The sequence below is a fragment of the Amycolatopsis sp. genome, assembly GCF_035276945.1.
Classification (GTDB): Bacteria; Actinomycetota; Actinomycetes; order Mycobacteriales; family Pseudonocardiaceae; genus Amycolatopsis_E.
On record NZ_DATELF010000072.1, the window covers coordinates 1 to 113,404 of the forward strand.

The following is a 113,404-nucleotide window of genomic DNA, read 5'->3' on the forward strand; positions in this document are numbered from 1 at the left end:
CTCCCGTGACACCCGAGTCGGGCTCCCGTGACACCCGAGTCCGGCCCTCGCGACACCCGAGTTGGGCTCCCGCGACACCCGAGTCGGGCTCCCGTGACACCCGAGTCCGGCCCTCGTGACACCCGAGTCTGGCTTTCGCGATACCTGAGTCTGGCTTTCGTGACACCCGAGTCTGGCTTTCGCGATGCCTGAGTTCCCTCTTCGTGGGCGAGGGAGCCTCAGCGTGCGCCGAAGCCGGACTCGCCTGTCGTGGGAGCCCGACTCGCCTGTCACGAAAGCCGGACTCGCCTGTCGCGAAAGGCCGACTCGCGCGTCGCGGGAGGCCGACTCGCGCGCTGGCCAGGGTTCGCCGTCTTCTAACTGCGTCGCGCTCGCCGGGAAGCCGGTCACGATGTGCTCGCGCTGGGCCGAAGCGGGGGTGACGGAGGCCGGGTTCGGGTTGCCCGACCGGGCGGAGGAGGTCGCGTCCTATATTGGGCATCTCGCGAGCAAGTTCACCCCGTGGTGAATTTACTAGCTACTTTCAGTAGTTGTTCGGATTTGAGTAACGGTAACATGCGGTGATCCGCCCTGACCGCAACGTGTCCTATCGCTTCGAAATTCTTTCTATCGCCTATGTAACGGACTCAGGAACCCTGCCGACTCCAGGTCTGGCACGGCACACAGACGGGGGCCGCGCCGGAAAAGACGATTACTTTCGGTAATTTTTTCGGCGTGGGCGGGGCGCGCGCCGTCCCCACAGCCGCACAGCGGGAGGTCGGATGGACGAGCCGGTGGACAGACCGATCCAGGTCGGTGACGCACAGCTGGGGGTTGGCCTGCGGCCCGCGCCGCGGCGCTCGAAATCCCAGGCCAGGGTGGGGGCCAGCGCCTGGGAGAGCCGATACCGGGTGCTCGTGGTCTCCAGCGACGTCATGGCCACCCTCCTGGTGATCGCGGCGGCGGCGATGATCATCCTCCGGATCACCCGCCAGCCCTACTTCCTGCACGCCTCGGGCACCGCCGCCACCATCCTGTGCGTGCTGCCGATCAGCCGGGCGTGGAGCCAGCACGTGCTGGGCGACGGTGCCGAGGAGTACCGGCGCCTGGTCCGCGGCCTGCTCGTTTCCGCGGTCCTGGTCGCGCTCGCCGGCATCCTGTTCGGGGCGCTCGACGTGCAGCCGTGGGTGTTCCTCGTGGTCCCCGCCGTCGGCGTGCTCGCCCTGTTCCAGCGTTACCTCCTGCGGCAGACGCTGCACCGGGCCCGCCGCCGGGGGCAGTGCATGCTGCCGGTCATGGCCGCGGGCGGCCCCGGCACGGTCCGGGAACTGATCGAGCGGACCCGGGCCGACGCGCATGTCGGATGGCGCGTCGAGGCCGTGTGCACGGGAGAGCGCGGCAGTGAAAAAGGCGTCGGCGACATCGGGGGCGTGGCCGTGGCCGGGCGCCTCGACCAGGTCGCCGACCAGGTGCGCCGGGGCGGTTACCGGGTGGTCGCGGTCACTCCCGCCCCGTACTGGACCCCGCAACGGCTGCAACAGCTCGCCTGGGACCTCGAAGGCACGGGGGCCGAAATGGTGGTGGCGCCGGTGCTGATGGAAGTGGCGGGGCCACGGCTGAACTTCTCCGGCGTGCTCGGCATGCCGCTGCTGCGGGTCACCGCGCCGGCGTTCACCGGCGGCCGGCGGGTGATCAAGGATGTCGTCGACCGGACGCTGGCCGCGTTCGGCATCCTGCTGCTCTCTCCGCTGCTGCTGATGATCGCGGCACTGGTGAAGGCCAACGACGGCGGGCCGGTGCTGTACCGGCAGCGCCGGATCGGCCGCGACGGCGACGCCTTCATGATGATCAAGTTCCGCACCATGGTGGTCAACGCGGAGGCGATCCGGAACGAGCTGCTGGCCGCCGACGAGGGCGCCGGCCCGCTGTTCAAGATGCGGCGCGACCCGAGGGTGACCCGTGTCGGGGCGGTGCTGCGCCGGTACTCCCTGGACGAGTTGCCGCAGCTGTTCAACGTGCTGAGCGGCACCATGTCGCTGGTCGGCCCGCGGCCGCCGTTACCCGAGGAGACGCTGAGCTACGAGCGCGCGGCCCAGCGCCGCCTGCTGGTCAAGCCGGGCATCACCGGGCTGTGGCAGGTCAGCGGGCGCAGCGACCTGAGCTGGGAGGAGAGCGTCCGGCTCGACCTGCGCTACGTCGAGGACTGGTCACTGGCGCTCGACCTGGCGATCCTGTGGAAGACCGCGCGGGCCGTGCTCGGCGGCCGTGGCGCTTACTAGGCTGGGCGCTCGTGATTTCCCTGGAACTGCCCGGAATCCGGCAGGTCGCCCTGCTGGCCGCGCACTGCGACGACCTGCCCATCGGTGCCGGCGGCACCCTGCTCACGCTGTGCGCGAACCGTCCGGACCTGACCGTGCACGTGCTCGTGCTCGGTGGCGGCGGCACTGCCCGTGCGGGCGAGGAACGCGCGGCACTGGCCGATTTCTGCGCTCCCGCCCAGGTCGAGCTGACCGTGCTGGACCTGCCGGACGGCCGGATGCCGGTGCACTGGCAGGCGGCCAAGGACGCGATCTCCGCGCTGCGCAAGCGGTGCGAGCCGGATCTGGTGTTCGCGCCGCACCGTGGGGACCGGCACCAGGACCACCGCCTGGTGGCCGAGCTGGTGCCGCAGGTGTTCCGCGACCATTTCGCGCTCGGCTACGAGATCGTCAAGTGGGACGGCGACCTGGGTCAGCCCGCGGTCTACCAGCCGCTCACCGAGGAGACCGCGCGGCGCAAGGCGGACCTGCTCGCCAAGCACTACCCGTCACAGCACGGCAAGGACTGGTACACCGAGGACGCTTTCCTGAGCCTGGCGAGGCTGCGCGGCATTCAGCAGCACGCGCCGTATGCGGAGGCTTTCCACGTCGAAAAGCTCGCTCTCACTGTCGCGGCGCGGCCGTGAGCGCGGAAGGGGAGGGGATCGTGCCGGTTTGCCGGGCCTGCGGCGGGACCGACGGGGACATTGTCCTGGACCTCGGGCTGCAGCCGCCATGTGACCTGTTCCCGCTCGTCACCGATCCCGGCCCGGATCCGTTGTTCCCGCTGCGGATGTGGATGTGCGCCTCCTGCGCGCTGGCCCAGCTGGTCGAGGATCCCGGGACCAGGGAGGAGCCGGCGGGCGTGGAGCCTCGCGCGCTGACCGAGCAGGCCGCCGACGCGGTGCGGGCGCTGGGCGAGGCCGGGCTGCTCCGCGAAGGCGGGACGGTCGCCGAGTTCGGCAGCCCGCACGGCGGGTCCTGGCTGCCGCTGCTGTGCGAGGCCGGGATGCGGGAGGCTCGCGACGGCGAGCCGGCCGACCTGGTGCTCGACTGCTTCGGCATGATGCACGAGGCCGACCAGCGCACCGCGATGGCCGGGCGGGCGGCACGGCTCGCGCCCGGCGGCGTGGTGCTCATGCAGTTCCACTCGCTCGCCTCGATCCTCGCGCAGCGGCAGTGGAACGCCCTGCGGCACGGGCACTTCGCCTACTACTCCACACCCGCCGCGATCACCCTCGCCGGCTCGGCGGGCCTGCGGCCGGGCCGCAGCTGGACTTTCCCGCTCTACGGCGGAACCGTGTTGCTCGAACTCGGCCATTCGGTCGAAGCGGACGAAAAAACCGCCAGGCTGGCGACCGCCGAACTCGCGGCGGGTGTCACCGCGATCCCGAAAGTCGTCGAACTGGACCGCGAGGTGGCCCGGAGTTGCGAATCTCTGCGGGATCGCCTGGCGCGGTGCGAAAAGGACGGAAAACGTGTTCTCGGATACGGCGCCGCGTCCCGCGCGGTCGTATTACTTCGCCAGGCCGGAATCGATACCGATCTGTTGCCGGCGATCGTGGATATTTCGGCCGGCAAGGTGGGGCGGCGGATGCCGGCGAGCCGCATTCCGATCGTCGGCCCGGAGCGCCTGACCGTGGCCCCGCCCGACGTGGTGCTGTTGTTCGTGCCCGATCTGCTGGCCGAGGTGCGGGCGGCGTATCCGGTCCTCGACACGGGCTGTGAATGGATTTTGACCTGATCGTGGCTGGTCAGGGTACTCTCTAACGGTGACGAGTGGTCCGGTGACGGACACTGAGCGTTGTGAGATTCACCCGTTTGCCGTCATATGATGCCCCGGTTGCGCGTAACACGCGCCGGTCGTCCTTCTATAGTCACCGTGACGTGCCGGGTCCCGGACGTGTCACGAGCAGCAACAGGGGCGACGATGGCGGGCGGATCACAAGATCGGGGGATGGTGGCGGGGGCGCGCTTGCGGCGCGCTTCCCGTGATGCCTGCCCGGAGTTCGCCGCCCGAGACTTGCTGCGCGTGGCCGGTCCGGGCGCTTCTGGTGAATTTTTTCCGCCGAAAAGCCGGCCCGATCGGTCGGAACCAGCATATCCGTCGCGTTCGCGACTCCGGCCGGGTTGCCACCGGGTGCGATTGTGCCGCCGAGCGATCCGGCCGCCACCTTTTCCGAATATGCCTTCGGGCGCCTCGTCTTTCCCATTTCCCGCGTGGAGGTCTCAGCGTGAAGGTCGTCCTCTTCTGCGGCGGCTACGGCATGCGCATGCGCAACGGGCCCGCCGACGACGTGCCGAAGCCCATGCAGATGGTCGGCCCCCGGCCGCTGCTGTGGCACGTGATGCGCTACTACGCGCACTTCGGTCACCAAGACTTCTTGCTCTGCCTCGGCTACGGCGCGCACCACATCAAGGACTCCTTCCTCACCTACACTGAAACCGCTTCCAACGACTTCGTCCTCCGCGGCGGCCGGGTCGAACTGCTGTCCGCCGACATCGGCGACTGGCGGATCACCTTCGTGCACACGGGCCTGGAGTCCTCGATCGGCGAGCGGCTGCGGCGGGTCCGCGAGCACGTCGAAGAAGAGGAGATGTTCCTCGCCAGCTACGCCGACGTGCTCACCGACGCCCCGCTCGACGTCATGGTCGGCAACCTGGCCGGCAGCGACGCGGGTGCCTCGATGATGGTGGTGCCGCCGCAGGTGTCCTTCCACACCGTCGAACTCGACGGCCACCAGGTGCGGTCGGTCAGCTCCGCGAAAGCGCTGCCGGTGTGGGAGAACGCCGGGTACTTCGTGCTGCGGCAGGAGATCTTCGACCACCTTCCGAAGAACGGCGACCTCGTCGAGGACACCTGCGGCGCGCTCGCCCGGCGCGGCCGGCTGATCGCCTACCCCTACCGCGGGTTCTGGCAGGCCGCCGACACGTTCAAGGAACGCGCCGCGCTCGACGCCGCCTACGAAAGCGGTGCCCGCCCGTGGATGTCGTGGGAACGGGACGAGCTCATGGCGGGAGCGCGGGCATGACGCCGCGAGCGCGCCGCCGCCACCGCGACTTGGCCACCGCTCTGGTCTCACTCAGCGGCACACGCGGTCGACCTGGCCGCGAACCGTGCACGAGCAAGGGAAATTAGCCGCCGGACGGAGGTGAACCTCCCCGGGGTGACATGCGTCCTCCGACAGGCTCCCCGCTCTGTAACCCCGAATCCCCGATCCCCGACCCCCTTGAGGACACGAGTGACCATCACCGACACCCCACGTCCGGTCACCACAACCGAATTCGATGAATTCGAGAACCTGGGCGACGCGCTCGCCCGCGCGGCGGCGCGCGCGCCCCGGCGCGGCCCGGCTCCCCTGGTCTCGATCGTGGTCCCGGCCAAGAACGAGGCGCCCAACCTGCGCGAGGTCCTGCCCGTACTGCCGCCGGTGCACGAGGTCATCGTCGTGGACGGCCATTCCACCGACAACACCGCCGCGGTCGCGCGCGCGGCGCTGCCCGGCGTGCGGGTCATCCAGCAGACCAGGCGCGGCAAGGGAAACGCGCTCGCGTGCGGCTTCCTCGCGGCCTCCGGCGACGTGATCGTGATGTTCGACGCGGACGGCTCGGCCGACCCCGCCGAAATCGAGAAGTTCGTCGGCGCGCTCGTCGGCGGCGCGGACTTCGCCAAGGGCACCCGGTTCGCGCCGGGCGGCGGCAGTCACGACATCACCGGGTTGCGCGCCGCCGGGAACCTTGGTCTGAACCGGTTGAGCAACACCTTGTTCAGCGGCGGCTTCACCGACCTTTGCTACGGCTACAACGCGTTCTGGCGCGACCTGGTGCCGTTGCTCTCGCTCCCGCCGATCTTCGCCGCGCCCGGCGAAACCATGCTGTGGGGCGACGGTTTCGAGATCGAGACGGTGATCAACTGCCGCGTGGCCGCGCTCGGCCTGTGGATCACCGAGGTACCCAGTGTCGAGCGGCGGCGGCGGCACGGCGAGACGAACCTGCGCACGTTCAGCGACGGCGGCCGGGTGCTGCGCACGCTCGTGGCCGAATGGCAGCGGGTCGGGCAGCAGCGCCGCACCCGCCGCTTCGGCGGCTTCCTGCCGGCGCCCCTGCTGGAAGCCGAAGGCACCACATGAGCGGTTCGCCAGACCTGGGCACCAGTGTGGTGATCTGTGCCTACACCGAGCGGCGCTGGGACGATCTGGTGGCGGCGGTCGTTTCGGTCCGTGAGCAGACCGTGGCCGCCGGCGAGATCATCGTCGTGGTCGACTGCAATCCGCGCCTGGCCGAACGGGCGGCCGCGGAGTTCGTCGGCATCACGGTGGCGGAGAACACCGGCAAGCGCGGGCTTTCCGGCGCCCGCAACACCGCGATCGACCTCGCCAAGGGCGACGTGATCGCGTTCCTCGACGACGACGCCGTCGCCGAGCCCGACTGGCTCGAACAACTGCTGGCCGGCTACCGCGACGGGCGGGTGCTGGCGGTCGGCGGTTCGGCGCGGCCGGTCTGGCCCGGCGGCACGCGGCCGGGGCTGCTGCCCGGTGAACTGGACTGGGTGGTCGGCTGCACCTACGTCGGGCAGCCGACGGTGGACACCCCGGTGCGGAACCTGATGGGCTGCAACATGTCCTTCCGGCGCGAGGCGTTCCGCCTCGCCGGCCGGTTCGCCGAGGACCTGGGCCGCGTCGGCCGCACCCCGCTGGGCTGCGAGGAGACCGAGTTGTGCATCCGGCTCCGGCAGGCCTCGCCGGGTTCGGTGATCCTGTTCCGCCCCGGGGCGGCGATCCGGCACCGGGTCACCGCCGACCGGCTCACCTGGTCGTACCTGCGCCGCCGTGGCTGGGGCGAGGGGATTTCCAAGGCTCAGGTCTCGCGCACGGTCGGTGCCGAGGCAGCGCTTTCCACCGAACGCGACTACCTGCGCAAGGTGATCCCGGCCGCGGTGCTGCGGGAACTCGCGCGCGGCCGCGGCGCGGGCGTGCTCGCGCTGGGCACGGTGGTTTCCGCGACCGCCGCGGGCTACCTGCGTGGCGCGATGGCCGGGCCGCGGCTGCACATCCGCCCGAGCAGGCCGCGGCTGGTGCACGGCCCGATCCACGTGTCTACTGTGGACGTTTCCAGGGCACCGGTCGAGCTGCCGGTGCCGGCCAGGACGGTGGGCCACTACCGCGCCGCCCAGCTGCTCCTGCGCGACGGTGAGCGGACCCTGGACGTCGTCCTGCTGCCGGTGCGGCACGGCGTGGTGCGGCTGGACGAGTTCATCCCCAGAGGGGAGCCCCGGCGCGCGCCCGCGTTCGAGCGGCCGCTGATCAGCGTGGTGATCCCCACCGCGCACCGGAAGGCCCAGGCGGTCGCCAGCGTGCGGGCCGCGCTCGCCGCCGGGTATCCGCGGCTGGAAATCCTGGTGGTGGACAACCTGCCGTCCGAACCCGGCGGCGATTCGTGGCTGCGCGCCGAGGTCGAGATGCTCGGCGCCCGGTACCTCGTGGAGCCGCGCAAGGGGGTCAGCGTCGCCAGGAACACCGGTGCGCGCGAAAGCACCGGCGAGCTGATCGCGTTCGTGGACGAGAACATCAGCGTCGAGCCGGGCTGGTTCGACGCGGTGGCCGAGGAGTTCGCCACCGACCCGGCGGTCGGCTGCGTGACCGCGCTGGTGCTGCCGGCGAGCCTGGAGACCGACGCCGAGGTGCTGTTCGAACGGCTCAAGGGTTACAGCCAGGCGGTGCGCCGCCAGCGGCTGGACCGGGAAACGGTCCGCGAAGACCCGCTCTACCCGTTGTCGATGGCGCGCTACGGCCCCGGCAGCTGCACCACGTGGCGGCGGTCGACGTTCGAAAGCCTTGGCGGGTTCGACCCGTTGCTCGGCGCGGGCACGCCCGCCATGGCGGGGGAGGACCTGGACCTGTTCGTGCGGCTGGCCCGCGCGGACGGCACCCTGGTGTACACCCCGCACGCGGTCGCGCGGCACACCCACCGCGCCGACTGGCTCGAACTCCGCGAGCAGATGCGCGGCTACGGCGTCGGCCTCTCGGCGATGCTGCTGCTGTCCGTAATGCGCCAGCCGGGCGTGGTCTTCTCCATCCTGCGCCGGGTTCCGCGCGGGCTGGCGCGGCTGGCGGTGCCCACCCCGGAACTGCCGCTGTCCGACCGCGCGGCCAGGGCCCGGCTCCGGCAGCTTCGCCGCGATGAGCGGTGTGGCATGCTCGGGGGCCCCGTGGCGTTCGCGCGCGCATGGGCGGCGAGGCGGTCATCGCCCGCGAAACGCGAGTGACCATGGCCGGGGACGGGACTGGGGAAAGGGTACGGGTGGGCGAGCAGTTGCGGATCCGGCGGATCACCGCCTACTGCCTGCTCGCCGTGTGCGCGATGACCGTGGCCATGATCGCCGCGGACTTCGCCGGTCCGGTCAGGCCCGTGGTGATCCTGTTGTTCGTCGGCACGGTGCCCGGCTGGGCGCTGATCTCCTACCTCAACGTGCGGCATCTGTCGGTGACCTGGATCAGCGCGGTGGGGCTGTCCCTGTCGATCTCCATCGTCGTGGCGCAGTTCCTGGTCCTGACCAAGCTGTGGCATCCGGGGCCCGCCGTGGTTCTGCTGGCCACGTTCACGATTCCCCTGCTGGTGCACCACGTGCTGCGGAGCAGGCCGGCCGAGGCCGGTGCCAGATGAGCAGACAGGTAAGGCCGCACCAGCCTGCCGCAGAGGCCAAAGAGTCCGGTCTGGGCCGCGGCATGCTCGGCGACGGTGTCGCCCTGTCGGCCAGCACGGCGATCAGCGCGCTGGCCGGGATGTTCGGCTGGATACTCGCCGCCCGGCTGCTGCCCGCCGCGGACGTCGGGCACGCCTCCGCCTTCATTTCCGGGATGCTGCTGGTCGCCGGCATCGCCGAACTCGGGCTGGGACCGGCGGTCCTGCGCTGGCTGCCCCGCGCCGGGCACTTCCGCCGCCGCCTGCTGCGCAACAGCTACCTGGTGGTTTCGCTGGGTGGCCTGGTGGGCGCGATGGTGTTCGTGCTGGTCCCGGAAGGTAGGACGGTCGTGGACAGGGTGCCCGCGGGGGCACTGTTGTTCATTCCCGCGACAATCTGCTGGACGCTGTTCCAGTTCCAGGACTCCGTTCTGACGGGACTCGAGCGCCCCCGCTGGGTACTCGTGGAAAACACCTTCTTCGGCCTGTCCCGCCTCGTCTTCCTCGGTGTGCTGGCGCCCTTGGCGGGCGCGCTGGCGCTGCTGCTGTCCTGGATGGTGCCGACGGCGTTGTGCGTGTTCGCCGTCACGGTGCTGGTGTTCCGCCTCGCCCGGCCGGACCGGACGCCCGGGACGATGCCGGACCGGCGGGAGGTGTTCCGGCTGCTGGCGCCCACCTATCCGGCGACCGTCTGCGTCGTGGCCCTCTACAACCTGGTGCCGCTGATCATGCTGCACCGGTTCGGGCCGGGGGCCGAAGCGGTGTTCTTCGTGGTCTGGACCGCGATCAACGCACTGGACCTGGCGGCGACGGTCTTCGTCAACCCGCTGGTCGTGCGGCTGTCGGCCGAGCCCGGGCACGCGCGCGGGCTGGTCGTCCACACGGCGGTACGGCTGGCGCTGGTGTTCGTCCCGGCGCTGCTCGCCGGCGGCCTGCTCGCCGGTGTGCTGCTGGGTGTCTTCGGCGAGGAGTACAGCCAGGGCGCGGACCTCTTCCGGGTGCTGCTGTGCGCGCAGCTCCCGCGGCTGGTCGTCGTGCTCGGCGTCGCCGTGCACCTGGGTGCGGGCCGAGGCCTGGGAGTCGCGCGGCTGCACGCGGTCACGACCGTGGCCGCCGTCGGGCTCGCGCTGGTGATGCCCAGCCAGCTGGCCTTCGGTGTGGGCCTGCTGGCCGCTCAGTGCGGGCTCGCCGCCGCGGTGCTGGTCGGCATCCGTGCTCAGCTGCGCGGAGCCCGAACGTGAACGCGCCGACCCGGTTCCCGTGGGGGTTTCGGGGGAACCAGCCCGCCCGTGCCTTCCGCGGGCTCACCTCCCAGATCCCGGGCGGGGGCAAGCCCCCCGGCCCCCATCGCTACCCGATTCCCAACCGGCCTTTGCACTACCCGGCGCCCACCGGCACGCCCGGCGGCAAACCTGCCGGCGTACCCGGTACGGTCACTCACTACATGCCGGCCGCCGGCTCGCTGGCGCCGCCACAGCCACCACAGCCGCCGCTCCCGGCGCCGGTTCCCGCCGAGCCGCCCCCGCCCCCGCGCCCGGGGCACGGCTTCGGCAAGCCCGCGTTCCTGACGGATCCGTTCTTCGGGCCCGGGCTGGCCGCCGTCGCGGTCATTCTGTGGGTCGTCGGGCTGAGCCCGATCTCACCGGCGCAGATCGGCGGCGCCGGGCTGATCGCCGAACTGTCGGTGGCCACGCTGCTGTCGTATCCGGCCCTGATCGCCGCCGTAATGTTCGAACTGCTGCGGTACAAGCCCCGAAACTGGCTCCTTTCCCTGTACACCGCCATCGGCGTGATCATGGTGTATGGGCTGCAGCCCGCCGTGGAGGAAGAAGCCCGGCTGCCGACCTCATGGCTGCATGCCGGTTTCGCCGAATACATCGCCGACCACGGCGAAGTTCTCCAGCACTTCGACGCCCGCTTTTCCTGGGCCGGTTTCTTCTCCCTGGTGGCCATGATCACCAAGGCGGCCGGCCTGCCCAGCGCGGTGCCCCTGCTCAACTGGGCGCCGGTGGTGCTGGAAGGGCTGATGGTGCTGGGCGTGCGGGCGTTCGCGGTGTCCGCGCTCGGCAACCGGCGGGCGTCGTGGCTGGCGCCCTGGGTCTTCCTGTGCGGGAACTGGACGGAACAGGACTACTTTTCGCCGCAGGCCACGACCATGGTGCTGTCCCTGGCCGCGCTCACCCTGACCTTCCGGCACCTGGTGCGCCCGCGCCTGACGGAGCCCGTGCGCGCACGGCTACGGGCCCGGCTCGCGCCCCGGTCGAGCCCGAAGGCACGGCTGGTCGCGCAGGGCGCGGTCGTGCTGATCGGACTGGGGCTGGCGCCGACCCACCAGCTCACCCCCTTCGTGCTCGGCGGGCTGCTGTTGGTGCTGCTGCTGTTCGGCAGGCTCTGGCCGGCGTGGCTGCCGTTCGTGATGGTCGGCGCCGCGGTGGTCTGGTTTTCGCTCGGCGCGGAGGACTTCTGGAGCGGCCAGCTCATCCAGCTGATCCTGGGCCCGCTCGGCGACGTCGGCTCGAACGTCGGCCAGGGCCTGTTCAGCCGGTTCTCCGGCAGTTTCGGCCACCTGGTCGTGCTGATGGTGCGTGTCGCCACGACAGGCTTCGTGATCGCGCTGGCCGCGGCGGGCATTTACCTCATGCGCCGCCGCGACGGCCTCCGGTCATGGCTGTTGCCCGCACTGTGTGCCGCGCCGTTCGGGCTCGCGCTCGCCCAGTCGTACGGCGGCGAGGTGTTCATGCGCTGCTACCTCTTCGCGTTGCCGATCATGGCGTTGCCCAGCGGGATCGCCCTGGAACGCGCCACGATGAGCGCGCGGCGGCTGCGCCTGAAGAACCGGCCCGCCCACACCCTCGCCGTGGCCGCGATCCCGTGGCTGGTGCTCACCGTGCTGACCGCGGCGACGATCACCGCCCGGGGCGGCAACGACGCCTACACCACCGCCAGCTCGAGCGATGTCGCCGCGGTCACCTGGGCGGTGGAGCGAGCCCGGCCGGGGGAGCGGGTCGATTCGCTGGTCAACGCGGTCCCCGTCGACTTCATGCGCGTCGGTGAGGTTGAGCAGTCCATGGTGGACGTCTACTGCGCGCAGGTGGACAACCTGAGCCTCGTGGTCGACTGCGTCCGCGACAAGGGACCGGACTACCTCGTCCTCACCGGACCCCAGCTCGCCTACCTCCGGATCCTCGACGGGGTGCCGGCCGGGTACGGGGACGAACTGCTGAAGAGGCTGGGCGCCACCGGCACCTACCGCCTGGTGTACAACAACAGCGGGTCACTGGTGCTCCAGCGATCCACACCAGCCCTGAAGGACGTCAAGCCCGTCGACGGAGACACCGGATGAACTCGGCCGACGTACTGACCCTGGCCACCGCCTGTCTCGGGGTGGTCCTGCTGGTCGTGCTCGTCGTCCGGACCGTGCTCAAGGAGTTGGCGGTGGGACGGCGGTCGACCGACTCGGCCAGCGCGCGGACCGGGCGGATCCGCGTTCTGGACGTGGTGGCCGTGGCGCTCACCGTACTGGTCGTGACCGGCGCCGTGGTGCGCATCGTGACGGGGCTCGCGACATGATCGATGGATGGGGTGAGGTGTGCTGAGAAAGCCCGAAATATCGGTGTGTATTCCGGTTCTGAACGGTGAACGATTTCTGGCCGAAACCCTGCGCAGCGTCCTGGCGCAGACCTTCGAGGACTTCGAACTGGTCGTCGTGGACAACGCCTCGACCGACCGGACCCCGGAGATCCTCCGCGAGTTTTCCGATCCCCGGCTCCGGGTAGTGCGCAACGAAAGTGTGCTCTCGCTCGCCGACAACTGGAACAAGGCGGTCGTCGAATCGCGCGCGCCGCTGGTCAAACTGGTCTGCGGCGACGACCTGCTCGCGCCGCGCTGTCTCGAACTCCAGCGGGAGGTGCTGCGGGCCGGCCAGGACCTGGCACTGGTGTGCGCGCGCCGGGACCTGATCAACGGGGCTTCCGAGCCGATCGTCCGGAACCGTGGGCTGCGGGGCCTCCTCGGCCGCCTGGCCACCCCCCAGGTCGTCCGCAAAGTCGTCCGGCACGGTGGGAACCCGCTCGGCGAACCGGGCGGCGCGCTGTTCCGGCGCGAACATTTCGACGCGGTCGGCGGATTCGACCCCCAGTGGCATTTCACGATGGATCTCGCGTTGTGGATCCGCCTGCTGGAACACGGTGCCTTCTTCGGCATGCGGGAATCACTGGCGGCCTTCCGGATCCGGACCGATTCATTGACCGCCGCACGGGCCGGTCAGGCCGAATACGCGGAGCAGCGTTCGTTCACCGAGCGGTTGTCGGCCGAGTTCGAATGGCATCTCTCCCGGCGCGACCGGCTGGTGAGCGCCGCGAACGCGCCGGGCGCCCGGTTGCGGCGAGAGGCGTTGTTCCTGCTTGTGGCGATGCACGCGCAGCGCCTGGGATCGGAAACGGACCAACGCCGAGAGGGCGTGAAGACTCCGCCGGGGCCGGGGCGGTAGTTTTGCCGACCATGAAACGCCGAGGGGTGCTGGTCGGGGTTTGTGTCGTATTGGTGGCCGTGGCCAGCCTCGCCCTGACCATCGTCGTCAAGCGGTTCAAGGGCGGCGATGGACCGCAGGCGCCGGACTTCGCCACCGCGGTGCCGGCCGTGCCTCCCGCGCAGCCTTCCTCCACCGAAGCGGCGGTGCTCTACGGCTGGCAGCGCACCGGGGGCGACGAGTTCGACGGTGACAAGGTCGACACCGCGCGGTGGGACATCTACGAAGGGGTCAACGGGGTCAACGAGTCGTGGAGCGGTCAGCAGTGCTCGGTCCGGAACGGCACGCTCACCATCACCGGGCAACCGGACGCGCTCGGGACCAGTTGCGGTATCGCGTGGCGGCAGAACCAGACCTACGGGCGCTGGGAGGTCCGGGCCCGCATGCCGGCCCCCGCCGACCCCGGTTTCGCCCCGGTCTTCCTGCTCTGGGGGGCGGACGACGCGAACTACCCCGGCGCCGGTGAAATCGACTTCGCCGAGGAATACGACCCCGACCGCCAGTTCATCGAGAGCTGGCTCCACGGCCCCGGCAATTTGAAGGGCCCGTACTTCAAAAGCAGGCCGGTGGATTTGACCCAGTGGCACAACTTCGCGGTGGACTGGCAGCCCGACCACGTCACGATCTACCTCGACGGCGTGCCGTGGGGCATTTACAGCGACCCGAAGTTCATCCCTCGCACGCCCATGCATCTGACGCTTCAGCAGAACTTCACGCGGAAGCATCCGGGTCCTCCTTTGCGGAGTAGCGTCGAGATCGACTGGGCGCGCATCTACCGCAAGTGAGGGGTGCCACAACGTTCCCCGAAATAGTCAAGCGCTCAACTAGTGTTGAAGGTGGCGACAGCGATTCACGAGAAGGAGTTGCGCATGACCTCCACCACGAGCCTGGCCGAGGCGCTCCACGTGCCGCAGGACGTACAGGACCTGTTGTTCCGCGCAGCCCGCACGGCGAACAGCTTCAGCGACGAGCCGGTGTCCGACGAGCAGATCCAGGCCATCTACGACCTGGTCAAATGGGCTCCCACGTCGATGAACACCCAGCCGCTGCGCGCGCTGGTGATCCGCACGCCGGAGGGCAAAAAGCGGCTGCTGCCGCACATGGCCGAGGGCAACCGAGCCAAGACCGCGAGCGCGCCGGTCACCGTCGTGCTGGCCGCCGACGTCGACTTCCACGAAAACCTGCCCAAGACCTTCCCGCACAAGCCGGACGCCAAGGACCTGTTCGCCGGCGACGAGTCCGCGCGGGAGGGCTTCGCGCGGCTGAACTCGCTGCTGCAGGTGGGGTACTTCATCATCGGCGTCCGTGCCGCCGGGCTGGCCGCCGGCCCGATGACCGGGTTCGACAACGCCGGCGTGGACGCGGAGTTCTTCGCCGGCAAGAACTGGAAGTCGCTGGTCGTGGTGAACGTCGGCAAGCCCGGCGAGAACCCGTGGTTCGACCGGCTGCCGCGACTGGACTACGACGAGGTCGTGCAGGCCGTCTGATCTGAGCAGGGGGGCCGGGGGCTTCCCCCGGACGGCACGGCCTACCCGAAAGTGGGTCGCGGGCGGCGGATAGCATCGACGGTAACCAAACCGTTTCCAGCATGCCTTCGGGAGCCCATCGTGAACCAGCCGTCGCCCGCCGCAGCCGCACCCGCCTCGAGCGTGGTGGTGCCGGCCGGGACCACGGCGGGCGCCGCGGTCCGGGAGGCGAACCTGCCGACGAAGGGCCCGGAGACGGTGGTCGTCGTCCGTGACCCCGAGGGTCGCCTGCGAGACCTCGCGTGGGTGCCCGAGGCCGACACCCCGGTCGAGCCGGTCGCGGCGAACACCGAGGACGGCCGCGGCGTGATCCGGCACTCCGCCGCGCACGTGCTGGCCCAGGCCGTCCAGCAGCAGTTCCCGGAGGCCAAGCTCGGCATCGGCCCGCCGGTGAAGGACGGCTTTTACTACGACTTCGCCGTCGACACCCCGTTCACCCCCGAGGATCTGGCCGCGCTGGAAAAGCGCATGAAGCAGATCATCAAGGGCGCGCAGCAGTTCTCCCGCCGGGTTTTCGAATCCGTCGACGAGGCCAGGGCGGAACTGGCCGGCGAGCCGTTCAAGCTGGAACTCGTCGATTTGAAGTCGGGCAATGACACAATTGACACCTCTGAAATCATGGAGGTCGGCGGCGGCGAGTTGACCGTCTACGACAACCTCGACCCGCGCACCAAGGAACGCGTCTGGAGCGACCTGTGCCGCGGGCCGCACGTGCCGACCACCAAGTTCATCCCCGCGGTCAAGCTGACCCGGGTGGCCGCGGCCTACTGGCGCGGCAGCGAGAAGAACCCGCAGCTACAGCGGATCTACGGCACCGCCTGGGAGTCGCCGGAGGCGCTGGACGCCTACCTGGAGATGCTCGCCGAGGCCGAGCGCCGCGACCACCGCAGGCTCGGCGCGGAGCTCGACCTGTTCTCCTTCCCCGACGAGCTGGGCTCGGGCCTGGCCGTGTTCCACCCCAAGGGCGGCATCGTCCGGCGCGAGCTGGAGGCCTACTCCCGGGCCAAGCACGAGCAGCACGGCTACGAGTTCGTGAACACCCCGCACATCAGCAAAAGTGGGCTGTTCGAAACTTCCGGGCACCTGCCGCACTACGCGGAGAGCATGTTCCCCCCGATGCACTTCGAGGGCGCCGACTACTACGTCAAGGCGATGAACTGCCCGATGCACAACCTGATCTTCCGTTCGCGTGGGCGGTCCTACCGGGAGCTCCCGCTGCGCATGTTCGAATTCGGGTCGGTGTACCGCTACGAGAAGTCCGGCGTGGTGCACGGCCTCACCCGCGTGCGCGGGATGACCCAGGACGACTCGCACATCTACTGCACCAAGGAGCAGATGCAGGGCGAACTGCGCTCGCTGCTCACCTTCGTGCTCGACCTGCTGCGCGACTACGGTCTCGACGACTTCTACCTCGAACTGTCCACACGGGACGACTCGCCCAAGTTCATCGGCTCGCCGGAGGAATGGGAGGAGGCCACCGAGGCGCTGCGCGTCGCGGCCGAGTCCTCCGGGCTGGAACTGGTGCCGGACCCGGGCGGCGCCGCGTTCTACGGTCCGAAGATCTCCGTGCAGGCCAAGGACGCGATCGGCCGCACCTGGCAGATGTCCACCATCCAGGTCGACTTCAACCAGCCCAAGCGGTTCGAGCTGTCCTACCAGGCGGCCGACGGGTCGCGGCAGCAGCCGGTGATGATCCACCGCGCGCTGTTCGGCTCGATCGAGCGGTTCTTCGGCGTGCTCACCGAGCACTACGCGGGCGCGTTCCCGGCGTGGCTGGCGCCGGTGCAGGTGGTCGGCATCCCGATCGCCGACGAGCATGCCGAACATCTGCGCGGCGTGGAGAAGGCGTTGCGCACCAAGGGAATTCGCGTCGAGGTCGACGCCAGCGACGACCGGATGCAGAAGAAGATCCGCACCCACACCACCCAGAAGGTGCCGTTCATGCTGCTGGCCGGTCCGCGCGACGTTGAGGCCGCCGCGGTTTCGTTCCGGTTCCGGGACGGCAGCCAGATCAACGGTGTGCCGGTGGGCGACGCGGTGGAGGCGATCGCGGGATGGATCGCGCGACGAGAGAACGGTTCGCCGAACGCGGAGGCGCTCGGGGCGGTCCTGGGGTGACCCCGGAAACCGTGCCCCAGGACGGTGTCGGCGTGCCGGACGCGCTGCAGCGCCTGTGGACGCCGCACCGGCTCGCCTACGTGCAGGGCCAGGACAAGCCCGAGGGGGACGAGCCGGAGGGCTGCCCGTTCTGCCGGTTGATCGAGATGGACGACGCCGAGGCGCTGATCATCGCCCGCGGGGAACTGGTGTACGCGGTGCTCAACCTGTACCCGTACAACCCCGGGCATCTGATGGTGCTGCCGTACCGGCATGTCGCCGACTACACGGAGCTGACCGGCGAGGAGACGACGGAAGTCGCGCGGTTCACCCAGCGAGCCATGACGGTGATCCGGTCGGTGTCCGGGGCGCACGGCTTCAACATCGGCATGAACCAGGGCGTGATCGCGGGAGCCGGGATCGCCGCGCACCTGCACCAGCACGTCGTCCCGCGCTGGGGCGGCGACGCGAACTTCATGCCCGTCGTCGGGCACACCAAGGTGCTCCCGCAGCTGCTCGGCGAAACCCGGGAACTGCTCGCCGGCGCCTGGCACTGACCTGGCCGTGAACTCCCATTGAACCGGCCCCGTGCGAACGCGTCACACGGGGCCGTTTCGCGACATCACGCTGGTGCTGTTCAGGAGGCGAGGCCGGCCTCGATGTCGAGCTCGATCTTGATCTTGTCACTCACCACGGCGGCGGGGATGTTGTCGCCGATGCCGAACTCCTTGCGGCTGATCTCGGTGCCGGCCGAAACGCCGAGCACCTTGGCGCCCTCGGACAGCCCGTCGCCGAAGCCGCCCAGTTCGGCGAGCAGGGTCACCGGCTTGGTCACGCCGTGCAGGGTCAGCTCGCCGTCGATCAGGTACTCGCCGTCCTCGAAGCGGATGCCGGTCGAGGTGAAGCCGAGGGTCGGGAAGTTCTCCACGTCCAGGAAGTCGGGGGACTTCACGTGGCCGTCGCGCTGCTCGTTGTTGGTGTCGACGCTGGCGGCCTGGATGGTCGCGGTGACCCTGGAGTCGAGGATCTTCTCGGCCGTCACGATCGTGGCTTCGACCTGGTCGAAGCGGCCACGGAGCTTGGTCACGCCCAGGTGCCGGACGGTGAAGGTGACGTCGGAGTGTGCCGAGTCGATGTGCCAGGTGCCGACAATGTACCCGGGAATCTCGGTGGTGGCGGGTGCGCTCATGGGATACCCCTTCTCGTCTTGCGACTTCTTGGTTGAGCCTTCAATCATAGACTGTACCGAAGGGTGATTGAGGGTTCAACCAGGGGGTACGATAGGTCTCATGTCCCGGACACGATGGCTCTCCGACACGGAACAGGGCGTGTGGCGCGAGTTCCTGGCGGCCGTCGACATGGTCCGCGGGCACGTCGACGGCCAGCTCCAGCGCGACGCGGGCATGCCGCACACCTACTACGAAGTCCTGGTCGCGCTGTCCGAGGCGCCGGGCCGTACGCTGCGGATGAGCGACCTTGCCGAGCGGTGCCGCTCGTCGCGGAGCCGCCTTTCGCACGCTGTGGCCAGGCTCGAGAAGAGCGGATGGGTGACTCGCCGCACCTGTCCGACGGACAAACGCGGTTCGTTCGCCTCGCTGACCGAGGAGGGCTTCGCCGCGCTGGAAACGGCCGCGCTCGGGCACGTCGAGGCGGTGCGCGAGGCCCTGTTCGACGCGCTCAGCCCGGACCAGGTCCGCGCGCTGGGCGAGATCAGCGCGACCATCCGGAACAAGCTGACCCCGCGCTGCGCCGCCGCGATGCTGGACGAGGACTCCACCGAGCGCGCCGCCGAGGCCGGCTGAGCCGCTTCCGCGCGCCGCCGCGTACCGCCGTGGCCGGGGATGGATAGGCTTCGCTCGGCAACCGCAACAGGCAGCTAGGTGACGTCTTCCATGCCCGAGAGTTCCGAGCCCACCCGATGTTGAACATCTTCGCGCGTGCCTCCGTCTCCCGCGCTCTCGATCCGCTCGGGCACGCCTTGGTGCGGGCCGGGCTGACGCCCAACGTGATGACCGTGCTCGGCACCACCGGCGCCATCGTCTGCGCCCTGGTGTTCTTCCCGGCGGGCTGGCTGCTCGCCGGCACCTTCACGGTGTGGGGGTTCGCCATGCTCGACCTGCTCGACGGCGCCATGGCACGGGCGCGCGGGTACGGCACCCCGTTCGGCGCGGCACTGGACGCGACCTGTGACCGGCTGGTCGACGGCGCCCTGTTCGGCGCGATCGCCTGGTGGTGCTTCGTGGTCGCGGGCAATCTCCGCGCGGCCGCGGCCGCGCTGGTCTGCCTGGTGCTGGGCCAGGTCATCTCCTACATCAAGGCCCGCGCCGAGGCTTCCGGCCTGCGGGCCGACGGGGGACTGATCGAGCGTGCCGAGCGGCTGATCGTCGCGCTGGTGGGTACCGGGCTGGAGGGATTCGGGCTGCCGTACGCGGTCGAGTCGTCGTTGTGGCTGCTGGCCGTGCTTTCCGCGATCACGCTGGCGCAGCGGATGGCCGCCGTCGCCGTGTCGGCGCGGGAGGCGCGTTCGTGAGTTTCGGCCAGCGCATGAGCGAACTGGGGTATGCCGCGGGCTGGCGGCTGATCCGCCGGCTCCCGCCCGGGGTGACCGGCGCCGCGTTCGCCCTCGGCGCCGATTTCGCCGCGCGACGCGCCGGTCCCGGGGCCCGGCGACTGCGCGGCAACCTCGCCCGGGTGGTGCCGCGGGCGGACGAGGCCGAACTCGACGAGTTGACCCGGCGAGCCCTGCGGTCCTACGCCCGGTACTGGCACGAACTGTTCCGGCTGCCCGCGATGGATCACGCCGCCATCCGGGCCAAGGTGGACCAGCAGATCAGCGGTGTCGAATATCTCGACGCCGCGCTGGCGGAGGGCAACGGAGCCGTGCTGGTACTGCCGCATTCGGGCAACTGGGACGCGGCGGGGCTGTGGATGGTGGGCTACGCGGGTTCCTTCACCACGGTCGTGGAGCGGCTGAAACCGGAATCGGTGTACCGGCGCTTCGTGGCGTTCCGGGAGTCGCTCGGCTTCGAGATCGTGCCGGCCAGCGGGGGCACCGGCTCGTTCCGCCTGCTGCTGGATCGCTTGCGGGAGAACAAGGTGCTCTGCCTGGTCGGGGACCGTGACCTGACCGGAACCGGCATCGAGGTGTCGTTCTTCGGCCAGCCGACGAAAATGCCGGGCGGCCCGGCGCGGCTGGCGGCCAGCACCGGGGCTGCGTTGCTGCCGGTGGGCATGTGGTTCACCGAGGACGGCTGGGGGGTGCGGATCCATCCGCGGATCAGGGTCACTTCGCGGTCCGAGGTGCCCGCCGCGACACAGGCGACGGCCGACATCTTCGCGGGCGACATCGCCGCGCACCCCACCGACTGGCACATGATGCAGACGCTGTGGGCGACGGACTTCGTCGCCGCACAGGAGGCCGCGTGAGCGACAATGGCGGAGCCTCGCTCGCGTGGGCCGACCGGGTGTGGGTGTCCCGCAGGGCACAGGAGGCCGCGTGAGCGACAATGGCGGAGCCTCGCTCGCGTGGGCCGACCGGGTGCGGGTGTCCCGCAGGGCACAGGAGGCGGCGGCGTGAAGATCGGGATCGTCTGCCCGTACTCCTTCGACGTGCCCGGCGGGGTGCAGGGCCATGTCGTGGAACTGGCGAAGGCGTTGCTGGCCCGGGGACACGAGGTGTCGGTGCTGGCGCCCGGTGACGAGGACGCCGATCTGCCCGAGTTCGTCCAGGCCGCGGGGAAGGCCTTGAGCATTCCCTACAACGGCTCGGTGGCGCGGCTCCAGTTCGGCCCGGTGTCCTACGCGCGGGTGCGGCGGTGGCTCCGGGAAGGCAACTTCGACGTGCTGCACCTGCACGAGCCGGCCGCGCCGAGCCTGTCGCTGCTCGCGCTGGCCGTCGCCGACGGCCCGATCGTGGCCACCTTCCACACCTCGACACCGCGGTCTCGCACGCTTTCCGCGTTCCAGCCGGTGCTGCGCCCGCTCCAGGAGAAGATCACCGCGCGGATCGCCGTCTCCGCGCTGGCGCGGCGTGTGCAGGTCGAGCATGCGGGCGGGGACGCCGTCGAGATTCCCAACGGCGTGGACGTGGAGTTCTTTTCCCGGGCGGTGCCGCTCGAGGGCTACCCGCGGGCGGGCGGCACGATCGGCTTCGTCGGCCGGTTCACCGAGCCCCGCAAGGGCATGGAGGTCCTGCTGGACGCCGCGCGGCTGCTGCTGCCCGGCTTTCCCGGACTGCGGCTGCTGGTCGTCGGCCGGGGCGAGCCGGAGGTGCTGCGGCGCATGGCGGGCCCGGCGCTGGCCCCGCACCTCGAGCTGTTCGGCCAGGTCGACGACGCGACGAAGGCCCGTGTGCTCCGCAGCGTCGACGTCTACTGCGCCCCGAACACCGGCGGCGAGAGCTTCGGCATGATCCTGACCGAGGCGATGGCTTCCGGAACCGCGGTGGTCGCGAGCGCGCTCGACTCGTTCCGGCGGGTACTCGACGACGGCAAGGCCGGCCTGCTCGCCGCGCCCGGGGACACCGCGGCGCTCGCCGAGGCGCTGGGCGAGGTGCTCGGTGACCCGGCGAGGCGGACATCGCTGGCCGCCGCGGCGGGGGAGCGGGTGGCGATCTACGACTGGTCCGTGGTGGTCTCGCAGGTGCTGCGGGTCTACGAAACGGCCGTGGCCGCCGATCCGCGGCGGGTCAGCGAGGCGGTGGCGAACTGATGGGCTGGTTCGTCGTGGTGGTGGCCATCGTGGCGGCCGTGGTGGTGCTCGGCGGCCTGTTCCTGGTGGCGACCGCGAACCGGCTGGACCGCCTGCACGTCCGCCTGGACGCCGGCTGGGCGGCACTGGACGCGGCGCTGGCCCGGCGCGCGGTGGTGGCACGTGCCGTCGCGGCCGGTGCGCTGACCGGTGAGCAGGCGGCGTGCCTGGGACAGACCGCGGACGCGGCGGAGGCCGCGCCGAGGCCGGACCGGGAGGCGACCGAGAACGAGCTGACCCGGCGCCTCGCCGAGATCGACCGCGGCCGTCTCCCGCCCCGGCTCGCCGACGAACTGGCCGACGCCGAACAGCGCGTGGTGATCGCGCGACGGGTGCACAACGACGCCGTCCGCGACACCCTCGCCCTCCGCCGGCGGCGTAAGGTCCGCTACTTCAAGCTCGCGGGCACGGCGCCGCAGCCGGAGTACTTCGAGATCGCCGAGCCCGACTCAGCGGTCGCGCCCTAGCCCTGGGGCAAGCCGGCGGGCCCGCTGGAGTCAGAACTCGAAACCGCCGTCGCGGCCGTTGCGGTCGGCCAGCAGGCCGGCCAGGGTCGCGATGGCGATCTCCGGCGGGGTGCGCGAACCGATGTTCAACCCGACCGGCCGGTGCACACGCGCGATCTGCTCCTCCGGCACGCCGAGTTTCCGCAGCGCCTCGACGTGCGGGCCGGCGTGCCGTGGGTTGCCCATCACGCCGACCCACCGGACCGGACGGGCCAGCACGTCCCGCAGCGCGGGGCCGAGCTCGGGCCGGTGGTGGTCGGTGACCACCACCTCGGTCGCCTCGTCCAGTCCGGGCAGTTCGTCGACCACCTCGAACGTCTCGGCGGCGGCTTTGGCCTTGTCCGGGTCGGGTTCGTAGAGCACCGGCCGGTAGCCCAGGTCCAGGCCGTAGCGCAGCAGGAACCCGGCGACCGGCGAGGCGAACACGGCCAGCAGCGTCCGCCCGGCGGCCTGATGCCGGATCTCCCCTTCGCCGTGCGCGACCGCGCAGGACGGGTCGTTCTCGGGTTCAGCCATGCGCCGAATGTGCCACTCAGCGGCCGGCAAGCGCTTGCGGCAGCGGGTCGAAGCGGGCGTGCCGCCGGGTGAACGTCGCCGTGCCCGAGGTGAGCGAGCGCAGGTCGGTGGCGTACCGCAGCAACTCGGTCGCGGGCACCTCGGCCCGGATCACCGTGCGCCCGCCGCCCGCCGACTCGGTGCCCAGCACCCGCCCCCGCCTCGACGACAGGTCGCCGAGCACGGTGCCGAGATGCTCGTCGGGCAGCCGTACGGCCACCTCGTCCAGCGGTTCCAGCAGCGTGACCCGGCCGTTGGCGGCCGCGTCCTTGAGCGCGAGCGCCCCGGCCGTCTGGAAGGCCGCGTCGGAGGAGTCGACGCTGTGTGCCTTGCCGTCGACCAGGGTGACCCGGAGGTCGACCACCGGATGCCCGGCCGCCAGCCCGCGCTGGAGCTGGGCCCGCACGCCCTTCTCCACGCTCGGGATGAACTGGTGCGGGACCGCGCCGCCGACGATCCGGTCGACGAACTCGAAACCCGCGCCCCGCTCCAGGGGCTCGACCTCGATGTCGCAGACGGCGTACTGCCCGTGGCCGCCGGACTGCTTGACGTGCCGCCCGTGTCCCTTGGCCGGTCCGGCGAAGGTCTCCCGGAGGCTGACCTTGACCGGTTCGGTGTCGACCTCGGCGCCGCCCGCCCGCAGCCGGGACAGCACCACGTCGGCGTGGGCCTCGCCCATGCACCACAGCACGAGCTGGCTGGTCTCGGCGTTGCGTTCGAGCCGGAGCGTCGGGTCACCGGCCACCAGCCGGGAAAGGTTGCGCGCCAACGTGTCCTCGTCGCTGCGGTTGTGCGCGACGATCGCGACCGGCAGCAGTGGCTCCGGCATCGTCCACGGCTTCATCAGCAGCGGATGCTCCGGGGAGGACACGGTGTCGCCGGTCTCCGCCGAGCCGACCTTGGTCAGCGCGCACAGGTCCCCGGCCACGCAATAGGGCACTTCGCGGAGATTCGCGCCGAGCGGGGAGTACAGGTGCGCCACGCGCTCGTCCGCGTCGTGATCTTCGTGTCCTCGTTCGGCGAGGCCATGTCCCGAAACGTGCACCGGCCGCTCCGGCCGCAGGGTTCCGGAAAACACCCGCACGAGGGAGACCCTCCCGACGTAGGAGTCCACCGCGGTCCGCACGACCTCGGCCGCGAGCGGCCCGCCCGGGTCGGCCGCCAACTCGATGGTCTGCGTCCCGTCGATCGAGCTGATCCGGGGCAACGGGTGCTCCAGCGGTGACGGGAACGCGCGGACGATGCCGTTCAGCACCTCGGCCAGCCCGAGCGAGGTGGTCGCGCAGACCGGCATGACCGGATGGAAGCTACCCCGCGCGACCGCGGTCTCCAGATCGGAGATCAGGGTGTCCTCGGAGATCTCCTCGCCGCCGAGGTACCGGTCCATCAGGGACTCGTCCTCGCTCTCGGCGATGATCCCCTCGATCAGTTCGTTGCGCGCCTCGGTCATCCGGTCGAGGTCGGCGGGATCGGGCTCGCCGAGGGCGGGCGGGTATCCGTTCGAGTAGTCGTACAGCCGCTGCGTGATCAGCCCGATCAGGCCGGGCTCGCCGCCGCTCGCCGGCAGGTACAGCGGCAGCACCCCGGCGCCGAAGGCCTCCTGGCAGGCGGCGATCTCGCCCATCACGTCGGCGCGATGGTGGTCGAGGCGGGCGATGACGACGGCTCTCGGCATCCCGACGGCGGCGCACTCCTCCCACAGCGCGACCGTGGCCGCGTCCACGCCCTCGGACGCGGAAACGACGAACAGCGCGGCGTCGGCGGCACGCAGCCCGGCGCGCAGTTCGCCGACGAAGTCCGCGTAACCGGGCGTGTCGATCAGGTTGATCTTGACCCCGTCGTGCAGCACGGGCGCGACGGCCAGGCCGACCGATCGCTGCTGGCGGACCGCCGCCGGATCGTGGTCGCAGACCGTGGTGCCCTCCACCACGGAACCGGCCCTGTTCACGGTGCCGGACACCGTGAGCAGGGCCTCGGTGAGGGTGGTCTTGCCGGAACCGGACGGTCCCACCAGGACGACGTTGCGGACCATGCGCGGGTCGTCCACAGCGACCGCGGCCCCGGAATCACCGTTTCTGGGTTGCTTGTCGGCCATGACGCAGGCCTCCCGGGACGTCGGTGTCGTTGGGTGTGCCTTCGATCACACACCCGTTGGGCCCGCCCCGGCAACCCCGCGTTCAGGGCGCGGTTCCGCCCAGGCCGAAGTGGCCTGCCGAAATAGCATCGTACTGGACTGGGGAAGCGGTCCACCTGTCCCTAGAATTGTGGTATGTCAGAAGCTCAGCCAGCTCAGCCCACCCAGCCCGAGCGGGGCACCGCCCGCGTCAAGCGTGGCATGGCGGAAATGCTCAAGGGCGGCGTGATCATGGACGTCGTCACCCCGGACCAGGCCAAGATCGCCGAGGACGCCGGTGCGGTCGCGGTGATGGCGCTCGAGCGCGTCCCGGCCGACATCAGGGCCCAGGGCGGGGTGGCCAGGATGAGCGACCCCGACCTCATCGACGGGATCATCCAGGCGGTGTCCATCCCGGTGATGGCCAAGGCACGGATCGGCCACTTCGTGGAGGCCCAGGTCCTGCAGGCGCTCGGGGTCGACTACATCGACGAGTCCGAGGTGCTCACCCCGGCCGACTACGCCAACCACATCGACAAGTGGGCCTTCACCGTGCCCTTCGTGTGCGGGGCGACCAACCTCGGTGAGGCGCTGCGCCGGATCAACGAGGGCGCCGCGATGATCCGGTCGAAGGGCGAGGCCGGCACCGGCGACGTGTCCAACGCGACCACGCACATGCGCAAGATCCGCGCCGAGATCAGGCGGCTGGGCGCGCTGCCCGAGGACGAGCTCTTCGTCGCGGCCAAGGAACTGCAGGCGCCGTACGAGCTGGTCAAGGAGGTGGCCGAGCGCGGCAGGCTCCCGGTGGTGCTGTTCACCGCGGGCGGCATCGCGACCCCGGCCGACGCGGCGATGATGATGCAGCTCGGTGCCGAGGGTGTGTTCGTCGGCTCGGGCATCTTCAAGTCGGGCGACCCGGCCAAACGCGCGGAGGCCATCGTCAAGGCGACCACGTTCCACGACGACGCGGACGTGCTGGCCAAGGTTTCGCGCGGGCTCGGTGAGGCGATGGTCGGCATCAACGTCGGCGAGGTCCCCGAGCCGCACCGTCTGGCCGAACGCGGCTGGTAGGCGCCGGTGTCCGTGACACCCGTCGTCGGCGTGCTCGCCCTGCAGGGAGACGTGGCCGAGCACCTCGCCGCGCTCGAGCACGCCGGGGCGAAGGCCCGGCCCGTCCGTCGTCCCGGCGAGCTCGCCGAGGTGGACGGGCTCGTGCTGCCCGGGGGCGAGTCGACCACCATGTCCCGCCTGCTCGACGTGTTCGAGCTCCTCGAACCGCTGCGGGAGCGGATCGCCGGCGGCATGCCTGCCTACGGGTCGTGCGCCGGGATGATCCTGCTGGCCCGGCAGGTCCTGGACGGCCGCCCGGACCAGCGGCAGCTCGACGGGCTCGACGTCGTGGTGCGCCGCAACGCCTTCGGCAGGCAGGTGGACTCGTTCGAGGGCGTCCTCGGCTTCACCGGCGTCGGCGAACTGCCCGCGGTGTTCATCCGGGCCCCCTGGGTGGAGAAGGCGGGTGACGGGGTCGAGATACTGGCTCGTATCCCCGATACGCCCGACGCCGGGGAGGCGGCCGATAGGATCGTTGCGGTCCGGCAGGGACCGGTGCTGGCCACGGCGTTCCACCCGGAACTCACGGGGGACGAACGGGTGCACCGGCTGTTCGTGGGGATGGTGCGGGCAGCGGCCGGGACATGACGACCTATCGCGGGGCGGCCCGCGATACGAACGAGGAGGAGAGATGAGCGGCCACTCCAAGTGGGCCACCACGAAGCACAAGAAGGCCGCCCTCGACGCCAAGCGTGGCAAGCTGTTCGCGAGACTGATCAAGAACATCGAGGTCGCCGCGCGGACCGGCGGGGGCGACCCGGACGGCAACCCGACGCTCTACGACGCGATTCAGAAGGCGAAGAAGAACTCGGTCCCGCAGGACAACATCGAGCGGGCGCGCAAGCGCGGCGCCGGGGAAGAGGCCGGCGGCGCCGACTGGCAGACGATCAACTACGAGGGCTACGGCCCCAACGGCGTCGCGGTGCTGATCGAGTGCCTCACCGACAACCGCAACCGCGCCGCGTCCGAGGTGCGGACCGCGCTGACCCGCAACGGCGGTTCGCTCGCCGACCCGGGTTCGGTGGCCTATTTGTTCAACCGCAAGGGCGTGGTGATCATGCCGAAGGCCGGGCTGTCCGAGGACGACGTGCTGCTGGCCGTGCTCGACGCGGGTGCCGAGGAGGTCAACGATCTCGGCGAGAACTTCGAGATCGTGTCCGAGGCGACCGATCTGGTCGCGGTCCGCAAGGCACTGCAGGAGGCCGGGTACGACTACGAGTCGGCGGAGGCGAGCTTCCTGCCGTCGGTCAACGTGCCGCTGGACGCCGACGGTGCCAAGAAGGTCTTCAAACTGATCGACGTGCTCGAAGACTGCGACGACGTCCAGAACGTGTACGCCAACTTCGACGTTTCGGACGACGTGCTGGCCGAAGTCGGATAAGCCCTGAACCGCCCGGCGACGCGGAAAATCCCGGTGTGCGCGCACGCCGGGACTTTTCGTGTACTGGTCTGTGCGCCGCGCGGGCCATCCGGCAGAATGCGGCCATGCAGACGGAGACCGCGGAGAACCTGGCTCCCGAAGAACGGGATCTGCTCGACTGGATCGTCGCCGAGGCGGAGCGGCGGGGCAACGTGGTCATCCAGGTTCCCCGTGACGACAAGGGATCCGGCTACTGCTTCACCGCCTGCGTGTGGGCGCTGCACCAGGTGCCCGAGGCGGTGGTGATCGGTCTTCCCGAGCACATGGCGCCGATTCTGCTCGACGCCTATGTGGACCGGGCGGCCACCGGCGAGCCGTTCACGCCCGGGCACGTGTACGACGATTTCTTCGAGGGCGCCTCGGTGACGTTCGAGCGGGTCGCGCTTGGGCACTATCCCGAATACTTCGGCTGCGCCTTCCTCGTCTATCCCGACGGGGACTTTCCCGCGGTGCAGATCATCGTGGCCACCCCGGACGGGAAGTGGCCGTGGAGCGAGGACGCACCGGAGGGCTTCGCCGAATGGCAGCCGGTGCTGACCGAAAGCGGTCGCCCGGAGAGCTGGACGCCGGGCATCGACGGTCCATAGTGGACAGTGAATGTCCCGGCGCGTCCTCCCCGCGTCGCGCCGCCGCGCCCGGTAACCTCCGAACTGATGTTCGGCGAGGAGGGAAGATCAGGTGCGAGTGCTCGGTGTCGACCCCGGGCTGACGCGGTGCGGGCTGGGCGTGGTGGACGGCGGCACCGGGCGGACGGTGCGGTGCGTGGCGGTGGACGTCGTCCGCACCCCGGTGGACGCGTCGCTGGCCACCCGGCTGTTGCGGGTGTCGGACGCGGTGGAGGAGTGGCTCGACCGCTACCGTCCCGAGGCGGTGGCCGTGGAACGGGTGTTCAGCCAGCACAACGTGCGCACCGTGATGGGTACCGCGCAGGCCGGGGGAGTGGTCGCGCTGTCGGCCGCCCGCCGGGGCCTGCCGGTGGTCTTCCACACGCCCAGTGAGGTGAAGGCGGCGGTGACCGGCTCCGGCCGCGCGGACAAGGCCCAGGTCACGGGCATGGTGACCCGCCTGCTGGGGCTCGCCGAGAAGCCGAGCCCGGCCGACGCGGCGGATGCGCTCGCGCTGGCGATCTGCCATCTTTGGCGCGAACCGATGCGCGCCAGGCTCGCCGAGGCGGAGGCGCGGGCCGCGCGGCTGGCCAAGACGCACCGCGCCCGGCTGGCCGCCGCGACGAAGGCACAGAACACGAAGGCTGGTGGCAAATGATCTCCTCGGTGCGCGGCGAGGTGCTCTCCGTCGGGCTGAATCACGTGGTCGTCGAAGTGGGCGGCGTGGGGCTCGCGGTGCAGGCCACTCCGGCCACACTGGCGACCCTGCGCCGGGGCGAGCAGGTGCGGCTGCACACGGCGCTCGTGGTGCGGGAGGACTCGCTGACCCTGTTCGGCTTCGCCGACGCCGACGCCCGCGAGCTGTTCGGGCTGCTGCAGACGGTGTCCGGCATCGGGCCGCGCCTGGCACTGGCCGCACTGGCCGTGCTCGACCCGGACAAGCTGCGCACGGCGATCGCGGAAGGCAACATCACCGTGCTCACCCAGGTACCCGGCGTCGGCCGGAAGGGCGCCGAACGGCTCACGCTCGAGCTGCGTGACAAGGTGGTCGCCGCCGCCTCCGCGGACACCGTGGCCACACCGGCGACCGCCGGCGCCGTTCGGGCAGAGGTGGTGGAAGCGCTTACCGGCCTCGGCTTTCCGGCGAAACAGGCCGAGCAGGCGGTGGACAAGGTGCTCGGCGGCGGCGAGGCGAGTGACACCTCGGCCGTGCTGCGCGCGGCGCTGACCACGCTCGGGCGTAAGCGGTAGAGCCCCGGACAAGCAGGCAGGAAGCGATTGTGCACGATGACGGGGTGACCGGATTCGAAGCGGAAGAGACCCTTTCCGCGCTGCCCGAGACCGGGGAGCGCGAGGTCGAAACCACGCTGCGCCCCCGCAAGCTCGCCGAGTTCGTCGGCCAGCCGCGGGTGCGTGAGCAGCTCGAACTGGTGCTGGAGAGCGCCCGGCGCCGGGGCGTCCCGCCCGACCACGTGCTGCTGTCCGGCCCGCCCGGGCTCGGCAAGACGAGCCTCGCCATGATCATCGCCGCCGAGCTGGACGCGGCGATCCGGATCACCTCCGGGCCCGCCCTCGAGCGCGCCGGCGACCTGGCCGCGATGCTGTCCAACCTCGCCGAGGGCGACGTGCTGTTCATCGACGAGATCCACCGCGTCGCGCGCCCCGCCGAGGAGATGCTCTACCTGGCGATGGAGGACTACCGGGTGGACGTGGTCGTCGGCAAGGGCCCGGGCGCGACCAGCATCCCGCTGGAGATCGCGCCGTTCACCCTGGTCGGCGCCACCACCCGGTCCGGCGCGCTGACCGGCCCGCTGCGCGACCGGTTCGGGTTCACCGGGCAGATGGAGTTCTACGCCGACGCCGAACTCGACCAGGTGGTCCGCCGCGCGGCCACCATCCTGGGCATCGAGATCGACCCCGACGCCAGCAACGAAATCGCCCGCCGGTCGCGGGGCACGCCCCGGATCGCGAACCGGTTGCTGCGTCGCGTGCGGGACTACGCCGAGGTGCGTGCCGACGGCCGGATCACCCACGACGTCACCCGTGCGGCGCTGGAGGTCTACGACGTCGACGAGCTGGGCCTCGACCGGCTCGACCGCGCGGTGCTGGGCGCGCTGGTGCGGTCCTTCGGTGGTGGCCCGGTCGGCGTTTCGACGCTCGCGGTGGCGGTCGGCGAGGAGCCCGGCACCGTCGAGGAGGTCTGTGAGCCGTACCTGGTCCGCGCGGGTATGCTGGCCCGGACCCCGCGGGGACGGGTGGCGACCGCGACCGCGTGGGAGCATCTGGGTCTCCGCCCGCCTCCGGACTACGCTCGCTCTGAGCAGTCGAGCCTGTTCGACTAGTGTCTTGCCGGACACCCGCTGAGTTTCCCGGCGGGGCCTGGCACACTCGAGAGAGCACGTCCGGACAACTACGACCGATCAGACGGCGGGCGCGGCTCCGCCGAAAGGTGAATCATGAACTCCCAGCTACTACTGCCGTTACTCCTCATGCTCGTCGTGGCGATTCCGCTGGTGATGGGCAGCCGTAAGCAGAAGCGGGCCGCGCAGGAGCAGCAGCAGTTGCTGAGCAGCCTGTCCGAGGGCGACCGCGTGATGACCACCTCCGGCCTCTACGGCACGGTGGCCGACGCCAGCGGCGACACCACCATCGACATCGAGATCGCGCCCGGCGTGGTGACCACCTGGCTGCGGCAGGCGGTGCGGGAGAAGGTCGCCCCGGAGGTCCCCGAAGAGGACGAAGCGCTGGTCGAGGACGAGGCGACCGTGGACGAGGCCGGCGAGAGCGACAAGCCCAAGCAGACCGGTCCCCAGATCGCGCCGCCGCTCGAGCACGAAAAGAAGTAGCTCCATCCCGCCGCCCCCACTGCGCTCCCTGGGGGCAAGCCGCCGGACCCCCGCGTCGCCGCACGATCGCGGAGTGACGCCGGGGGTCAACGCTGCGCTCACGGCGTGGCGAGTACCCTCTCGAGGGGACCTGGGGCAACCTCCAGGTCTTCCGGTTTTTCCGGTGACGTAGCGCAAGATCCACTTCGAGGAGAACGACCACCGTGGCACCACCGGCCGGGCGGATCCGCCCGGGACGCTATCTCGGCTTCTTCGTGTTCATCGTGGTCTTGCTCTACGCGCTGGTGTTCCTCACCGGCAACGGCAAGGCGACGCCGAAGCTGGGCATCGACCTGCAGGGCGGCACCCGGGTCACGCTGACCGCGCGCACCCCGGACGGCTCCGCCCCGTCGAAGGACTCGCTCAACCAGGCCCGCCAGATCATCGAGCGGCGGGTCAACGGCATCGGCGTGGCCGGCACCGAGGTGCTGCTGGACGGCAACAACATCGTCATCACCGTGCCGGGCGAGCAGGGCGACCAGGCCAAGAAGCTCGGCCAGACGGCGAAGCTCGGCTTCCGCAAGGTGCTCGACGCGCAGACGGCCACCACACCGCCGGTCGCGAACCCCGCGCCCGCCACCGAGGCCGAGTCCGCGGCGCAGATCCAGCAGGCGAAGGCGGCCCGCCAGGCGACCATGCTGGTCACCGGCACCGGGGACAGCCTCGCCGAGTCGCCCACCGCGCAGCAGACGCTGGCCGGCTACGCCTGCACCACGCAGGACCCGTTGCGCGGCAACGACGACCCGAACCTGCCGCTGCTGACCTGCAACCGGGACGGCAGCGAGAAGTACCTGCTGGGCCCGGTGTTCCTGCAGGGCACCGAGATCGACAACGCGGTGGCGTCCCCGCCGGCCCAGAACAAGGCGGGCTGGACCGTCGACCTGAACTTCAAGTCGGCCGGACGGCAGATCTGGGCGGACTTCACCTCGAAGAACGTGCAGCAGCGGGCGGCATTCGTGCTGGACACCCAGGTGGTCTCGGCGCCGACCATCCAGAACGCGATCGTGGACGGCAACACGCAGATCAGCGGGTCGTTCACGCAGCAGCAGACCAAGGACCTCGCCGACATCCTCAAGTACGGCTCGCTGCCGCTGTCGTTCACCTCCTCCGACGCGGTCACCGTTTCGGCCACGCTCGGCCTGGCTTCGCTGAAGGCCGGGCTGATCGCGGGCGGTCTCGGCCTCGCGCTGGTGTTCGTCTACTGCCTGTTCTACTACCGCCTGCTCGGCGCGCTGACGGTCGTCTCGCTGGCGCTGTCGGGCCTGATCGTGTACGCGGTCCTGGTGCTGCTGGGCCGGTGGATCGGGTTCACCCTGGACCTCGCCGGCGTCGCCGGGTTCATCATCGCCATCGGTGTCACCGCGGACTCCTTCGTGGTGTTCTTCGAACGGCTCAAGGACGAGATCCGCGAAGGCGGGCGAAGTTTCCGCTCCGCGGTGCCACGCGGCTGGACGCGGGCGCGGCGCACGATCCTCGCCTCCGACGCGGTCATGTTCCTCGCCTCGGCGGTGCTGTACGCGATCGCGGTCGGCGACGTCCAGGGCTTCGCCTTCACCCTCGGCCTGTCCACGGTGCTCGACCTGGTGGTGGTGTTCCTGGTGACCCACCCGCTGGTGGCGCTGGCGGCGAACTCGAAGACACTGTCCAACCCGAAGCTCACCGGCCTGGGCGGTGTGCAGACGCTCGCGGCCGAGCGCCGGTCCACCCGCAAGGCCGCCGGTGCAGCCGTGAAGGAGGCGTGACGTGGCCGGCACTGGCACGGGTAGCGAAACCACCAAAAACACCGAAACCACCGAAACCACCGAAACCCCGGCCAGGAAGGGTTCGCTGTTCCACCGGCTCTACGTGGGCACGGGCGCGTTCGACATCGTCGGCAAGCGCAAGCGGTGGTACATCTTATTCGGCGCGCTGGTGCTGGTGTGCATCGCTTCGATCGGCATCCGGGGCTTCAACCTGGGCATCGAGTTCGAGGGCGGCACCCAGCTCCAGCTGCCCGGCCACGGCACGCATGGGGTGATCAGCCCCGCGCAGGCCGGCCAGGTGTTCGCCGACGCGACCGGAAAGCAGCCGTCCTCGACCCAGACGGTCGGCGTGGGCAACGCGGCGACCGTGCAGATCCGGTCCGAGTCCCTTGACGCTCCCACGGTGGCGAAGGCCAAGGAAGCGCTGTTCACCCAGTTGCAGCCGATCGGCGCCAACGGCCAGCCGAGCGTCCAGTCGATCAGCGACAGCGCGGTGAGCGCGTCGTGGGGCCAGGAGATCTCCCAGAAGGCGCTGATCGCGCTCGGCGTGTTCATCGTGCTGGTGACCGCCTTCCTGACGATCTACTTCGAACGCTGGATGGCGCTGGCGGCGCTGATCTCGCTGGTGCACGACATCCTCGTCACCGCGGGCATCTACTCGCTGGTGGGTTTCGAGGTCACCCCGGCGACCGTGATCGGCCTGCTGACCATCCTCGGGTTTTCGCTGTACGACACGGTGGTGGTGTTCGACAAGGTCAAGGAGAACACCCGCGGCCTGCTCGGGCTGACCCGCCGCACCTACGCCGAGACCGCGAACCTGGCGCTCAACCAGACCCTGATGCGCTCGATCAACACCTCGGTCATCGCGCTGCTGCCGGTGCTCGGCCTGCTCATCGTCGGGTACTTCCTGCTCGGCTCGGGCACCCTGCAGGATCTCGCGCTCGTCCAGCTCACCGGCATGCTGGCCGGTGTGATGTCCTCGCTGTTCCTGGCGACCCCGCTGCTGGTCGACTTCAAGATGCGCGACCCGCGATTCCGCCAGCAGGCGGACCGGGTGCGGGCCCGCCGGGCGAACGCGGCTCGCAAAGCCGCCGAGGCGGAGCCGGAACCGGCAGGCGGCGAGGCCGCCGGGGTGTCCGGCGAGGCCGGGAAGGCTGGGAAGTCCGGGAAGGCTGGGAATTCCGAGGAATCCGCGCAGCGCCGGGAAAAGGTCTATGCGGCCGCGTCGGCCGTGCCGGGCCGCACCCCGAAGGCGCAGCCGCGGCGTGGCCGCCCCTCGGGCAAGCGGAAACGCTGACGGCCCATGGATCTCGACGCCGCGCTCGGGCTGATCGCGGAGGTACCCGATTTTCCTGAGCCGGGTGTGCGCTTCCGCGACCTCTCGCCGCTGTTCGCGCACGGCGAGGGATTCGCCGCCGTGGTGGACGCGCTGGCCGCGACCGTGGAGCCGGAGGTCGAGCTGCTGGCGGCGGTCGAGGCGCGCGGGTTCATGCTCGCCTCGGCGATCGGCTACGCCCGCGGGCTTGGTGTCGTCCTGGTGCGCAAGCCCGGCAAGCTGCCCGCCGTCGCGGGCCGCGTCGACTACGCGCTCGAGTACGGCACGGCCACGCTCGAGCTGCCGGCCGGGGTCGTCCGCCCCGGCGCAGAGGTGACCGTCGTCGACGACGTGCTGGCCACCGGGGGCACGGTCGACGCCGCCTGCCGGTTGCTGGAGCAGGCCGGAGCCTCGGTGACCGGGGTCTCGGTGGTGCTCGAACTCGGGGCGCTCGACGGCCGCGCCGCCCTGGTGGGCCGGAAAGTCACCTCGCTCGCGCTCGTCCCCTGAACGCGAAGCCGCCGGCCCCGAAAACCGGGGCCGGCGGCCGGTTCCTCGCCCGCTACAGCACGCGAAGCCGGTAGGTCGCGCTGAAATTCAGTTGCAGGTCCGGAATGGACGCGCCGAAGGTGATCGTGTGCTCGCCGCGCGGAAGCGGTTCCAGCAGGATCCAGAACCCGTCGGACACCGCCTCGGTGCGGCGCCCGGACGCCTCGTCCGGAATTCCCACCAGGTTTCCGCGAACGGGCCGCAGCGTGAAGGGCGGCGGCGGGGAAGCCGCGCGGTAGCCGGTCAGATCCGGCACGGCTTGCCCGTCGACGGTCGCCGTCAACTGCGAGTTCGGGTGGGTGGCGTAGTCGGCCTGTGCGCCGGCGCAGGCGAGCAGCGCGTCATAGTCGGTACCGCTCGGGCTCGCCGGGACCGGGCAGGTCTGGCCAGGATGCTGCTGTTCCCACAGGTTCGCCTCCGCCACCGACCATTCCGCGGTGAAGGCCGGGAAGAGGATGCCCCGGTGGGGAGGCACCACGCAGCTGGTGTCGGCCGGTGCCGACAGGAAGTAGACGGGACCCGATTCGGCGGGACAGTGGCTGAACGACCGCCTGGCCGCGGCCCATTGCCACCACGCCTCGCTCCACTCACCGTAGGTCTTTCCCTGGTAGGTGGAATCGATCGGGACGACCACCGGCGAGGTGGCCGCGGACGCCGTGACCGGGGCGACGACCGCGGCGGCCACGGTCGCGAGGACCACGGCGATGCTTCGCCAGTGCGAGCCGGCAAGATTCATTCTGGGCAAACTCCTTAACGTCGGTTGTCGGAAGGCGGAAACGCATCGGTGATGATTCTCCTGGGGCGTCACGGAAAAGTGACCCCATCGTCACGCGGGGCGGGCGGCGCCGCCTGTCTTCGGAGGGCGGTAAGGCCATCTGGCGGGACGCGTTACGCTTGATGTTCCAGAGGTCAGGCGAACGGCGATGGCTGGAGGCCGGTTGAGCCAGGAGCTCCACTCCGCGACACCCGCCCAGGATGGCGCGTTGACACCGCCGCACGGCGTGACCAGGGCTCCGTCGGCGACACGGCGGGTGCGTGCCCGGCTGGCGCGCCGGATCACCGCGCAGCGCGCCGCCTCCGTCAAGCAGGTGCTCGAACCCCTGGCGGCCATCCACCGCGAACTCCACCCGAACGCCGACCTCAGCCTGCTTCAGCGCGCCTACGACGTCGCCGAGGAACTACACCGCGACCAGCGGCGCAAGTCCGGCGACCCGTACATCACACACCCCCTGGCCGTCGCGACGATCCTGGCCGAGCTGGGCATGGACACGATCACCCTGGTCGCCGCGCTCCTGCACGACACGGTCGAGGACACCGGCTATTCGCTGGAGAAGCTGGCCGAGGACTTCGGCGACAAGGTGGCCCAGCTCGTCGACGGCGTCACCAAGCTGGACAAGGTCAAGCTCGGCACGGCCGCCGAGGCCGAGACCATCCGCAAGATGGTCATCGCCATGGCGCGGGATCCGCGGGTGCTGGTCATCAAGCTCGCCGACCGGCTGCACAACATGCGCACCATGCGCTTCCTGCCGCCGGAGAAGCAGGCGCGCAAGGCGAAGGAGACCCTGGAGGTCCTGGCCCCGCTGGCGCACCGGCTGGGCATGGCGACCGTCAAATGGGAGCTGGAGGACCTCGCCTTCGCGATCCTGCAGCCCAAGAAGTACGACGAGATCGTCCGCCTGGTCGCCCAGCGCGCGCCGTCCCGCGACATCTACTTGCGCAAGGTGATCGACGAGCTGACCGGCAGCCTGGGCAACTCGCGGATCACCGCGAAGGTCGAGGGCCGGCCGAAGCACTACTACTCGATCCACCAGAAGATGATCGTTCGCGGCCGCGACCTCGACGACATCCACGACCTGGTCGGCGTGCGGATCCTGGTCGAGGACGTGCGGGACTGCTACGCGGCGATGGGCGTGGTGCACGCGCTGTGGCAGCCGATGCCCGGCCGGTTCAAGGACTACATCGCGCAGCCGCGGTTCGGGGTGTACCAGTCCCTGCACACCACGGTCATCGGGCCCGAGGGAAAGCCACTGGAGGTGCAGATCCGCACCTACGAGATGCACCACACCGCCGAGTACGGCATCGCGGCGCACTGGCGGTACAAGGAAACACGCGGGACCCACACCAGCAACAGCGCGAACGCCGTCGACATCGACGAAATGGCGTGGATGCGGCAGCTCCTCGACTGGCAGCGCGAGGCCGCGGATCCCGGTGAGTTCCTCGACTCGCTGCGGTACGAGCTCGCCGCCCGCGAGATCTTCGTGTTCACGCCCAAGGGCGACGTGGTGACCCTGCCGGTCGGTGGCACTCCGGTGGACTTCGCCTACGCGGTGCACACCGAGGTGGGGCACCGGTGCATCGGCGCCCGCGTCAACGGGCGGCTGGTCGCGCTCGAGCGCAAGCTGGAAAACGGCGACGTGGTCGAGATCTTCACGTCGAAGGCCGAGAACGCCGGCCCGAGCCGGGACTGGCTGTCGTTCGCCAAGTCGCCCAAGGCCAGGGCGAAGATCCGCCAGTGGTTCGCCAAGGAACGCCGGGACGAGGCGATCGAGGCGGGCAAGGAGGCCATCACCAAGGAGGTCCGCAAGATCGGCCTGCCGATGCAGCGGCTGATCTCCGCGGAGAACATGGGTTCGCTCGCGGTCGAGTTGCGGCACCCGGACATCAGCTCGCTCTACGCGGCCGTCGGCGAGGGCCACACCAGCGCGAAGCACGTGGTGCAGCGGCTGGTGACGCTCATCGGCGGGGTCGACGAGGCGGAGGAGGAGCTGGCCGCGCGCTCGACGCCGTCCACGGTGACCCGGCGGCGGGGCTCCAACGACGTGGGCGTGATCGTCAAGGGCGCCAGCGACGTCTGGGCCAAGCTCGCCCGGTGCTGCACCCCGGTGCCCGGCGACGAGATCCTCGGGTTCGTCACCCGCGGCGGCGGGGTCAGCGTGCACCGCACGGACTGCACGAACGCCGGCGACCTGCGCAAGCAGCCGGAGCGGCTGGTCGAGGTCGAGTGGGCGCCGTCGGAGAACTCGGTGTTCCTGGTGTCCATCCAGGTGGAGGCTTTGGACCGGCACCGCTTGCTGTCCGACATCACCAAGGTGCTCGCCGACGAGAAGGTCAACATCCTGTCCGCGTCGGTGCAGACCTCGCGGGACCGGGTGGCGGTGAGCCGGTTCTCCTTCGAGATGGGCGATCCCAAGCACCTCGGGCACGTGCTCAAGGTGGTGCGCGGGGTGGAGGGCGTCTATGACGTGTACCGGGTCACGTCGGCCTCCTGAACATTCTCCGCCCTCTAGTGTCTGGGTCATGGTTGATGGGCTGGAGTTCACGCGGGACGGCGAGGTCGCGAGGCTGACCTTCGCCCGGCCGGAGAAGAAGAACGCGATCACGCACGGCATGTGGGCGGCGATTCCGGACGTGGTGGCCGACGTCGAGATGGACCCGGCGATCAAGGTGCTCGTGCTGGCCGGCGCCGCGCCGGACTTCTCGGCGGGTGCGGACATCAGCGAGTTCGGGCAGTTGCGGTCCTCGGCGGAAGGGGCCGCGGCCTACGACAAGGTGGTGGAGGGCGCGGTCGCGGCGCTCGCCGGGATGCGGAAGCCGACCGTGGCGATGATCCGCGGCAACTGCATCGGCGGTGGCTGCCAGCTCTCGGTCGCCTGTGACTTCCGGTTCGCTCAGGCCGGGGCGCGGTTCGGCATCACCCCGGCGAAACTGGGGATCGTCTACGACTTCCTGTCCACCCGCCAGCTGGTATCCCTGATCGGCCCGGCCCACACCCGGTACTTCCTGCTGTCCGGCAAGCTCGTCGACGCGGCGAAGGCCCGGGAAATCGGTCTGGTCAACGATGTTTTCCCGGCGGACGATTTCGACGCGCAGGTGGAGTCCTTTGTGGACACCCTGTGCGCGCGCTCGCAGGCTTCGATCCGGGGGATGAACCGGATCATCGAGAAAATCCTGTCCGGGCAACGCGAAAGTGACTCCGAAGTGGACGCCATCCGCCTCGCGGCCGTCCACGGCCCGGACTACGCGGAGGGTGTGGCCGCCTTCCTCGACCGCCGCCCGCCGCGTTTCACCGACCGCTAACACCCCTCCCCACCACGCGAGTCCGGCTTTCCCGCCACGCGAGTCCGGCTTTCGTGAGGGGCGAGTCGGGCTTTCGTGAGGGGCGAGTCGGGCTTTCGTGACCCGCGAGTCCGGCGTTGGTGACGGGAGTCCGGCGTTGGTGACTGTTCCACGTTGGCGACGATCCGCGTGGAACTCGGGCGCCGCGAACGTAGAACCCGCGCGCCGGGAGCGTGGGACTCGCGCTGTTAGTTGTCCACGGTCACCGCGGTGAACTTGACCTCCATGTTGGGCTTACCTCCGCCGGGGCTCGGGTCGTAGCTGCCGTCGTCGCCCGCGCGCGCGATCTTGTCCAGCACCTGCAGGCCCGCGTCGCTGATCGAGCCGAAGACCGTGTAGTCCGGGGGGAGCTGGGCGTCGCCGTAGACCATGAAGAACTGGCTGCCGTTGGTGTCGGCGCCGCCGTTGGCCATCGCCAGGATGCCCCGGCCGTAGGTGAGCTCGGGGAAGGTCTCGTCCTTGAACGTGTAGCCGGGGCCGCCGCTGCCGGTGCCGCTCGGGTCACCGCACTGGAGCATCTGCAGGCCCTGGGTGCCGAGCCGGTGGCACGAGGTGTCGGTGTAGTAGCCCTGCTGGATGAGGCTGACGAAGCTGTTCACCGTGCACGGGGCCAGTGCCCGGTCCAGGGTCAGGCCGATGTCGCCCGCGGTGGAGCGGAAGGTGACGTTGACGGTGCCGGTGGAGGAGATGTTCGTGGTCGGCGGGGCCTTGACCGGCTTGGCCGCCGGTTGGCCCTGGGACGCCGGGTAGTCGCACGTGGTCGGGTTCGGCAGCGGCGTGGACCGCTTGGGCAGGGCGACCCGCTGGGTCGGGATGTTGACCGGCGTGGCCGACGGCGAGGTCGACGGCGCCGCTTCGGTGGAGCCGTCGTCCTTTTTCGTGGTGACGAACAGCACGATCGCCCCGGCGACGATGACGACGACCCCCGCGGCGACGCCCATGCCGATGATCCGGCGCCGCCGCGCCTGCTCCTGCCGGCGTACGAGCTGCCGTTCGAGCTTGCGCTTGGCGGCCTCGCGGCGCTGCTGGTTGGTCGGCACCTGCCCCTCCAGAATCCACTCGACGTCACCAATCGGGTGGCGGCAGTCTATGGCCCGAGCCTGTGAGGACCCGATTAGGGTGGTGCCGGTGGCGACCGAACCGAGCAACGAGTCGAAAAAACCTTCCCGGCCCACCGCGCCGGATCGCCTTCCCCTCCACCAGGAAGACCCCGCGGCGCGCCGCCGGCGGCTGACCTCGGGCCTGGTCAGCGCGCTCGTCATCGCCGCGGCGTTCGGGTTTTTCGGCGGCCTGGCCGGCGGGCGGCTCGCCGGGCTGGCGGTCGCGGTCGTGGTCGGGGGTTTTCTCGGCTACATCGTGCTGTTCAACGTGCGGAGGCGGTTGTGGCTGGAGGGCAGCACACTGCTCGTCCGCACCTGGCGCACCCGCCGGGTGGAGATCACCGAAGCCGAGCGGATCGACCTGCTGGTGACCGACGTCCGCGGCATGCGCACGATCAGCCTGCTGTTGAACGCCGGCCGCCGCGGCAGGACCGCGAAGGTCGATCTCGCCGTCTACGCCGGGACCGGCGCCCGCGAGCTGGGTGTGCTGGCGCTGCGCAGGCTGGCCAACGCGCTGATGAACAACATCGAGGCCAACGGGATGGTGTTCTCCGAGCTGCTGGTCGCGCAGCTGAAGTCGGAGGCGCGCGGCGACGGGGTGGCCGAGCGGCCGCTGTACCGGCTGGCTTCGGCGGCACCGTCGGGGAAGTTCGCCCAGCGGTTCACGATGGAGGCGGTCAGCCGGTTCGTCGCTCATCTGGATTAGCCCCACCATCCTCAGCGGACGCGCTTCGCGTGGCTTGCCTTTCAGGCTCGTCGGCACCCAGTTTCAGCTCGATCGCGGCCAGCTGGTCGCGAACGCGCTCGAGCTGGAAGACGACCTCCGGCAGCTCTTCCGCCGCGAAGCCCGCCAGCCGCTCGATGTGCTTGACCGCGTCCCGCAGTTCGCCCAGCACGGTGAACAGCCGCGGCACCGTCTTCAAAGTGTCGACGGCGACACGGGAAAGCGCACGCGGGATGGCCAGCACCGGCTCTTCGTACCCCACCGCGAGGGTGATCTTCACACCGGGGCTCGGCCGCGTGACTGCTGTTCACTGCTGTGGCAGCTGGGACTTTCGCCGGGGCGCGGCCGCTTTGACGGGAACCTCCCGGCTGGCGATCAGCGCGGCGAGGACGGTCGTCACCGGCACCGCCGCCACGATGCCCACGCTTCCCGCGAGGGTGCGCACGATTTCCTGGGCGACGTCCTGGGCACCGAGGATCGGGCCGAGGCCCACCCCGGAGATCGAGGAGTACAGCATCACCGGCAGGGCGGCACCGGCGTAGGCCATCACGAGCGTGTTCACCGCCGAACCGACGTGGTCGCGGCCGATCCGCAGGCCGGCCAGGTACAGCTCGCGCCAGCCCAGTTTCGGATTGGCGCGGCGGAGTTCCCACACCGCGCTGGTCTGGGTCACCGTGACGTCGTCGAGCACGCCCAGTGAGCCGATCACGATGCCCGCCAGCAGGAGACCGCGCGCGTCGATGCCGTGGCCGAGCGAGGCGATCAGAGTGCTGGTGCTTTCGTCGAGGCCGGTCAGCGACGCGGCGGCGGAGAAGATCGCCGACAGCGCGCCGATCAGTGCGAGGCTGACCATGGTGCCCAGCACGGCCGCCGAGGTCCGTGCGGACAGGCCGTGCGTGAGGTACAGCGCGACGAACATGATCGCCCCGGCGCCCACGATGGCCACCAGCAACGGATTCTCGCCCGCCAGTATCGCGGGCAGGACGAACATCACGAGCACGAGGAAGCTCAGCACCAGCGCGCCCAGCGCGGCCACGCCCTGCCACCGTCCGAGCACCACGACCGCGATCGCGAACAGCGCGGCGAGCACCGCGAGCGGCAGGCCACGCTGGAAGTCGACCAACTGGTATGAGCTCGCGTCGCGCGGGTTGGCGCCGTTGTAGGCGAGCACCACCTTGTCGCCCGCGCTGAACCGCGGCGTGCTCGGCTCGATCGGCACCGTCAGCCTGACCGCCGACCCACTCGCGGCGCCGTCGGTCAGCGCCACCTCGGCGGTCAGGCAGGGCTTTTCGCCGGTGTCGGGCTGACCGACCTGGACCTGGCCGGGGGCCAGGCACGGCCCGCTGGTGGCCGTGGTGACGGTGCCGTGCACGGGCGTGCCCTGCTGGTAGGCGCTGGCCGGTTTCGCCTTGCCCCACGGGTAGAGCCACAGCCCGGCGACCACGGTGAGCAGGGCGACGGGGGCGAGCAGCCAGATCAGCAGCAGCCGAACGCGGCGCGAAGCGGGGGCTGCCGGCCCGTGCCCGTGCCCGTGGCCGTGGCCGTGGCCGTGGTGGACATCGACCGTGGGCGGCTTGGGCTTACGGGCTGTGCCCGGGTTTCGCGTGGATGGCCGGTTTTGGCCCCGGCGGGCACGAGGCTCGGCCGGAATCCGGCGGATGGGGCCGGTGTCGGCGTCGGCCAAGTCGTCGTGGGTCACCGGCATATGGTGCCCTCCGGCCACGGGCTCTGTCTCCGTGGGAGGCGTGTGCTCGCCGCGGGCCTGGTCAAGACAATTCCGCGGAACGGCGCGGTCTTCGTGGGCCGTCGAAGCCCGTGACACCAGCGCGGCACCCTGGGCACGTGCGGAACGCAACCAAGGCGGGGATCAACGCACTGGAAGCGCCGGGAATTCACCCCCGAGTTCGCGTAACGAGTTTCGCCCACGCGCGTCTCTCTGTTCGTAGGACCGGATAGGAGGTGCGTCGTGGACCAGCACCAATATGTCACCCTGAACGGGATCGACATGCCAGTTTTCTCCCGTTGGTCGTACGAGGAGTCCGACCCCTATGCGATCACCCTGGCCTTTCGCGGGGACCGGGGTCAGTGGGTGAAGTGGAGTTTCGGCCGTGACCTCGTCATCAACGGTTTGATCGAGCCCGCCGGCCTCGGCGACGTGCGGGTCCACCCCGACCTCGCCGAGTCGGATCTGCTGATGATCGAGCTCGAGTCCCCGCACGGGTACGCCGTGGTGGAAATGGCGCGGGAAGACGCCGAAAGGTTCGTTACGGCGACCCTCGAAGCGGTTCCGCTCGGCGCGGAAAAGGTCGACGTCGACGCGTTCATCGCGGAGATCATCAAGGTCTGAGTTTCTTTTTCACGACGACTTCCGAAAAACTTCACCGGGACAGTGCATGATCCCGTGGCGTGACAGCCGTCGTCCGCCGTGGCCGACGTGATCGCCCGGCGCGAGGCTCTCCAGTTCTCCCGCACCCGCCCCGCGGCCCACCAGGACCACGTTACCGGCCGGAATGTCGCCCGCACCGGGCGTTTCCGCTTCCAACACGACAACTCCGTGACGCACGACGACCTCTTCGGTTTCGCTCGTGCAGGGTGCGTTGCGGTCGGCGTCGGTGCCGCAGGCCGCGCGTTGAGGCCCTGACCCGGTTCGGTGCCGCGCGAGGTTGTGCGTTGCGGTCGGTGGTGCCGCAGGGGCCCGGGAAACTTCGCCCCAGTCGTGGGTGTCGACGCCGATCCCGTTCACCGGCAAGGCGTACTGGTTGAGGCCCCGATGTCGAAGGAACCCGCAGCCGTGCGGACGGTGCCGCGCAACGTCAGGGTGCCGATCCGCGCGCGCCGGTCGATCGCGCCCCGCACCGCCGCCGGTGCCGACGGCCGGACCGCCTATCTCGTCGTGGCCAACGGGCGGAGCGCGGCCAGCACCGGGATGAGCCTGGCCGAACTGGCCGGCCTGCTGCGCTCCACCGGGGCGCGGGAGGGCGTGAACCTCGACGGCGGCGGCTCCTCGACCGTCGTCACCGCCGGGCGAGGTCAGCCGGTGACCGTGCAGAACGTGCCCTCCGGCGGGACCGAACGCGCTGTCGCCAACGGGGTCGGCGTGTTCACCGGGCGCTGACGTAGGCCGGATCGGCGGGCGGGATCGGGATGTCCGGGCGGTTGCCGAGGATCTGCGCGAAGGCGTGATAGTACGGCGGCGCGGCGACCGTGCCACCGAACGCGCCGTTCCCGCAGTTACCGAGGTGAACCGGCGTGCCGGGGCAGATCTCCTGCGGATGCGGCCCGTCGGCGAACACCATGGACGAAACCGCGTAGTCGTCCACACCGCCGACGAACGCGACGGACTCGCTTTCGTTGGTGGTCCCGGTCTTGCCGATGTCGGCGTGGTTCCAGCCCGCGGCCCGCGCCGACTCCGCCGACGTGCCGGTCCTGGTGTCCTGGCTCAGGCCCACCATCAGGGTGTTCGCCAGGCCGGCCGGCACGACCTGTTCGCAGGCCTGCTGCCGGATCTGCACCGGCCGGCCGGCACGGTCGGTGACCGAGGAGATCGGGTCGGGCGGGCACCACACGCCGCCGCTCATCACCGTCGCCGAAACGTTGGCCATCTCCAGCGGGCTCACCGGGCTGTCGCCGAGGGTGAACGAAAGCTTGTTCTGGAAGTACTGCGACTGCGGCTCGTTGTATTGCGGGTTCTTGGCCAGCGGGTTCTTCGGATCGGTGACCGGTGCGTAACCGGCGTCGTTGGTGTTCAAGGTGTCGCGGAGGCCGAGGCGGCGGGCCATGTCCAGCACCGCGGGCATGCCGACCTGTTGCTCCAGGTTCACGAATGCGACGTTCGGCGAGGTCGCCAGCCCTTCCTGCAGGGAAATCGGGTCGGCATAGGTCCCGTCGTTGCGGATGCAGTACGGGGGCGTGTACCGGTTGGCGCCGGGCTGGGTGAAGCACTGGTTGCCCGCGTTGGGCAGCGGGGTGGTCAGCCCGGCCTTCCCGGTTTCCATCGCCGCCGCGGAGGTGAAGATCTTGAACGACGACCCCGACCCGAACACGTTGGCGGCGTCGGCGACGATGTTGGTCGTGGTCTGGCCCTTCGCGACGTCGGTGCCGAAACTGCGGTTGGCCACCATGGCCAGCACCTCGTGCGAACTCTGGCCCGGCCGGATCACCGCGAAGGTGTTGGCCACCCCGTCCTGCGCCGGCGACACATTCGTGTCGACAGCGTTCTTGACGGCCTGGCTGACACCCGGGTCCATCGTGGTCCGGATCGTGTATCCCCCGGTCTCCAGCTGGTCCAGGGAGATCCCGGCCCGTTCGAGGTAGCTCACCGCGTACTGGCAGAAGAAACCCGCGTCCGGAGCCGCGCCGAGGCAGCTGCTGGAGGGGATGTCCGGGCCGCCGTCCACCACACCCAGCGGGGTGGCCTTGGCGATCTCCGCGTCCTTGGCGTCGAGCGTGCGGTTGGTGACCATCGCGTCGATCACCACGTTCCGCCGCTGGAGGGCCTGCTGCGGATGCGTGTAGGGATTGTAGGTGTTGGGGTTGTTCACCATCCCGGCGAGCAGGGCGGCCTGCTGCACATTCAGTTTGTCGGTGGTCGTGTGGAAGTACGCCTGCGCCGCGGCGCCGATTCCGTAAATGTTGCCGGTGAACTCGACCACGTTGAGGTAGCCGGCCAGAATGTCGTCCTTGGATTCGGTCTGGCCCAGCTGGACGGCGATCTTCGCCTCGCGCAGCTTGCGTGCGATGGTGTCCGCGCGATCGGCGTACTGTGCCGCCTTGTTGTCGCGGTCCACCACGTTGATCAGATAGTTCTTGACGTACTGCTGGGTGATCGTCGAGCCGCCCTGCGTGTTGCCGCCGGAACTGTCGTGCAGCGCCGCGCGGACCATACCCTTCACGTCCACGCCGCCCTCGGCGTAGAAACGGTGGTCCTCGATCGAGATGATCGCCGCCTTCATGGCCGGCGAGATCTCGTCGATGGTCACCGGAAGCCGGTACTGGTCGTACAGCTTGGCGATCGGGTTGCCGTCCCGGTCGGTGACCGTGGTGACCATCGGCTGCGTGTCCGTGGTCAGCGTCGTGGAAATGCCTTCGACCGCGTCACTGACCTGGTTGGACAACATTCCCGCGCCGAACGCGGCAGGCGCGAGCACGCCCGCCAGCAGAACGCCGGCGAGGACGCAGAAACCAGCGAATCGAGCCACTCCTCCGGAATTTCGCACGGTGGTAACGATAGCCAGCTCGCGGTGAACGCCGTGTTGCGGCCGTTTCTCTTACCGGGCCGCTGGGCTTTCTTGAATTGACCGGGGCCCGGGGTAAAATCCGGACAAAGACATTCTTGCCCCGTCTTGACTTCCGCCGAATTCGGCCCGAGTGCGTCGAGTATTTCCCGGACGGTGCCGGCATGCGGATCGGAGATCTCCTCGTAGATCCGCAGCGCGTCGCCGAACAAGGCGCGGCCGCCCCGGCCGCCGCATGGGTTTCGCCGAGCAACCGCAGCATGACGGCCTCCCGTTTGCGGTCGCCGATCGCGCGGTGCGGTTCCAGTGCCTGCCCCGGGGTCCAGTGCCTCGGCGGTGCGGCCGAGGTTCCGGTAGGCGTTTCCGGCGCCGGTGAGCGCGACCGCCAGCCCCCATGGCTCGTGGTCACGGCGGAACACCTCCGGCGCCCGTTCCAGGTACACCACCGCCTCCTCGTACCGGGTCTGGCCGAGGAACCCGGCGCCCACCCGGTCAGCGCGAACCCTTCGCCGTGGTGGTCGCCCAGGGTGTGGAAGACCTCGGCCGCGCGCTGGCAAAAGGCGTTCGCTTCGGCGAACCGCCCCTGCGCGGTGGCAGATCCCGAGCGCGACGAAGGCCGCGCCCAGCCCGCGGGAAGGCTTGTCCGCCTCCCAGAGTTCGACCGCGTCCAGCAGGTACGGCTTCGCCTCGTCCGGATGCCGCGGCGCCTACGGCGGGTATCCCATGCTCGTCAGCACCCACGCCTGCGCGTGCTTGTCGCTTACCTCCCGTGCGGCCTTGAGCCCCAGCTGGTGCAACTCGGGCAGGTCCGGCGCCCACGGTTTGCGGAGGTAGAAGAAAACCCAGGCGGCCACCGGCACCTTCCATGCGATCGACGGCGGTTCCTCACACCGCTTCACGGATCAGCTCGGCGAGATTGGTTTCCTCGGCGTCGAATCAGGAAAGCGCTTCCGCCTTGCCACGTAAGGAAAGTGGGTAACATCCCGCGGGCGGGGTCGGCTCCGGGCGGACCCGCCCGGGATCAGCGCGCGGCCCGCGTTGTCGGAAGTGTGCAAATACCACTCGGCGACGCGTTTGCGTGCGCTCAGCCGTTCCTCGCCGGAGTCCTGGGACTGCGCGAGTTCCCTGGCATGGAAGCGGATCAGGTCGTGCAGCCGCACGCGGTCCGGCGTGGCGTACTCGACCAGATGCGCGCCCGCCAGCACATCCAGCGGCCGCCGCGCTTCCGGCACGGTCAGGCCGGCGAGCGCCGCCGGCCGCCCCTTCGCTCATCTGGTCGCCCGGATGCGGCGACAGCAACCGGAAGAGCCGCGCCTCGTCCGCCCGGAGCGCGCGGTAGGACAGCGAGAACGCAGACCGGACCGCGGTGGTGTCGTCACCTGGCGCAGCTTGCAGGTCGAGCCGTTCGCGCTCGGCGGCGGGCCGGCCAGGCTCGCCAGCGATGCCGCCGGCACCATGCCCGCCCGGTCCGCGGCGATGCGCAAGGCGAGCGGCAGGCCGTCACACAACCGGGCGATCTTGGCGGCGGCGCGCGGCTCGGCCCGCACCCGCTCCGGCCCGACGACGTGGTCGAGCACCTCGGTGGCCTCCGTTTGCCCCTCGGCGGCTAGCCGGGTATTCCGCACATGAGCCGCTGACCTGCGGTGATACCCAGGAGATCATCTTGGGGCAGCCCGCTGACCAGCCGAAACGTGTTCATGTGCGGAGAACGGGGCTAGCGTGCTGAAAACGGTCAGGTCCAGTTCACCCGGTCCGGGCGTGATCACGTATCCGGGTGTCCCGGCCCACGATCCGCGGGTCGCCGTCGGCCTGGGCCAGGGCGCGACGCAGGGACCAGATGTAGATCTGCAGGTTCTTGCCCTTGTTTCACCGGGAGAATCCGCGTCGAGGAGATCCTTCCGCTCGCCGGACTTTCGGGGTAGGCCGCTTTGGCGGAATACCGTTCAGCCGACCGCTTCGAATCGGCTCGTGTCCCCCGCGCCGCGGCGCAAAATTTCGGGTTCGTCACCGGAGAAGTCGACGACCGTGGTGGGCTCGGTGCCGCAGTCTCCGGAGTCGATGACGGCGTCGAGGACGTTGTCGAGCTCGTCCTTGATCTCCCAGCCCTGGGTCAGCGGCTCCTCGTGGCCGGGCAGCAGCAGCGTGCTCGACAGCAGGGGCTCACCGAGCTCGTCGAGCAGGGCCCGGGTGACCACGTGGTCGGGGATACGGACGCCTACGGTCTTCTTCTTCGGGTGCAGCAGCCTGCGCGGGACTTCCTTGGTGGCCGGGAGGATGAACGTGTAGCTGCCCGGGGTCGACGCCTTCACCGCGCGGAACACGACGTTGTTGATGTGCACGAACTGGCCGAGCTGGGCGAAGTCCCGGCAGACCAGGGTGAAGTGGTGCGCCTCGTCGAGGCGGCGGATCTGCCGGATCCGCTCGATGCCGCTCGCGTTGCCCAGGCGGCAGCCGAGCGCGAAACAGGAGTCCGTCGGGTAGGCGACCAGGCCGTCACGCCGGATGATGTCGACGACGGAGGCGATCGCCCGCCGCTGTGGGTTGTCCGGATGCACGTCGAAGTACTTCGCCATGCCCTGAATCTAGTGGTCCCGCCCACCTCCGCCACGCGGCGACCCCGCGAGTCCGGCTTTCGGTGCGCGTGAGTCCGGCTTTCGGTGCATGTGAGTCCGGCTTTCGTGTCGTGCGGTTGTCGCGGCCTTCGTCCTTTCCGGCTCGTGGAGCCGCCTGGGTGGGACTCGTGCGTCACGAAAGCCGGATTCGTGCGTCACGAAAGCCCGACTCGTGCGTCACGAAAGCCCGACTCGCGCGGGACGAAAGCTGGACTCGCGCGGGACGGTGACGTGGGGGTCAAGGCAACAATCAGTACTGCAAACGTGGGTCGTCGTAGTTCTTGAATTCGAGGACGTTGTTGGACGGGTCGGCCAGGAAGACCGTGCGATGCTGCTCGGCGGTGCCCTCGAACCGCACCGACGGGCCGGAGAGCGTGCGCAGCTTACGGTTCTCCACCAGCCGGACCAGCCGGTCGAAATCCTCCGCCCGCGCGAAACTCACCCCGAAATGACGGGGATAGGCGACCGCATCCGAAGGCACGTCATCGCAGAGGTGGCAGACCAGTTGGTCGCCGAAGAAGTCGAAGGTGACCCGGTCCGCGTAGCGGCGGGCCAGCTTCGCACCGAGCCCGAAGACGTAGAACTCCACGGCTTCGTCGAGATCACGGGCCGGAATCGCGATGTGGCAGGCGTCGTGGGTTTCCCGCATTCGTAAAAGTCCTTTCACGCGACGGAGGCGATTCGGGGAGCGAACTGCAGCAGCGTGTCGCCCCGCAGCCCGAGCCGGAGGGTGGCCACGCCGATCACGTCCGCGGCGGCGATGTTGCCCAGGTTGACGCGCGCGCCCACCGCGCGGATCAGCTCGACCTGGAGTTCCTTGGTCGGGGCCTCGAACAGCAACCGGTCGGTGTCGACGGCGGCCAGAACGGCGTGCAACACCTCGTCCCGCAGATGCCCGTCGGGGCGGGCCATCCCGCTCCGGCCGCTTTCCCGCGTCTCGGTGATGACCAGCGACGCGCCCGCGTCGAGGTCTTCTCGGATGGCGGCCACCCAGTCGGCGGGCGTAAGCCGGGCCGAGCGCTCCGGGTCCTTGTACCCGACCTCGGACAGCACCGGCCGGTACCGCGCCATTCGCCGGACGTAGTCGGCCTTGGCGTGCTGGTCCAGCGGGATGGTGCCGTTGGAGACCTCGATGTGGGTGGCGCCCGTGCGCTCCACCAGCGCCAGGAAGTCGCCGAGCCGGTCGCCGAACAGGTAGCGTTCGAACAGGGTTCCGCCGAAGTAGAACCCGATGCTCGCCTCGCGCAGCACGGCGACCTTGCGGTCCAGGTCGCGGGTGACCAGCGCGGTGCCCCAGCCGAACTTGACCAGGTCGATGTGCTCGCCGTGACTGTGCACGACGTCGGTGAACGCGCCGGTGGGCAGGCCGGGGTCGATCATCATGGTAAGACCGAGCGGGTTCATCGCGTGCCTCCAGGTGAGATCGCGAGCGCGAGATCTTCGCGCCGCTGGGCGGGAACGGGCCGGCGCCTACGGGCCCGGCCGGTCAGGGCGAGGCTGGCCGGGGTACGCCGGAGCGCGACGGACACCAGTCCGGAAACGAGATAGGCCAGCGGCATCAGCCCGGTCACCAGCGCCAGCAGGACCAGTGCCACGGGCACGGTCTGCGCGTACCCGACCAGGCCGAGCGCGGCGGCCGCGAGCAGGGCGAACTGCAGGACCAGGGGGTGGATCAGGTAGATGCCGAACGAAGCGTCCGAAGTGGACAGTACGAGCCGTCGGCCGGGCAGGCCGCGTTCCTGCCAGCGCAGGCCCAGAGCGAGAAACGCCCAGGCGATCGCGACGCTCTCCACCACGATCACCGGCTGCCACACCATGCTGGCCGCCAGCGGCGGCTGACCGAGGACGAACATCTGTCCCAAGCAGACAACCACGCCGAGCGTCACCGCGGCCACGCAGCCGGCGAACACCACCCGGGTGTGCGCGCGGGTCCACGCGACCAGCCTTTCCCTGTGCTGGCCCGCGATCGCGCCCGCGAGGATGTAGCCGAGGTAGCTGGGCAGGAGCGCGTCGGGAAAGTGCAGCCAGCCGCTCAGGATGCCGGCGCCCCAGTCGTACTGCACGGCCAGGGTGAACAGCAGTTGGAAAGCCGCGCAGCCTGCCAGCAGCACGCCGTGGTATCGCCCGGTGCGCCGCAGCAGCATGCTGATCAGCGGGAACACCAGGTAGATCTGCATGGACACGAGCAGGAAGTACAGGTGATAGCGCGCGGTACCGGTCAGCAGTTCCCGAAGGAAGGTGCCGCCGTCGAACGGTCCGCCGTTGGCGAAGAAGTAGAGCACCGTCCAGGTCAGGTACGGCACGACCACGAACAGATAGCGCTTACGCCAGAACGAGGGCCAACGAGTCTTCCGGCGGCCGGTCGAATACGTCAGGACGAACGCGGTGAGCAGGAAGAACACCTCGCGGCTGACGTGGAAGACGATGATCAGCGCGCCGGTCTCGACGCTCGGCGGTACCGGGGCCAGCGCCAAGACGTGCATGCCGATCACCAGCCCGATCGTCAGTACCCGGATCAGGTCGACGTAATGGAGATGCTCCCGCGCGCTCACCGAGCCGCCGGTCCTTCCGGGGGTGCGACCCCCACACCCTTGCTGGAAGCAAGCTCGCGGACCGCTGTGTTTTGTGGGGGTTCCGCGCCCACGCCCCCGCTGGGGGCAAGCCCGCAGACCCCCGTCAGAACCCGCCGGAGGATCTTGCCGGTGGGGCCGACCGGCAGGGCGTCGGTCACCTCGATCACGGCCGGCCGCTTGTACCGGGTGAGCCGCTCGGCGCACCACGCCCGCAGCGACTCATCGAGGGCTTCGCCATGCCCCTGCCGGGCCGTCACGAACGCGGCGGGCACCTGCCCGAGCCGTGCGTGGGGCGCGCCCACCACGGCGACCGACGCCACCGCCGGATGCGTGAGCAGCACGTTTTCGATCTCCTGTGGATGGATCTTCTCGCCACCGCGGTTGATCACGTCGTCCGCGCGCCCGGCCAAATGCAGGAAACCCGAGTCGTCGAGAGAACCGATGTCCCCGGTGCGCAGCCAGCCCGACGCGGTGCGCGCCGGACGCGTCCGCTCCGGGCCGTCCTCGTCGAGTTCGAGGTAGTGGCTGATGATCTGCTTGCCGCGCAACAGTACTTCGCCGTCGTCACCGACCTTCAGTTCGACCTCGACGGGCAGCCCGACCGAGCCGGTGCGGCGCAACGCCTCCTCGAGGGGGTTCGCGGTGATCTGCCCCGCGGCCTCGGACATCCCGTACGTTTCGAGAACGCCGATCCCGGTGCGCTCGGTGAACCTCCGTGCGGTTGCGGGCGGCAGCGGAGCCGACGCCGACCGCGCGAACCGGATTCCGGGCACTTCCGGCGCACCTCGCTCGGACAGCGAGGCGAGGATCGCGGGAACGGTGTTGAGCCAGGTGGGCCGCCATGCCTCCACCCGCGCCCAGTACTCGTCCGGCTCGAAGCGGTGGTCGAGAACCAGGGAGGCGCCGCTGGTCACCGTGGCCAGCAGGCCCATCACCTGAGCGTTGACATGGAACAGCGGGAGCGGCGTGTAGCCGCGGTCGCCCGTGCCGAACCGGTGATGGCGGGCCACCCGGCCGGCGGCGTGCAGCAACTGCCCTTCGGACAGCGGGATTCCTTTCGGACGGCCGGTGGTGCCCGAACTGGTCAGCAGCACCGCCGGGTGCGGCGCGGCGGAATCGCTCGGGCGCGCCCCGGTCGTCCACAGCCGTTCCGGGCCCTCGATGCCGACCCGCCAGGCGCTCAGCCCGGGCTGGGTGTGCTCCAGGTCGTCGGTCGCGACGACGTCCACGCGCAGCCTGGCCAGCGTTGTGCTCAGTTCGGCCCGGGTCAGCCGCGGATCGATCGGCGCCGCGGTCAGCCCGGCGGACAGGCAACCCAGGTAGGCGGCGGCGAATTCCAGCGGTCCGGCGATCACCAGCCCGACGCGGGCGCGCGGCGCGATCTCGCCGGCCCGCAGGGCCTCCCGCCAGCGCTCCGCGTGCGCGGCCACCGCCCGCCAGGTGAGCGCGCGGCCGTCCGCACCGTCTCGGAACGCGACCGCTTCGGGCCGTTCATCCGCCCGGAGGGAAAGCAACCGGGACAATGTGGACTTCCCGGCCGAGCCGGCCAAGCCGACCGAACCAGCCGAACCAGCCAACCTGGCCGAAGCAGCCGAAGCAGCCGAAGCAGCCGAAGCAGCCGAACCATTGTCTGCCAACACCCCAGTGAGTTTGGGCGGGCTTCCTAGGAGCCCGCTGGCAGCACTATGAGAGTGGCCTGAGAGAACGCCACGAAAAACACGCATACCAGGGCAAGGACCCGCAAATCTCGCAATGAGTCTTTGCTGAAACGTTCTTGGATTCACGCTGTTTTCGCCCAGTCTCCGGGCAGACTTGGCACATGCTGACGTGGCGAAGAGTCCGGATCAAAATTGTGACGGTCCTGGGGGCGGGACTCGTGGCGGGTTCCGCGCTGGCTGTCGCGGTCTGGCCGGGTGGGGGCACCACGCCAGAACAGGAGCGTCCGGCGGCCGCGCGGGCCACCCTCTCCCCGAGTCCGGCGAACGGCACCGAGAGCGTGGAGCGCACGGTGACGGTGAGCGGGATGCGCCGCACTTACCTCGCGGTCGGTTTGCCGCGGAAGCGGGACCTGCCGTTGATCGTGGTCCTGCACGGCCGGGGCTTCACCGCGCAGCAGGAGTCCGTGCGCACCGGTTTCCTGACCTACGCCCAGCGCGGCCTGGCCGACCTCGTCTATCCACAAGGGACGGCCGACTCGTGGAACGCGGGGGACGGCTGCTGTGGCCGGGCGGGGGCGAGCGGGGTGAACGACATCGGTTTCGTGACGGACGTGGTCGGCGACGCCACCCGGTTCTTCGGCAGCGACACCAAGCGCGTCTACCTCGTCGGGTACAGCAACGGTGCCCGGCTCGCCTTCCAGGAGGTGTGTTCGCAGCCTGCGTTGTTCGCCGCGTTCGCCACTTACGCCGGCCTGCCGCACGCGGTCTGCGAGGCCGGGGAACCGGTTCCGGTACTGGTGGCCGCGGGCACGAACGACACGCTGGTGCGCAGCGAGGGTTCGGTCAGTGACGTGGTGGGGCGATGGCGGGCGCGTGACGGTTGCGGTCCCACCGCCGGAACCGTCCACACCGGCCCGCTCACGCTGACCACCTGGACGGGCTGCCGGGGCGGATCGGCCGTGGCGTCGGCGTCCTACACGGGTATCGGGCACCATTGGCCCACCGCGGAGCCGAATCCGGAGCCGTTCACCACCGTGGTCGGTCAGCGGGCCGCCACCGCGACGGTGATGTGGGAGTTCCTCACGGCACACAGTCGCTGACCTGCTGGTCCATTCGGGGGAAATCACCGGACAGCCGTTCCGGAACGCCCCGCGTCCGCGTCTGAATCGTCGTGGATGGGATGGAAAGCCTCCGGCACGCGATCGAGACGATACCGATCCCCGGCGCCCCGCCCCGGCTCTCCCACCAGGGCGCGGCGGTCGGCCTCGCCCTGCTCGACATCTCGCTGCGGCTCAACCACGTGCGCCGCATGACGGAACGGCTCACGGTGGTCGAGCACGGCACGGCCCGCCGCACCACCGAACTGGACGTCAGCCTCAAACTGCTCGACGAAGGCCAGCGCCAGGCCTCCACCGCGTTGCAGGAGCTCATCGGCCGGGAGCACGGCGAGCGCACCGGATCCCGGCAGGCGCGCGAGTTGTGGGTGCCGCTGGCGCGGCTGCCGCGCCGCGAGGTCTCCCCGGTCGACGTGTTCGACGGCAGCGGGGACAAGCTGCCGCGGCTGACCCAGCACGAGGCGTCCCGGCTGATCGCCTCGGGCCTGTACCGGCTGCTGCGCGGAATTCTCGCCGGCGACGAGCACGCGCAGTCGGCGAAACAGGAGCTGAACACCTTTCTGTTCCGGGTGCACGAGCCGCGGTGGCTGGTGCAGCAGGCGCTCGTCACGCTGCTGACCGAGCGGAACCATCCGGAGCAGGGTTTCGTGCTGCCGTCCGCACCCGGCACCGTCCCCGGTTACGCGAGGCAGTGCCGTGACATGGCGCTGAACATTCTCGACGGCTATTCGCACCTGCTGGTCGAATACGCGCAATTGCTCGACATCGCCATCCGCGACTACCTGCTGATCGTCGCCCTCGACGACACCGTCGACGAGCACCGGCTCACCTTCGAGACGCCGTTGCGGGTCGGCGCGCGGGAGCCCCGGCTGACCGAGCAGTGGCGGCGGCTCCTGTCCAGCCGCCGCGGCTACTTCGTCAGCTACGAAACGGCCCTCCCGGCCGCGGTGAAGTCCTATCACCTGGTGGCCCGCACCGCCCCGGAAGCCGAAATCGCCCGGATGTACCTGTCCACCGACGCCGACCAGGACCTGGTGGACCGGCTTGCCGCCGACCTGCGGTCGCTGGCCGAACGCAAGGAAGCCGCGGCGCTTTCGGAAACCGGCGGCGCGCGGCACAAGTTGCTCGAACTGCAGGCGCAGACCACCCTGCGCACGCTGGCCGACCTGCTGCGTCGCCGGAAGTGGGAGGCAGGCCAGTCCGGGCTGGACCTGTCCGCGCGGGTCATGCCCGCCTGCCACCGGCTGGCCGCCGCGGCGACCACCGGGGACGCGGTGCGGACGGAGAACAACGAGGTCGACAACTCGCTCCTGCGGCATCCGGAGTTCGTGGCGGCCAGTCTCCGCGAGGCCGCCCGGGAGCTGACGGACCGCCAGTTCGGCCACGACCTGGTGCTGGTCACCAGCGTCACCGACAACGAGGCGCGCGCGTACTGGCGCCGGTCCGCGGGCGGCGATCCGCGCGGCGAGCAGGTCCACGTGCGGGCGGGGCTGGTGCTCAAGGACTCCACCAAGTCCGGGCCGTTCAGCGTGATGCTCTACGCGCTGGCGGTCGGCGCGGTCTCGTTCGTGCTCGGCTGGCTGCTCGCGGACAGCCCGTGGCCCTACGGCCGCGCGGCCACCGAGGCGCTCGGGCACATCGGCGACGGCCAGTCCGTGATCACGATGCTGCTGCTGGTACCCGGCTTCCTCTACACCCGGCTGTCGCTGCCGCCGCGCCGCACCGTGGTCGGCTACCTCGGCACGCTGCCCCGCGCGCTCGGGCAGCTGTCCATCGCGGCCGCCGCAGCCTTCGCCGCGACCATCGCGACGCAGAGCCGGGGCGAGGTGATCCAGGTTTCGGTCACGCTCGCGGTCTGGCTTCCGGTGCTGAGCGCGCTGGTGTTGCTCGCGCAGCGTTCGTGGCACGAATCGGCCATTCCGCTTTCGCGGATCGGTGTGCCAGGCTGGGCCGGCACCACCGTCCCACGCGGGCGCACCCGAGCGCCCGACGTCCGATTCGATTCGTCCGGGAGTGGTGATGTCGCTCAAGGGGCGCCCGTCGATCCGCAACGTGGCCGACCTGGCCAGGGCGGGCTTCGAGATCGCGCGGCAGCCGGTGACCAAAGTGGACTTCGAGGTGCACCACGTGCGGGCGCGGCAGGGTTACCTTCGCGATCTCGCCGCCGCGGAGGCGGGGAACACGACCTTTTTGGAGACGCTGTGTTCTTCGGCGAACGGCGTCGGCGTCGCGGTGGGCACCCGCACCCGGAAACGGGCCGACGGCGCGGAGGCCATCGCGCGCTATGAGGGGCACCAGGTGGCCGAGCTGCCGGAGCACGTTGACGACGGTTGGATCTTCCGGCAGACGGCGTGGCCCAACCCGACGTTCATCTACGAGTCGGCGGAGACCTTCGAAGGCCTGATCGCGATCGACCCGGAGGCGCGTGAGGTGGGGGAGTGGCACGGGCTGGCCATCCGCGACCTGATGAAGGAGATCTCCGAGACCGCGGCCACCGTCGCCGGGGCGCCGCTGCTCACCCTGCAGTGCCCGGCGCAACTGCCGACCGTGATCAAGACCCGCAACCACGATCTGGCCACCCGCAAGGAGACGGCGCCGCCCAGCTCGTCGCTCGCGGTGCGGTTCGCCATCGCGCTGCGGGACGTTTCCGCGGCGATGCGGTTCGAGCTCGGCGACCGGATCCGCGAGCTGTGCGAGAAACACGGCTTCGGATTCTGGCTGGCCGACACCCGGCCCGGGCACCGCAGCGGGAACTGGTTCGAGGTGTGCCACGCCGACGGCGCGCTTTCCCCGCTGTACAACGGGGATCTGCGGTCCCGGCAGCGGATCGCCACCTGCCTGCCGGTCACCTGCGCCGGGCCGGCGCGGGTCGGCTCCACCCACGCCATCGTGTCGTTCCTGCAACGGTATCCACAGGTGGGAGTCGTCTCCTGCGCGGGAACCACGCTGGCGGACGTGGCGTTCGTGCACCTGTTGCTGTCCGTGCAGGGGGTCGGCAGCGAGCGGCTGAACCGGATCCTGGGCAAGCTGCTCGCCGACCACACCTGCCCGGCGCGCCCGCGCAAGCTGTTGCAGTCGCTGTTCACCCGGCTGGGCCTGCGGCCCGAACCGGTGGGGCAGGTCGCGGACGCGTCCGACCCGGCCAGCGATTACCAGACTTTCGCCGGGCCCGCGTTCACCTACCGCCCCCAGCCCGTCCACGACTCGCTGGCCGTCTGGGTTTCCTGGGAGATCTCGCACTCCGACGACGGACTCGCGGCGCCGCTGCGCTGCCTGTACCGGGCGCTGGGCCAGGTCGTGCCGAAGACGCCGGACCATCCGTCGGTGCCGCTGAGCGAGGCCGCCACCGTCGAGCACCTGATCTGCCGGGCGAGTGAGCAGTCGGTGGTGCGGGGCAAGGCGAAGCTCGCCGTGCCGAAGTCCGTGCTGCGCCGGTTTTCCGCCGGCGGGGTCGAACCGCCGGCCGCCAAGCTGTGCGCGTCGCTGGAGGAGGCCTGGAAGTCACAGGTCGATCAGTCCGGTGTGGACGGTGTGAGCGAGCTGACCGTCGCCTGGCGCGAGTCCTGGCTCGGCCACTGGGCCTAGTGGTGGGTCGCAGGTTGATCTGGCGTTTTGTCCGGCTGGCCGGGGTCCTACGTCCGCGTCGGACTTTCTCCAGGATCTCGTGGGCGGTGTCGGTCCGGGGTGTAGGGCTTGGGGTCGTCGTTGTGCGATGAACTCCTCGATCGCGTTGATCAGTCCGGGTACGCTGAGCAACATCGCCCCCGCGGGCTGGCCGATCGACAAGCTTCTCCTCGAACTGCGTATCATTGGACGGCGTGAAGGTCTCCACCAAATGGGGCTTCAAACCCCGGGCCCGAATCGTGGGCACGGCCACGCGGTTCCCGTCGGCTCGACCACGACCCCCATCCACCGCAGGACGGCGTCCGTGTAGTCGCGGGCATTCAGTTTTGCGTATATATTGCTGAGATAATTGCGCAGTGTCTTCTCGCTGATCCCCAGACACTCACTGACCTCGCGGATGCCATAACCGTGCGAGGCCAGATCCATGACTTCCTGTTCGCGCCGGGTGAGTCTTGCCCGTAGTTCTCGCGCTGCCGCGAGGTTGGACTCGCCAACGATTTTCATGCTTTCCTTCAGTACCGCACACACAACTGGCGCGGCGGACGTGAGTCCGCTGACACTGCCCACGACCGTTGGGGTGAGTGTGCAGGTACAGTAATCGTCCTCGACAAGATATTCGGCATGTCGGTTCTGAAACAAATCCACGACGTCTTGGACATGCCACCGCGGACTGAGCACGATGAGAGGGGTGTCCTTCTGGTCCAGGGCGTCGATGAGACCGTATACGTCTGTCCGCGGATCGTCGGAGCGGAGTACCACGACGTCTGCCTGGCTGTCGGACAGGTTCTCCGCGTACGGGGGCGTTACGAATCTTATCCGGAATGGATCCGATGGGCCGGGCCAGGTCTTGGTACCTAACAACGAATTTTGCATCTCAACTGTCCTTGGCGGTAGGATCAGAGTGTCCCCTCGAACGTGGGACACGTGTGACGTGAGTGTGAGACTCGCGCCGCGTCACCCTAGCCGCGGTGCTGTTAAGACCTCATTAGTCGGCATGGAACGCACATCCCGGCGGTGTGGCCCACACCGGTGCCTGACCACCGAACCGGTCCGAGCGCACCACGTAGCTCAAGTCGATCACGCCGCGCAAGGTTGAAGCTCGTGGATGTGGACGGTGGCTGGTCCGCTGTGGCGGGTGCCGGCGTGCTCGTCGGGTTTGGACGCGGTAGCTGTTGTGGCGGGCGCGTTTGACCGCGCGGGGGCAGGTGCGTTCGTGGCGGGGTGGGATGAGCAGGGTGGCGATCAGGTGCGTAGGCACGTGGCATCGGGCCTGAGCGAAGCGCCGCAGGCGTGCGTCGGCTCGGTCTCCGCGGGTGCCGGGACAATTGACCCTGGTGCGCGTTACAAAAAAGGCCACAATAGGACGGCACGATGCCGCGAAGGCCTGAGGCAAGTCACCAGCGCGCTGGGCCGCGGGGAGGACACTCGGAGGTTTCGTCCTCCCCGCCGGTTTCCAGCAGCGATGTCACGACTGGAGGCACTCTTGACTGATTCCCGTCACCCGTCGATGACGGGCCCTGTCCTGTTCTTCGACGACTGTCGGTTTTGTCGCCGAGGCGTCGACTGGCTCGAACGCCGCGGTGCCCTCGGAAGTACGGAACCGGGGCCTTGGCAAAGAGTCGATCCCGACGATCTGGGGGTACCGCTTGAGCGCCTCGGCCAAGAGGTCGTGCTTGGTTACGGCGCTGAGCTCCGCGGTGGCGCCGTGGCGCCGGCCAGGGGCATGGCGATGGCAGCACGTGGCGGGTCATCGGCGCCCTGCCGCGTATGCCTGGGGTTCGGGCAGTCGCGGCAGACGTCTATCGGTACTTGGCGGCCAACAGGTACCGAATGCCCGGTGGGACTTCCCTCTGCCGGATCCGGTCGGCCCAGCCACACCGACGTGGCGATGCGGGAGACGAGTCCCAGCAGGCCGGCATGCCACGCTAGGCGGGCGATCACCTCGCAGCGGCGTAGCAGAGCACAGATCAGTGCTGACGAAACGTGAACGCTCCTTCCCATCCGCAGGCCTACCGCCCCGGGCCGGCGAAACCGGCAGTTATTCGCTGAACGTGGCGCCCAACCACGTGCCACAATAAGAAACACGGTCAAAAACCAATCCGAACCCGATCAGGCCGCGGGCCCCGCGAAACATCCGGTTCAGCTCTTTCGCCGGTTCCGACTTCATGTTGCACCAGCGAAACCCGGCGTCATGATCGGCGTGACAGGCTTCCAATGGATGGCCGGCGTGGGTGCGGAACTTGCTCCCTGGTTGAAATGTTTGCCTCTACCACTACCCGGCACCCCCCAAGACACTGATTACACGATTGAGCTCCAGTCGCGATCCGTCCCGCGGACAGCTGCCTAATTTTGGTGCCGGCCGTTATGAAAAGCACAACAGCGGTCATTTTCGGGCAAGAGGGGGAGCCTCAACATGACCTCGGCAAAGAAACAGTAGCCATTTCGCCGGTTCGTAGTGCGGGCGGCCTCGGGCCGCTCCAGACGTCCGGGCGGTCACCAGTCTCGGCAGGATTCGCTCGTTGCCGCGGTCAATGCGGCCCCACAACGGGTTTGTGAGCAGTGCAGACCCGTTGGGACGGCGTGACTCACAAGAAGGGAGAACGAGGTGCGTCAAAGATTTCGGACAACGGCCGAACCCAGGCCGGCGGGGTTGGTCACCAGGAGCACCGGGAATGCGAACGAAAACGGCACGGAAGAAATCGACGCGATCTTCCCCCGAATGGAGAAGATCACTGCGATCGGAGCCATGATCGGAGCTCTGGAGCAGATCGTACGTGCCAGCGAGCTCAACGACAAAGGCCTTTTCTCGTGGCCTGTGCACAGAACTCGCTACACGTCCAACGAGTGTTTTCCGCGTAAGCAGATCGGAAAGCTCCTCGAATATCCCAATGTTGTCGCCATTCCGCACGCACGCTTCCTGGCGGCTGCCCGGGTCGTATTCGGCAGCCCTGGGCCGAAAGAGCGCGCCCTGCTCCTGTCGGTTCTCGCCGCCGCCGGCGCCGGGATGCATGTCCGGCACTACTACGGCGGTGACGGGTCGGATGAAATATCGCAGATCACCTTTGTGGTGAGCCTGCTGGAGAAGGCGTTTGCCAGAGACAGCCGGGCTCGGGAGGCGTGCCTGCTCTTCATGGCGTTCCAGGCATGCGTTTCCTATGCGAGTTCCGGCGCGATCAAACTGGTCTCGCCGGTATGGCGGGACGGTTCCGCGATCACCGGGATCTTGCGCACCCAGTCGTATGGTGATGCCTGGCTCCATGCTCTGCTCAAGCGGTATCCCCCGCTGGCCGTGGCACTGTCCTGGACGGTCATCATCGGTGAGCTGACGTTTCCCCTCGTGTTGGTCGCGCCCCGGCGAATCGCGCAGGCGATTTTGGCCACGAGCACGTTGTTTCATTTGGCCAATGGCAGGTTCATGGGGCTGAACCGGTTCGTCTGGGCGTTCACCGGCGCCTATCCGGCAGTGGCGCATGTGTCGTCGGGGCTGCGCTCATGAGCGCCCGGAAACACGGCGCCCAGTCCCATCGCCTCGTGCTTGGCACCGTGGCCGCCACCGCGGCGGCGATAACCGCCCGGGAACTGATCGGCGTCGGCTCCAAACCCGTTACGCCGGGCCGGCTGGTCCACCTCGACGGCGGGCCGCAGCACGTTGTCGAGCGTCGGGGGGCACGGCGACCAACGATCGTATTCGAGAGTGGCCTCGGCAATCCCGTGACGATGTGGGCGTGGCTTTTCCGGCATCTGCCGGAGGAAACCCACTTCGTGGGGTACGACCGTCCCGGAGTCGGCTGGAGCCGGCCGATCACGGGATCGCTGGACAGCTCGCGGTACCCGGAGCACCTGCTCTCGCTGCTCGAGGCTGCGGGCGCACCACCTCCCTACCTCCTGGTCGGGCACTCGCTCGGCGGCCTGCTGATCCGGCTCTTCGCCGAGCGTCAGCCCCAGCTGACCGCCGGCCTGGTGTTCGTGGACGCGACCCACCCCGCCGAGTTGCTGACCTCTTCCTGGCTCGATGGTTCCAGCGTGATGCAGGATCGTCTCAACCAGTGGATGGTGCGCGCCACCCTGGGCATGCCGGTGGACGAGGGGCTCACCGCGGAGCTGGCTTCCCTGCCACCTTCGCTGACTGCTGCGACCGTGAAGGCCAAGACCCGGGCCGGTTCCCTTCGAGCGGCCCGGCGGGAACTCGGGCTGAGCCGCGAGTGGGCCGCGAGCTGCGACCGGGCGGGCTTCCGCGCTCCCTGTCCGGTCGCGGTTGTCACCGCCACGGTGAGCCTGGAGAGCAGGCCGGAATTCGCCGGGTACCAGGACGATCTCGTGCGGCTGTCCGACGTCGGCCGTGCACACTTCGTGGTGAAAGCCACCCACAACTCACTGCTGACCGATCGCGAACATGCCGCGAAGGTGGCCGAAGCGGTCGTTTGGGTCCTCGACCGGGCGCCACACCGCCCGGTCCGAACGCCACGACAAGTTTCGCGGAACGGAAGGCGATCGGCATGAGAAAAACAGCCTCGACAGTACCACGAATTGCTCTCTACACGCTGCTGGCCTCCTGGGCGGGCTGCACCGTCACGCGGCAGATCGACCCGACGTTCAGACCCATCCATCATCTGGAGAAAATGGGTATTACGGTACCCAACTACCGCTTCTTCGGGCCGCGACCGGGTGTCCACGACACGCATCTTCTGATCCGGTGTCACCTCAATGACGGGCGAACCGAGCCATGGCGGGAACTGGTTCTGCGCGAGGATCGCCGCCTGATCCATATGCTCTGGGCGCCTCATCGGCGAATGGACAAAGGGGTGGCCGACGCACTGGCGGAGTTGTTGATCGTCATCCGGGTGACCCAGGATATTCGACGGATCTCCCGCATCATTCCCTACCGGGCGCTGCTCAATGTCGCCCTTTTCGGTGTCGAGCACTCTCCTGATGCGTGGGCGACTCAGTTCGCGATAGGTCGTTCGGCAGTCTTCGACGCCTCGGTCAGTCCTCGGATCATTTTCACCTCGGATGTCCATCAACTCGAGACCGCGCCGCCGCGGCGCGGAGCACCGATGTCACCTGTCCCGAAATCCTCGGTGGAGGTGTGAATGCAGTCCGACCCGGGTGAGCTGAGTAACCGAGAACGAGAAATAGTCGCGTTGGCCGCGGCCGGACTGTCGGACTCCGACATTTCCGCGACCCTTCAAATATCTCCGCGGACGGTGGCGGCCCATATGCGCAACCTTCGCCGGAAGCTCGGCGCGAGGAACCGAACGCACGCGGTTGCGCGAGCATTGATCAGCGGGGTCATCGGACTTCCCGTGGTGGAAGTACCTGTTCCACAGGTGACCGGAAAGCAGATCGCCAACCGAGCCGATATGCAGGAATCGGTATTTCTGCCAATGTTCCGCGGCGGCCCGCGAGGGTAGTGTTCACCTCGTCCGGGCATGAAATCGGAACGTCGACAAAAGGACGGAATAATGCACCTGAACGAGTTCGTTGAATCGCCGGTGACTCTGCTTGCGGACGCCACGGTCGGAGACCAGGTGGGTCTGCTGACAACGGCGTCCGAACCGGCATTGTGCGCCGTCGCCGGCACTATCGCGGCCACCCTCGCCGTCGGTACCGCCGTAGTGGCGGACGACGCAGGTATCGCTGCCTTAACCGCCGCCGCCGCCGCCGGTGTCGCTGCTGCCGGTGCCACCGTCGCGACGCACGGCAATACGGGTGCCGCCAGCATCGGTAACCCCGATATGGGTGGCGCTGTCAGCAACTCCTAGCCGCGCGAGAGGAGTGCGACCTGGGTCGGCACCTGCGGTGCCGGCCCGAGTCGCTCCCCGCGCGTATCCCGCGGGCAGCGACTGAATCTCCAGGCATGCGATGGTTGGACAAGAATGGACAAGTACTTCGCACACCCGCGCGAGCCGGCCGCCCGCGGTGGGCGGCACCGTCGTGAGACATCCGTGCGGCGTTGGCGCCACCCGTCGGGACGCGGTCGCGGACGGAGGCAGGAGGTGTCCAAGGCTGGGCGAGGGGGCCCGGGCCGGCTGCCGGCGGTGCTGGCCTGGGCCCTGTACCTGCTGTTCAAGGCAGCGCCCGTGCTCGTCGCGGTGACCCTGGTGCTGCAGATGATCGCCTCAGGTGCAGCCGGGTTCATCCTGCTCGGGCTGGGTGATGTCCTGGTCGCCGCCAACACCGCCGCTTCGGCGGGCCTGTCCTTGGCCGCCATCACACCCAAGCTGATCCCGCTCGCCGGACTTTTCACCGCGGTCTCTCTCTCGGGGTTGTTGATGGGCTCGTTGAATGTCGTGCTCGCCGAGAAAGTGACCTGGTACGTCTCTGAGCGGGTACTCGATGTGGCGGTCACCGCCGAGGCGGTCCACTTCGACACCCCCGACTTCCACGACCGGCTCACCCGGGCGCAAGCCGCCAGCAGCCGGCCGACGCTCATTACCCAGAACCTGCTCGGCTCCGTCGGCTCGGCCAGCACCCTGGTCAGCCTGAGCGGGGTACTGGCACTCATGTCGCCGTGGCTGCTGCCGCTTGTGCTACTGGTGGCTCTGCCGCCCCTCGCGGCCAGGAGCAGGGCCTCCCGGGATTTCCACCAGTTGAGCAGGGACTTCAGTGAACCGGACCGGCGCCGTGGCTATCTGCACAACCTGCTGATCAGCCGCGACTCGGCCACCGAGGTCCGCACCTACGGCCTGACGGGGTTCCTGCGCGCCAAGAACCAGAACCTCCATCGTGAGAAGCAGACACGGCTGCACCGCCTCATCCGCAAGGCGATATCGCGCTTCATGATCAGCGGCGTATCGTCCACGGCGATCCTCATGGCCAGCGTCGCCCTTCTTGCCGAGCTCGTGCTGTCGGGGCGACTCCCGCTGGCCACCGCCACGGTCGGCGCCGCGGCGATGCTCCAGTTCAGCGGTGCGCTTTCGGTGCTGGTGGTCAACACCAACCAGCTGTACGAAAGCGCGCTGTACCTCGCGGACTTCCGCGATTTCCAGGTACTTCTGCCCGCCCTGCGCGCTGCGAGGGCCAAGACTGACGGCGTCCCCGCTCCGCAGGACTTCCAGACGATCACCGTCGAGCACGTGACCTTCCAGTACCCCGAGACAGCCCAGCCCACCCTGCGCAATGTCTCGCTGACACTGTCACGCGGCGAAGTGGTCGCCCTCGTGGGGGGCAACGGATCCGGCAAGACCACCCTCGCCAAACTGCTGTGCAACCTCTACCAGCCGAGGCAGGGCCGCATTGCCTGGGACGGCAAGGACATCGCCGAGGTCGATCCGGACCGGCTCCGCGAATCCGTGGCCGTCCTCTTCCAGGATTTCGGACGCTACCTGTTCAGCGTCACCGAGAACATCGGGATAGGCCGGGTGAAGGATCTCGCCGACCGGATGATGATCACCATGGCTGCCCGCCAGGCGGGCGCGGACGAGTTCATCCACGACCTGCCCGACGGATACGACACCCCGCTCGGCAAGAACTTCGAAGGCGGCAGCGATCTCTCGGGCGGCCAGTGGCAGTCTCTGGCGCTGGCCCGGGTTTTCTTCCGGGCGGCCCCGCTCGTCATCCTCGACGAACCCACCGCCGCCCTGGACCCCGTAGCCGAGCAAACGCTCTACCGCGGCATCCGGGAACTCTATGTCGGGCGCACCGTCCTGCTCATCTCCCACCGGCTGACCAGCACCCGTCACGCCGACTGGATCTACGTCCTCGACAGCGGCAGTGTGGCCGAGGAGGGCACCCATCAGAGGCTGATGGACATGGACGGTGTCTACGCCCGGCTCTACCGCATCCAGGACGAAACCCAGACCGCCGGGCTCACGGGGCCGGGCAGGTCCTCGTGATCGACAAGACAGCCGGAGGCATACCTCGCCATGGTGCCCACCTTCATCGTCAGCACCGGCCGCTGCGGTTCCACGCTGCTGTCCCGGATACTGAACGACCACCCCGACGTACTCAGTCTCAGCGAGGTCTTCAGCCTGCTGACAGCTGACCCCCGCTTCGGCGGCGAGGAGAACGGGCCCGCGTTCTGGCGCCGTCTGACGGCGGTCGCCCCCGTCATCGATGCCGTCGTCCGGGACGGCATCGACGTGCCGGAACTCATATATCCCTACGAAAGCGGACGCTTCGGCACCAGCAGTGGCATCCCCGGAATCTGCCATATGACCCTGCCGATGCTCACCCAGGCCCCCGACCAACTGTACGACGCACTCGCCGCCGAACTGCCGCACTGGCCACGACGTCGGGTACCCGAACAGTACTGTCGGCTCTTCTCCTGGCTGGCGGTCCGTCTTCAGCGCCGGATCGTCGTGGAACGCACGGGCGGATCATTGGAGTTCCTGGCGGATCTGCGGCAGGCGTTCCCGGATGCGCGCTTCGTCTATCTCAGCCGCGATGGGGTCGAGACCGCACTGTCCATGAGCCGGCACGCCCTTTGCCGACTCCGAGTACTTGCCGATGAAGCACTTCGCATCCTCGGAGTCTCCTCGTTCGACCAGATCGGCCCCGAGCACGCACCGCGGCTTCGGGAGGCGTTCGAACCACTGCTGCCGCCGTTCGGCGGCGGGCGGCTGATGGGCCGGGACATTCCGCTGACCGCGTTCGGGGAGCTGTGGTCACGGATGACCCAGTCGGGTGTGTCCGTGTTGTCGGAGCTCCCGGCCGGCGCCTGGACCGCGCTGCGTTATGAGCGCCTAATACGCTCCGCGCGGGCGGAAATCACCGCCGTCGCGGAGTTCCTGCACCTCCCCGCCCCGGCGGAGTGGATCGCCAGAGCCACTGCCCGCGTGGACGCCTCCCGCATCGGGTCCTCCCGGCTGCTGGACGGGGATGATTTCGCGTCGCTGCGCACGGCGTGTGCGCCGGGAATCGAAGCGGACGACGCAGCGCACGCCGTGATCGCCAACGCCGGCGCCGAAATTGCCCCTGCTCTGGCAGCCGGCTGAGGCCTCACGGATCGGAAGAGACACAGGAGCAGAAGAAGCCGGAGAGATGACAGCGATGTTGCCACCTTTCGAGTTCGCCGTGATAGCCGAACTCGGTCACTCCGCGGATCAGTGGTTCTCCCTGGTCCGCAGGAGTGAAAGCCTCGGGTACGACGCGCTCTACGTCACCGACCACCTGTACCAGCGGCTGTCCCCGGTGCCCGCGCTCGCCGCCGCGGCCCCGATCAGCCGGACACTGCGCCTGGGCACCTTCGTCCTCAACAACGACCTGCGCAACCCGGCGGTCATGGCCAGAGAAGCCATGACCATCCACACACTGTCCGGCCACCGCGCGGTTCTGGGCCTGGGCGCGGGATGGATGCCCGCCGACTACCGAGACGCGGACCTGCCCCTGGACCCCGGCGGGACCCGGTACGAGCGACTTCGTGCCGCGGTGCGAACGGTCAAGCGCGTCTTCGCCGACAGGACCGAAGCGCACACCAGCGGCGAAGACATGGCTACCGGTCTTGACCGAACACCGTCCACGGGGCCCGACCCAGCCGCTGTGCCCGCGCTCATGCTGGGCGGCGGGCGGCGCCGGACCCTGACCCTGGCCGGACAGGAAGCCGACATCGTGACCATCGTCCCGCCGCTGGGCCCACAGGGTCCGGTCGACCACGCCGACAGCATGCCCGAACAGGTCGACACCCAAGTGGCATGGGTGCGGGCCGGAGCTGCCGGCCGGGAAAAACCGCCCGTTCTGAACTACCTGCTGTGGGCCTGCTTCGTGACCGACGATCCCCAGTCCGTCCTCTCGACCCTGGCGGGGAGACTCGGGTATCCGCCGGAGGACGTGGCACGAATGGTTCCGTATCTCGTCGGGACGGCCGACCAACTGGCCCAGACTCTGCTGACCCGCCGTGCGCGGTGGGGCTTCTCTCTCGTCACGATCCCCGAGGCGGCGATCGAACAGTTCGCGCCGGTTATCGCCATCCTGCGCCCGCGGTGACCGCCACCGAATGCACGTGGGGCCCAGGCGGGTCAGGGGGCAATCACCTGAACGGTGTTTCCGGCGTACGCGGTTGGCAGGTTGCAACGACCGGGAACTGGCCGTGGGCCGCGCGATGCCGGTCAACCGGTGCGGACACCTGTTCGGAGGGAACCTCGATCGAATGGCACAGGGGAAACGCGAGCCGGGAGCGACGATTTGGCTGACCGGGCTGCCGGCCGCGGGCAAGTCGACAATCGCTTCGGCGGTGGCGGCCAGACTGGCCGAAGCGGGTCGCGAGGTCGAGGTGCTGGATGGCGACGAGTTCCGCCTCACCCTGTCCGCCGGCCTCGGATTCAGCAGGGACGACAGGGATGTGCACGTGCAGCGGGTCGGATACGTGGCGGAAATGCTTGCCCGGCACGGTGTCCTTGTCATAGTGCCTGTCATCGCGCCATACCGGAAGGCACGTGAGATCGTTCGGCGGAGACACAAGCGGCGCGGGACGAACTACCTTGAAATCCACGTGTCCACCCCTGTCGTCGAATGCGCGAGGAGAGATCCGAAAGGCCTGTACGCCAAAGCCTTTGCCGGTGTTGTCACCGGACTGACCGGGGTGGACGACCCATACGAGCAGCCGCTGGAACCAGACCTGAGACTGAACACTTCGCAGGTGGACGTCGACACCGCCGGCGCCTCGGTGATGAGGTTGTTGGCCAGCCGCAATCTCGTATAGCAGTGGACGACAACGCGGTGCGGGCCGCATGGTCCCGGCAAAGCCGGGCATTGTCGACATTGTCGACATTGCCGGGGTGATGGTCACGGCGGACGCCATACACACCCAGCGCGCGCCTGCTACCTTGTCGAACAGCGCGGCGCCGACTATCCGCTCATCGTGAAAGCCGATCAACCGAAACCGTTCGCCCAGCTCGACTCCCTCGGCTGGGGCACTCTTCCGTTACATATCACCGAAAACACTGGCCATGGCCGCGTCGGGCGCCGCACGATCCGAGTGCGGCCGGCACCAGAAGACCTCGACTTTCGCCTCCCTTCAACTCCGCCGAATCTGTCCATGACCAGCACCAACGACTTTGCCGGAGCCGTGGTGCGGGCCGGCGCTGTCCGGCACCGCGACGCCAACGCTTGCGCACGGTTACACCGCCGCTCTCACCGCCGAAGCGTCGCACGCTCGACCGAGAAAACGAAATCCTGGCGGAGGGACTGGGTTCTGTTCCCGGTTGTCACTGCGCCTGGTCCGGATCCATCCAGATGATCTCCCACTGATGCCCGTCGAGGTCGTCGAAGCTGCGCTGGTACATGAACCCGTGGTCCATCGGCTGCCGCGGCTCGGTCGCCCCCGCCGCGACGGCTCTGTCGACCAGGGTGTCCACGGCTTCGCGGGTTTCCGCGGACAGGCCGATGATCGTCTCGGTCCCCTTGGTCGCGTCGACGACTTCCTTTCCGGTGAAGTTCGCGAAGAACTCCCTGGCCAGGAGCATGGCGAAGATCGTGTCGCTCACGACGAGACAGCCCGCGTTCTCGTCGGTGAACTGCGGGTTGAAGCTGAATCCCAGTTCGCTCCAGAACTTCTTGGTTTCGGCGAGGTCCCGGGCGGGCAGGTTCACGAAGATGAGCTGTTTCGGCATGCGCTGAGGGTAGGCCGGTTCGCCCGGTCCTGTCTTCCTCATCCTTGCGTGATTACCGTCCGTGCTCGCGGGAACCATGGTCGGTGTTCCTAGGACGCCCGTGTCGCCACGATCTCCGCGGACAGCGGTGCGATGGCGGTGATGATCTCCTCCACGGTCTCCGCGGGGACACCGGTGTCCACCAGCGTCTCGGACAGGATGGTGGCGACCCGGTCGAAGTGGTCCTGGCTGATGCCGCGGCCGCGGTGCGCGTCTTTCATGGACAGCCCACTGTACTGGTCCGGACCACCGAGAACGGCGGCGAAGAACTCGACCTGCTTGCCCTTGAGCCGGCTCATGTTGGCGCCGGCGAAGTAGGGTGCGAGGGCGGGGTCGGCGAGCACTCGTGCGTAGAATCGGTCCACCACCTCGATCAGGGACTCCTGCCCGCCGATCCGCTCATAGATGCTGGTCATGACCATCCTTTCGGGGAGTTTCCGGCAACCGGGCGAGCTTGTCGATCTCGCTCGCGAACGCGTCGGAGGCCGCACGCAGCTGGACCTGCACGGCATGGCAGAACGCGCGCAGCCACGCCAGGCGGCTCTCCATTTCCTCCAGCTCCGCGGCATAGCCGTCGCCGGAGCGGGCGCGATACAGATGGGCCGCCTGCTGGGCCGCGATTTCCGCGCGCTGCTGGGCGTCGTGCAGGATCGCGGCGGCCTGCTGCCGTGCCTCGCCGGTGACCCGGCGGCAGTGCGCCTCGGCCTGCGCGATGTAGGCCTCGGCCTGCAACTGGGCTTCCGAAAGCAGGTTGACCGCCTGGACGTCGATCTGGGCGGGCAGGAGATCGGGGTCGATGTTCTCGCCGTGGCCGCGGTACCAGTCGCGGAGCCGTTCGATCTCGGCGCGCAGCTTCGCGTTCTCGGCCTCGCCCGCGGCGAACTCCTCGGCGAGCCTGCGCTGGAAGAGTTCGACCTCGTAGGGGTCGAGCCCGCGCCGGCCCAACGGCGACTTGCTGAAGGTGACGCTGCGGATCCGTTCGGGGGTGAGCACCCGCCGGAACGGACTGCCTGCCTGCAAGGTCATAGGAGGAAGTCCTTGTCCCCTCGGGCGATCGTCTTGAGTGCGGGACCCACCTGGCTGGTGAAGTCCTCGAAATGGATGCGGTGTTCGCCGATGCCCGCCGCGCGCAACAGGTCCCGGCCGTCGGTCACCATGTCCGGTGAGCCACAAAGGTAGAACTCGGCGTCGGGCCAGTGCCCGTAGCGGAGGGCGACGTCGGCCGGATGCCCGCGCGCGCCCTGGAAGCGCAGGTCGTCCAGGGTCGTGGGGACGACGGTGAGCTGGGGCAGGGTGCGGTCGAACGCCTTCACCGCCTCGGTGTCGTAGAAGTCGGGCGCGGTGCGGGCACCGAGGAAGAGGTGCGCGCGACGCCGGGCGCCTTCCTGGGCGATCTGGCCGAGCAGTGCCTTGAACGGGGCGAAGCCCGTGCCGCAGCACAGCAGGACGACGTCCTGACTGTGGGACAGCGTGAGCCGCGAGCCGACCGGTGGGCCGACGCGCAGCACGTCGCCCGTCCCGACGGCCTGGACCAGCGCGGAGCTGACCGTCCCGCCGTCGACCAGCCGGACGTGCAGTTCGATCATCCCGTCGTCGCGGGCGGGGTTGGCGGGGGAGTAGTACCGCCAGACCCGGGGCCGCAGCGGGGTTTCCACGGACACGCTCTGGCCCGGCGCGTAGGGCATGGGCCGGTCGAGCCGCAGGGTGAGCACGGCGACGCTGACACCGCGTCGTTCGTGGCGGACGACCTCGGCCTCCCACCAGGGTGGCAAGACCTGGGCGGCGTCCCGCGCCGCGGTGATCATCACGTCGGACACCAGCTTGTACGCGGCGCCCCAGTCCTCGGCCAGGTCCGGAATCCACTCCTGCCCGAGGAAATGCTTCAGTGTGGTGAGCAGCGCCTGCCCGACCACCGGGTAGTGCTCCGCCGCCACCGAGAACTTCCGGTGGTCGCGGCCGAGTTGCTGCAGGAAACCGACGGCGGAGTCGAGATCGTCCACATGCGAGACCACGTGGCCCAGCGCGCTCACCAATTTGTCCCGCTGGCCCGCCATCGACACCGGAAACATCTCCCGAGTGCCCGGATCGGCCAGGAACAATGCCGAATAGAAGAACAGCGGAACCTGGCCACCGTAGCCGACGACCGTGTCCCAGCTCGCCTTCAGGCGCGCCGTATCCATGGGGCAAGAGCATATGGTCGCGCCAATTTCCGGGCAAGGGGCCAACGGGAGCGGTAAGAAATCACGAAAAAACTGGTGAACCGGAAAGGGTGCCTTTCCTTCCCGATTATTCCGTATTCACGGTCCGGTAACTTTTTGCCGTGGGAGATACCCGTACCGGCAGTCGGAAAACGGTCAGCGCCGGGGCACCGGCAGGGTGGGCGGGCAGACGGCACCCTGGGTGAAGCACGGTTTTCCCTGGGTCATCTTGAGGTAGTTGCCCGGCCCCGAGATCGTCCCGGTGAGCAGCGGGTCCAGGTTCTCGGTGACGCCGCACCCGGTGAACCCGGGAATGTCGGCGAATCCGGTGAGCGGCCCGCCCAGTTGGACGGTGTACTCGTCGGCCGTCGGCGCGTTCGCGTTGGCGGCGCTACCGGACAGCGTCACCGTCACCGGGGTTGCGGTGCGGCAATCCGGGCCCACGTCGAGAAGGACGCCGTTCACCTTCACGTCGGAAACCACCAGGTTCACCACCGTGGTCGCGGTGACCTTGAACGAGGTCCGGTTGATCGGTGGCTTGGGATATCTCCGCGTCTGCTGCAGGGCGTCGATGGAGATGTCCTGGGTGGGGACCATCCTCACCTTCGCCCGCACCGGCATGAACCCGAAGGTCAGCACGGAGGAATCCGCCGCCGGCATGTCGAGTTCGGCGCGGCTGTGGATCGACTGCACGAAACAGGTCGTGTAACCGTCCTGCCCGAACCACGGCGGGAAACGGCTGTCGCACGGCAGGCCGCCTACGGACACTTCCGAAAAAGCTAATTTCAGCAAACCCGGGGTGGGGCCGCCGAACAGCACCGAGGCATGCTGCTTGTTCACGTTCGAAAAGCCGGCTTCGTAGGCGCAGCCCAACTGGGTGGACGGGGTATGGGCGGGGAGCGTGAAACAGCCCGGCGGGGCGTCGATGGCCGGTGCCCGGACGCTTTGCGGGGACATCGTCCCGGCCGGATTCCGGCCCACTTCGATCCCGCTTTCCGTGCGTGGCCTGCCCGGCGACGACGGAGGTGCCGACGACGGCGCCTTCGACGGGGTCCTGTCGAAGACGCCGACCACGGCGAGCCGGGCGTTCTGATCCGGAGCCGGCGCACAACGGACGGAAAGTTTGTCCAGTTCGAGGTCGAGACCGGTGGCGGTGAACGTGACGTCTCCTTGCCGGCCCGCCTTCACGTCCGGCACGGCACCGGAAGCGATGATTTCGAGTGCGGTGTTCTCCGGCGCGGCTGTCAACGGAATGCCCAGGTCCCACACGGCGCCGGCCGATTCCTCCTGCGCGACTTGTGCGACGTCGACGGTCAGGCGGGCCGTTCCGCTCACCGAGGCCGCGTCGAGGACGCTCTGCGGCACGGTCACCGCCACCTGGACGTCCTTGGGCTGAATGGCTACGCCCGCTTTCCCGTTCCGGGGAAAGGTCCCCGTGACGTCGGCACTCACGTTCTGGGGACCAGCGGGAAACCGGCAGGTGTAGGCCAGCTTCACCGCGATGGTCTGCTCGAGTTCGGTGGCCGGGGCTCCCGCGGCCACCCCGCCGGCCACTATCACGCCGACCGCTGCCGCCGCCGCGACCCGTGCCCTGGGCATGTCCATCCCCTTCACGTCCCGTTACCGTGCCGGGGAAGGGCCGCCACGAGCGGCCCTTCCCCGATCATTCCCCGTTCACATCCGAGGTTTCACCCACGGAAAGCGGCGTGCCAGCGAGTGGAAAGCTGCTGTCCTTCGGTGGGGGCGAAGGAATTCGGGGTGTAGAAGCCGCCGAAGGAGGTGTCGGCGGCGGTGAGGGTCAGGGCGTTGGATCCGGACGCGGACGGCAGGCCGAGCTTGTCGTTGACCGCGCCGTTGAGGATGCCGAGCAAACCGCACCCGTTCGCGCCGGGCACCGTGAACGTGGTGTCCGTCTGGTCGGTCCCGGAAATGGCGAGGTAGCCCATGATCCCGGTCGAACTGAGCGTGCCGTCCGGGTCGAACCGGGTCAGCGTCGCCGTGGGCCGCGCCGTGTTCCGCGGCTGGAGGACGATCGGGTCGCTGTCCGAGCCGAGATAGCAGCTCGTGCCGAGCAACACGTTCCGCAGGTGGATCTTCACCGGCAGCTTCAGGATCGGCTTGCCGGCGGTGAGCCCGGAGGTGAGGTTGAACTCCGACGGATCACCCGCCGCCTCCACGGTCGCCGTGACCACGTTGAGCGGGCTGCCGGCCAGCCCCCGGCAGATGGTGTCGATCAGCGGGTTGGGGTCGCCGCACATGATGCCGAGCAGCCCGCCGGGCACGGACACCGGGTCCGCGACCACCGTGCCCTTGGCCGGAGCGACGACCGCGTACGTCGAGCCGGTGCGCAGCACACCGATCTGGAGATCGACGGCACCGGTCGGCACGGTCGTCCTGCCGATCGTCATCGACCCGCTGGTGGCGTGCGAAGCCAGGCAGATCGCCGCGGTGCTCGCCCCGTCCGCGGCGAGCATCGCGGGCGCGTCGACCGGGCAGCGGCTGAGCGGGTCCCAGGCGCCGTTGCCGGTCGCGGCGCCGGCCGTGGACGTTCCGGCCACGACCAGGCCGGCGGCGAGCACGGCGGAAGCGAGCAGCGTCGATCTTCGCGGTGTTTTCACGAGTTTTCTCCTGGTTTTCGGCGGTTGTTCCGGGATGTTCGGCGGCGGGATTCCGGCTTGCCCTGCCTTCACCGGAGGTGCCGGGGCCGGAAATCGTGCCGCATCGCGCCCACCGCCGCCACCCGATCCGGCCTTTCGCCGTGGGGAACGGGCCACGGCGAAAAGCCGGCCGCCGGCTCCCTGGGGGTCAGCCGGTGATGGTGATCGGGGTCGAGGGGTCGCTGAGGTGGTAGTCCGCCTCGTAGACGAGTTCGTCGGTCGGGCTGACCAGGCCGAAGCAGCCGTCGATGTTGGCGGGCTTCAGCGGGGTCACGCCGGCGGGCAGCGCCGCGTCCGGGGTGAACGAGAGCGTGCCGGTCGCGTTGTCGTACGTTGCCGGGGCGTTTCCGGTCACGTCGAACTCGCAGCCCAGCGTCGACGCGTGCACGCTGACCGGGCCGACGTAACCGGTGCTCTTGCCGCCGGCGGCGTCGTATCCGGTGATGTGCAGGCTGTAGGGCTGGTTGTTCGCGACCGCCGTGCCGGCGCCGAGCGGGCCGGTGCAGTTGTTGAAGTCGACCGACAACTTCCCGACGACATCGGCGGATGTTCCGGTGGGGATCGAGCCGGTCGAGTTCGACGCGGGCGTCGAACCGCTGGCGTCGCATTCGAAACCGACGCCGCTGGTGTTGTCGGTGAGCAGGACCAGGTCGGTGGCGGCGGCGAAATGCCCGTCGGCATTCAGGTTGGTGACCGTGAAACTGCCCGCCGCCGCGGCGGGAACCGCCGCCAGGACGAAGGCGGCGCCGGCGGCCGCACCGGTGGTCAGGATACTTGCCATGCGTCTTTGCATCACGATTCCTGTCTGAACGATTTGAGCAATTCGGTGCGCACTTTTTCCCGCGGGAAACCGGTCTGGTTCACGCGAATCCAGTGAACCTACCGGCCAGTACGTTAACCCTTCCTGGCAAGCGGTACAAGGGAGTTCTGTCGGCATGAGCAATCGCATGCTCCGTTCGGCCGACAGTCCACGCGGTGCTGGACAAAGGCGGTAAAAGCTTTTGTCATCGCACCACAAAATGCTTGTCAGTGATCTTGGGCGTGGCTACGGTACCGACCGGTAATAGAGCACGGGCTGCGTCTGTCGAAGGCAGCAGAGCTTTGAGTGGGCGGCATCCGACATGACGACGAAGTCGAGCTTTCCCGGCGTCGCCGCGATCCGGCAGACCGGCCGCCTCTACGCGCTCGGCCTGGACGTCGCGCGGCAGGCGTTCCGGCGGCCGTTCCAGTTCCGCGAGTTCGTGCAGCAGTTCTGGTTCATCGCCAGCGTTTCCATCCTGCCCGCCGCGCTGGTGTCCATTCCGTTCGGCGCGGTGATCGCCCTGCACCTCGGCTCGCTGACCGCCCAGATCGGCGCCGAGTCCTTCACCGGCGCGGCGAGCGTGCTCGCGGTCATCCAGCAGGCGAGCCCGATCGTGACCGCGCTGCTGATCGCGGGCGCGGGCGGCAGCGCGGTCTGCGCCGACCTGGGGTCGCGCACCATCCGCGAGGAGATCGCCGCGATGGAGGTGCTCGGGGTCTCCCCGGTGCAGCGCCTGATCGTGCCGCGCGTGCTCGCCGCGATGGGGGTCGCCGCCTTCCTCAACGGCATGGTCAGCGTCGTCGGCGTGATCGGCGGCTACTTCTTCAACGTGCTCATGCAGGGCGGGACGCCCGGCGCGTACGTGGCGAGTTTCTCCGCCCTGGCCCAGCTTCCCGACCTCTACATCAGCGAGATCAAGGCGGTGGTCTTCGGCTTCGTCGCCGGAGTCGTGGCCGCCTACCGCGGGCTCAACCCCGGGCGCGGGCCCAAGGGCGTCGGCGACGCGGTCAACCAGTCCGTGGTGATCACGTTCCTGCTGCTGTTCCTGCTCAACCTGATCCTCACCACGCTGTACCTGCAGCTGGTCCCGCCGAAGGGGTCGTGATGGTGCTCCGCGCGATCGATCGCCGCTTCTCCTTCCTGGACACCCTCGGCGACCAGGTCCTGTTCTTCCTCCGCTCGCTCGCCTGGACACCGAGAGCGATCCGCCGCTACTACCGCGAGATCACCCGGCTTCTGGCCGAGGTCAGTTTCGGCACGGGCGCCCTGGCCGTGATCGGCGGCACGATCGGCGTGATGGTCGGCATGACCGTGTTCACCGGCACCGTCGTCGGCCTGCAGGGCTACACCGCGCTCAACCAGGTCGGCACCGCGGCCTTCGCCGGGTTCGTCTCCGCCTACTTCAACACGCGGGAGATCGCGCCCCTGGTGGCCGGGCTGGCGCTGTCGGCCACGGTCGGCTGTGGATTCACCGCGCAGCTGGGCGCGATGCGGATCTCCGAAGAGATCGACGCGCTCGAGGTGATGGGCGTGCCGAGCGTGCCGTACCTGGTGACCACCCGGATCATCGCCGGGTTCGTCGCCATCATTCCCTTGTACGGCATCGGCCTGCTCACCTCGTACCTGGCTTCGCGGCAGGTCACGGTGTGGTTCTACGGGCAGTCCGCGGGAACCTACGACCACTACTTCAACCTGTTCCTGCCGCCCGTCGACGTGTTGTGGTCCTTCGGCAAGGTGCTGGTGTTCAGCATCCTGGTGGTGATCGCGCACTGCTTCTACGGCTACCGCGCGACCGGGGGCCCCGCCGGGGTCGGCGTGGCGGTCGGCCGGGCGGTGCGCACGGCGATCGTCACCATCAGCCTGATCGACTTCTTCCTCAGCCTCGCCATCTGGGGCGCGACGACGACCGTGAAGGTGGCCGGGTGACCAAACTCCTCCGCCGCGCGTGCGGTGTCGTGTTCCTGGTCGTGGTGGCGTTGCTGGCCACGCTCGCGGTGCAGGTGTACCAGAAGAAGTTCGTCACCGCGGTGATGGTGACCCTGCGGACCGACCGGCTCGGAAACCAGTTGCGGGAGAACGCCGAAGTGAAGGCCCGCGGTGTGGTGGTGGGCGAGGTCAGGGCCGTGCACATCCGGGCGGGCGGCGCCGACCTGCGGCTCGCGCTCGACTCGGCCCAGATCTCCCACCTGCCCAAGGACGTCGCCGCGCTGCTCGTGCCCAAGACGCTGTTCGGCCAGCGCTATGTGCAGCTGTCCATCCCGGAGCACTCGACCGCCGGGCCGCTGGCCGCCGGCGACGTGATCAGCCAGGACCGCTCGGCCAACGCGATCGAACTGGAGAAGGTCTTCGACGATCTGCTCCCGGTGCTGCAGGCGGTCCAGCCGCAGAAGCTCGCCGCGACCCTGACCGCGGTCGCGACCGCCATCGACGGCCGGGGCGGCCGGCTCGGCGACACTCTCGTCATCGCGGCGCGCTACCTGGAGGAGTTCAACCCCAATCTGCCCCAGGTCAACGATGACATCCGTGATCTGGCCAAGGTGAGCGACCTCTACGGCGACATCTCGCCGGACCTGCTCGACTCACTCACCGACGCGGCGGTCACCCTCAACACCATCTCGGAGAAAAATTCGGATCTGAACGACCTCTACGTCCAGGTCACCTCGTCGGCGCAGGAGATCACGACTTTCTTGAGGAACAACAAGGACATCATCATCCGGCTCACCGGGGAAAGCCGGAAAACGCTCGAACTCACCGCCCGCTATGCGCCGAGCTTCCCGTGCACCCTGGAGGCGATGAACCAGCTCAGGCCCTCGCTGGACAAGGCGTTCGGCGCCGGCACCGGCAAGCCGGGGCTGCACATCGAGGCGACCGTGACCGAACCACGCGGCAAGTACGTCCCGGGTAAGGACGATCCCGTCTACAGCTCGGCCCTCGGGCCGAGGTGTTACCCGAGTGGTGTCGCGCCGCACGGTGGCATCCCTGGCATCCCTGGCATCCCTGGCATCCCTGGGACGCCCGCTCCCGTTGCGGACGACCTGGGCCTGGCCAATTCGCCGCAGGAGCAGGAGCTGATCTCCACGCTCGTCGCGCCGCAGGTCGGCGGGGACGTGCCGGCGTGGAGCAGCGTGCTCGTCGGCGCGCTCTACCGGGGCGCGGAGGTGAACGTCTCATGAGGAAGATCGCCGCGCCCCTGGTCAGCAGCCTGATCTTCATCGTGATCACCGGCCTCGCCACCGCCGGCCTCGCGATCACCATCGGCAACACCGGGGTCGGGGACACCGACTCCTACAGCGCCCGCTTCACCGACGCCACCTCGGTCGCGGTGGGCGACGACGTGCGGATCTCCGGGGTCCGGGTCGGGCAGGTGACCGGTTTGTCCATTGTGGACCAGCAGTTCGCCAGGGTGGACTTCACGGTCGAGCGGGGGCACACGCTGCCCGCGAACGTGCACGCGGCCATCCGGTATCGCAACATGGTCGGCCAGCGGTACGTCGCGCTCGAACCCGGCACCGAGCACGTGGCCGGTGTGCTCACGCGGGGTGCCGAGATCCCGCTGGACCGCACCACACCGGCGGTCGACCTGACCGAGCTGTTCAACGGGTTCAAGCCGCTGTTCCAGGCGCTTTCGCCGAACAATGTCAACCAGCTTTCCGGCGAGATCGTCAAGGTGCTGCAAGGCGAGGGAGGCACGGTCGAAGGCCTGCTCCAGCACACCGGTTCGCTGACCGCCACTTTGGCCGGGCGGGACAAGGTGATCGGGCAGGTGATCGACAACCTCAACAGCGTGCTGCGGACCATCAACGCCAGGGGCGACCAGCTGTCCGGGCTGATCTCGACCCTGCAACGGCTGGTGTCCGGCCTCGCCGAGGACCGGACGGCCATCGGGGACGCGATCGACGGGATCGGCTCGCTGGTCAGTTCGACCGGGGACCTGTTCGAGCAGGGCAGACAGCCGTTGAAGGACACCATCGCCGGGCTGAACTCGCTGTCGCGGAACCTGGTCACCGGACAGTCCGATGTGGACCGGTTCCTCACCATGCTGCCGCGGAAGTTCGAGGCCGTCGGAGGGATCTCCGCCTACGGTTCCTGGCTGAACTTCTACCTGTGCCAGGGCATCGTGGCGACCGACCCGCCGCAGGGATACACGTCGAACGCGCCGAGGTGTGGCCGGTGAAAAGCTTCGGGGAACGCAATCCGGTCACCATCGGCGTGGTCGGCACCCTGCTGCTCGCGCTGGCGGCGCTGGCCACCTTCAACGCGGAGGAACTGCCGATCCTCGGCGGCGGCACGGTGTTCCAGGCGGAGTTCGGCGAGGCCGCCGGGTTGCAGGCGAGCGACGAGGTGCGGGTCGCGGGGATCAAGGTGGGCGAGGTGACCAAGGTCGAGCTGTCGGTCGACCACGTGCAGGTGAGTTTCCGCGTCAACGGGGCGTGGATCGGGAACAAGACCTCGGCCGAGATCAAGATCAAGACCTTGCTGGGCCGCAAGTTCCTCGCCCTGCACCCGCTCGGCGCCGCGCCGCAGGACCCGCGCGTGCCGATCCCGCGCACGCGCACGGTGACCCCGTACGACGTGACCGCCGCGTTCGAGGGTTTGGCCAGCACGGTCGGGAAGATCGACACCAAGCAACTGGCGCAGAGCTTCCAGGTGCTTTCCGACACCTTCAAGAACTCGCCGGACTACGTGCGCACCGCACTCGACGGGCTGTCCAGGCTGTCCACCACGATCGCTTCCCGGGACCGGCAACTGGCCGAGCTGGTCGGCAACACCCGGCGGATCAGCGAGACACTGGCCGGGTCGAACACGGAATTCGAAAAGCTGTTGAGCGACGGGAACCTGTTGCTGGCCGAACTGAACAACCGGCGCGATTCCATTCACACCCTGCTCACCGGGACGCAACGGCTGGCACGGCAGCTGTCCGGAATCGTCGCGGACAACCGCGCGCAGCTTTCCCCGGCCCTGGACAAACTGAACACCGTCACCGACGTCCTGCAAAGGCACACCGCGGATCTCGACCGCGGTCTCGCCGACGCCGGGCCGTACTTCCGGATGGCCACCAACACCATGGGCAACGGCCGCTGGATCGACAGCTACATCTGCGGTCTGGTCGAGACCAACCGCGATCCGTGCACGGCGCCCGGGGGTGACGGGAAATGAGGTTCCCGGCAAGGCTCACCCGGCTGGCCACCATCGCCGTGGTACTGGCGCTGTTCGTCGCGGCCGGAATCTGGTGGACGCTGTCCGACAGCGGGATGAAGCGCGTCACCGCGTATTTCACCCGTGCGGTCGGCGTCTATCCCGGATCGGACGTGCGGCTGCTGGGGGTGCGGATCGGGCAGGTGGATTCGGTGACCCCGCGCGGCGACCAGGTCCAGGTGACCATGAGCGTCGAACCCGATGTGCCGGTGGCCGCGAGCACCGAGGCGCTGATCGTCTCGCCCAGCGTCGTCGCCGACCGGTACGTGCAGTTCACGAGGTTGAGCACCGGCGGTGCCGCCCGGCTCCCGGATGGCGCCGTGATCGCCGTCGAGCACACCGGAACGCCGGTCGAACTGGACCAGCTGTACTCCAGTTTGGACGATCTGGTGAAGTCACTGGGTCCCGACGGTGCCAACGCCCAGGGCGCGCTCTCGAACGTGCTCGACACCGCCGCGAAAAACCTGGACGGCAACGGCAAGGCGTTCAACGACAGCGTGCGCAACTTCGCGGATCTGAGCAGAACCCTGTCCGACTCGAAGGACGACCTGTTCGGCACGGTCGACGAACTGCAGAAGTTCACCGGCATGCTGGCCGGCGGCAACGACCAGGTCCAGCAGATCAACCAGCGGCTCGCGCAGGTCTGGCAGACGCTGTCCGCCGACCGCACGGAGCTGAGCGCCGCGCTGGCCACGCTCGGCGGCGCGCTGGCCGACATCCAGGAGTTCATCCGGGACAACCGGGCGCTGATCAAGGCCAATGTGGACAAGCTGGCGCAGACCACGCAGGTGGTGGTGACCCAGCGGGCCTCGGTGGCCGAAGCCCTCGACAGCGCCCCCCTGGCCGCGACCGACCTGCTGAACGCCTTCGACCCCACCTCGGGGACGTTGCAGGGCCGGGCGAACCTGCTCGAGTTCCTTCCCTTGGGGGGGCACTGATGCGCAGGCTGCTCGTCGCGCTGGGCACGGTCGCGCTGGTCAGCTGCGCGTGCTCGTCCGGTTTTTCCGGGGCCGACGACCTTCCGCTGCCGGGTGGGGCCGATCTGGGCAGCCATCCCTACCGCGTCACCGCGCAGTTCGCCGATGTGCTCGACCTGGTGCCGCATGCGGCGGTGAAGGTCGACGACGTGGCGGTCGGCCGGGTGGACAAGGTCAGCCTGGGCAGCGACGGCTGGACGGCGGAAGCCGTACTCGAAGTCACCGGTGACGTGGTGCTCCCGGCCAACGCGCTGGCCAACCTGCGCCAGTCCAGCCTGCTCGGCGAGAAGTTCGTCGAGCTCGCCGCGCCACCCAACGCCGAGGGCCGGCTCGGCGACGGAGCCGTCATCCCGGTCTCGCGCACCAACCGCAACGTCGAGGTGGAGGAGGTCCTCGGCGCGCTTTCCCTGCTGCTCAACGGCGGCGGCATCGGGCAGCTGCAGACGATCAGCAAGGAACTGTCGAACGTGATGACCGGCAAGGAGACCGACATCCGCGCGTTCCTGTCCGATCTGGACAAGACCGTGGCGGACTTCGACAAGCATCGCGCGGACATCACTTCGGCGCTGGACGGGCTGAACAGGCTGGGCATGACACTGTCCGAACGCGACGACCAGATTTCCGGTGCGCTGAGCAACCTCACGCCGGGGCTGGACGCGCTGGCCCGGCAACGCAGCGCGCTGGTCACCATGCTGCAGTCGCTCGACCAGCTCTCCACGGTCGCGGTGGACACCGTCAACCGCAGCCGCGAGGACCTGGTCGCCGACCTCTCCTCGCTCGCGCCGATCGTCCGGCGGCTCGCCGACGCGGGCCAGAACCTGCCGCAGGCGCTGGAAATCCTGCCGACGTTCCCGTTCACCGATTCCGCGCTCGACGCGATCAAGGGCGACTACCTGAACATCTTCGTCACGGTCAAGCCATCGCCCGACTTCCAGCAGCCGTTGCCACCCCTGCCCCTGCCCACCGGGGGGACACACTGATGCTGACGAGAAAAGTGCGGTTACAGGTCACCGCGTTCGTGGTGATCGCGCTGGCCGTGGTCACCTACATCGGTATCGAGTACGCGGGGTTCGGCCGGTACTTCGGCGCGGGCGGTTACGTGGTGCGGCTCGAACTCGCCGACGGCGGCGGCATCTTCACCAACGGCGAGGTGACCTACCGCGGAGTGGCGGTCGGGCGGATCGGCACGCTGCGGCTGACCGACGACGGCATGGAGGCCGATCTGCTGATCGACGCCTCCGCGCCGCCCATCCCGGCCAGCGCCAAGGCGGTGATCGCCAACCGGTCGGCGGTGGGGGAGCAGTTCGTCGACCTGCAGCCCGGCACCGCAACCGGGCCGTTCCTGCGTGAGGGCTCGGTGATCTCCCGGCGGGCGGCCCAGCTGCCGCTGCCGGTGGAGACCCTGCTCGGAGACATCAGCTCGTTCAACCAGTCGGTGCCGACCGACTCGCTGCGGACCGTGGTGAACGAGCTGTACGCCGCGACGCAGGGTTCGGGGCCGAACCTCCAGGTGCTGATGGACACCGCGAACGCGTTCACCGACACCGCGGCCCGGCATCTGCCGCAGACGGTGGCGCTGATCCGCGACGGCACCACCGTGCTGCGGACCCAGCTCGACTCGACGGACGCCTGGCGGTCGTTCTCCGCCAACGCCAAGCTGTTCGCGTCCGCGCTCGCTTCCTCCGACGGCGATCTCCGCCGCCTGATCGGCACCGCACCCGAGGCCGCGAGCCAGATCTCGGGCCTGCTGGAGGACACCGACCCGGGCCTGGCCATGCTGCTGGCGAACCTGCTGACCACTTCCCGCGTGTTCGAGACCCGCAACGCCGGGCTGGAGCAGATCTTGGTGACCCTGCCCAAGGCGGTGGCCGCGACCTCGACGTCGATCACCCCGGACGGCGCCAGCCTGTCGATCGTGAACACGTTCTTCGATCCTCCGCCGTGTACGGAGGGTTACGAGGGAACCCCTCACCGCCCCAGTGACGACACCTCGCCCGGAACGTGGAACAGGAAGGCCCACTGCGCCCTGCCCTATGGCAACCCGAGTTCGGTGCGTGGCGCACAGAACGCGCCCAAGGGCGGGGTGCCGGACGCGGTGCCGCCCGGCGGTGGCGTGAGCCTCCCGCTGCCCAACGTGCCCACCGGCCTGGAGGAAGTGCTGTGGCCACAAAACTGAGCGTCGTGGTGCTGGTCGCGGCCCTGGCGTTCGCCGGCTGGGCCGGGTGGTCGTGGTACCGCGCCGCCCACGGCGACGCGCAGGCCCGCGATGAAGCACTCGATGCCGGGAAGGCACAGGTGGCCGTGCTGACATCGTTCGATTACCACAACGTGGACGACGGGATCACGCGCTGGCTGAACGCCTCCACCGGCGCTCTGCACGACCGGCTCGCCCAGACCGCCGACGCCACCAAGGACTCGCTGCGCCAGGGTGCCACGGTCGCCACCGGCGTGGTGCTGGACGCCGCGATCGCCGAACTCGACATGGGCGCCGGCACCGCGAAAATGCTGGTTTCGGTGGAAATCAGGAAGACCAGGGACTCGGCCGCGCCCAGCACCGGCCGGAACCGGTATCTCGCACGCCTGAGCCGAACGCCGGACGGGTGGAAGCTCGCCTCGCTCGACACGGTCGGCGTAGGTGCCTCGTGAAGACCGGAGACGTCATGGAAGAGTCCACTGAGGACAATCCAGAAGAGACCACTGAGGACGCCGGCGAGACACCGAAGCGGCCTCGGCGGCCGTGGCCGGTCGTCCTCGCGGTCGCCCTGGTGTTCGCCGGGCTCGGTGCCTGGTTCACGGCCGAGGCAAACGCCTTGCGGGCCAAGGAGTTCGACGCGCCGGCGGCCGCTGAGGTCACCGCGTCCGTCACCATTTCGCTGAACAGGATCTTCTCCTACGGCTACGACCATACCGAGGTCACCGAGCACGCGGCGGCGAACGTCCTGCGCGGCCCTGCGCTGGCTGCCTACCAGCGACTGTTCGGCCAGGTCCGGCAACTCGCGCCGCCGCAGCACCTGGTCCTGACCACCCGGGTGGTCGACTCGGCGGTCGAGACGCTGACCGGGGATCGCGCGGTGCTGCTGGTGTTCCTCGACCAGTCCGCGGTCCGCGGCGACGGCATTCCCACCGCCGCCGCGTCCCAGCTCGCCGTCACGGCCGAACGCACCGGCCCGGCCTGGTTCATCACCGGCATGGTGCCGCGCTGATCGCTACGGGCCGCCCCGGTTGACGCAACTGTTTGGTTGCCATAGTATGGCAATCAAACAGTTGCTAAATGCTGGAGGTCGTCATGGCATTCCCTGACCGCATCGAGCGGACGGTCGAGATCGCGCACCCGCCGGCCAAGGTGTGGGCGGCGCTCACCACGGCCGAGGGACTGAGTTCCTGGTTCGGCAACAAGGTCACGATCGACCTGCGCCCAGGTGGTTCGGCCTGGATGAAGTGGGACGGCGGCTACAGCACCGACATGCGGGTGGAACGGGTGGAGGAGCCGACGGTGTTCGGCTTCACCTGGCCAATGGCGGGACTGCCCGAGGAAGATCCGCGCCGCACCTACGTCGAGTTCACGCTCGAACCGGTCGGTGGCGGCACGCGGCTGACGGTGGTCGAGGCCGGCTTCGCCCAGCTGCCGGACGAGGTCCACCGCGAGGAGTACGACAGCCACACCGAGGGTTGGGCGCGTGAACTGGGCGAACTGTCCGATTACCTCGATGTCGCCGCGTGACGTCGAGGCGATCGCCGAACAGGTCTTCACTGCCCTGGCCGACCCGAGCCGGCGCGCCATCCTGGCCGCCCTGGCCTCGGGGGGCCCGGCCACGGCCACGGACCTGGCGGGCCGGCTGCCGATCACCCGGCAGGCGATCGCCAAGCACCTGGCACTGCTGGCCGAGGCCGGCCTGGTGACGGCCGAACCGGGTGAGCGGCGCCGCGTGCGGTACCGGCTGCGCTCCGCGCCGATGCAGGTGGCGCAGCAGTTCCTGGCCGCGCTGGCGCGCGACTGGGACGGCCCGCTCGACGCACTGAAAGATCACCTCGACCAGCAAGCTCGCGGGTCGGCCTGACGAAAATCGCCGCCTGCGCACACCGCGGAGGAAGAACCCTTCGCTGGTTCCGAGACGTACGCCCCCAACGACAGGAAGCAGGAAAAGGAGACAGGCAATGACCAGTCACAAGACGGGGACCCGCGAGGAGTGGCTTGCCGCGCGGCTGGAGCTGCTCGAGGCGGAGAAGGAGCTGACCCGGCGCGGCGACGAGCTGTCCCGGCGGCGGCAGGCCCTGCCCTGGGTCCGGGTCGACAAGGACTACCGCTTCGAGACCGGCGAGGGAACGGCGTCGCTCGCCGACCTGTTCCGGGGACGCTCGCAGCTGCTCGTCTACCACTTCATGTTCGGGCCCGACTACACCGCCGGATGCCCGTCCTGCTCGGCGATCGCCGACGGCTTCAACGGCTCCGCAATCCACCTCGCCAACCACGACGTCACGCTCTGCGCGGTATCGCGGGCGCCGCTCGCCAAAATCCAGGCGTACCAGCGGCGGATGGGCTGGAGTTTTCCGTGGGTGTCCTCCTACGGCAGCGACTTCAACTTCGACTTCGGGGTGGCGCACACCAAACAGGAGTGGGAGGCGGGAGCCGTCGCGTACAACTTCGGGGAGGAGGATCTGCGGCCGGCGGCCGGCGAGAACAGTTCCCGCGACGCCTTCAGCCAGTCGATCGTCGGCACGGACTGGCGGACCTACCGGCGAGAAGGACCCGGCATGAGCGCGTTCGCCCTGGAGGACGGCACCGTTCACCACACCTATTCGACGTACGCGCGCGGGCTGGACATCCTGTGGGGCATGTACCAGTGGCTCGACCGCGCGCCCCTCGGCCGCAACGAAACCAGCCACTGGTGGCGTCGCCACGACGAGTACGACAACCAGTAAGTGCGGCCAATATCCTAAATGGACAAGGAGTGTTCTCGCCGAGTCGGCAATCCCCTGAAACCGTATGGACTTCGGTGGGAAAGTGATCGCTCAGCGCGGCACCATGTCGGCGGCGGGCTGGCGGACGCGCGGGACCAGACCGCGGAAGCCGTCGGCGGGCCAGCGGGGACGTTCCTGGGCGGCGGGGGTCGCGCGGAGGATCAGCTCCATCTCGAACCGGGTTCTGGGGTCGGTGAGGCGTTCGCCGAACGTGGCGTGCAGCTGGCGCATCCGGTAGCGGACCGTCTGCGGGTGGATCTGGAGCCGCTCGGCGACGTCGAGCACGCTGCCCTGGGCCTCCAGCCAGGCCTGCAGGGTCTCGAGCAGTCGAGCCCGCTGCTTGTCGGTCAGCGCGTCGAGCGGCGCGAACAGCCGTTGCCGCAACTGGGCGATCAGCCCGGCATCGGCGCGCAGCACGAGCGTGGACAGGTGGTCGGCGACCCAGGTGACCTGCTGAGGGGGCAGCATCCCGTCGTTGATCAGGGCCAGCGCACGCCGGGCCCAGCGGAGCGAATCCGCCCCGCCGCTGATCGGCACGGACGGGCCGACCGCCAGCCGCGCCGCGGGCAGGGCCGCCCGCAGCGCGGGCACCCGCTCGGGCGTGAGCCGGCCCGGGACAAGCAGAAAAGGTTCCGGTCCGGTCGCTTCGGCGAGGATCTCGGCGTCGAGCAGGGGTCGCTGGTCGACGGTGGAGAGGTACTGCACGGCCACCACCGTCACCTCTTCGGGCACCGGCCAGCCGACGAGACGGGCCAGTTCGCCGATGGCCTCCGAGGGTGCCGGCGGGCGCTCGAGGATCAGCTCCAGCAGGCGTTTTCGCCAGCTCTCCATCGCGCCCGCCGAGGACGCCTTGGCCTCCAGATAGCCTTCCAGCGCGACCGAGGCCAGCTCGTCCATGAACGCCAGGATCGCGTCGGCGAGTTGCGACATCACCGTCGAGGAAAGCCCCGCCCGCCGCCCCAGCCGCATGATCCGTCGCCAGGACACCCGCGCGCCGACCCGGTAGGCGGCCTGCAACGCGTCGAGGCTTCGCCCGGCGTGCAGCTCGTACTGGCCGAGCCTGCGGTGCACGTCGTGCGAATGCGTTCTGGGCGCGGCCGGGTCGGCGATCTGCGCGACGAACAGGCTGATCGCGTGCTCGACACCGGCACGGATGGCCTTGCCGTACGGCCCGTCCAGGGGACGCGCGTAGGCCGGGATGGTCGCGCGGATCTCGTCGACGATCTCGGTCGCCACGCTGGCCAGCTCCGGCCGCATCAGGTCGGCCAGCCTGCTCGGCAGGACAGGCCGGGAAAAGTCGCCAACGCCGCGGTCGACCGTCATCGAAGCTCCTTCGCTTCCGCCCAGGGAACACCGGGCTCATCGCGATCTACGACCCCGGCGTGTCACCTTTTGATAAGAAAACGCTTTCTTGTCCTCTATGGGACAAGAACTCGCTCACCGGCTTCGCCAATTACTCCTTTTCGCGCAAGCGCACGCCACCGAGGCCAGTTCCTCCTCACGAGCCTCGTCATAGGACTCCGGCGAGGACGGGGTGACCACGCCCCGATCGATGTACGCGCTGTGCCGCCGGGGCGGGGCCCCAGCATGGTCGCGGCGAGCAGGCGGCCCGCCTTTTCCGGCGCCATGGCGGGCGGCGTGAACCGCAGGATCGGCAGGATCCTGCGCATGGCGAACCGGCTGATCCGGCCGGCGTCACGGGCGATTTCGGTGCCCGGCACGAAGGCTGCCCGCTTCACCGAAGCGGGCAGCGAGATCGAACAGGGCGCTTCGAAGTGGGTGGCGGCACTCGCGCCCCAGCTGGCGCTCGCCTGTTTCCGCGCCGCCCGGCGGATCGCGTGGGCCGATCCGAAGGCAACTGGCTCCCGCGCTCCGCGAGGCCTTCGCCCAGCTGCGCCGAGCTCAGCGTCCGGCGGCGTATCCCTGCATTCCGCGCGGGTTGGCGGCGGCCGAGAGCACCCCTGTTTCCGGGTCGCGCGCGACCGCGCACAACCGGCCCTCCGACCACGGGCCACCAACGGTGACGCGATGGCCACGGCGCCGGAGCTCGGTGATCGCGCCATCGCCGATCCGCGATTCCACGGTGACCGAACCGGGGCGCATCGCGCGCGGGTAGAACGAGCTGGGAAAGCTGTCGTTGTGCCAGTTCGGCGCGTCGATCGCGCCCTGCAGGTCGAGGCCGCCGCGCACCTTTTCGCGCAGCGCGACCGCGAGGAAGAAATGCACCTGCCACTGATCCTGCTGGTCACCGCCCGGTGTGCCGAAGGCCAGCACCGGCTCGCCGTCCCGCAGTGCCAGTGACGGGGTGAGCGTGGTGCGCGGGCGCTTGCCGGGCGCCAGCGAGTTGGGCAGGCCCGGCTCGAGCCAGGCCATCTGCAGCCGCGTGCCGAGCGGGAAGCCGAGACCGGGTACCACCGGGTTGGACTGCAGCCAGCCTCCGCTCGGGGTGGCGGCGACGAAGTTGCCCCACCGGTCGACCACGTCGAGATGGCAGGTGTCGCCCCGGGTGGCGCCGTTCATGGCCACCGTGGGTTCCCCCGCCCCCGGGGGCACGTCGATCTCGCCACCGTCCGCCACGTGACGGGCGTGCTTGCTCAGCCGGGGTTGCCTGCCGTCGGGACTGCCGGGACGCAGCTCGAGCGAGGCTTGCTCGCCGATGAGTGTGCGCCGGGTTTCGTTGTATGCCGGGGAAAGCAGCGTTTCCAGTGACACGTCCGCGCTGTCGCCGTACCAGGCTTCCCGGTCGGCCATGGCGAGTTTGCTGCACTCGATCAGGGTGTGCAGGTAGCCGGGCGTGCCGTATTCGAGTTCACCGGGCAGCAGGGCGAGTTGCTGGAGGAAGACCGGTCCCTGGCTCCACAGCCCCGCCTTGGCCACCGTCCACCCGCGCCAGGTGTAGGTCACGGGATCTTCGTAGACAGCCGAAAACCCGGCCAGGTCGTCGGCGGTGAGCGTGCCGGCGTGCCGCTCACCCGAAGTGTCCATTGTGGATTTCGCGGCGAACGCGGCGAGCTCCTCGGCGATGAAGCCCTCGCGCCAGGCGCGGCGGGCGGCGTCGATCTCGGCTTCCGGGCCGCGGCCCGGTGCCTCCGCCTCGGCGATGAGCCGCTGCCAGGTCAGGGCCAGCGCCTGGTTCCGCAGCGGCGCCCCGGGCGCGGGTGCCTTGCCGTCGCGGAGGTAGAGCTGGGCGGAGGTGGTCCACTCGGTTTCGAAGAGTTCCCGCACGGTCTCCACGGTCTCGCCGATCCGTTCGATGGCCGGGTGCCCGCGCCCGGCGTATCCGATCGCGTAGGAGAGGACGTCGGCGAGCCGCTTGGTGCCGTGGTCGCGCAGCAGGAGCATCCAGGCGTCGAAGGCGCCGGGCACGGCGGCCGCCAGCGGGCCGGTGCCCGGCACGAGGTCGAGGCCGAGTGACGTGTAGTGCTCGATCCTCGCCCCGGCCGGGGCCGGGCCCTGCCCGCAGAGCACCTGGGGAGCCCGCCCCGCCGGCGCGAGGATGATCGGCGCCTCGCCGGCCGGACCGTTCAGGTGCGGTTCGACGACGTGCAGGACGAAACCGGCGGCCACCGCCGCGTCGAAGGCGTTGCCGCCGTCTTCGAGCACGGCCATCGCGGTGGCCGAGGCGAGCCAGTGGGTGGAGGACACCATGCCGAAGTTGCCCTGCAGGGTCGGGCGAGTCGTGAACACGCTGCCCAGTAAACACCTGTCGCGCCCCGCGCCACGCTGATCGCGCAGCGTAGGCGTTACCGGACTGTGAACATGGTCTTCGGCGCGCTCGCGATCTGGCTGCTCACCCTCAACCGCGCGCCGAACCCGGACCTGACGGCCATCCAGGGCGTGCCGTACGTGGTGCCGATCATCCTGGTGCTGCTCGTGGCGGGCACGTTCGTGCTCGACCGCACCCGCTACGGCAGGCATGCCTACGCCGTCGGCGGCAACCGGGAGCCGTGCCCCGCGCCGGGGTCGAAGTGGACAAGATCCGGATGGGCGTGTTCGTGATCTGCTCGTCGATCGCCGCGCTCGGCGCCGTCGTCTACCTGGCCAAGGTCGGCGCCGTGGACGGCAGCTCCGGCGGCGGGAACACCCCTGCTGTTCGCGGTCGGCGTCGGTGGCCGCGGCCGGCTGCGGGACGCGGTGATCGGCGGGCCGGTGCCGGCCACTGTCCAGAATGGTCTCGGCCTGCTCGGCTACCAGACCGCCACGGTGGACATCGTCACCGGTTTGGTCCTGCTCGTCGCGGCTACAGTGGACGCTCTGTCGCGACGGCGCGCCGCCGTGACAAGCTGAGCACGCGGGGGAGCACGTCAGGCCGCCGCAGGCACAGCAGGGAAGAGCGCAGGTTGTCGGGCCCATCCACCGCCGGTACCCGCCCGGACGACGTCCGGCGGCACAACCGCGCCGCGCTGCTGCGCCGGCTGCATGTGAACGGACCGGCCACCAGGGCCAGCCTCGCCACCGCGCTCGGGCTCAACCGCAGCACGATCAAGGCGCTGGTGGACTCCCTGGCCGAGGGCGGTGTCGTCGAGGAGCGGGTGCCGGCACGGCGCGGCGGCGCCGGCCGCCCGTCCCTGCTGGTGCTGCCGCGGGCGCGGGCGGCGGTGGTGCTGGCGGTGGACATCCGGGTCGAGCGGGCGGGGATGGCCCTGGTCGGGATCGGCGGCGAGATCCTCGGCCGGGGCAGCTGGAACGTGCGGGAAGGCATCCAGCAACCGGAAGAGGTGTTCACCAAGATCGTGGACACCTCCGGCCCGCTGATCGACGAGCTCGCGGTGCGGCCGGTCGCGGTGGGTGTGTCGGTGCCCGGGGTGGTCCGGCACTCCGACGGCTACGTGCACGAGGCGCCCAACCTGCACTGGAGCGACGTTCCGCTGGGCGCCTGGCTGTCCAGGGCGCTCGGGCTGGGCGTCCACATGGGAAACGACGCCGAGCTGGGCGCGCTGGCCGAACACCTGCGCGGCGCGGCACGCGGGTCCGGTGACGTCGTCTACATCAGCGCTGACGTCGGCGTCGGCGGGGGAGTGATCTCCAACGGCGTGTCCATGCGCGGCGCGGGCGGGCACCACATCGGCGAGGTCGGGCACATGGTGGTGCGGCCGGGCGGGCTGCGGTGCTACTGCGGCTCCTACGGCTGCTGGGAGACCGAGGTCGGCGAGCACGCGCTGTGCCGGGCGCTCGGCATCGACGAGAACTCACCCGTCGGCACGATCGTCGCGGAACTGCGCGCGATGCCCGCCGGCACGGTCGCCGGCCGGCTCGGCGAGTACACCGAATGGCTGGCGCTCGGGCTGTGCAACGTGGTCAACCTGCTGTGCCCGCAACTGGTGGTGCTGGGCGACCTGTTCACCGCGCTGCCGAAGCAGCTGGTCGCACGGGTGGAACAGCTGGTGCGCGAACGCAGTCTGGTCAGCCGTGCGCTCGGCGGGACGCGCGTGGTGACCTCGGCGCTGGGCTCGGACGCCAAGCTGCTCGGGGCCGCCGAACTGGCCTTCGAAACGGTGCTGGCGGGGTGCTAGCGAACTAGGGCGAGACAGCCGCCGAAGTCCGTGTTTCCGCGTGCGGCGACTCAGCGTGCGGGGGCCTGTCGCACGCCGGAATTCACAGTTCCAGCGCGGCTTCGGCGGCGCACGCGGCCGTGCAGGGCCAGGGCTGCCCGCACTCCGCGCAACGCGAACCGGTGCGAAGGTGACGGGCTAGTGCTTCCACCGCCGCGTGACGGTACCCCTCGACCAGAACGTCCCAGGTCACCGACATGGATGCCCGGTCCGAAACGTCTTCCGACATCATGATCACGCCCTTCCGCGATCCCCTGCGGCGGCTGTCATGGGTGGCGACGCCGCTGCCGCGGGCCATTCTACGTTCGATTACGACTTCTGGAGATGAACTTCTGTTCACCCCAGGAACCGGTACACGGTGAGGGCGCGAGTTGAGTTCACCGGCCGGACGGGCATTCAAGATCGCTGCCCGCCGAGGACTGGCTCACCCGGCGGATCCGCCACCTGCGCCAGCTGCACGAGGGTGCGCGCCCCTGGGTGCTGACCGGGCGGGAGATCGACTTCGGGCCGGACAGCGAACCGCTGCTCACCGACATCCAGCCGATCGCCTGGCTCGTGCCCGAACTCCTCGCCGAGGTGCACGAACGCTACCGGTCGCGATCCGACGCCGGACGAGCCACCCGTCGACATCGACCCAGGATCGCCGGAATCCGGGCCGGCCACACGGTGTCCCGAGGCCGCTTTGAGTCTGGCTTCAGCCCGGCCTTGAGCCCGGCGGCATGTCCGCCATGCCGCCGGGCACCCCCAGCCGGGCATTCCGGCCGTCAGCCCCCCGCCATCGCGCCGACGACGAGGAAGGGTTCCTTGCCCAGGGCCACTTCCTCGGGCAGCGGGGAATCCGGGTCTTCGTGCGACAGGTCCTCTTCGCAGGCGAAGAACCGCACGAACGCCCGGCGCCGGTGCGAGTCCTGGTCGCGGATCGTCCCGCGCAGCATCGGGTACCTGGCCTCGAGCGCGTCGAGGATCGCTCGCTGGGTCACCGCGCCCTCGATGTCGAGCAGCACGTCGCCCTCGATGTGGGCCAGCGTGCGCAGGTGCGCGGGCAGCACCACGCGGATCATGGCAGGGTCTGCACTTGGACGGACAGGACCGCGGGCAGGTCACGGACGATCGGCGCCCAGCTGTCCCCGGCGTCGGCCGAGGCGTACACCTGACCGCCCGTGGTGCCGAAGTAGATGCCGCAGTCCTCGAGCGAGTCGACGGCCATCGCGTCGCGCAGCACGTTGACGTAACAGTTCTCCTGCGGCAGGCCCTTGGTCAGCGGTTCCCATTCGTCGCCACCGGTCCGGCTGCGGTACACGCGGAGCCTGCCGTCGAGCGGGAAGTGCTCCGAGTCGCTCTTGATCGGCACCACGTAGATCGTGTCCGGTTCGTGGGCGTGCACGTCGATGACGAAACCGAAGTCGGTGGGCAGGTCGCCGCTGATCTCGCGCCAGGACTCACCGGCGTCGTCGGTGCGCATCACGTCCCAGTGCTTCTGCATGAACAGGGTGTCCGGCCGGGACCGATGCTGGGCGATGCGGTGCACGCAGTGGCCCACCTCCGCGTCGGGATCCGGGATGCCCTGGGACTTCAGTCCCCGGTTGATCGCCCGCCAGGTCTTCCCCGAGTCGTCACTGCGGAACGCCCCCGCCGCGGAGATCGCCGCGAAGATGCGCTCGGAGTCGCGCGGGTCGAGCACGATCGTGTGCAGGCACATCCCGCCCGCGCCCGGCTGCCACGACGGCGCCGAGTGGTGCGTGCGCAGGCCGGGCAGCTCCTGCCAGGTCTGCCCGGCGTCACCCGAGCGGAACAGGGCCGCGTCCTCGACCCCGGCGTAGATCGTGTCGGGGTCGTTCGGCGCCGGCTCCAGATGCCACACGCGGGCGAACTCCCACGGATGCGGCGTGCCGTCGTACCACTGGTGCGTGCCGGGCGTGCCCTCGTAGGAGAACTGGTTGCCCACCGCCTGCCAGGTCTGCCCGGCGTCGTCCGAGCGCTGGATCAGCTGCCCGAACCAGCTCGTGGACTGCGAGGCGAAGAGGCGGTCCGGCTCCGCCCGCGAGCCGGTGAAGTGGTAGATCTCCCAGCCCGCGAAGTGCGGGCCGCTCACCTCCCACCGTTCGCGCTTGCCGTCCGAGGTCAGCACGAAGGCACCCTTGCGCGTGCCGACCAGCACCCGTACGCGGCTCATCGTTGCTCCTTGGGGCCAGGTCGAGGAATCGGTGCGTCCAACCTAGGCCGCCAGTGCGGTGTGCGTCTTCTCCAATCTTGCTCGATCAGGCGAGGTCGCGCGAAGCGTGTCCGTCGAGGTGGGCTCCGGGTGGGTGCTGTGTCGCGGAGCGACTCCTTTACGGGGGGGTGGGCGACGGGCGGGCGGATGGTGTCACCCGACGGGGCCCTCGGCCAGCGTCACCGTGGCGCTCGACTGCCCGCCAGCCGCGTCGAGCCAGCTGAGCGTCACCTCGTCGCCGGGGTGGTGCTGGTCCATCACCGTGGTCAGGGTGGTCGCCGAGTCGATGGCGCTGCCGTTGATCGCGGTGATCACGTCGCCCGCGGACAGCCCGGCCTGCTGGGCGGGACCGCCCTGGACGAGCTCGCGGACGGCGGCGCCCGAGGTCGAGTCGGTGACCGAAACGCCGAGGAACGCCGTGTCGCCGATGTGCACGTTCTTCGACGCGGTGCGGGACTCGATCTGCCTGGCGATGGTCAGCGCCTGGTTGACCGGGATCGCGTAACCGGTGCCGCCGCCGGTGGTCTGGCCGTCGCCGCGCCGGTCGAACCGGTAACCGGTCGAGGCGGCGGTGTTCATCCCGATGACCTCGCCCGAGCTGTCCACCAGCGGGCCGCCCGAGTCGCCCGACTGGATGTTCGCGTTCACCTGGATCAGCCCGGACAACTGCTCACTGCTGCCGCTGGACTCGTCGGAGGCCGTGATCGACTCATCGAGCGCGCTCACCGTGCCCGGCGCCACGCTCGGCGTGCCCCCGGCGCCGCCGGCGTTCCCGATGCCGACGACCGCGTCCCCGGCCGCGACCTTCGATGAGTCGCCCGTGCTCACCGTGGCGAGCCCGGAGGCGCCCCGGAGCTTCAGCACCGCCACGTCCTCGGAACGGTCGTAGCCGACGACGGTGGCCTTGTAGGTCTGGCCGTCGCCGATGTCGGTGACCTCGATGCTGGTCGCGCCCTCCACGACGTGGTTGTTGGTCAGCACCTCGCCGGCCGGGGTGAGCACCATCCCCGTCCCGGCGGCCTGCCCGCCTTGGAATCCCAGCGTGGTGTTGACGTCGACCAGGCCGGGCTCGACCTTCCGCGCGATCGCGTCGGTGTCCAGTGACTCCCCCGAACCGCCCCCGTTGGCCTGCTGCTGGGTCCCCGGCAGCAGGGCCCGCATCGGGCTGGTGGTGCCGTGGTGGAGGCCGAAGACGAGGATGCCGGCCACGAGCAGCGCGGTCATCGTGATCGCGCCGAGCACTATGACCAGCCCACGGGCCGGGTTGTGCGGCGGCCGGGATGCCGGCTGATGCGCCGCGTACGGGCCTCGGTAGGGCTCGTGCTGGTACGGCGGGTACGAGCCCTGGTAGGGCCCGTGCTGATGCGGCGGGAGCTCCTGGGTCATGGTCCCAGTAGACCGCGATCCGCTGAGAGCCGCCTGGTTCGCGACCATGAATTACCTGAGAACCCTTTGACGGTACGCGACCGGATTCTTACTTTCCGTCGAGGTGCTTCCGGGTGGAGGCGGGCTCAGCTCAGGGGTTATGACACCTCGGCCAGGAACGCGCGGGCCTTTTCCGGGTCGAGGAACCAGTGCAGAAAGTCGGTCGGGCCGCCGAGGCCGTTGACGAACCGCTTCGCCACCTTCTCGGTGGTCTCTGCCGCACCGAGGATCTGCCGGACGTGTTCCGGCGGCGGTTGCGGCATCGCGTTGGTGAATGCCATGGCGCGCTGGACGTGTTCCCCGTACCGCCGCGTTGTCAAAGCGTCCGGTTGCTCAAAGCCTTTTCCCTGACGTCGGCCAGGGACAGCGTGCGGGACACCAGTTCCGCAACGCCCGCACCGATGACTTCGGATCGCGCGCGTCACCGGTGATCAGCGGGATTTCCGGGCGCAGGTCCATTGCCTCGCGAACCTCGTCGACATCGTGCGGTGAACCCGCCGGCCTGGTCGGCGGCATTGCGGGCGATCTGCGGCCCACCCGAGCCGGCCAGGGTGACCGCCGCGCCCGGCACCGGTTCCCCGGCCAGATCGCTCACCCGGCCCGACACCTTGATCATGACCGCGCGTCCTCCCTCGACCCGGCGAGATCCACGTCCACTGTGGCCGATTCGCCCGAGCCGAGTTCGACCCGTCGCACCGCGGGCTCGTACAGGTTCGTCACCAGCGTGTACTCGCCGGGCGCGAGGCCCGGGATCTCATACCGGCCGTCCGGCCCGCTCACCGCCTGCGCCGCCGGATCGCCGCCAGGGCCGGTCACCGTCACCGTCGCGCCCGGGACCGGCCGCCGGCCCGGACCGGACACGGTTCCGCACAGCGTGGCGGCGACCGGTTCGCCGCCACGCACCAGGAAATCGCGGACCGCGCCGAACCCGTTCACGCTCACCGCCGCCGCCTCGGGCCCGAAGCCGGGTGCGGTGACGACCAGCGTGTAGGTGCCGGGCGCCAGGTCGCCGACCAGGTAGCCGGTGGCCGGGTCCGCCTTGGCCCGCGCGACCTGCGTGCCGTCCATTCCGGTCACGGTGACCACCCCGGCGACCCCGTGACCGTCGGGCGTGCGCAGCAGGCCGCTGATCGTGCCGGGGTCGCCGCCCGCGACGTTCACGATTTCGCCCGAGGCCGCGGTGAGTTCCGAGCCCGCCGTCTCGTGCGGCCGTGACTTCCCAGATTCCCCAGACTTCACGGACTTCACGGACTTCACGGACTTCACAGACTTCTCGGACTTGGCAGCCGTCTCAGCCTTGGGCTTGCCGACCAGCCACGAGGCCAGCGCGGCGACCAAGCACACGATGATGGCGAACCAGAAGGCCGCGGTGAGGCCGTCGGCGAACGGTCCGGAGATCAGCCGAGGGAAGAAGCTCCGGCCGGTGAGGTACGCGGCCTGGTCGGCGGGAAGCCGGTCGAGCACGGGGCCGAGCAGCTCCTGGATCGGGTTGTAGCCAAGGAAGGCCGCGAACAGGACGCCGACCGGGGGCAGCTGGGCGATCTGGGTCGCGTTCGCGATGGGCACGCCGTGCTCGGTCAGGCCCTGCGCCATCGCCGTGGGCAGGTGGTCGGCCAGCCCGGCGATCATCAGGCTGAAGAAGAACCCGATGGACAGCACCATCGCCGAGTTCTGGAAGGTGGCGGTCATGCCCGCGCCGGCGCCTCGCGCCGTTGTGGGCAGGCTGTTCATGACGTCGGCCCGGTTGGGCGAGCTGAACAGGCCCATGCCCAGCCCGTTCAGCAGCAGGATCGCGGCGAAGGACCAGTAGCCGAAGTTCACCGGCAGCATCTCGAGCAGCACGAAACTGACGGCGGTCAGCAGCATGCCGCCCGTGGCCAGCGCCCGCCCGCCGATCCGGTCGGAGAGGACGCCGGAGGTCGGTGCGGACACGAGGAACCCGATGGTCATCGGCAGCATGTAGATGCCCGCCCAGAGCGGGGTCTGCTCGAAGCTGTAGCCGTGCTGCGGCAGCCAGATCCCCTGCAGCCAGATGATCAGCACGAACTGCAGGCCACCGCGGCCGAGCGAGGCCAGCAGGTTGGCCGCGTTGCCCAGGGTGAACGCGCGGATCCGGAACAGCCCCAGGTTGAACAGCGGGTTGGCCACCCGGGTTTCGATGATCGCGAAAGCCAGCAGCACCACGACGCCGCCGATCAGGCAGGACAGCACGAAGGGGCTGGCCCAGCCCATGGTGTGGCCGCCGTAGGGCTGCAGGCCGTAGGTGATCCCGACCAGCACCGCGATCAGGCCGATCGCGAAGGTGAGGTTGCCCCACCAGTCCATCTTCGCGCGGTGCCGCTGGCTGGTGTCGTGCAGCTTGAGGTAGGCCCAGATAGTGCCGAAGATGCCGAAAGGCACCGAAACGAGGAACACCAGCCGCCATTCGACCGGCCCGAGCAGACCGCCGATGACCAGGCCGAGGAAGGAGCCCGCGATGGCCGCGACACCGTTGATGCCCAGTGCCATGCCGCGCTGGCGGACCGGGAACGCGTCGGTGAGGATCGCGCTGGAGTTGGCCATCAGGAACGCGCCGCCGATGCCCTGCACGACCCGCCACACGATCATCCAGACCGCCGCGGCACCGCCGTCCATCCAGGTGGCCGCGAGCAGCACCGACGACACCGAGAACACGGCGAAGCCCAGGTTGTACATCCGGACCCGGCCGTACATGTCGCCGAGCCTGCCGAAGCCCACCACCAGCACGGCGGTGACGACGAGGAAGCCCATCATCATCCACAGCAGGTAGCTGGTGTTGGCCGGTTCCAGGGGGTTGATGTGGATGCCTCGGAAGATGTCCGGCAGCGCGATCAGCACGATCGACGAGTTGATGGTGGCCATCAGCAGGCCGAGCGTGGTGTTGGACAGCGCGATCCACTTGTAGCGCGGGCCGAGTTCCTCCAGCGACCACGTGCTCTTGTGCCGCCGGTGCGGCTTCGTCTGCGAGGCGGACTCCACAGGCCATCACTCCAACCAGGGAGATGCGGTTCACCCAGTCGAGAAAATTAGTTGACCTATGCTAACTGATTTTTCACATACCGGCGAGACACCCCACCCCTTGGGACGGTGTGATCTTCGCCCGGGCGTCGCGCGGAGCGTGTCCGTCGGGGGTGGGTGGTGCGCGCTCAGTCGGTCAGGATGCGCCTCAGCAGATCGACCAGGACGACGCGCTCCTTGGGGCTCAGCTGACCGAGCGTGTCCCGCTCGACCTCGGCGGCCAGTTCGCTCGCCCGCTCGAAGGTGTCATGCCCCTTCTCCGTCAGCACGACGAGCCGGGTGCGCCGGTCCTCCGGATGCGGGTCGCGGCGGACGAGACCGGCGGCGGAGAGGTCGTCGACGAGGGCCACCACCGCGCTGGGGTCGATGCCGAGCAGATCGCCCAGTTCGCGCTGGGACAGGCCGCCGCGTTCGGCCGCGGCCATCAGCACGGTGTAGTGCCGGCTGCGCAGGCCGGACTCCTCCAGTGCCCGGTTGAGCTTGCGGATGGCGCGGCCGCCCGCCCTGGCCAGCAGGAAGCCCACGTCGCTGGTCAGTGTCGGCTTCTCCGAAGTGGCGGCGATGACTTTCCTCCTTGGGACAACGTCCGCTCATTCTGCCACCACACCCGATGACGAGAGCAATGGTTGACTTTTGTAATGATTGAAGAGTACATCTAAGTCACCATGTTCGGTGGAGAACGGAGGACCATGGACCTGACCGGGAAGGTCGCGATCGTGACCGGCAGTGGCCGGGGGCTCGGCCTGGCCTACGCGAAGGAACTGGCCGCGGCCGGCGCCAAGGTGGTGGTCAACGACGTCGACGCCGGCACCGCTGAGACGGCCGCCAAGGAGATCACCTCCGCCGGCGGCACGGCGGTCGCCCAGGTGGCCGCGGTGGGCCGCACGGAAGCCGCGGAAGCGCTGGTCAACCGGGCTGTGGCGGAGTTCGGCAGGCTCGATATCCTCGTCACCAACGCCGGTGTGCTGCGCGACAAGGTGCTGTGGAAGATGTCCGACGAGGATTTCGACACCGTGATGGAGGTGCACCTGAAGGGCACCTTCACCTGTGCTCGCGCGGCGGTGCAGCGGATGCGCGAGCAGGGCGAGGGCGGTCGGCTGATCCTGATCGGCTCCCCCGCGGGTCAGCGCGGCAACTTCGGCCAGACCAACTACTCGGCCGCCAAGGCCGGCATCGTCGGTTTCGCCCGGACCTGGGCGATCGAACTGGCCCGCGCGAACATCACCGTCAACGCGGTGATCCCGGTCGCCGCGACCGCGATGACCGAGACGATCCCGGCGCTTCGGCCCTACGCCGAGGCGTTGCGCGACGGCGAGCCGATGCCGCCGTTCGCCCGCAGGGCGCTCGCCTTCGGTGCGCCGGAGGACGCCGCCGGGCTGGTCGCGTTCCTGGCCTCGGACGCCGCCGCCGGCATCACCGGGCAGGCGGTCGGCATCGGGGGCGACCGGATCTCCCTGTGGTCGCACCCGCAGCAGGTCGCCGCCGCCTACGCCGACGGCGGCTGGAGCGCGGACGCGATCGCCGAAGCGTGGCCGACGACCGTCGGTGCCGAGTTGCAGACCGTCGGCGAGAACCTGCCCGAACCACCGGCCAGCTGAACCGGGAGGCAACGGGAGACAACGGGAGACAACGGGAGACACAGTGGACCCGAACCACCTCGAAGCGATCGATGTGCATGTGCACGTCGAGATCGACTGCCATGGGCACCTGTCGATGCCCGACGATTTCGTCGAGGCGTCCTCCGCCTACTTCAAGGCGGGGGAGCAGCGCCCGACGGTAGACCAGATCGCGGAGTACTACCGGGAGCGCCGGATCGGCGCGGTGCTGTTCACCGTGGACATCGAAGCGTTCAGCGGGCATCCGGCGCTGTCCAACGAGGAAATCGCCGAAGCCGCCGCGAAGCATTCCGACGTGCTGATCCCGTTCGCCAGCATCGACCCGCACAAGGGCAAGGCGGGCGCGCGCCAACTCCGGCGCCTGGTCGAGCACCACGGCGTGCGGGGGCTCAAGTTCCACCCGAGCATCCAGAACTTCGCGCCCAACGACGGCAGCGCCTACCCGCTGCTGGAAGTGGCGCAGGAGTACGGTTTGCCCGCGTTGTTCCACACCGGACAGACCGGGATCGGCGCGAACATGCCGGGCGGCGGGGGAGTGCGGCTCGCGCTGTCGAACCCGATCCTGCTCGACGAAGTCGCGATCGCCTTCCCGGACCTGACGATCATCATGGCGCACCCGTCCTTCCCGTGGCAGGACGAGGCGCTGGCGGTGGCCACCCACAAGCCCAACGTCTACATCGACCTGTCCGGCTGGTCGCCGAAGTACTTCCCGCCGCAACTGGTCCGCTACGCCAACACGCTGCTGCAGGACAAGGTCCTGTTCGGCTCGGACTACCCGCTCATCGCCCCGGACCGGTGGCTGAGCGACTTCGAAAAGCTGGACATCAAGCCGCAGGTGCGGCCCAAGATCCTCAAGGACAACGCGGTGCGTGTCCTCAAGCTCCAGGGAGTGGACAAGTGAGTCTGAAGGTCAAGTTCGACGAGCTCAAGACGCTGGCCGGCACGGAGCTCGGCACCAGCGACTGGATCGCCGTGGACCAGGACCGGATCAACACCTTCGCCGACGCCACCGACGACCACCAGTGGATCCACGTCGACGTGGAGAAGGCGAAGACCGGCCCGTTCGGCGGGACGATCGCGCACGGCTACCTCACCCTGGCCCTGCTCATTCCACTGTGGACGGAGCTGCTGGACGTCGAGGGGGTCACCACCAAGGTCAACTACGGGCTGAACAAGGTCCGTTTCCCCGCACCCGTGCCCGCCGGTTCCCGGATCCGGGTCACCGGCAAGCTCGGCGACGTCGAGGAGGTACCCGGCAACGGTCTCCAGCTCACCGCCGACCTCGTCATCGAGATCGAAAACGGCACCAAGCCCGCCTGCATCGCCCAGCCTGTCTTCCGGTTCTACGCCTGACAACGCCGGGCACCCGGTTCGGTGCCGATGGTCGGATCCTGGCAGGCAGGTCCTCGGTGTCCATGGTCGGACCCTGACAAGCAGGTCCTCCGCGGAGGAGACAAGCAATGATTTATCACAGCCCGCTCCCGGATGTCGAGATCCCGGATGTGACGCTCACCGAGTACGTCATCGGCGGCGCGGAGCGCTTCGGCGACAAGGTGGCTCTCATCGACGGGCAGACCGGGGAACGGGTCACCTACGCCGAACTGAGGGAACTGGTGGAGGCCGGGGCCGCCGGCCTCCACCGGCTCGGGGTGCGGCCCGGCGACGTGGTGGCGCTGATGAGCCACAACCAGCCACGGTTCGCGATCGCGCTGCACGCCGCGATCGCGGCCGGGGCGGCGGTCACCCCCATCAACCCGGTGCTCACCTCCGGTGAGCTGATCAAGCAACTGGCCGGCGCCAGGGCGAAGGTGCTGATCACCGCGGAGAGCGTGGTGGACAAGGCACTCGAGGCCGCGGCGTCCGCCGCGGTCGGGCACGTGTTCGTGCTCGGCGAGCGAGACGGCGTCGCTTCCTTCGACGAACTGCTGACCAAGGGCAGCGCGCCCCGCCTGGACCTCGACCCGGCCACCACCGTCGCGGTGCTGCCGTTTTCCAGCGGTACCACGGGAACCGCGAAGGGCGTGCGGCTCACCCACCGCAACCTCGTGGCCAATCTGACGCAGACCAGGGCGGGCTGGCGGATCGGGCCGGACGACGTGCAGGCCGCGGTGCTGCCGTTCTTCCACATCTACGGCTTCACCGTCATCCTGAACTCGGGCCTGCTCGGCGGGGCCACGGTGGTCACATTGCCGCGGTTCGAGTTGAACGGCTACCTGGCCGCGCTGGAACGGCACCGGGTCACGCGGGTGTACTTCGCGCCGCCGATAGTGCTCGCGATGGCGACCGCGCCCGAGGTCGGCCAGTACGACTTGTCCTCGCTGGAATACGCGTTCTGCGGCGCGGCGCCGCTCGATGTGGACGTGAGCGAGCGGGCGGAAGAGCGGCTGGGCTGCCTGATCCGCCAGGGCTACGGGATGACCGAGTCCAGCCCGGGCACGCACCAGGTGTTCGACGACGACTTCGCCACCACCCCGCCCGGCTGTGTGGGCAGGCTGTCCCCGAACACCGAGGCGCGTGTGGTCCAGCCCGGCACCGACGAGGACGTCGAAGAGGGCATGACGGGGGAGTTGCTTGTCCGCGGCCCGCAGGTGATGGCCGGGTACCTCGACAATCCCGAGGCCACCGCCGAGACGATCACCAACGGCTGGCTGCACACCGGGGACCTGGCGCGCGTCGACCCGGCCGGGAGGTTCTGGATCGTCGACCGACTCAAGGAACTCATCAAGTACAAGGGCTACCAGGTGGCGCCCGCCGAACTGGAATCGGTGCTGCTGACCCACCCCGACGTCGTCGACGCCGCGGTGATCGGCGTACCCCACGCGGAAGGCGGCGAGGCGCCCAAGGCGTTCGTCGTCACCGAGCGGCCGGTGGACGCCGGGGAACTGCTGGCGTTCGTCGCCGAGCGTGTCGCGCCCTACAAGAAAGTGCGGAGCGTCGAATTCGTGGACCGGATCCCCAAGTCTCCCACCGGGAAGATCCTCCGCCGCATGCTCAAGACCCAGATGTGAGAAATATCCTTCCCGGGGTGCGGCCCCCGCCGCACCCCGGGAAGGCGTCCCCGGCCGGGTAGCCTCCTAGAACAGCACCACGGGCTTGATCGTCGTGCCGGTGTGCATGTCGTGCGCGGCGTCGTTGAGGTCTTCCAGTTTGTAGTGCCGGATCATCAGGTCGAGGGGGAGCTTGCCCTGCCGGTGCAGCGAAACCAGTTGCGGGAGCAGGGTTTCCGGTTCGCCGTCGCCGAGGGTCACGCCGAGTACGCGCTTGCCGGTCAGCAGGCCCTGGATGTCCAGCGACACCTCGGTTCCCGGGGGCGGGGCGCCGACGACCGCGCAGGCGCCGCGGGTGGCGAGCGCGTCGACGGCGGCGCGGAGGACCGCGGGTACGCCCGTGGTGTCCACCGCGTTGTCGATACCGCGCCCGCCGGTGATCTCCGCCAGCGCGGTGGCGAGATCGACCTCGGCGGTGTTGACGGTGTGCCGGGCGCCGAGTTGCCGGGCCATTTCCAGGCGGGCCGGGACCCGGTCGACGGCGATGATGTCGCCGAGCGGGAGCAAGTTCGCCGCGATGATCGAGGCCAGGCCGACCGCTCCGGTGCCGAACACCGCCAGGCTCGCGCCGGGTTTGGGAGCCAGGATGTTCCACACGGCGCCGAATCCGGTTTGCACGCTGCAACCGAGCGGGGCGAGCGTCGCGAGATCGGCGCCGGGGTCCACCTTCACGACGCTGCGCTCGTCGGCCAGTGCCAGTTCGGCGAAGGAGGACTGGCCGAAGAAGTGGCCGCCGATGGGGACGCCGTCGCGCTGGACGGTGGGGGTCCCGTTGTTCCGCGTGCCGTTGATCAGGTTGCTCGGCAGCCAGGTGTCGCAGTAGGCGGGGTGCCCGTCGCGGCAGCCGGTGCAGTGCCCGCACGAGGTGAAGCTGAGCAGCACCTTGTCGCCGGGCTGAACCTTCGTGACCCCGGAACCGGTCTGTTCGACGATCCCGGCGCCTTCGTGGCCGAGGATGCCGGGCAGCTTGAACGGGATCCCGCCGGCCTGGACGCCCAGGTCGGTGTGGCACAGGCCCGCGGCGACCATCCGGACGAGGACCTCGTTCTCGCGCGGTTCGTCCAGGACGACCTCGGTGACGGCGAACGGTGCGCCGGGCGTCTCGACCACGGCGGCGGTGGTGGTGTGCATGATGTGCCTTTTCTTTCCGTGGCCGGTGCTTACAAAGCGATGACGACCGACTTGGTCTGCAGGTACTCGTCCAGGCCCTCGGGACCGTTCTCGCGGCCGTAGCCGGACTGCTTGTAGCCGCCGAAGGGCATGGAGACGTCCAGCACGGCCCAGGTGTTGACCCACACCATCCCGGCACGCAGGGCCGCCGCGACCCGGTGCGCGCGGGCGACGTCGCGGGTCTGCAGTCCCGCCGCGAGGCCGTACGGGGTGTCGTTGGCCAGCCGGATGGCCTCTTCCTCGGTGTCGAACGGCTGGACCGTCAGCACCGGCCCGAAGATTTCTTCCTGTACATAGGGCGAGTGCTGGTCGACGTCGGCGAGCACCGTCGGCGAGACGTAGAAGCCGGGCCCGTCCGGTTCGCCGCCGCCGATGACCCGGACGCCGTCCTGCCGCGCGGAGTCCACAAAGGACTGGACTTTCGCCCGGTGGCCCGGCCCGGCCATGGGGCCCACCACGGTCGTTTCGGTGAACGGGTCGCCCACCGGCACCTGCGGGCAGGCCGCGGTCAGCGCGCCCAGCACGTCTTCGTACACCGGGCGCTCCACGAGCAGCCGGCTGCCCGCCATGCAGAACTGGCCGGTGTTGAACACGAACGCGGAGACCGCGGTGTGGATGGCGGCCTCGAGGTCGGCGTCGGCGAAGATCAGGTTCGCGCCCTTGCCGCCCAGTTCGACGGTCACCTTGGTGAGCGTGTCGGCCGCGTGCCGGGCGACCAGTTTGCCGACCGCGGTCGAGCCGGTGAAGGCCACCTTGCCCACCCGCGGGTCCCGCACCAGCGCTTCACCCGCCACCGCGTCCCCGGTGACCACGTTGAACACGCCGTCCGGCAGGCCGGCGTCCTGCAGCACCTCGGCCAGCCGCAGCGCGGTCAGCGGCGTTTCGACGGCCGGTTTGTGCACCACCGTGTTCCCGGCGGCCAGCGCGGGGGCGATCTTGGTGGAGGACAGGATGAGCGGGAAGTTGAACGGGGTGATCGCGGCGACCACACCGATCGGCTCGCGGCGCGTGTAGGCCACGGTGGGCATGGCCGTGGTCCGCGCGGCGCCCTCGATCCCGGCGGCGAGGCTGCCGTAGTACTCGAAGGTCTCGATCGCGGTCGGCACGTCGACGGCACGGGTGAGCGTGACGGGCTTGCCGACGTCGAAGGACTCCAGTTCGGCGAACTCGTCCGCCCTCCGGCGCAGCAGTTCGGCCGCGCGCGACAGGATCCGGCCGCGCTCGCGCGGGTTCATCCGCGGCCACGGCCCTTCCTCGAAGGCCCGGTGCGCGGCCGCGACCGCGCGCTCGGCGTCGGCCTCGCTCGCTTCGGCGACCGTCGTGGCGACCTCTCCGGTAGCCGGGTCCAGCAGTTCGCGGGTTGTCCCTGCCGTCGCCGGTTCCCACTGGCCGTCGATGAACAGGCTGCCCGGGGCCACTTCGACGCGTGGCCGGGCCCGATCCATCGTTGTCATGGGAACCTCCTCGTTCTCGTGGTCAGCAAGGAGGGTTACGCACGGAGGTGGGCCGGGGCACGGGTGAAACCACCCGTTTTCCTACCCGTCTGCCTGCTTACGGGCCGCTACCCAGGCGGCTACCTGCGCGCGCGAGGTGAACCCGAGTTTGGCGAGGATGTGCTCGACGTGCCCGTCGACCGTGCGCGGTGACACCACCAGGGACTCCGCGATCTTGCGGTTGCTCAGGCCCTGCGCCACCAGCACGGCCACCTCGTGCTCGCGCCTGGTCAGCACCCCCTCGGGGTCCGGTGGCGCGGCCGTCTCCGCCCGTTCCGGACCGTCGAGCGCGTAGGAGATGGCCTGGTCGTGGTCCATGCGCCCGCCTTCGGCCAGCGCGGCCTCCCACGCTTCGGCGCGCAGCGCCCGCAGTACCTCGCGCTCGCACCGGGCGTGGTGATTGCCGAGATGCGGCCCGAAGGCGGACAAGGTCGTGCCGATCGTGCGCCAGATCGAGCGGATCGCGCCGAGCAGCCGCGCGGCGTGGCCGAACTCCTTCTTGGCCGCGGCGATCCAGGCCAGCAGCTCGATCATCAGCGCGGTGCCGACGTGGTCGTTGAACCCGCGCTGGATCAGCAGCCCGGCGCGGGTCAGTGCGGTCGCCGAAGCCAGCTCGCCGTGCGTCCAGGCATGGAAACCCAGCGCCCACAGCGCGTAGGAGCGTGCCCATCGCTCGCCGAGCTCCTCGCTGAGCGCGATCGCGCGCTCGCCGGTCTCCGCGGCCCGCTCGTCCCCCGCGTGCACCTGGGTGATGGTGAGCTGGAACATCGCCGGCAGGATGCCGCCCGCGTAACCCGCCGGGGTGAGCTTGGCGGAGGCGGACTCGAAGCAGGCGAGCGCCTCCGCGAGGTCGCCGCGGAACAGCGACCAGGTGCCACGCAGGCACAGCACCATGCCCGGCGCCACCGCATGACCGAGTTCGCCGGCCAGCTTCTCGCATTCGGTGAGCCGGGTCTCGGCTTCCGCGTAGTCGCCCTGCAGCAACATGACCCAGGCCGCTACCCACAAGGCGGTGACCCGTTCGGGCTCGTCGTGTCCCGGCAGGGCGAGCGCGCGGTCGATCCAGCGCCTGCCCTCGCTCAGGAAACCATCGGCGCACCAGTGGTAGCGCAGCGCCGTGACCAGGGACAGGGCCTTCTTCGTGGAACCGGTGGTGACGCACCATTCCAGCGCGGACCGGAGGTTACCGTGGTCCGCGCGGAGGGCGGCCAGACCCGCCTCCTGGCCGGGCCCTTCCCACTCCGCCGCGATCCGCTCGGCCAGCCGGCCGAAGAACTCCTGGTGCCTCGTGCGCACCTCGGTGTGCTCCCCGGAAGCAGCCAGCCGCTCCCAGCCGTACTCCCGGATGGTCTCCAGCATGCGATAGCGCGTCCTGCCATCCCGTTCCCCGGCCAGCAGCACCGACTGCGCGACCAACTGGTCGACCAGGTCGAGGATCTCTTCGCGGGCCAGCCCGTCACCGGCGCAAACCCCTTCCGCGGCGGCGAGGTCGAAGCCCCCCGCGAACGCTGAAAGGCGCGCCCACAGCAGCTTTTCCCCCGGCGAGCAGAGCTCGTAGCTCCAGTCGATCAGGGCGCGCAGCGTGCGCTGCCGGGGAAGCGCCGCGCGGCTGCCGCCGGTCAGCAGGCCGAACCGGTCCTCCAGCCGGTCGATCACCTCGTCCACGACCAGCGAGCGTAGCCGTGACGCGGCCAGTTCGATGGCGAGCGGGATGCCGTCCAGCCGGGCGCACAGCCGGGCCACCGCCACCGCGTTCCGCTTCGTCACCGCGAACCCTGGCCTGATCGCCACCGCGCGATCCACCAGCAGGTTCACCGACTCGTACTGGCCCAGCGCCGCCGCCGGGGGAGGGCTGTCCGGGTCGGGGGCGGACAGCGGCGGCACCAGGTAGATGTGCTCACCGGCGATGCCGAGCGCCTGCCTGCTGGTGGCGAGCACCCGCACGCGCGCGCAGGCGCGCAGCAGCCGGTCGGTGAGCGCGGCGCACGCGTCGATCAGGTGCTCGCAGTTGTCCAGCAGGACCAGGGCCTGCCGCCGGGCCAGGTGGTCGATGAGTTGTGCGACGGCCGGTTTGGTGGACTGGTCCGGAATCCCGAGCGCGGTCGCCACCGCGCGCCCGACCAGCTCCGGCTCCCGCACGGGCGCGAGATCGACCAGCCAGGCCCCGTCGGTGAACGCCCTGTGCGACTCGGTGGCGGCCTCGATCGCGAGCCGGGTCTTGCCGACTCCACCGACGCCGGTCAGCGTCACCAGCCGGCCGGCCGCCAGCCGCTGACGGACCTCGCCGATCTCGCGGCGCCGCCCGACGAAACTTGTGACCGCGACGGGCATGTTGCCCGCGTTACCGGAAGACGTCCGCTCGACCATGAGACCCAGATGATAGCCGTCGTCGGGGCCCGTTGTGGTCCAGGCGCCGGCGGGGACACCGGTCGTGCTGGAGATTGTACTAGACCAATTTTTCGGAGGCGGTTTTTCACTGGTTGAAGACCGCGATGGTCTTCGGAAAGCCCGGTCGGCGACGGTAGGAAACACCATCGATGCCAAAGGAGCCCAAGTGAGTTCGTTTGTGCGCAACCAGTGGCACGTCGCGGCCTATGGCACCGACATCGGGTGCGAGCTGTTTCCCCCCCGGACGATCCTCGGTGAGCCGATCGTCTTCTACCGGACCGAAGCCGGCGATGTCGTCGTGCTGGCCGACCGGTGCGTGCGCCGGCGTTACCGCTTTCCGAAAGTCCTGGACGGTTTCCGAAAGTCGCCTGGACGGCGACAAGATCGTCTGTGGCTGTCACGGGTTCACCTACGACCAGAGTGGCACCTACGTCTTCGTGCCCGGCCAGGCCCCGATCCCGCGCACCGCGCGCGTGCCCTCCTATTGCGGTGTGATGATCTCGGGTGGGAGCCGGGCGCGCACCTCGATCTGGTGCTGCGCCCGGCCCTGGTGCTGGGCCCGGATCTGGTGCGCCGGTGCTCACTCTGCGGCGATCCGGCGGATTCCTCGGCGCTGCAGGTGGCCGTGCCGCGTGAGCCGGAGGGGTTTCCCTCGTCGTCCGGGCGGACAGCATGCCGCCGGTCGCGCCTGCCCCGCTGGTCCAGACGGCCGCCATCGGGATAGGCCGATCGCTCGACCGCTGGCCGGATTCGGGGCGCTGATGGCTCGAAGCTGTCACGATCGGGCACGGTTCCATTCAATACCGAACTTTTCCTCCGATAGGGTGCTGGGGTGGAGGACGTTTGCTGGCTGACGGAGAAGCAGCGCCAGGCGTGGGAGGCCTACATCACCGCCGCTCACCTCGTCGAAGGGGCGGTGGCGCACCAGCTGCGGATCGGGGCCGCACTGTCACATGGTGACTACGCGCTGTTGCACCAGCTGTCGGTCTCACCGGGCAAGAGCCTCCGCATGGGTGAGATCGCTTACCTGGAGGCGGCCCCGAAAAGCCGGATCAGCTACCAGGTGGACCAACTCGTCAAGCGGGGGCTGGTGCGCCGGGAGCCGCATGCGGAGGACGGCCGGGGGCTGGTCGCCGTGCTCACGGACGAGGGCGAGCGACTGCTCGCCGAAACCGCGCCGGGGCACGTCGCGACGGTGCGCGAGCACTTCATCGACCTGCTCGACGAAGACCAGCTCGACACCCTGGAAAAGATCTCCAGCCAGCTCGCCGAGCGCCTCCGCGCCAATCGCGCCTGAGCCACCGGCCGCCCAACGCGAGTCGGCCTCTCGCGACACCCGAGTCGGCCTCTCGCGACACCTGAGTCCGGCTTTCGTGACACGCGAGTCGGCCTTTCGCGACGGGCGAGTCGGGCTTTCGTGACTCGCGGGTCGGGCTTTCGCGACGGGCGAGTCGGGCTTTCGTGGTTCTCAGATGGTGACGGTGGTGCCGTTGGCGGTGGCGGATTCCACGACCGCTTCCAGGATGCGCAAGCCGCGTACGCCCTCCTCCAGGGTCGCGCACGGCGGGAGTTCCCTGATCCCCGCGATCTGGTCCAGAAAGGACCTCGCCTGGAAGGTGAACATGTCACCGGTGCCGTGGCCCGCGCCGGCGGCATCCACCGGCAGTCCCTGCCGGACGTACGGATGCGAAGGTCCGATGTAGACTCGGCGCTCCCCGTTGGTCGCCTCGGCCGGGCCGGTGTCGGAAATGGTGAACTCGCTGGCGCGGTGCAGGTCGAAGGTCGCGGATCCCTTCGTGCAGAACATCTCGAACGCCAGCCCGTCGGGCCGCCCGTGCGTTATGCGTGAAGCCGAGAACGTGCCGATGGCGCCGTTGGCGAACCGTGCGGTGAAACTCGCGATGTCCTCGTTCTCCACCTTCGCGTACTCCCCGGTGAGCTCGGCCCGCGTGTGCCCAAGCGTAGGACCGGCCGGAACGGGCCGTTCGGTGACCACGGTGGCCAGCGTCGCGCCGCTGACCTGCGTGATCGGACCGCACACGAACTCGGCCGTGTCCACCAGGTGGCTGCCCGTGTCGGCCAGGATCCCGGAGCCGGGCCCGCCGCGGTAGCGCCAGCTCATCGGGGTGAGCGGGTCGAGGGCGTAGTCGTGCCAGACGTGGCCGTTGAAGTGCACGGGATCACCGAGCCTCCCACCGGTCACCTCGTCCCGCACCGCGCTGATCGCCGGCGAGCGCCGGTAGGTGAAGCCCACCACCGCGACCCGGTCTCTCCCCGCGGCGGCCGCGATCATCGCCCGGCCGTCGGCGGGCGACGGGGCCAGCGGCTTTTCGCACAGCACGTGCTTTCCCGCCGCCAGCAGGGCTTCCACCAGCTCCCGGTGCAGGTGGTTGGCGACCACCACGCTCACCGCGTCGACGTCCGGCGCCTCGGCGACCGCCCGCCAGTCCGGCTCCGCGCGCTCGAAACCGTACCGGCGGCGGGTGTTCTCGGCCAGCGGAGCGTTGACGTCCGCGATCGCCACCAGCCGCACCTCCGGCCGGTCCAACCCGAACACGGTGCCCGCCGACCGGTACCCCGCGGCGTGGGAGCGCCCCGCCATCCCGGCGCCGATGACGGCGACGCCGATACTTCCGTTCCGCATGTTTTCTCTTTCCCGAAGCCCCTATCCGGTTGTCTCGTGAAGCGCGCGGTCCAGCTCGTGTCTGAGCGTGTCCAGCTCCGCGCCGCCTGCCATGTGGTGGGTGAGGTCGTCGAGGGTGAGCTCGTCGCGTTTGGCGTTGAGCTCCACCTCGCCCTGCCGCAGCACCACGAAGTGGTCGCCCACCATGAAGGCGTGGTGCGGGTTGTGCGTGATGAAGATGACCCCGAGCCCGGCGTCCCGTGCGGCCGCGATGTACTTCAGCACCACGCCCGACTGCTTCACGCCGAGCGCGGCGGTCGGCTCGTCCAGGATGAGGACGCGGGCGCCGAAGTAGATCGCGCGGGCGATCGCGACACACTGCCGCTGGCCACCGGACAGGCTGCCGATCGGCTGGTCCACGTCGGGCAGCACGATGCCCATCTTTCGCAGCTCGGAGTCGGTGGTCTCGCGCATCTTGTCGATGTCAAGGCGCCGGAACGGCCACACCCCGTTGGTGGGTTCGGAGCCGAGGAAGAAGTTTCGCCATACCGGCATCAGCGGCACCACCGCGAGGTCCTGGTACACCGTCGCGATCCCGCGGTCCAGCGCCTCGCGCGGGGAGGTGAACCGGACCTGCGCACCGTCGACGAGGTAGGAGCCCTCCTCGTAGTCGTGCAGCCCCGAGATGATCTTGATCAGGGTGGACTTGCCCGCCCCGTTGTCGCCGAGCACGCAGGTCACCTCGGCCTCGCGGACGGCGACGCTGACGCCCTGCAAGGCGGAGATGTTGCCGTAGTTCTTGCCGACGTCGATCAGTTCCACGAACGGTTTGCTCATTGGTTCACCTCCGGGAGGTGCGGAGCCGCACCCACATGTTGAGCAGCGTGGCCAGCAGCAGCGTCGCACCGACGAAGAACTTCAGCCAGTCCGGGTTCCAGCCGGCGTAGACGATGCCCTGGGTGGTCATGCCGTAGATCAGCGCGCCGATCGCCGCGCCGACGGCCGAGCCGTAGCCACCGGTGAGCAGGCAGCCGCCGATCACCGCCGCCGCGATGAAGAGCAGCTCGTTGCCGACGCCGATGCCGGACTGCACCGAGTCGAACGCGAACACCTGGTGCATGCCGACGAACCAGGCGCCGAACCCGACGCCCATGAACAGCGCGATCTTGGTCCAGGTGACCGGGACGCCGACCGCGCGGGCGGAGCCGGCCTGCCCGCCGACCGCGTAGATCCAGTTGCCCGCCTTGGTGCGCAGCAGGATCCAGGTGGCGATCGCGACGAACAGGATCCACCAGAACACGGTGACCTTGACGGTGATCCCGCCAATCGGGAGGTCGGAGGCGAACACCGCCTTGGCCGAGTCGAACCCGTCCATGTCCGAAATGGAGTCGGTGGCCACGCTGCCGGTGATCAGCTTGGTGATCGCCAGGTTGAGCCCCTGCAGCATCAGGAAGGTGGCCAGGGTGATCAGAAAGCTCGGCAGCTTGGTGCGCATCACCAGGTAGCCGTTGAGGAAACCGATCGCCAGCGAAAGCACCAGCGCGGCCAGCACACCGACCCAGACGTTGGCGCTCAGCTGGTACGCCGTGATCGAAGCGGTCAGCGAAGAGGCGGTCACCGCGACGCCGGCGGAGAGGTCGAACTCCCCGCCGATCATCAGCAGCGCCACCGGAACCGCCACGATCCCGATCGTCGAGCTGGAATAGAGCACTGTGGACAGTGAAGCCGGTTCACGGAACGGCGGGGCGACCGCGAAGAACAGGACGAACACGCCGATCGCGCCGAGCAGCGAGCTCAGTTCCGGCCGCGAGACGATGCGGCGCGGGAGCGATCGTGGTTTGGCCTGGATCCTCGGGGCCTCGCCGGTCGTGGGGGAGGGGGCGAGTCCTCGAGACATGATTCCTACCGGGTCCCGTTGGCGGCGAACTGAGAAACGGCGTCGATGTTGGACTTGTCGATGAAGGCGGGACCGGTCAGTGTGGCCTTGCCGCCGCCGATGGTGTTGCCGTTGAACTTGTACAGCCACAGCGAGTCCACGGCCAGGTAGCCCTGCAGGTAGGGCTGCTGGTCCACGGCCCACTGCACGGACCCGTCCTTGATGGCCTGCACCAGGTTCTTGTTGGTGTCGAAGGTGGCCACCTTGGCCGTGCTGCCCGCGCCGCCGGCCGCCTGGACGGCCAGCATCGCCATCGGCGCGCCCAGGGTCGCCACGAAGTCGATCGAGCGGTCCTGCTGGAGCTTGGCCTGCATGGTCGACTGCGACGCCGTCTGGTCCTGACCGTTGACGTAGAGCAGTTCGGTCTGTCCCTTGAAGGTCTGCTTCAGGCCGTTGCAGCGCGCTTCGAGCGCGACCTGACCCTGTTCGTGGATGACGCACAGGGCGTGCTTGGCGCCGACCTCGTTGAGCCGGTTTCCGAAGGCCTGGCCGGCGAGGTTCTCGTCGGAGCCGAAGTACGCCATCAGCCCCGCCTGCTGCCAGTTGTCCAGTCCGGAGTTGAACCCGACGACCGGGATGTTCGCGGCCTTGATCTTGGCGACCCCGCCCGCCATGGCGTCGGGGTGGGCCAGGGTCAGCGCGATGCCGTCGACCTTCTGGTCGATCGCGTTCTGCACCAGGTTGGACTGGTTGCCCGCGTTCGGGTCGGACGAATAGATCAGCTTGATGTTGTCCTTGGCCGCGGCGGCCTCGGCACCCTTGCGGACGATGTCCCAGAAGGTGTCGCCGGGCGACTGGTGCGTGACCAGAGCGACCGTCATCCGAGGCGTGGTGGCCTTGCCTGCCGATGCGTTGGCGCCACCCTCCTCGGACTTCTTGCCCCCGGAGCTGCTGGAGCAGCCGGCGAGGGTCAGGGCAGCCGCCGCGGCCACCGCGACAACGGGGGCGATTCTGCGGGAGCGGGGGTGAGAAGAGCGGTCCATCTTTCCTGGCACCTCACTGTGCGTTGCGGGGGAAAGGGAGAGGGGGGATCACGATGATCCAGCGGCCCGGGATCTTGGCATGCCCGGGTCGTCTGCCGCAAACGCGGCGGTCGGCCTGGGACGGGATCAAACC

At 69.4% G+C, this 113,404-nt stretch carries 109 protein-coding genes and 2 pseudogenes; 69 read left to right on the plus strand and 42 right to left on the minus strand.

The features are described 5' to 3' along the window. The first annotated feature begins 761 nt into the window (after positions 1-761). The 15 genes from VJT49_RS12205 (at position 762) to VJT49_RS12275 (ending at position 17,665) form a co-directional block, all read left to right on the plus strand. Positions 762-2,258, plus strand: coding sequence for a sugar transferase (locus tag VJT49_RS12205; RefSeq protein WP_324164880.1), 1,497 nt, complete (start codon positions 762-764; stop codon positions 2,256-2,258). A gap of 11 nt (positions 2,259-2,269) precedes the next feature. Then, the gene (locus VJT49_RS12210) at positions 2,270-2,923 is read left to right on the plus strand and encodes a PIG-L deacetylase family protein (protein ID WP_324164881.1); all 654 of its coding nucleotides are present in this window, start codon (positions 2,270-2,272) and stop codon (positions 2,921-2,923) included. Continuing rightward, positions 2,920-4,020, plus strand: coding sequence for a methyltransferase domain-containing protein (locus VJT49_RS12215; RefSeq protein WP_324164882.1), 1,101 nt, complete (start codon positions 2,920-2,922; stop codon positions 4,018-4,020). The genes VJT49_RS12210 and VJT49_RS12215 overlap by 4 nt, the downstream gene beginning before the upstream one ends. Before the next feature lie 490 nt (positions 4,021-4,510). Next, positions 4,511-5,308, plus strand: a complete 798-nt coding sequence (locus tag VJT49_RS12220) for a glucose-1-phosphate cytidylyltransferase (RefSeq protein WP_324164883.1) — start codon at positions 4,511-4,513, stop codon at positions 5,306-5,308. Between the two features lie 210 nt (positions 5,309-5,518). Then, complete coding sequence (locus tag VJT49_RS12225; RefSeq protein ID WP_324164884.1) at positions 5,519-6,406, plus strand: glycosyltransferase family 2 protein; 888 nt, start codon at positions 5,519-5,521, stop codon at positions 6,404-6,406. After that, positions 6,403-8,541 (plus strand): glycosyltransferase family 2 protein, encoded by a 2,139-nt coding sequence (locus VJT49_RS12230; RefSeq protein ID WP_324164885.1) that lies wholly within the window; start codon positions 6,403-6,405, stop codon positions 8,539-8,541. Before VJT49_RS12225 ends, VJT49_RS12230 begins: the two co-directional genes overlap by 4 nt. 35 nt (positions 8,542-8,576) lie before the next feature. After that, complete coding sequence (locus VJT49_RS12235) at positions 8,577-8,939, plus strand: hypothetical protein (RefSeq protein WP_324164886.1); 363 nt, start codon at positions 8,577-8,579, stop codon at positions 8,937-8,939. Beyond that, positions 8,936-10,198 carry a lipopolysaccharide biosynthesis protein gene (locus VJT49_RS12240; RefSeq protein WP_324164887.1) on the plus strand — a complete coding sequence of 421 codons (1,263 nt, stop codon included), beginning with the start codon at positions 8,936-8,938 and terminating at the stop codon, positions 10,196-10,198. The genes VJT49_RS12235 and VJT49_RS12240 overlap by 4 nt, the downstream gene beginning before the upstream one ends. After that, a complete protein-coding gene (locus VJT49_RS12245; RefSeq protein ID WP_324164888.1) occupies positions 10,195-12,300 on the plus strand; it encodes a hypothetical protein in 2,106 nt (701 codons plus the stop codon). The genes VJT49_RS12240 and VJT49_RS12245 overlap by 4 nt, the downstream gene beginning before the upstream one ends. Further along, positions 12,297-12,527 carry a hypothetical protein gene (locus VJT49_RS12250; RefSeq protein WP_324164889.1) on the plus strand — a complete coding sequence of 77 codons (231 nt, stop codon included), beginning with the start codon at positions 12,297-12,299 and terminating at the stop codon, positions 12,525-12,527. The genes VJT49_RS12245 and VJT49_RS12250 overlap by 4 nt, the downstream gene beginning before the upstream one ends. Positions 12,528-12,546: 19 nt before the next feature. After that, positions 12,547-13,446, plus strand: a complete 900-nt coding sequence (locus tag VJT49_RS12255) for a glycosyltransferase family 2 protein (RefSeq protein ID WP_324164890.1) — start codon at positions 12,547-12,549, stop codon at positions 13,444-13,446. 11 nt (positions 13,447-13,457) lie between these two features. Beyond that, entirely contained in the window at positions 13,458-14,270 is an 813-nt protein-coding gene (locus tag VJT49_RS12260) for a glycoside hydrolase family 16 protein (protein ID WP_324164891.1), read from the plus strand. An 84-nt stretch (positions 14,271-14,354) separates the two neighbouring features. Continuing rightward, a complete protein-coding gene (locus VJT49_RS12265) occupies positions 14,355-14,972 on the plus strand; it encodes a malonic semialdehyde reductase (protein WP_324164892.1) in 618 nt (205 codons plus the stop codon). Between the two features lie 120 nt (positions 14,973-15,092). Next, positions 15,093-17,129 carry a threonine--tRNA ligase gene (gene thrS / locus VJT49_RS12270; protein ID WP_324164893.1) on the plus strand — a complete coding sequence of 679 codons (2,037 nt, stop codon included), beginning with the start codon at positions 15,093-15,095 and terminating at the stop codon, positions 17,127-17,129. Next, positions 17,066-17,665, plus strand: coding sequence for an HIT family protein (locus VJT49_RS12275; protein ID WP_414635923.1), 600 nt, complete (start codon positions 17,066-17,068; stop codon positions 17,663-17,665). The genes thrS and VJT49_RS12275 overlap by 64 nt, the downstream gene beginning before the upstream one ends. A gap of 80 nt (positions 17,666-17,745) precedes the next feature. On the opposite strand, the gene VJT49_RS12280 is transcribed toward VJT49_RS12275, so the two are convergent. Next, complete coding sequence (locus VJT49_RS12280; protein ID WP_324164895.1) at positions 17,746-18,297, minus strand: YceI family protein; 552 nt, start codon at positions 18,295-18,297, stop codon at positions 17,746-17,748. A gap of 100 nt (positions 18,298-18,397) precedes the next feature. Between VJT49_RS12280 and VJT49_RS12285 the strand changes: the two genes are divergently transcribed. The 5 genes from VJT49_RS12285 to VJT49_RS12305 all read left to right on the plus strand — a co-directional run bounded on the left by VJT49_RS12285 (position 18,398) and on the right by VJT49_RS12305 (position 22,324). Next, positions 18,398-18,910, plus strand: coding sequence for a MarR family winged helix-turn-helix transcriptional regulator (locus VJT49_RS12285; protein WP_324164896.1), 513 nt, complete (start codon positions 18,398-18,400; stop codon positions 18,908-18,910). A gap of 116 nt (positions 18,911-19,026) precedes the next feature. Then, on the plus strand, positions 19,027-19,638 hold the full coding sequence (pgsA, locus tag VJT49_RS12290) for a phosphatidylinositol phosphate synthase (RefSeq protein ID WP_324164897.1): 612 nt from the start codon (positions 19,027-19,029) through the stop codon (positions 19,636-19,638). 14 nt (positions 19,639-19,652) lie between these two features. Beyond that, positions 19,653-20,534: a phosphatidylinositol mannoside acyltransferase gene (locus VJT49_RS12295; protein ID WP_324164984.1), complete on the plus strand. Its 882-nt coding sequence runs from the start codon at positions 19,653-19,655 to the stop codon at positions 20,532-20,534. Positions 20,535-20,681: 147 nt separating this feature from the next. After that, entirely contained in the window at positions 20,682-21,818 is a 1,137-nt protein-coding gene (locus tag VJT49_RS12300; RefSeq protein ID WP_324164898.1) for a glycosyltransferase family 4 protein, read from the plus strand. Continuing rightward, positions 21,818-22,324, plus strand: a complete 507-nt coding sequence (locus VJT49_RS12305; protein ID WP_324164899.1) for an NUDIX hydrolase — start codon at positions 21,818-21,820, stop codon at positions 22,322-22,324. The genes VJT49_RS12300 and VJT49_RS12305 overlap by 1 nt, the downstream gene beginning before the upstream one ends. A 30-nt stretch (positions 22,325-22,354) precedes the next feature. On the opposite strand, the gene VJT49_RS12310 is transcribed toward VJT49_RS12305, so the two are convergent. Both VJT49_RS12310 and VJT49_RS12315 read right to left on the minus strand, forming a co-directional pair. Then, positions 22,355-22,879 carry an XdhC family protein gene (locus VJT49_RS12310; RefSeq protein WP_324164900.1) on the minus strand — a complete coding sequence of 175 codons (525 nt, stop codon included), beginning with the start codon at positions 22,877-22,879 and terminating at the stop codon, positions 22,355-22,357. A gap of 16 nt (positions 22,880-22,895) precedes the next feature. Next, a complete protein-coding gene (locus tag VJT49_RS12315; protein ID WP_324164901.1) occupies positions 22,896-25,013 on the minus strand; it encodes an elongation factor G-like protein EF-G2 in 2,118 nt (705 codons plus the stop codon). A gap of 174 nt (positions 25,014-25,187) precedes the next feature. On the opposite strand from VJT49_RS12315, the gene pdxS reads away from it, so the two are divergent. The 11 genes from pdxS (at position 25,188) to VJT49_RS12370 (ending at position 34,618) form a co-directional block, all read left to right on the plus strand. Further along, entirely contained in the window at positions 25,188-26,102 is a 915-nt protein-coding gene (gene pdxS, locus VJT49_RS12320) for a pyridoxal 5'-phosphate synthase lyase subunit PdxS (protein ID WP_324164902.1), read from the plus strand. Positions 26,103-26,108: 6 nt separating this feature from the next. Beyond that, positions 26,109-26,729 carry a pyridoxal 5'-phosphate synthase glutaminase subunit PdxT gene (gene pdxT, locus VJT49_RS12325; protein WP_324164903.1) on the plus strand — a complete coding sequence of 207 codons (621 nt, stop codon included), beginning with the start codon at positions 26,109-26,111 and terminating at the stop codon, positions 26,727-26,729. 43 nt (positions 26,730-26,772) lie between these two features. Then, entirely contained in the window at positions 26,773-27,522 is a 750-nt protein-coding gene (locus tag VJT49_RS12330; RefSeq protein ID WP_324164904.1) for a YebC/PmpR family DNA-binding transcriptional regulator, read from the plus strand. Between the two features lie 104 nt (positions 27,523-27,626). Beyond that, on the plus strand, positions 27,627-28,148 hold the full coding sequence (locus VJT49_RS12335; RefSeq protein ID WP_324164905.1) for a DUF4262 domain-containing protein: 522 nt from the start codon (positions 27,627-27,629) through the stop codon (positions 28,146-28,148). Positions 28,149-28,239: 91 nt separating this feature from the next. After that, positions 28,240-28,824, plus strand: a complete 585-nt coding sequence (gene ruvC, locus VJT49_RS12340; RefSeq protein WP_324164906.1) for a crossover junction endodeoxyribonuclease RuvC — start codon at positions 28,240-28,242, stop codon at positions 28,822-28,824. Beyond that, the gene (gene ruvA, locus VJT49_RS12345; RefSeq protein ID WP_324164907.1) at positions 28,821-29,417 is read left to right on the plus strand and encodes a Holliday junction branch migration protein RuvA; all 597 of its coding nucleotides are present in this window, start codon (positions 28,821-28,823) and stop codon (positions 29,415-29,417) included. The genes ruvC and ruvA overlap by 4 nt, the downstream gene beginning before the upstream one ends. 29 nt (positions 29,418-29,446) lie before the next feature. Continuing rightward, positions 29,447-30,508: a Holliday junction branch migration DNA helicase RuvB gene (gene ruvB / locus VJT49_RS12350; RefSeq protein WP_324164908.1), complete on the plus strand. Its 1,062-nt coding sequence runs from the start codon at positions 29,447-29,449 to the stop codon at positions 30,506-30,508. 114 nt (positions 30,509-30,622) lie between these two features. Beyond that, positions 30,623-31,012 (plus strand): preprotein translocase subunit YajC, encoded by a 390-nt coding sequence (yajC, locus tag VJT49_RS12355; RefSeq protein ID WP_324164909.1) that lies wholly within the window; start codon positions 30,623-30,625, stop codon positions 31,010-31,012. A gap of 203 nt (positions 31,013-31,215) precedes the next feature. Continuing rightward, entirely contained in the window at positions 31,216-32,793 is a 1,578-nt protein-coding gene (gene secD, locus VJT49_RS12360) for a protein translocase subunit SecD (RefSeq protein WP_324164910.1), read from the plus strand. 85 nt (positions 32,794-32,878) lie between these two features. Next, positions 32,879-34,090: a protein translocase subunit SecF gene (secF, locus tag VJT49_RS12365; protein ID WP_324164985.1), complete on the plus strand. Its 1,212-nt coding sequence runs from the start codon at positions 32,879-32,881 to the stop codon at positions 34,088-34,090. A gap of 6 nt (positions 34,091-34,096) precedes the next feature. Continuing rightward, the gene (locus tag VJT49_RS12370; protein WP_324164911.1) at positions 34,097-34,618 is read left to right on the plus strand and encodes an adenine phosphoribosyltransferase; all 522 of its coding nucleotides are present in this window, start codon (positions 34,097-34,099) and stop codon (positions 34,616-34,618) included. 52 nt (positions 34,619-34,670) lie between these two features. Here VJT49_RS12370 and VJT49_RS12375 read toward each other — a convergent pair whose 3' ends face one another. Continuing rightward, the gene (locus tag VJT49_RS12375; protein ID WP_324164912.1) at positions 34,671-35,393 is read right to left on the minus strand and encodes a hypothetical protein; all 723 of its coding nucleotides are present in this window, start codon (positions 35,391-35,393) and stop codon (positions 34,671-34,673) included. 202 nt (positions 35,394-35,595) lie between these two features. Here VJT49_RS12375 and VJT49_RS12380 point away from each other — a divergent pair, with 202 nt between their 5' ends. Further along, the gene (locus tag VJT49_RS12380; RefSeq protein WP_324164913.1) at positions 35,596-37,926 is read left to right on the plus strand and encodes a bifunctional (p)ppGpp synthetase/guanosine-3',5'-bis(diphosphate) 3'-pyrophosphohydrolase; all 2,331 of its coding nucleotides are present in this window, start codon (positions 35,596-35,598) and stop codon (positions 37,924-37,926) included. Positions 37,927-37,954: 28 nt separating this feature from the next. Next, complete coding sequence (locus tag VJT49_RS12385) at positions 37,955-38,734, plus strand: enoyl-CoA hydratase-related protein (protein ID WP_324164914.1); 780 nt, start codon at positions 37,955-37,957, stop codon at positions 38,732-38,734. 227 nt (positions 38,735-38,961) lie between these two features. Here the strand turns inward: VJT49_RS12385 and VJT49_RS12390 are convergent, their stop codons facing one another. Further along, on the minus strand, positions 38,962-39,813 hold the full coding sequence (locus VJT49_RS12390; protein ID WP_324164915.1) for a peptidylprolyl isomerase: 852 nt from the start codon (positions 39,811-39,813) through the stop codon (positions 38,962-38,964). Positions 39,814-39,901: 88 nt separating this feature from the next. On the opposite strand from VJT49_RS12390, the gene VJT49_RS12395 reads away from it, so the two are divergent. Beyond that, positions 39,902-40,579 (plus strand): hypothetical protein, encoded by a 678-nt coding sequence (locus VJT49_RS12395; protein WP_324164916.1) that lies wholly within the window; start codon positions 39,902-39,904, stop codon positions 40,577-40,579. On the opposite strand, the gene VJT49_RS12400 is transcribed toward VJT49_RS12395, so the two are convergent. After that, complete coding sequence (locus VJT49_RS12400; RefSeq protein WP_324164917.1) at positions 40,551-40,877, minus strand: hypothetical protein; 327 nt, start codon at positions 40,875-40,877, stop codon at positions 40,551-40,553. The genes VJT49_RS12395 and VJT49_RS12400 overlap by 29 nt on opposite strands. A 27-nt stretch (positions 40,878-40,904) precedes the next feature. Further along, positions 40,905-42,296, minus strand: a complete 1,392-nt coding sequence (locus VJT49_RS12405) for a YibE/F family protein (protein WP_324164918.1) — start codon at positions 42,294-42,296, stop codon at positions 40,905-40,907. Between the two features lie 267 nt (positions 42,297-42,563). On the opposite strand from VJT49_RS12405, the gene VJT49_RS12410 reads away from it, so the two are divergent. Continuing rightward, positions 42,564-42,944, plus strand: a complete 381-nt coding sequence (locus VJT49_RS12410) for an SsgA family sporulation/cell division regulator (RefSeq protein ID WP_414635924.1) — start codon at positions 42,564-42,566, stop codon at positions 42,942-42,944. Positions 42,945-42,953: 9 nt separating this feature from the next. Here VJT49_RS12410 and VJT49_RS12415 read toward each other — a convergent pair whose 3' ends face one another. Beyond that, the gene (locus VJT49_RS12415; protein ID WP_324164919.1) at positions 42,954-43,340 is read right to left on the minus strand and encodes a hypothetical protein; all 387 of its coding nucleotides are present in this window, start codon (positions 43,338-43,340) and stop codon (positions 42,954-42,956) included. Between the two features lie 27 nt (positions 43,341-43,367). On the opposite strand from VJT49_RS12415, the gene VJT49_RS12420 reads away from it, so the two are divergent. After that, on the plus strand, positions 43,368-43,712 hold the full coding sequence (locus VJT49_RS12420) for a phosphodiester glycosidase family protein (protein ID WP_324164920.1): 345 nt from the start codon (positions 43,368-43,370) through the stop codon (positions 43,710-43,712). On the opposite strand, the gene VJT49_RS12425 is transcribed toward VJT49_RS12420, so the two are convergent. From VJT49_RS12425 to VJT49_RS12465, 9 genes are all read right to left on the minus strand, one after another. After that, positions 43,699-45,795 carry a transglycosylase domain-containing protein gene (locus VJT49_RS12425; protein WP_324164921.1) on the minus strand — a complete coding sequence of 699 codons (2,097 nt, stop codon included), beginning with the start codon at positions 45,793-45,795 and terminating at the stop codon, positions 43,699-43,701. The two genes, VJT49_RS12420 and VJT49_RS12425, sit on opposite strands and share 14 nt — an antisense overlap. Positions 45,796-46,538: 743 nt before the next feature. Beyond that, on the minus strand, positions 46,539-46,685 hold the full coding sequence (locus VJT49_RS12430; protein WP_324164922.1) for a hypothetical protein: 147 nt from the start codon (positions 46,683-46,685) through the stop codon (positions 46,539-46,541). Positions 46,686-46,733: 48 nt separating this feature from the next. Continuing rightward, positions 46,734-47,063, minus strand: coding sequence for a hypothetical protein (locus VJT49_RS12435; protein ID WP_324164923.1), 330 nt, complete (start codon positions 47,061-47,063; stop codon positions 46,734-46,736). Positions 47,064-47,099: 36 nt separating this feature from the next. After that, on the minus strand, positions 47,100-47,456 hold the full coding sequence (locus VJT49_RS12440; protein WP_324164924.1) for a hypothetical protein: 357 nt from the start codon (positions 47,454-47,456) through the stop codon (positions 47,100-47,102). Positions 47,457-47,774: 318 nt separating this feature from the next. Further along, positions 47,775-48,404, minus strand: a complete 630-nt coding sequence (locus VJT49_RS12445) for an L-threonylcarbamoyladenylate synthase (RefSeq protein ID WP_324164925.1) — start codon at positions 48,402-48,404, stop codon at positions 47,775-47,777. Between the two features lie 289 nt (positions 48,405-48,693). Then, positions 48,694-49,092 (minus strand): VOC family protein, encoded by a 399-nt coding sequence (locus VJT49_RS12450; protein WP_324164926.1) that lies wholly within the window; start codon positions 49,090-49,092, stop codon positions 48,694-48,696. Positions 49,093-49,106: 14 nt separating this feature from the next. After that, a complete protein-coding gene (locus VJT49_RS12455; RefSeq protein WP_324164927.1) occupies positions 49,107-49,847 on the minus strand; it encodes a phosphosulfolactate synthase in 741 nt (246 codons plus the stop codon). Then, on the minus strand, positions 49,844-50,995 hold the full coding sequence (locus VJT49_RS12460) for an acyltransferase (RefSeq protein ID WP_324164928.1): 1,152 nt from the start codon (positions 50,993-50,995) through the stop codon (positions 49,844-49,846). The genes VJT49_RS12455 and VJT49_RS12460 overlap by 4 nt, the downstream gene beginning before the upstream one ends. Further along, positions 50,992-52,566, minus strand: a complete 1,575-nt coding sequence (locus tag VJT49_RS12465; RefSeq protein ID WP_324164929.1) for a class I adenylate-forming enzyme family protein — start codon at positions 52,564-52,566, stop codon at positions 50,992-50,994. Before VJT49_RS12465 ends, VJT49_RS12460 begins: the two co-directional genes overlap by 4 nt. Before the next feature lie 302 nt (positions 52,567-52,868). On the opposite strand from VJT49_RS12465, the gene VJT49_RS12470 reads away from it, so the two are divergent. Both VJT49_RS12470 and VJT49_RS12475 read left to right on the plus strand, forming a co-directional pair. Further along, complete coding sequence (locus VJT49_RS12470) at positions 52,869-53,774, plus strand: alpha/beta hydrolase family esterase (protein WP_324164930.1); 906 nt, start codon at positions 52,869-52,871, stop codon at positions 53,772-53,774. Between the two features lie 80 nt (positions 53,775-53,854). Then, entirely contained in the window at positions 53,855-56,077 is a 2,223-nt protein-coding gene (locus VJT49_RS12475; protein ID WP_324164931.1) for a hypothetical protein, read from the plus strand. Between the two features lie 1,555 nt (positions 56,078-57,632). On the opposite strand, the gene VJT49_RS12480 is transcribed toward VJT49_RS12475, so the two are convergent. Next, positions 57,633-58,286: a response regulator transcription factor gene (locus tag VJT49_RS12480; protein ID WP_324164932.1), complete on the minus strand. Its 654-nt coding sequence runs from the start codon at positions 58,284-58,286 to the stop codon at positions 57,633-57,635. 1,846 nt (positions 58,287-60,132) lie between these two features. On the opposite strand from VJT49_RS12480, the gene VJT49_RS12485 reads away from it, so the two are divergent. The 9 genes from VJT49_RS12485 (at position 60,133) to cysC (ending at position 68,052) form a co-directional block, all read left to right on the plus strand. Next, positions 60,133-60,909: a hypothetical protein gene (locus VJT49_RS12485; protein WP_324164933.1), complete on the plus strand. Its 777-nt coding sequence runs from the start codon at positions 60,133-60,135 to the stop codon at positions 60,907-60,909. Next, the gene (locus VJT49_RS12490; RefSeq protein WP_324164934.1) at positions 60,906-61,913 is read left to right on the plus strand and encodes an alpha/beta hydrolase; all 1,008 of its coding nucleotides are present in this window, start codon (positions 60,906-60,908) and stop codon (positions 61,911-61,913) included. Before VJT49_RS12485 ends, VJT49_RS12490 begins: the two co-directional genes overlap by 4 nt. Further along, a complete protein-coding gene (locus tag VJT49_RS12495) occupies positions 61,910-62,503 on the plus strand; it encodes a hypothetical protein (RefSeq protein ID WP_324164935.1) in 594 nt (197 codons plus the stop codon). The genes VJT49_RS12490 and VJT49_RS12495 overlap by 4 nt, the downstream gene beginning before the upstream one ends. Next, on the plus strand, positions 62,504-62,824 hold the full coding sequence (locus VJT49_RS35195) for a helix-turn-helix domain-containing protein (protein ID WP_414635925.1): 321 nt from the start codon (positions 62,504-62,506) through the stop codon (positions 62,822-62,824). It abuts the gene before it with no gap. Between the two features lie 51 nt (positions 62,825-62,875). Then, on the plus strand, positions 62,876-63,175 hold the full coding sequence (locus VJT49_RS12500) for a hypothetical protein (protein ID WP_324164936.1): 300 nt from the start codon (positions 62,876-62,878) through the stop codon (positions 63,173-63,175). A gap of 234 nt (positions 63,176-63,409) precedes the next feature. Next, on the plus strand, positions 63,410-65,248 hold the full coding sequence (locus VJT49_RS12505; RefSeq protein WP_324164937.1) for an ABC transporter ATP-binding protein: 1,839 nt from the start codon (positions 63,410-63,412) through the stop codon (positions 65,246-65,248). Positions 65,249-65,278: 30 nt separating this feature from the next. Beyond that, positions 65,279-66,349: a hypothetical protein gene (locus VJT49_RS12510; RefSeq protein WP_324164938.1), complete on the plus strand. Its 1,071-nt coding sequence runs from the start codon at positions 65,279-65,281 to the stop codon at positions 66,347-66,349. 46 nt (positions 66,350-66,395) lie between these two features. Next, on the plus strand, positions 66,396-67,337 hold the full coding sequence (locus VJT49_RS12515; protein WP_324164939.1) for a TIGR03621 family F420-dependent LLM class oxidoreductase: 942 nt from the start codon (positions 66,396-66,398) through the stop codon (positions 67,335-67,337). 103 nt (positions 67,338-67,440) lie between these two features. After that, positions 67,441-68,052, plus strand: coding sequence for an adenylyl-sulfate kinase (cysC, locus tag VJT49_RS12520; RefSeq protein WP_324164940.1), 612 nt, complete (start codon positions 67,441-67,443; stop codon positions 68,050-68,052). A gap of 505 nt (positions 68,053-68,557) precedes the next feature. On the opposite strand, the gene VJT49_RS12525 is transcribed toward cysC, so the two are convergent. The 7 genes from VJT49_RS12525 to VJT49_RS12555 form a co-directional block, all read right to left on the minus strand. Further along, on the minus strand, positions 68,558-68,962 hold the full coding sequence (locus tag VJT49_RS12525; protein WP_324164941.1) for a VOC family protein: 405 nt from the start codon (positions 68,960-68,962) through the stop codon (positions 68,558-68,560). A gap of 89 nt (positions 68,963-69,051) precedes the next feature. Further along, entirely contained in the window at positions 69,052-69,417 is a 366-nt protein-coding gene (locus VJT49_RS12530; protein ID WP_324164942.1) for a group 1 truncated hemoglobin, read from the minus strand. Continuing rightward, positions 69,401-70,027, minus strand: coding sequence for a DivIVA domain-containing protein (locus VJT49_RS12535; RefSeq protein WP_324164943.1), 627 nt, complete (start codon positions 70,025-70,027; stop codon positions 69,401-69,403). Before VJT49_RS12535 ends, VJT49_RS12530 begins: the two co-directional genes overlap by 17 nt. Continuing rightward, complete coding sequence (locus VJT49_RS12540; protein ID WP_324164944.1) at positions 70,024-71,181, minus strand: globin domain-containing protein; 1,158 nt, start codon at positions 71,179-71,181, stop codon at positions 70,024-70,026. The genes VJT49_RS12535 and VJT49_RS12540 overlap by 4 nt, the downstream gene beginning before the upstream one ends. A gap of 174 nt (positions 71,182-71,355) precedes the next feature. Next, on the minus strand, positions 71,356-72,798 hold the full coding sequence (locus tag VJT49_RS12545) for a DUF6801 domain-containing protein (protein WP_324164945.1): 1,443 nt from the start codon (positions 72,796-72,798) through the stop codon (positions 71,356-71,358). An 89-nt stretch (positions 72,799-72,887) separates the two neighbouring features. After that, positions 72,888-73,817 (minus strand): hypothetical protein, encoded by a 930-nt coding sequence (locus VJT49_RS12550; RefSeq protein ID WP_324164946.1) that lies wholly within the window; start codon positions 73,815-73,817, stop codon positions 72,888-72,890. Positions 73,818-74,004: 187 nt separating this feature from the next. Next, complete coding sequence (locus VJT49_RS12555) at positions 74,005-74,637, minus strand: hypothetical protein (RefSeq protein WP_324164947.1); 633 nt, start codon at positions 74,635-74,637, stop codon at positions 74,005-74,007. 340 nt (positions 74,638-74,977) lie between these two features. Here VJT49_RS12555 and VJT49_RS12560 point away from each other — a divergent pair, with 340 nt between their 5' ends. The 13 genes from VJT49_RS12560 to VJT49_RS12620 all read left to right on the plus strand — a co-directional run bounded on the left by VJT49_RS12560 (position 74,978) and on the right by VJT49_RS12620 (position 85,751). Then, positions 74,978-75,763 (plus strand): ABC transporter permease, encoded by a 786-nt coding sequence (locus tag VJT49_RS12560; protein ID WP_324164948.1) that lies wholly within the window; start codon positions 74,978-74,980, stop codon positions 75,761-75,763. Beyond that, a complete protein-coding gene (locus VJT49_RS12565) occupies positions 75,763-76,584 on the plus strand; it encodes an ABC transporter permease (protein WP_324164949.1) in 822 nt (273 codons plus the stop codon). Before VJT49_RS12560 ends, VJT49_RS12565 begins: the two co-directional genes overlap by 1 nt. After that, a complete protein-coding gene (locus tag VJT49_RS12570) occupies positions 76,581-77,831 on the plus strand; it encodes an MCE family protein (protein WP_324164950.1) in 1,251 nt (416 codons plus the stop codon). Before VJT49_RS12565 ends, VJT49_RS12570 begins: the two co-directional genes overlap by 4 nt. Continuing rightward, positions 77,828-78,832 carry an MCE family protein gene (locus VJT49_RS12575; protein WP_324164951.1) on the plus strand — a complete coding sequence of 335 codons (1,005 nt, stop codon included), beginning with the start codon at positions 77,828-77,830 and terminating at the stop codon, positions 78,830-78,832. The genes VJT49_RS12570 and VJT49_RS12575 overlap by 4 nt, the downstream gene beginning before the upstream one ends. After that, entirely contained in the window at positions 78,829-79,815 is a 987-nt protein-coding gene (locus VJT49_RS12580; protein WP_324164952.1) for an MCE family protein, read from the plus strand. Before VJT49_RS12575 ends, VJT49_RS12580 begins: the two co-directional genes overlap by 4 nt. Continuing rightward, positions 79,812-80,792 (plus strand): MCE family protein, encoded by a 981-nt coding sequence (locus VJT49_RS12585; RefSeq protein WP_324164953.1) that lies wholly within the window; start codon positions 79,812-79,814, stop codon positions 80,790-80,792. The genes VJT49_RS12580 and VJT49_RS12585 overlap by 4 nt, the downstream gene beginning before the upstream one ends. Then, positions 80,792-81,811 carry an MCE family protein gene (locus tag VJT49_RS12590; protein WP_324164954.1) on the plus strand — a complete coding sequence of 340 codons (1,020 nt, stop codon included), beginning with the start codon at positions 80,792-80,794 and terminating at the stop codon, positions 81,809-81,811. Before VJT49_RS12585 ends, VJT49_RS12590 begins: the two co-directional genes overlap by 1 nt. Continuing rightward, complete coding sequence (locus tag VJT49_RS12595; protein ID WP_324164955.1) at positions 81,811-83,007, plus strand: MlaD family protein; 1,197 nt, start codon at positions 81,811-81,813, stop codon at positions 83,005-83,007. The genes VJT49_RS12590 and VJT49_RS12595 overlap by 1 nt, the downstream gene beginning before the upstream one ends. Further along, complete coding sequence (locus VJT49_RS12600) at positions 82,992-83,477, plus strand: hypothetical protein (RefSeq protein WP_324164956.1); 486 nt, start codon at positions 82,992-82,994, stop codon at positions 83,475-83,477. Before VJT49_RS12595 ends, VJT49_RS12600 begins: the two co-directional genes overlap by 16 nt. Then, positions 83,474-84,034: a hypothetical protein gene (locus tag VJT49_RS12605; RefSeq protein WP_324164957.1), complete on the plus strand. Its 561-nt coding sequence runs from the start codon at positions 83,474-83,476 to the stop codon at positions 84,032-84,034. Before VJT49_RS12600 ends, VJT49_RS12605 begins: the two co-directional genes overlap by 4 nt. 83 nt (positions 84,035-84,117) lie before the next feature. Further along, positions 84,118-84,552: an SRPBCC domain-containing protein gene (locus VJT49_RS12610; RefSeq protein ID WP_324164958.1), complete on the plus strand. Its 435-nt coding sequence runs from the start codon at positions 84,118-84,120 to the stop codon at positions 84,550-84,552. Next, positions 84,539-84,889 carry a metalloregulator ArsR/SmtB family transcription factor gene (locus VJT49_RS12615; protein ID WP_324164959.1) on the plus strand — a complete coding sequence of 117 codons (351 nt, stop codon included), beginning with the start codon at positions 84,539-84,541 and terminating at the stop codon, positions 84,887-84,889. Before VJT49_RS12610 ends, VJT49_RS12615 begins: the two co-directional genes overlap by 14 nt. 97 nt (positions 84,890-84,986) lie before the next feature. Next, the gene (locus tag VJT49_RS12620; RefSeq protein ID WP_324164960.1) at positions 84,987-85,751 is read left to right on the plus strand and encodes a DUF899 domain-containing protein; all 765 of its coding nucleotides are present in this window, start codon (positions 84,987-84,989) and stop codon (positions 85,749-85,751) included. A gap of 90 nt (positions 85,752-85,841) precedes the next feature. On the opposite strand, the gene VJT49_RS12625 is transcribed toward VJT49_RS12620, so the two are convergent. Both VJT49_RS12625 and VJT49_RS12630 read right to left on the minus strand, forming a co-directional pair. Next, positions 85,842-87,113 (minus strand): helix-turn-helix domain-containing protein, encoded by a 1,272-nt coding sequence (locus tag VJT49_RS12625; protein ID WP_324164961.1) that lies wholly within the window; start codon positions 87,111-87,113, stop codon positions 85,842-85,844. Positions 87,114-87,692: 579 nt separating this feature from the next. After that, positions 87,693-89,477, minus strand: coding sequence for a gamma-glutamyltransferase family protein (locus VJT49_RS12630; RefSeq protein ID WP_324164962.1), 1,785 nt, complete (start codon positions 89,475-89,477; stop codon positions 87,693-87,695). Between the two features lie 75 nt (positions 89,478-89,552). On the opposite strand from VJT49_RS12630, the pseudogene VJT49_RS12635 reads away from it, so the two are divergent. Both VJT49_RS12635 and VJT49_RS12640 read left to right on the plus strand, forming a co-directional pair. Then, positions 89,553-90,077 (plus strand): annotated as a pseudogene (locus VJT49_RS12635) (ABC transporter permease subunit); the annotation flags it as partial. Between the two features lie 53 nt (positions 90,078-90,130). Further along, the gene (locus tag VJT49_RS12640; RefSeq protein ID WP_324164963.1) at positions 90,131-91,303 is read left to right on the plus strand and encodes an ROK family transcriptional regulator; all 1,173 of its coding nucleotides are present in this window, start codon (positions 90,131-90,133) and stop codon (positions 91,301-91,303) included. 82 nt (positions 91,304-91,385) lie between these two features. On the opposite strand, the gene VJT49_RS12645 is transcribed toward VJT49_RS12640, so the two are convergent. After that, positions 91,386-91,640, minus strand: coding sequence for a hypothetical protein (locus VJT49_RS12645; protein WP_324164965.1), 255 nt, complete (start codon positions 91,638-91,640; stop codon positions 91,386-91,388). Between the two features lie 155 nt (positions 91,641-91,795). Here VJT49_RS12645 and VJT49_RS12650 point away from each other — a divergent pair. Continuing rightward, positions 91,796-91,885: pseudogene (locus VJT49_RS12650) on the plus strand (DUF6098 family protein); the annotation flags it as partial. Positions 91,886-92,106: 221 nt separating this feature from the next. Here the strand turns inward: VJT49_RS12650 and VJT49_RS12655 are convergent. The 7 genes from VJT49_RS12655 to VJT49_RS12690 form a co-directional block, all read right to left on the minus strand. Further along, positions 92,107-92,403 carry a MoaD/ThiS family protein gene (locus VJT49_RS12655; protein WP_324164966.1) on the minus strand — a complete coding sequence of 99 codons (297 nt, stop codon included), beginning with the start codon at positions 92,401-92,403 and terminating at the stop codon, positions 92,107-92,109. Further along, complete coding sequence (locus VJT49_RS12660; protein WP_324164967.1) at positions 92,400-93,515, minus strand: sialidase family protein; 1,116 nt, start codon at positions 93,513-93,515, stop codon at positions 92,400-92,402. Before VJT49_RS12660 ends, VJT49_RS12655 begins: the two co-directional genes overlap by 4 nt. A gap of 192 nt (positions 93,516-93,707) precedes the next feature. Then, complete coding sequence (locus VJT49_RS12665) at positions 93,708-94,940, minus strand: S1C family serine protease (RefSeq protein WP_324164968.1); 1,233 nt, start codon at positions 94,938-94,940, stop codon at positions 93,708-93,710. A gap of 137 nt (positions 94,941-95,077) precedes the next feature. Next, positions 95,078-95,299, minus strand: a complete 222-nt coding sequence (locus tag VJT49_RS12670; RefSeq protein ID WP_324164969.1) for a hypothetical protein — start codon at positions 95,297-95,299, stop codon at positions 95,078-95,080. Between the two features lie 101 nt (positions 95,300-95,400). Further along, on the minus strand, positions 95,401-95,595 hold the full coding sequence (locus VJT49_RS12675; protein ID WP_324164970.1) for a carboxypeptidase-like regulatory domain-containing protein: 195 nt from the start codon (positions 95,593-95,595) through the stop codon (positions 95,401-95,403). Further along, entirely contained in the window at positions 95,592-97,859 is a 2,268-nt protein-coding gene (locus VJT49_RS12685; protein ID WP_414635927.1) for an MFS transporter, read from the minus strand. Before VJT49_RS12685 ends, VJT49_RS12675 begins: the two co-directional genes overlap by 4 nt. A gap of 284 nt (positions 97,860-98,143) precedes the next feature. Further along, positions 98,144-98,539, minus strand: coding sequence for a MarR family transcriptional regulator (locus VJT49_RS12690; protein ID WP_324164971.1), 396 nt, complete (start codon positions 98,537-98,539; stop codon positions 98,144-98,146). 165 nt (positions 98,540-98,704) lie between these two features. On the opposite strand from VJT49_RS12690, the gene VJT49_RS12695 reads away from it, so the two are divergent. From VJT49_RS12695 to VJT49_RS12710, 4 genes are all read left to right on the plus strand, one after another. Then, positions 98,705-99,613, plus strand: a complete 909-nt coding sequence (locus VJT49_RS12695; RefSeq protein ID WP_324164972.1) for an SDR family NAD(P)-dependent oxidoreductase — start codon at positions 98,705-98,707, stop codon at positions 99,611-99,613. Positions 99,614-99,656: 43 nt separating this feature from the next. Beyond that, positions 99,657-100,532, plus strand: coding sequence for an amidohydrolase family protein (locus VJT49_RS12700; RefSeq protein WP_324164973.1), 876 nt, complete (start codon positions 99,657-99,659; stop codon positions 100,530-100,532). Continuing rightward, positions 100,529-100,984, plus strand: coding sequence for a MaoC family dehydratase (locus tag VJT49_RS12705; protein ID WP_324164974.1), 456 nt, complete (start codon positions 100,529-100,531; stop codon positions 100,982-100,984). Before VJT49_RS12700 ends, VJT49_RS12705 begins: the two co-directional genes overlap by 4 nt. A 107-nt stretch (positions 100,985-101,091) precedes the next feature. Next, on the plus strand, positions 101,092-102,639 hold the full coding sequence (locus tag VJT49_RS12710; RefSeq protein ID WP_324164975.1) for an AMP-binding protein: 1,548 nt from the start codon (positions 101,092-101,094) through the stop codon (positions 102,637-102,639). 66 nt (positions 102,640-102,705) lie between these two features. Here the strand turns inward: VJT49_RS12710 and VJT49_RS12715 are convergent, their stop codons facing one another. The 3 genes from VJT49_RS12715 to VJT49_RS12725 form a co-directional block, all read right to left on the minus strand. Then, complete coding sequence (locus VJT49_RS12715) at positions 102,706-103,809, minus strand: NAD(P)-dependent alcohol dehydrogenase (protein WP_324164976.1); 1,104 nt, start codon at positions 103,807-103,809, stop codon at positions 102,706-102,708. Positions 103,810-103,838: 29 nt separating this feature from the next. Further along, the gene (locus VJT49_RS12720) at positions 103,839-105,302 is read right to left on the minus strand and encodes an aldehyde dehydrogenase family protein (protein WP_324164977.1); all 1,464 of its coding nucleotides are present in this window, start codon (positions 105,300-105,302) and stop codon (positions 103,839-103,841) included. Between the two features lie 81 nt (positions 105,303-105,383). Beyond that, a complete protein-coding gene (locus VJT49_RS12725) occupies positions 105,384-107,708 on the minus strand; it encodes an ATP-binding protein (protein WP_324164978.1) in 2,325 nt (774 codons plus the stop codon). A gap of 311 nt (positions 107,709-108,019) precedes the next feature. On the opposite strand from VJT49_RS12725, the gene VJT49_RS35200 reads away from it, so the two are divergent. Together VJT49_RS35200 and VJT49_RS12735 are read left to right on the plus strand one after the other, a co-directional pair. Then, positions 108,020-108,583: a Rieske 2Fe-2S domain-containing protein gene (locus VJT49_RS35200; RefSeq protein WP_414635926.1), complete on the plus strand. Its 564-nt coding sequence runs from the start codon at positions 108,020-108,022 to the stop codon at positions 108,581-108,583. Next, entirely contained in the window at positions 108,562-109,026 is a 465-nt protein-coding gene (locus VJT49_RS12735) for a MarR family winged helix-turn-helix transcriptional regulator (RefSeq protein ID WP_324164979.1), read from the plus strand. The genes VJT49_RS35200 and VJT49_RS12735 overlap by 22 nt, the downstream gene beginning before the upstream one ends. Positions 109,027-109,197: 171 nt before the next feature. On the opposite strand, the gene VJT49_RS12740 is transcribed toward VJT49_RS12735, so the two are convergent. Genes VJT49_RS12740 through VJT49_RS12755 form a run of 4 tightly spaced genes read right to left on the minus strand, consistent with a single transcriptional unit; the run spans position 109,198 to position 113,271 of the window. Then, complete coding sequence (locus VJT49_RS12740; RefSeq protein ID WP_324164980.1) at positions 109,198-110,373, minus strand: Gfo/Idh/MocA family oxidoreductase; 1,176 nt, start codon at positions 110,371-110,373, stop codon at positions 109,198-109,200. Between the two features lie 21 nt (positions 110,374-110,394). Next, positions 110,395-111,189: an ATP-binding cassette domain-containing protein gene (locus VJT49_RS12745; protein ID WP_324164981.1), complete on the minus strand. Its 795-nt coding sequence runs from the start codon at positions 111,187-111,189 to the stop codon at positions 110,395-110,397. A 4-nt stretch (positions 111,190-111,193) separates the two neighbouring features. Then, entirely contained in the window at positions 111,194-112,249 is a 1,056-nt protein-coding gene (locus tag VJT49_RS12750) for an ABC transporter permease (RefSeq protein WP_324164982.1), read from the minus strand. A gap of 5 nt (positions 112,250-112,254) precedes the next feature. Continuing rightward, positions 112,255-113,271: a substrate-binding domain-containing protein gene (locus VJT49_RS12755; RefSeq protein WP_324164983.1), complete on the minus strand. Its 1,017-nt coding sequence runs from the start codon at positions 113,269-113,271 to the stop codon at positions 112,255-112,257. Positions 113,272-113,404: the final 133 nt, after the last annotated feature.

Excerpts from the sequence above, each read along its gene's own strand:
- VJT49_RS12710 (WP_324164975.1), top strand. The coding sequence starts at position 101,092 with ATGATTTATCACAGCCCGCTCCCGGATGTCGAGATCCCGGATGTGACG.
- VJT49_RS12695 (WP_324164972.1), top strand. The coding sequence starts at position 98,705 with ATGGACCTGACCGGGAAGGTCGCGATCGTGACCGGCAGTGGCCGGGGG.
- VJT49_RS12565 (WP_324164949.1), top strand. The coding sequence starts at position 75,763 with ATGGTGCTCCGCGCGATCGATCGCCGCTTCTCCTTCCTGGACACCCTC.
- VJT49_RS12720 (WP_324164977.1), bottom strand. The coding sequence starts at position 105,302 with ATGACAACGATGGATCGGGCCCGGCCACGCGTCGAAGTGGCCCCGGGC.
- VJT49_RS12575 (WP_324164951.1), top strand. The coding sequence starts at position 77,828 with ATGAGGAAGATCGCCGCGCCCCTGGTCAGCAGCCTGATCTTCATCGTG.
- VJT49_RS12740 (WP_324164980.1), bottom strand. The coding sequence starts at position 110,373 with ATGCGGAACGGAAGTATCGGCGTCGCCGTCATCGGCGCCGGGATGGCG.
- VJT49_RS12625 (WP_324164961.1), bottom strand. The coding sequence starts at position 87,113 with ATGACGGTCGACCGCGGCGTTGGCGACTTTTCCCGGCCTGTCCTGCCG.
- VJT49_RS12590 (WP_324164954.1), top strand. The coding sequence starts at position 80,792 with ATGCGCAGGCTGCTCGTCGCGCTGGGCACGGTCGCGCTGGTCAGCTGC.
- VJT49_RS12450 (WP_324164926.1), bottom strand. The coding sequence starts at position 49,092 with ATGCGGGAAACCCACGACGCCTGCCACATCGCGATTCCGGCCCGTGAT.
- pdxS (WP_324164902.1), top strand. The coding sequence starts at position 25,188 with ATGTCAGAAGCTCAGCCAGCTCAGCCCACCCAGCCCGAGCGGGGCACC.
- VJT49_RS12305 (WP_324164899.1), top strand. The coding sequence starts at position 21,818 with ATGGGCTGGTTCGTCGTGGTGGTGGCCATCGTGGCGGCCGTGGTGGTG.
- VJT49_RS12490 (WP_324164934.1), top strand. The coding sequence starts at position 60,906 with ATGAGCGCCCGGAAACACGGCGCCCAGTCCCATCGCCTCGTGCTTGGC.
- VJT49_RS12665 (WP_324164968.1), bottom strand. The coding sequence starts at position 94,940 with ATGACCCAGGAGCTCCCGCCGCATCAGCACGGGCCCTACCAGGGCTCG.
- VJT49_RS12725 (WP_324164978.1), bottom strand. The coding sequence starts at position 107,708 with ATGGTCGAGCGGACGTCTTCCGGTAACGCGGGCAACATGCCCGTCGCG.
- VJT49_RS12370 (WP_324164911.1), top strand. The coding sequence starts at position 34,097 with ATGGATCTCGACGCCGCGCTCGGGCTGATCGCGGAGGTACCCGATTTT.
- VJT49_RS12495 (WP_324164935.1), top strand. The coding sequence starts at position 61,910 with ATGAGAAAAACAGCCTCGACAGTACCACGAATTGCTCTCTACACGCTG.
- VJT49_RS12745 (WP_324164981.1), bottom strand. The coding sequence starts at position 111,189 with ATGAGCAAACCGTTCGTGGAACTGATCGACGTCGGCAAGAACTACGGC.
- VJT49_RS12620 (WP_324164960.1), top strand. The coding sequence starts at position 84,987 with ATGACCAGTCACAAGACGGGGACCCGCGAGGAGTGGCTTGCCGCGCGG.
- VJT49_RS12560 (WP_324164948.1), top strand. The coding sequence starts at position 74,978 with ATGACGACGAAGTCGAGCTTTCCCGGCGTCGCCGCGATCCGGCAGACC.
- pgsA (WP_324164897.1), top strand. The coding sequence starts at position 19,027 with ATGTTGAACATCTTCGCGCGTGCCTCCGTCTCCCGCGCTCTCGATCCG.
- VJT49_RS12280 (WP_324164895.1), bottom strand. The coding sequence starts at position 18,297 with ATGAGCGCACCCGCCACCACCGAGATTCCCGGGTACATTGTCGGCACC.
- VJT49_RS12330 (WP_324164904.1), top strand. The coding sequence starts at position 26,773 with ATGAGCGGCCACTCCAAGTGGGCCACCACGAAGCACAAGAAGGCCGCC.
- VJT49_RS12555 (WP_324164947.1), bottom strand. The coding sequence starts at position 74,637 with ATGGCAAGTATCCTGACCACCGGTGCGGCCGCCGGCGCCGCCTTCGTC.
- VJT49_RS12455 (WP_324164927.1), bottom strand. The coding sequence starts at position 49,847 with ATGAACCCGCTCGGTCTTACCATGATGATCGACCCCGGCCTGCCCACC.
- ruvA (WP_324164907.1), top strand. The coding sequence starts at position 28,821 with ATGATCTCCTCGGTGCGCGGCGAGGTGCTCTCCGTCGGGCTGAATCAC.
- VJT49_RS12685 (WP_414635927.1), bottom strand. The coding sequence starts at position 97,859 with ATGGCCACCATCAACTCGTCGATCGTGCTGATCGCGCTGCCGGACATC.
- VJT49_RS12260 (WP_324164891.1), top strand. The coding sequence starts at position 13,458 with ATGAAACGCCGAGGGGTGCTGGTCGGGGTTTGTGTCGTATTGGTGGCC.
- VJT49_RS12310 (WP_324164900.1), bottom strand. The coding sequence starts at position 22,879 with ATGGCTGAACCCGAGAACGACCCGTCCTGCGCGGTCGCGCACGGCGAA.
- VJT49_RS12530 (WP_324164942.1), bottom strand. The coding sequence starts at position 69,417 with ATGACCAGCATCTATGAGCGGATCGGCGGGCAGGAGTCCCTGATCGAG.
- VJT49_RS12645 (WP_324164965.1), bottom strand. The coding sequence starts at position 91,640 with ATGGCCCGCGGCAGCGGCGTCGCCACCCATGACAGCCGCCGCAGGGGA.
- VJT49_RS12485 (WP_324164933.1), top strand. The coding sequence starts at position 60,133 with ATGGAGAAGATCACTGCGATCGGAGCCATGATCGGAGCTCTGGAGCAG.
- VJT49_RS12240 (WP_324164887.1), top strand. The coding sequence starts at position 8,936 with ATGAGCAGACAGGTAAGGCCGCACCAGCCTGCCGCAGAGGCCAAAGAG.
- VJT49_RS12205 (WP_324164880.1), top strand. The coding sequence starts at position 762 with ATGGACGAGCCGGTGGACAGACCGATCCAGGTCGGTGACGCACAGCTG.
- VJT49_RS12715 (WP_324164976.1), bottom strand. The coding sequence starts at position 103,809 with ATGCACACCACCACCGCCGCCGTGGTCGAGACGCCCGGCGCACCGTTC.
- VJT49_RS12660 (WP_324164967.1), bottom strand. The coding sequence starts at position 93,515 with ATGAGCCGCGTACGGGTGCTGGTCGGCACGCGCAAGGGTGCCTTCGTG.
- VJT49_RS12385 (WP_324164914.1), top strand. The coding sequence starts at position 37,955 with ATGGTTGATGGGCTGGAGTTCACGCGGGACGGCGAGGTCGCGAGGCTG.
- VJT49_RS12675 (WP_324164970.1), bottom strand. The coding sequence starts at position 95,595 with ATGATCAAGGTGTCGGGCCGGGTGAGCGATCTGGCCGGGGAACCGGTG.
- VJT49_RS12535 (WP_324164943.1), bottom strand. The coding sequence starts at position 70,027 with ATGACCTTGCAGGCAGGCAGTCCGTTCCGGCGGGTGCTCACCCCCGAA.
- VJT49_RS12285 (WP_324164896.1), top strand. The coding sequence starts at position 18,398 with ATGTCCCGGACACGATGGCTCTCCGACACGGAACAGGGCGTGTGGCGC.
- VJT49_RS12540 (WP_324164944.1), bottom strand. The coding sequence starts at position 71,181 with ATGGATACGGCGCGCCTGAAGGCGAGCTGGGACACGGTCGTCGGCTAC.
- VJT49_RS12445 (WP_324164925.1), bottom strand. The coding sequence starts at position 48,404 with ATGGCGAAGTACTTCGACGTGCATCCGGACAACCCACAGCGGCGGGCG.
- yajC (WP_324164909.1), top strand. The coding sequence starts at position 30,623 with ATGAACTCCCAGCTACTACTGCCGTTACTCCTCATGCTCGTCGTGGCG.
- VJT49_RS12375 (WP_324164912.1), bottom strand. The coding sequence starts at position 35,393 with ATGAATCTTGCCGGCTCGCACTGGCGAAGCATCGCCGTGGTCCTCGCG.
- VJT49_RS12655 (WP_324164966.1), bottom strand. The coding sequence starts at position 92,403 with ATGATCCGCGTGGTGCTGCCCGCGCACCTGCGCACGCTGGCCCACATC.
- VJT49_RS12755 (WP_324164983.1), bottom strand. The coding sequence starts at position 113,271 with ATGGACCGCTCTTCTCACCCCCGCTCCCGCAGAATCGCCCCCGTTGTC.
- VJT49_RS12230 (WP_324164885.1), top strand. The coding sequence starts at position 6,403 with ATGAGCGGTTCGCCAGACCTGGGCACCAGTGTGGTGATCTGTGCCTAC.
- VJT49_RS12515 (WP_324164939.1), top strand. The coding sequence starts at position 66,396 with ATGACAGCGATGTTGCCACCTTTCGAGTTCGCCGTGATAGCCGAACTC.
- VJT49_RS12595 (WP_324164955.1), top strand. The coding sequence starts at position 81,811 with ATGCTGACGAGAAAAGTGCGGTTACAGGTCACCGCGTTCGTGGTGATC.
- VJT49_RS12275 (WP_414635923.1), top strand. The coding sequence starts at position 17,066 with ATGGATCGCGCGACGAGAGAACGGTTCGCCGAACGCGGAGGCGCTCGG.
- VJT49_RS35195 (WP_414635925.1), top strand. The coding sequence starts at position 62,504 with ATGCAGTCCGACCCGGGTGAGCTGAGTAACCGAGAACGAGAAATAGTC.
- VJT49_RS12315 (WP_324164901.1), bottom strand. The coding sequence starts at position 25,013 with ATGGCCGACAAGCAACCCAGAAACGGTGATTCCGGGGCCGCGGTCGCT.
- VJT49_RS12500 (WP_324164936.1), top strand. The coding sequence starts at position 62,876 with ATGCACCTGAACGAGTTCGTTGAATCGCCGGTGACTCTGCTTGCGGAC.
- VJT49_RS12525 (WP_324164941.1), bottom strand. The coding sequence starts at position 68,962 with ATGCCGAAACAGCTCATCTTCGTGAACCTGCCCGCCCGGGACCTCGCC.
- VJT49_RS12750 (WP_324164982.1), bottom strand. The coding sequence starts at position 112,249 with ATGTCTCGAGGACTCGCCCCCTCCCCCACGACCGGCGAGGCCCCGAGG.
- VJT49_RS12295 (WP_324164984.1), top strand. The coding sequence starts at position 19,653 with ATGAGCGAACTGGGGTATGCCGCGGGCTGGCGGCTGATCCGCCGGCTC.
- VJT49_RS12510 (WP_324164938.1), top strand. The coding sequence starts at position 65,279 with ATGGTGCCCACCTTCATCGTCAGCACCGGCCGCTGCGGTTCCACGCTG.
- VJT49_RS12610 (WP_324164958.1), top strand. The coding sequence starts at position 84,118 with ATGGCATTCCCTGACCGCATCGAGCGGACGGTCGAGATCGCGCACCCG.
- VJT49_RS12545 (WP_324164945.1), bottom strand. The coding sequence starts at position 72,798 with ATGCCCAGGGCACGGGTCGCGGCGGCGGCAGCGGTCGGCGTGATAGTG.
- VJT49_RS12420 (WP_324164920.1), top strand. The coding sequence starts at position 43,368 with ATGTCGAAGGAACCCGCAGCCGTGCGGACGGTGCCGCGCAACGTCAGG.
- VJT49_RS35200 (WP_414635926.1), top strand. The coding sequence starts at position 108,020 with ATGTCGTCGTGCTGGCCGACCGGTGCGTGCGCCGGCGTTACCGCTTTC.
- VJT49_RS12585 (WP_324164953.1), top strand. The coding sequence starts at position 79,812 with ATGAGGTTCCCGGCAAGGCTCACCCGGCTGGCCACCATCGCCGTGGTA.
- VJT49_RS12250 (WP_324164889.1), top strand. The coding sequence starts at position 12,297 with ATGAACTCGGCCGACGTACTGACCCTGGCCACCGCCTGTCTCGGGGTG.
- VJT49_RS12615 (WP_324164959.1), top strand. The coding sequence starts at position 84,539 with ATGTCGCCGCGTGACGTCGAGGCGATCGCCGAACAGGTCTTCACTGCC.
- VJT49_RS12335 (WP_324164905.1), top strand. The coding sequence starts at position 27,627 with ATGCAGACGGAGACCGCGGAGAACCTGGCTCCCGAAGAACGGGATCTG.
- VJT49_RS12265 (WP_324164892.1), top strand. The coding sequence starts at position 14,355 with ATGACCTCCACCACGAGCCTGGCCGAGGCGCTCCACGTGCCGCAGGAC.
- VJT49_RS12475 (WP_324164931.1), top strand. The coding sequence starts at position 53,855 with ATGGAAAGCCTCCGGCACGCGATCGAGACGATACCGATCCCCGGCGCC.
- VJT49_RS12480 (WP_324164932.1), bottom strand. The coding sequence starts at position 58,286 with ATGCAAAATTCGTTGTTAGGTACCAAGACCTGGCCCGGCCCATCGGAT.